Below are 115,343 nucleotides of genomic sequence, written 5' to 3' on the forward strand. Positions count from 1 at the left end.
CTTGTTCGCTTTGGCGCGCGCGTACTTACTTTTATCCTCAAACACCGTCACTTCAGCCTGTTCACCGGGCAGCGCGCCGCTGATAAACATCGTCTTGCCCTTATGGCGCGCAACACCTTGCCCAAAAGGATCGAGGTCTTCGATGGTGACGGTTATGCGCGCCTTGGTCGTCACACGCTGTTTTGCAGAGTAAAATTGCGCCATAGTATTGTGAAATCTCTACTTTAGTTGGGTGTGCAGCCGTTAACAGCGCTCGCACAGGGAAAAAATGTCAGGAGTCGCCAGGCCACAATTATGACCAAATATAGCCTGCGGGCGCGAATGATGATTTTGATACTGGCGCCAACGCTGATGATTGGCTTGCTGCTCAGTACCTTCTTCGTGGTTCACCGCTACAACGAATTACAGCATCAGGTGCATGACGCGGGGGCGAATATTATCGAACCCCTGGCCGTCTCCAGTGAATACAGTATGACGTGGCACAACCGCGATGCGATTCGCGAATTAGTGAGCCTGCTGCACCGCCGCCATTCCAATATTGTCCGTGCCATCACCATTTTCGACAATAACAATCACGTCTACGTCACCTCAAATAACAATCAAAATCTGGCGCTGCTGCAAAAAGAGGATATCTCAACGCTGGAAGATGGGGTCTCGGTTGAGCGCCAGGGCACGATTATGATTCTGCGCACGCCGATCATTTCCGAACGCTATTCAGTGGATGAGTTGCCGGGCGAAGACGCTAAACCGTCGGGGAATCCGCTGGGTTATGTGGCGATCGAGTTAGATCTGCAATCGGTGCGGCTGGAGCAGTACAAAGAGGTGTTTGTCGCCACGCTGCTGCTGCTGTTCTGCCTGTGCATCGCCATGCTGTTTGCTTATCGCCTGATGCGCGATGTCACCGGCCCGATTCGCAATATGGTTACCACCGTTGACCGCATTCGCCGCGGCCAGCTGGACAGTCGCGTGGATGGCTACATGCTGGGCGAACTGAGTATTCTTAAGAACGGTATCAATGCGATGGCGATGTCGCTTACTGCATATCACGAAGAGATGCAGCAGAACATCGATCAGGCCACTTACGATCTGCGCGAAACGCTGGAACAGCTGGAGATTCAGAACGTGGAGCTGGATCTGGCGAAGAAGCGCGCGCAGGAAGCGGCGCGTATCAAATCGGAATTTCTCGCCAACATGTCGCATGAGCTGCGTACGCCGCTCAATGGCGTGATCGGCTTTACCCGCCAGATGCTGAAAACCGGACTGAGCACCAACCAGCGCGACTACATGAGCACCATCGAGCGTTCGGCGAATAACCTGCTAAGCATCATTAACGACGTGCTCGATTTTTCGAAACTGGAAGCCGGCAAGCTGGTGCTGGAGTCTATCCCCTTCCCACTGCGCGCCACGCTGGATGAGACGCTGGTGCTGCTGGCACCGTCCGCCCATGACAAAGGACTGGAAATTACCGTCTGCCTGGAAAAACAGGTGCCGGACAATGTGATTGGCGATCCGCTGCGTCTGCAGCAGATCATGATCAACCTGATTGGCAACGCGATTAAATTCACCGAGCACGGACATATCGATTTACGCGTTGAGTTACGCAGCATCAGCGCCACGCGCGTCGAGCTGGAGATTCAGGTGCATGACACCGGCATTGGCATCGCCGAACAGCAACAGTCGCAGCTGTTCCAGGCGTTTCGCCAGGCCGATGCCAGTATCACACGGCGTCATGGCGGTACCGGTTTAGGGCTGGTCATCACGCAGAAACTGGTGAGCGAAATGGGCGGTGAAATTGCCTTCCACAGCCGTCCGAACCAGGGTTCGACTTTCTGGGTACACATTCATCTCGATCTCAATCCGAATGCGCCAGCCATTCCACGCATGCTGGACGATCTGCGCGCCACGCCGCTGGCTTATATCGAGCCGCACCCGGCGGTGGCGAAAGCGGTGCAGGAGATGCTAAGCATCACGCCGCTGCAAGTGCAGCATTTCTCCAGCCTGGATGAGATGCCCGACACGCACTTCCCGCTTCTGCTGATGGGATGGCCGGTAACTGAACCGCATCCCGCGACGCTGCCGGATGCGTTAATTAACCGTTTGCATGCGCGTGCCGATTCGGTACTGCTGGCGCTACCCAGTGAAATGATGCTGTTTGCCGACGAACTGCGGGCTCGCGGGATTGCCGGTTGTATCGCCAAGCCGATTTCGTTGACGCGCTTGCTGCCGATGCTGCTGGACTTACATGACTGGCAAAGCGATGCGCTGCCACGCGGGACACGCCAACCGCTGACGGTGATGGCGGTGGATGATAATCCTGCCAACCTGAAACTGATTGGCGCGTTGCTGGAGGAACAGGTGCAGCACATCATTCTGTGTGATAACGCCGAGCAGGCGATTCGCCAGGCGCGACTGCACAAGCTGGACGTGATTCTGATGGACATTCAGATGCCGGATATTGATGGCATCCGCGCCAGCGAAATCATCCGCGGCCTGCCGTTGCATGCCACCACGCCGATTGTTGCCGTTACCGCCCATGCGCTGGATGGCGAACGTGCGCAGCTCATCAACGCTGGCATGAACGACTATTTGGCAAAGCCGATTGACGAGGACAAATTGAGCCAGCTGCTGCAGCGTTACGCGCCAAACCGAGTCACGCCGCAGCCGCAACAGCCGGAAGTAGCGCCATCGCTGGACTGGACATTAGCGCTGCGTCAGGCCGCCAACAAACCTGATTTAGCCCGCGATCTGCTGCAAATGCTGCTCGATTTCCTGCCGGAAGTGGAAGCGCGCGTTGAGAGTGCGATAGCGAGTAATGATGTGATGGGATTGCGGGAGATTATCCACAAGCTGCACGGCAGCGCCAGCTACAGCGGCGTACCGCGCCTGAAGCAGTTGTGTCAGCAGTTGGAGAAGAGTTTGCATCAGGAAAGTGATATCGAAGCGCTGGAGCCGGAGTTGCTGGAGTTGAGCGATGAGATGGCAAACGTGGCGCGTGAGGCGCGGAAGTTATTGGCGTTGGGTTAATTGCGTGTGGTGATGGACCCGGTTGGCATAAATGCCGCCCTTACGACGGCATCTGTAGGGTCGCCATTCATGGCGACCGACTTATAACCCTTTGCCCGCTTTGATGGCCGCGGCCACATTGCGCGCTGTCAGGCGTACGTTCTGCGCTGCATTGGCCAGCGCCTCTTCCAGCGTGCAGATGCCAAACAGTACGCTAAACACCGCATCTAGCCCATGTTGATGCACCACGCCGACATCCGCGGTTAAACTTCCGGCAATGCCAATCACCGGCTTATTAAACTGCTTCGCGACTTTTGCCACGCCAATCGGTACCTTGCCGTTGATGCTTTGACTATCAATGCGCCCTTCGCCGGTAATCACCAGATCGGCATCTTTCACCTGTTCGGCCAGACCCAGGGCTTCAGTGACAATCTCAATACCGCTGCGTAATTCGGCCTGGCAAAACGCATGCAGCGCCGCGCCCATGCCGCCTGCCGCACCGCCGCCATCAATGTGTAAAACATCAATATCCAGATCGCGATGAATCAGGGTGGCGTAATGTTCCAGTGCTTTGTCCAATTGCTGCACCAACTCCGGCGTCGCACCTTTTTGCGGGCCGAATATCGCCGAAGCGCCCTTTTCACCGGTGAGTGGATTGCTGACATCGCAGGCCACCTCAAAGCGGCACTGCTTAATACGCGGATCCAGCTGTTCGATATCAATGCGCGCCAGCTGCGGCAATGCACCGCCGCCATAGGCAATTTCCTTGCCGTGCTCATCCAGCAGATGCGCGCCCAGCGCCTGCATCATGCCAGAACCGCCATCGTTGGTGGCGCTGCCGCCAATGCCGATGATGATGTGATCGACACCGCGATCAAGCGCATCTTTGAGCAGCTCGCCGGTGCCGAACGAGGTGGTAATCAGCGGATCGCGCTGTGCTGCAGGCACTAACTCCAGCCCGCTGGCCGCCGCCATTTCGATAAACGCGGTACGCTCATCGCCAGATAAACCGTAGAACGCCTCCACTGGCTTGCCGAGCGGTCCAGTAACCGTCAGCCTGACAATGTTTCCCTGCGTTGCCGCCACCATCGCTTCAACCGTGCCTTCACCACCGTCGGCAACCGGTATTTTCACGTAGTCAGCTTCAGGAAAAATCTCGCGGAAACCCGCTTCAATCGCCGAAGCCACTTCCAGGGCGGATAAACTCTCTTTATATGAATCCGGTGCGATGACAATTTTCATAGGCAATCCAGCGCGGTTGATGACGGACATCCGTCCTGCGAAGATAGCGAGCCGTCCGGCATCCGCAGATGCCGGACGATTGCACTACCGGGTGATCTCAACTTTCGCTAATTTTTCATAATAGCAGGCCAGTGCGCTATGGTCGGAAGTGCCCTGTCCGTCTACCTTCAGCGCTTGCATCATCTCCATTACGGCAGCGGTCAGCGGCAGATGCGCACCAATGTCGTGGGAGGTATCCAGCGCATTCGCCAGATCTTTAATATGCAGATCGATACGGAAGCCCGGCTTGAAGTTACGATCCAGCACCATCGGCGCTTTGGCATCCAGCACCGTGCTGCCCGCCAGACCGCCGCGAATCGCCTGATATACCAGCTCAGGATTCACACCCGCTTTGGTTGCCAGCGACAGCGCTTCCGACATCGCTGCGATGTTAAGCGCCACAATCACCTGATTGGCCAGCTTGGTAACGTTGCCCGCACCGATATCGCCGGTATGCACTACCGAACCCGCCATCGCTTTCATGATGTCGTAGCACTGGTCAAATACGGCTTTATCGCCACCCACCATCACCGATAGCGTACCTTCGATCGCTTTCGGCTCACCGCCGCTTACCGGTGCATCCAGCATTTTGATGCCTTTTGCCGCCAGCGCATCATGCACTTCACGGCTGGCCAACGGCGCGATGGAGCTCATGTCGATAACGATCAGGCCCGGCTTCGCCCCTTCGATGATGCCGTTGGCGCCGAGGCACACCTCTTTTACCTGCGGCGAATTCGGCACCATAGTGATCAACACATCTACCTGCTCGGCGACCTCTTTTGGCGTCTTCGCCACGGTAGCGCCCAGCTCCACCAGCTCTGCTTCGTTGCTGACATTATGGTCGCGTACCACCAGCGAATAACCGGCTTTCACCAGGTTTTTACTCATCGGTTTGCCCATGATGCCGAGGCCGATAAATCCAATTTTCATTGCCTTTCCTCTCAGTCAGTTATTTTTTAAATTTGTCACACAGCGCCTGCGTGGCGTTACGGAATACACCCAGATCGCTGCCTACCGCGACAAAGCTGGCACCCCACTCCAGATAGCGGCGCGCATCGGCTTCGACCGGGGCGAGAATGCCGCTGGGTTTCCCCGCTGCTTTAGCGCGTTCAAACACGTGTTTAATCACTTTCAATACTTCGGGATGCGCGGGCTGGCCGAGATAGCCGAGCGCTGCCGAGAGATCGCCTGGCCCAACAAAGATGCCATCGACACCCTCCACCGCGGCGATAGCATCAATGTTGTCCACCGCTTGTTGGGTTTCGATCTGCACCAGCACCGTAATGTTGTCGTTGATGGTGCTGTTGTAGTCCGGCAGCGTGCCGTACATGTTGCTGCGGTGTGAAACCGAGACACCGCGTATGCCAGCCGGCGGATAGCGGGTTGACGCGACCGCGCGAATCGCTTCTTCCTCGGTTTCCACGAACGGCACCAGGAAGTTGTAGAAGCCGATATCCAGCAGACGCTTAATGATGATCGGTTCATTGCACGGCGGACGCACCACCGGCGCGCTGTGACTGCCCTTCAGTGCCATCAGCTGCGGCACAAAAGTGGTGATGTCGTTCGGTGCGTGTTCGCCATCCAGTACCAGCCAGTCAAAGCCCGCCAGGCCCAGTACTTCGGTGGTAAGGGGGTTAGCTAGCGCACACCAGCTGCCAATCAGGGTTTCTCCTGCCAGCAGACGGCGACGAAAATTATTCGGCCAGGCATTGCTCATTGTCTTCACTCCTGTCGGTCACAGCAGGCTCCCGCGCGGGGAGCCGGAAAAGTTAGCGCACCAGGCACGGACGCTTGTTATCAAAGGTCCAGTTCGGTACGAGGAACTGCATGGCCTGCGCATCATCGCGCGCGCCCAGACCGTGTTTCTGATACAGCGCATTAGCCTGCATGACCTGATCCATATCCAGCTCAACGCCGAGACCCGGTTTTTGCGGCACCTGCACCATGCCGCCTTTTATCTGGAACGGCTCTTTGGTCAGGCGCTGATTGCCTTCCTGCCAAATCCAGTGCGTATCGATAGCGGTAATCGCGCCCGGCGCGGCGGCGGCGACGTGGGTAAACATCGCCAGTGATACATCGAAGTGGTTGTTAGAGTGCGACCCCCAAGTCAGGCCGAAGTCGTGGCACATTTGCGCCACGCGCACCGAACCCTGCATCGTCCAGAAGTGCGGATCGGCCAGCGGGATATCGACCGATTGCAGCGACAGCGTGTGGCCCATTTGACGCCAGTCGGTGGCGATCATATTGGTGGCGGTCGGCATGCCGGTGGCGCGACGAAACTCAGCCATCACTTCGCGACCGGAATAGCCCTGCTCAGCACCGCACGGATCTTCCGCATACGCCAGCACACCTTTCAGCTGCTTGCCGAGCAGAATCGCTTCGTTCAGCGACCAGGCGCCGTTAGGATCGAGCGTGATACGCGCCTGGGGGAAACGCTTCGCCAGCGCCGTCACCGCTTCGGCCTCTTCACCACCGCGCAGCACGCCGCCTTTCAGTTTGAAATCGTTAAAACCATATTTTTCATAAGCCGCTTCCGCCAGCCGCACCACCGTATCCGGCGTCAGCGCTTCTTCATGGCGCAGGCGATACCAATCGCATTTGTCATGTTCCTGACTCTGATACGGCAGCGACGTTTTCTTGCGGTCGCCGACGTAGAACAGGTAGCCGAGCATTTCTACGCGGTCGCGCTGCTGCCCATCGCCGAGCAGCGAGGCCACGTTAACCCCCAAATGCTGCCCCAGCAGATCAAGCAGCGCCGCTTCAATACCGGTCACCACATGAATGGTGGTGCGCAAGTCGAAGGTTTGGTTGCCGCGCCCGCTGGAATCGCGGTCGGCAAAGGTGCTGCGCACCAGATTGAGGATGTTTTTGTATTCGCCAACGGTTTTCTGCACCACCAGCGCCTCTGCATCCTCCAGCGTCTGGCGAATCTTTTCGCCGCCCGGAATTTCACCCACACCGGTATGACCGGCATTGTCTTTAATGATAACGATATTGCGGGTGAAGAACGGCGAATGCGCGCCACTCAGGTTGAGCAACATACTGTCGTAACCGGCCACCGGAATGACCTGCAGCGATATGATTTTCGGTGTCTGACTCATTTTCTGCTCCTTAGACTTAGCCGCGACCGAAGGCCGGACGCTTGCGGTCGAATGACCAATTGGGAACCAGATACTGCATAGCGGTGGCGTCATTACGCGCACCAACTGGCAGCGATTTGTACAATGCGTTGGCCTGATGCAAACGATCCCAATCCAGCTCAACGCCGAGGCCCGGCTTATCCGGCACGGCAATTTTGCCGTTGCGGATCTGCAGCGGCTCTTTGGTCAGGCGCTGATCGCCCTCCTGCCAAATCCAGTGCGTATCAATGGCGGTCGGTTTGCCCGGCGCCGCCGCGCCCACATGAGTGAACATCGCCAGCGAAATGTCGAAGTGGTTATTCGAGTGACAACCCCAGGTTAATCCCCAATCGTCACACAGTTGCGCTACCCGTACCGCGCCGCTCAGCGTCCAGAAGTGCGGATCGGCCAGCGGAATATCGACGGAGTTGAGCATCACCGCGTGGTTCATTTCGCGCCAGTTGGTGGCAATCATATTGGTGGCGACCGGCAATCCGGTGGCGCGGCGGAATTCGGCCATTACTTCGCGTCCGGAATAGCCCTGTTCGGCACCGCACGGATCTTCGGCGTAGGTCAGCACATCACCCATGCCCTTACATAAGCGAATGGCTTCGTCGAGCGTCCAGGCGCCGTTGGGATCGACGGTAATGCGTGCATCGGGGAAACGTTTTTTCAGTGCCGCCGCCGACTCAATCTCCTGCTCGCCCGGTAGCACGCCGCCTTTGAGTTTGAAATCTTTGAAGCCGTATTTGTCCTGTGCCGCTTCCGCCAGACGCACCACGGATTCCGGTGTTAGCGCTTCCTGATGGCGCAAGTGGTACCAATCGTGGCTGGCCCCTTCGCCGGTCAAATACGGCAAATCGGTTTTACGGCGATCGCCGAGATAGAACAGATAACCAAGTACCGTCACTTCATCACGCTGCTGACCTGGACCGAGCAGTTCCGCCACCGGCACGCCGAGGCATTGGCCGAGCAGATCGAGCAGTGCCGCTTCCAGCGCGGCGACCGCGTTGACGCGCAGTTCGAAGGTCCACGCGCCTTTGCCGAACGTATCGAAATCCGCCGACTGGTTGCCTTTATGCACCTGCTGCACCAGACGATTCATACGAGCAATCTGCTGGCCTTTAACCTGCGGAATCGCCTCAATCAGCGTTTGGTAGATGGTTTCACCGCCTGGTGCTTCACCGACGCCGGTATGTCCCGCGCTGTCAGTGAGCACCACGATATTGCGGGTGAAGCAGGCGCTGTGCGCGCCCCCGATGTTGAGCAGCATGCTGTCGTAACCGGCAACCGGAATCACCTGCATTTCGGTGATCACCGGCGTGCTTTGCGTAGTCATATTCCGTCCTTATGGCCTGGTTTTCAGCTCGACGCGCTTGATATCGCCCGCAATCACCAGGAAGCTAAATGCGGCGACAAAGGCATGGATACCGACATAAATCAGCGCGCCTTCGAAGGATCCGCTGGTGGCGATGATGTAACCGATAGCAATTGGCGTGACGATGCCGGAGAAGTTACCGAACATGTTGAACAGACCCCCGCTCAGGCCGCTGATCTCTTTCGGTGCGGTATCCGCCATCACCGCCCAACCCAGCGCACCAATGCCTTTCCCAAAGAACGCCAGGGCCATGAAGAACACCACTACCCATTCAGTGTCGGTGTAGTTACACATCACCATCGAAATGGAAAGCAGCATGCCGAGCACAATCGGCGTTTTACGCGCGATATTCAGCGAGCCGGTTTTACGCATCAGGTAATCGGAAATCACACCGCCCAATACGCCACCGAGGAAGCCGCACACCGCCGGGATCGAAGCGATAAAGCCGGCTTTCAGAATCGACATGCCGCGCGCCTGCACCAGATACACCGGGAACCAGGTAATAAAGAAGTAAGTTAAAGCGTTGACGCAATACTGGCCGAGATAGATGCCCAGCATCATGCGTGAGGAGAGCAGCTGTTTAATTTGAAACCACTTCTCGCTCCAGCTGACTTTGCGGTCATCCTTTTTGGCGTCCATGTTGATCAGCGCACCGCCCTGCTCCATGTACTCCAGCTCGGCTTTATTAACGCCCGGATGATCGGTGGGATCGTGGATCACTTTCAGCCAGATGAAGCTGAGGATGATGCCCAATCCGCCCATGAACCAGAACACGTGAGCCCAGCCCACTTCTGATACCAGCCAACCCATGATGGGCGCGAAAATCACCGTGGCGAAGTATTGCGCCGAGTTGAAGATCGCTACGGCGGTGCCGCGCTCCTGCGCCGGGAACCAGGCCGCAACAATACGGCTGTTGCCGGGGAAGGATGGCGCCTCAGCTAAACCCACCAGGAATCGCAACATAAACAATGAAACGATGATGCCGAAGCCGCTGAATACATCGACGAAGCCTTGCAGCAAGGTAAACAGCGACCAGGTGAAGATGCTCCAGAAGTAGACGCGTTTTGAGCCGAAGCGGTCGAGCAGCCAGCCGCCCGGAATCTGACCAATCACATAAGCCCACGAGAAGGCGGAGAAGATGTAGCCCAGTCCGACTGTATCGAGACCGATATCTTTGGACATTGCCGAACCGGCAATCGAAATGGTTGCGCGGTCACCGTAGTTGAACGAGGTGACGATAAATAACATCACCACAATCCAGTAACGGGCATTGGTGCGCTTTTGCACCGCTTCCGCTGTCTGGCTGAAACTATTCATGATGCACTCCTGAAATATAGCGTGAGCTACATCCGCTCTGACTGCATACACATCGCGTTGGGTATCAGAGAGAAGTTGGGTTAAACACGGCGATTTTTATATTTGGCAAAACGATGATGCGTCGTGACGAATAACCTAACGTTGAAGAACGAGAATCAGTATAGGAACAGCCTGGCGGCGAAACATTGGAAGAAAGCATGAGGATTAAGGATGAATAAGAATGATTTTATGGCATCTGCACATAACGCTGCGGCGTGGCTCACGGAACGCTTTTTTTCACCCTGATTTTGCCTGGTAAACGTACAGGCCGACCACAGTTTGTGAGTCCCTTCACTTGCGTTTGGATAAACGAACCAAATTCCGCGGATAAATCCCCTTAAAGCCAGTCAGTTGCACAATGCGTTACGCAAATACCCCTGCATATACTGAGGCTGGCAAAAAACGATGACGTGATGAACACATTTAAACCGCGCTGCTAAGTACAGTGCGACGAACTGGAAGGTGAGCAATGAACCGTCCTCTGACAGAAAAACCGCTCTATATCAAAGTACACGATGCCGATAACGTGGCAATCGTGGTCAACAATCAGGGATTGCCGTCAGGCACCCGTTTCGACGACGGACTGCAACTGACTGAGCATGTGCCGCAGGGGCATAAAGTCGCGCTGAGCGACATCCCGCAAGATGGCGCCATCCTGCGCTACGGCGAGGTGATTGGCTACGCGCTGCGTCCGATCGCCCAAGGTAGCTGGATTGAAGAATCACTGGTGGCGCTGCCCGAAGCACCACCGCTCACTAGTTTGCCACTGGCGAACAATGTGCCGCCCGCCTTGCCGCCGCTGGAAGGTTACACTTTCGAAGGCTATCGCAACGCCGATGGCAGCGTCGGAACGCGCAATCTTCTCGGTATCACCACCAGCGTTCACTGCGTGGCGGGTGTAGTGGATTACGTGGTGCAGATAATCGAACGTGATTTATTGCCGCGTTATCCCAATGTCGACGGCGTGGTGGCGCTGAATCACCTTTATGGCTGCGGCGTGGCAATCAATGCGCCCGCTGCTGTGGTGCCGATTCGCACCATTCACAACCTGGCTTTGAATCCCAATTTCGGTGGCGAAGTGATGATCGTCAGCCTCGGCTGCGAGAAATTACAGCCGGAACGTCTGCTGACCGGCACACCGGATGTGCAGGCCATTTCACTGGATGACAACGACATTGTGCGTTTGCAGGATGAGCGGCTGGTGGGCTTTGGTGCGATGGTGGATGAAATCCTGCAGGTCGCCGAGCGCCATCTGAAAAAGCTCAATCAACGCCAGCGCGAAACCTGTCCAGCATCAGAGCTGGTGATCGGCACGCAGTGTGGCGGCAGCGATGCCTTCTCGGGCGTAACGGCGAATCCCGCCGTGGGATTTGCTTCTGATTTGCTGGTGCGCTGTGGTGCAACGGTGATGTTCTCGGAAGTGACCGAAGTGCGTGATGCCATTCATCTGCTAACGCCACGCGTGGTAGATGAAGCCGTTGGTCAACGGCTGCTGGAAGAGATGGCGTGGTATGACGATTATCTCAGCCAGGGGCAAACCGATCGCAGCGCCAATCCCTCACCGGGCAACAAAAAAGGTGGGCTGGCGAATGTGGTGGAGAAAGCGCTGGGCTCGATTGCTAAATCAGGTCGCAGCCCGATTGTTGAAGTGTTATCGCCAGGACAGCGCCCAACCAAACGCGGGCTAATTTATGCGGCCACGCCAGCCAGCGATTTCGTCTGTGGCACGCAGCAGATGGCATCGGGCATTACCTTGCAGGTGTTCACCACCGGACGCGGCACGCCTTACGGGTTGGCGGCTATCCCAGTGATTAAAATGGCGACGCGCAATGCGCTGGCTGAGCGCTGGCATGATTTGATGGATATTAATGCCGGAACCATTGCAACCGGTGAAGAGAGTATTGAGCAGGTCGGCTGGCGACTGTTTGAGTTGATTCTGGATATAGCCAGCGGACGCAAGCAAACGTGGTCGGATCGCTGGGGGATTCGCAATCAGCTGGCGGTATTTAATCCCGCGCCGGTAACGTAATGGCTAATCTGGCAGGTTAATGTAGGGTCGCCATTCATGGCGACCTTATTCATTACAGCAACTTACCCCAGCTCTCCACCCACGGCGATGTCACCGATTCTGGTTCAGGATGTTCCGTCGCATCCACCAGTAACACCTCTCCAACACGCTTTGCACTTTGATCCTGCAAGGTGACATCGAAGGTTTTACCTGCACCACAGAAATTGTCATAGCTGCTGTCACCCAAGCCAATCACACCGTAACGTAATTCTGGCTGATAACCCAGCTCATCACGCACCGCGACATACAGGCGGGCAATGTTATCCGGGAAGTCGCCCTGTCCGGTGGTTGAGGTGACAATCAGCACGACATCTTTGCTGTATGCCTGCCAATCTGCCATCGACGGATCTTCGAACACCTGCACGTCATGGCCCTGCTCTTCCAGCACCGTCTGTGCTTCTTCAGCCACCAGCAGTGCATTGCCGTAAACCGTACCTGTAAAAATGCCAATCTTTGCCATCTTGCCGCTCCTTTATTCTGTCGGCTTATCCTGGACTGCATCAAGGGCAAACTCAACCCTGGGAACATCAGGGATCTGATCCTGCCAGCCGAACTGCTCAAGCATCTGCTGCCAGACGCGATCCAACCCGGCACGAATCACTAAGGGCTCGCCGGTGACAGGATGGGTAAAGCGGAGTGCGCTGGCGTGTAACATCAGGCGATTAAGGCCAAAGTGTGCCGCCGCACCACGATTCTGGCGCAGATCGCCGTGTGCGCTGTCACCAATAATCGGATGACGCAGATGCACCATGTGACGACGCAGCTGATGTTTACGGCCAGTGTGCGGCGCCATCTCAACCAACGTATAGCGCGCGGTGTTATAACGGCTGATGGCGACCGGCATTTCTACATGTGCAAGAGCCTGATAATCCGTTACCGCCGGTTGTGCCACGGGTTCTTGCGTGGCGAATTTGTCAGCAATCTTATCCAGTTCTTCCACCAGCGGATAATCCAGCGTCGCGTCGCCTTCAAGCCAGCCGCGCAACACCGCATGATAGGTTTTCTGCATCTGATGCTGTTCAAACTGCTGCGCCAGCAAATGGGCGACTTCGCTCGATAATCCCATCAGCAATACGCCCGAGGTGGGGCGATCAAGGCGATGCACGGTGAAAACGTGCTGACCAATCTGATCGCGTACCGTTTGCATCACCACCACTTTTTCATTGCGATCGAGCCAACTGCGATGCACCAGCCAACCGGCCGGTTTATTTACGGCGACCAGCCATTCATCTTGATAGAGGATTTCGAGCATCAGGCGGAAGGTTCCTGGAACAGCGCATCAAAGTGGTTGATTGTCAGCAATAACGCCGCATAACCCGACGTGTCGGCTGGTAATGCCACTTCATAATAAGGTGCGATAGCGAAATTTTGTGGTAACGGCGCACCGCTCTCAAGCAGCGCATAAAAACGCGGCATCAACACCCATTGCAGCCATTGCAGTGGCTCCATGGTATCGAGACAGAAAGGTTCGGTACTGGCGAAGGCGTTCGCCTCAGGCGATTGCGTCTGCCAGTGGCCGTGTTCGCGCATTACTGCTTCGACCTGCTGCAGGCGTTGAATAATCATTTGCGATGACATACGCCACCTCCAGAGAAAAATTGGGCGGCAAGCATATCATCAGTCACGCCCTGCGCAAAAAAGGCATAAAAAAAGGGAGCACTGTGATTACAGTGCTCCCGGTTTTCGTTTGCAGCATTCCAGCTACTGCTGTGCTCCCTGCTCATCCATGACAACTTTTCCTGCGCTTTCCATCGCTTGTCATCATGACATTGGTCCCTGGCATCCTGGCCCGCCACATTCCGCGTGGCTCTCATTCTCCGTCCTGGAGGTGTCCCTTACTCAATCCTGAGTGTCCTGCTTCATCCTGAAGCCTTCCTTGTGCCGTAAACTCCGTTACGTTCCCGCCTCATGGCTGACATTCTCCTGAACGTCTCTTAATCCCCAGCATCCTGCCAGTGGTGACTATTCTCCCAGAAACCATCGCAATAACAACCCAGTAAGACGCGTTAATAGATTGAGTCCTGTTTTGATTTTCAGATAGATGCCATAAGTTCATGATTCACAATATTTTTACATTTAGGGCTTCCATTACTCTGCGGCATGATCTAGCGATCTCTCACACATCACGTGAGAGATCTCTCACAAGGCACGCCCTTAAAATCTGCAAATCAATCACTAACTGGCTGTAATGCATTAAGAAATGTCTCAACAGAATTCGCCAGTATTTCACGCCTTTTAGTACCAGGCTCTTCCAGAATGACCTCACCCGTAAGATTGCACAGCGCTATCACATCATTATCTGAGTCAGTGGTGGCAATAAATAACGTTGGCGCTTGTCTTAAGCGGCGCTTCATTACCAGATGACCAATCAGGTTTTCCTGCAAGCGGGTGAAATCCGCTTCGCTCCACACCTGCAGTAATGTAATCGCCCGCTGCTCAAACCTTGCTGTCATATCGCCAGCAAATTGCGTGGTGTAAAACGCACTAATTTCTGGTTGTAGCTGGAGCTCCAGCGCGCGCTCCACCGCTTCAAGCGTGGCAGGCAGCGTAAAAGATTGCGGCTGCCATAATACGCGGTCATCCAGCGTACTAACAATGCAGTCGGAAGGGACGCCAATCAGTTCGGCGCTGGCGGGCAAATGCCCGGTTTGTTGCTGCCAATGTTCAACGTAGCGGGCGGTAAATTCACGCAGAGCATCTACGGTTTGCTGCATCATTCATATTCTCGCAGGTGTTAGGTTACACTTAACCACTTTGATGAAATTTAGTGGTAACTGTATGTCTTCTGAAAACCGGGATCAGGCACTAAGCGGCCTGACCTTAGGTAAGCCCACGGCTTATGTAGATCGCTACGATAACACGCTGCTGCAATCGGTGCCGCGCAGCCTTAATCGTGAACCGCTTGGGCTGTATCCGGATAATCTGCCGTTTAGCGGCGCGGATATCTGGACGCTATACGAACTCTCCTGGCTCAACAGCAAAGGCGTTCCACAGGTGGCGGTGGGCGAAGTTGTGCTACGCGCCGACAGCCAAAACCTGATCGAGTCGAAGAGTTTCAAGCTCTATCTTAACAGTTTTAATCAGACAGTTTTCGCCGACTGGGGTGAAGTGCGCCAGACGCTGGAGCGCGATCTCAGCGCCTGCGCAAACGGCGAGGTCAGCGTGGCGCTGTTCCGTCTCAGCGAAGTGGAAGGCCAGCCAATTGGTCACTTTAATGGCGAAGTGATTGATGAGCAGGATATTGAGATTCACGATTACGGATTCAATGCGGATTATCTGGCGCAGGCTGCAGGCCGCGAGATTGTTGAAGAAACCCTGGTTAGCCATTTGCTGAAATCCAACTGCTTAATCACCAATCAGCCTGACTGGGGCTCGGTGATGATTCGTTATAAAGGCCCGCGGATTGATCGCGAAGCGCTGCTGCGTTATCTCATCTCATTCCGTCAGCATAATGAGTTTCACGAGCAGTGTGTTGAGCGCATTTTTAATGACGTTCAGCGCTTTTGTCAGCCAGAAGCATTGACCGTCTATGCACGCTATACGCGTCGCGGCGGCCTGGATATCAATCCGTGGCGCAGTAACGTGCCCTTCTCTCCGGGATTTTCCCGCCTGGTTCGCCAGTAACAGATTGCGAGACGCCTCGCAGGCCGCTACACGGATGCGCGGTTCCTCTTGAGCATTCACGGGGGACAACGTTACTCTGTTGAAGGCGCGATTGAAAAGCATGCGCGACCAGGGATTTTCGTCGCTGCGTTAATAAGTTAAGCGCAGCGTCATCAGCCACGCATTTGCGTCTAAAGGAGTTCTCTTGATTACACATATCAGCCCGCTTGGCTCGATGGATCTGCTATCCCAGCTTGAAGTTGACATGCTGAAGCGCACTGCCAGCAGCGACCTTTATCAGCTGTTTCGTAACTGTTCTCTTGCGGTACTCAATTCGGGTAGCCAGACCGACAGCAGTCAGGAATTGCTCTCGCGCTTCGAAAACTTCGATATCAATGTGTTGCGTCGTGAGCGCGGTGTAAAACTGGAGCTTATCAACCCGCCGGAAGAAGCGTTTGTTGATGGCCGTATTATTCGTTCGCTGCAGGCCAACCTGTTTGCGGTACTGCGCGATATTCTGTTTGTGAATGGTCATCTCTCCGCGATCGAACGTTTCCAGCCTGAAGATACCGAAGACTCCGCGCACATCACTAACCAGGTGTTTTCGATTCTGCGTAACGCCCGCGCGCTGCATATCGGCGAATACCCGAATACCGTGGTTTGTTGGGGCGGTCACTCAATCAATGCGGTGGAGTATCAATATTGCCGCAACGTGGGTACGCAGATGGGCTTACGTGAACTCAACATCTGTACCGGCTGCGGGCCTGGCGTCATGGAAGCACCAATGAAAGGCGCGGCCGTCGGTCATGCGCAACAGCGCTATCACGACAGCCGCTTTATCGGCTTAACCGAACCGTCAATCATTGCTGCTGAGCCACCGAATCCGTTGGTCAATGAGCTGATCATCATGCCGGATATTGAAAAACGCCTCGAAGCTTTTGTGCGTATGGCTCACGGTATTGTGATCTTCCCTGGCGGCGTCGGCACGGCAGAAGAGTTCTTGTATTTGCTGGGTATTCTGATGAATCCGCACAACAGCGAGCAGGTGTTGCCACTGATTCTGACCGGCCCTAAAGAGAGCGCCGATTACTTCCGCGTGCTGGATGATTTTATTGTTAACACGCTGGGCGAAGCAGCACGTAAGCACTACAAAATCATCATTGATGACGCCGCTGAAGTCGCGCGTCTGATGAAAAAAGCCATGCCACAGGTGAAGGAATATCGTCGCGAAACCGGCGATGCGTATAGCTTCAACTGGTCGATTCGTATTGCACCGGAATTACAGGTTCCCTTCCTGCCCACGCACGAGAATATGGCTAACCTGAAGTTGTTCCCGGATCAACCTGCCGAGCTGTTGGCAGCCGATCTGCGCCGCGCCTTCTCCGGGATTGTCGCCGGAAACGTTAAAGAGATAGGGATCCGTGAAATCCGCGAGAAAGGCCCTTACAAGCTGCATGGCGATGCCAATCTCATGCATCGCATGGATGAGCTTTTACAGGGCTTTGTCGCGCAGCAGCGCATGAAGCTGCCGGGCAGCGCTTACACGCCTTGCTACGAAATCATCAAATAACCCATCAGGAAGGCAGCCTGCGGGCTGCCGCTATCGCTATGTCGTTTCATCTTCTTATCATTGATGCGCTTAATCTGATTCGTCGTCTGCATGCCGTGCAAGGATCCCCGTGCCGTGACAGCTGCGTTGCCGCCTTGCATCAGTTATTAGGCCACACTCAGCCCACGCACGTGGTGGCGGTTTTTGATAGTCACGATCGTCAGCCGGGTTGGCGTCATCAACTTCTGCCGGATTACAAAGCGGGTCGCCCGCCGATGCCCGAAGATTTGCATCTGGAGATGCCAGCGCTGCAGGAAGCCTTCCGCGCCGTCGGCGTCAGTTGCTGGGTCGCCGATGTAGACGAAGCTGACGATCTTGCTGCCACGCTGGCGGTGAAAATGGCTGACGCCGGTCATCAGGCAACGATTGTGTCCACCGATAAAGGCTATTGTCAGCTACTGGCCCCCAACATTCGCATTCGCGACTATTTTCAGAAGCGTTGGCTGGATGTGCCCTTTATTGAGCAAGAGTTTGGCGTCTCGCCTGCACAGTTACCCGATTACTGGGGATTATGCGGTATCAGCAGCAGTAAAATCCCCGGCGTGCCTGGCATTGGCCCCAAAAGCGCCCGCGAGTTGCTGATGCAGTTTGGCTCGCTGGACGCAATCTATCAGCAATGGGATCAGGTTCCTGGCAAGTGGCAGGGGAAATTACAGGAACAGCGAGAAATGGCGGAAATCTGCCGTGAGGTATCAACGTTGAAACGCGATTTAGTGTTGCAGGGCAATCTCAATACGTTGAGATATCAGGCAAAATAACGGTCGCCATAAATGGCGCCCCTACGTTTACAGAGCGCGGTTTTCGTAGGGTGCGCATTGATGCGCACCAGGAATAATATAGCGTTTTCAAAATGCATCCTGCGAAAGAATTTGCGCTAGAACAAGACGAGTAAACGCAGCCAACCCCCCTGTAGTGCAAAGTATGAATCTGGCATCCTGCGAAAGAATTTGCGCTACGGCAAGGCGGCAAGTGCGCGAGTCTCCGGGAGCAGACATCAGTATGTGACCGGGGCGAGCAAACGCAGCCCCCTGTAGTGCAAAATATGAATCTGGTATCCTGCGAAAGAATTTGCGCTACAGCAAGGCGGCAAGTGCGCGAGTCCCCGGGAGCATACATCAGTATGTGACCGGGGCGAGCAAACGCAGCCAACGCGGCTGTAGTGCAAATTATGAAGCAGGATTAGCGCTCGTCGCGACGCCCGCCAACTGCCGCCCAAAACCGGCGCACGTGTACCGTCACTTCTTCGCGATCGTGATACAGCTGACGCGCCTGAATCTGCGCATTGATGCCCTGCGCTTTCAGCGCGTCATCGATCATCGCCAGATTCTGCGTCACTTCTTCGTAGCGTTTCTTCATGGGCAGCTTGAGGTTGAAGATAGCTTCACGGCACCAGCCATTTACCAGCCACTCGGTCATCAGGCTGGCCACACGTACCGGTTTTTCCACCATGTCGCACACCAGCCAACTGATGTTGGTACGCGGCGGGCGGAATTTAAAACCATCTTCGCGGCAGTGCGTGACTTGTCCGGTATCCATGAGGCTTGGCGCCATCGGGCCGTTATCCACCGCAAACACCCACATGCTGCGCTTCACCAGTTGATAGGTCCAACCGCCTGGACAAGCGCCGAGATCGACGGCGTACATGCCGCTGGCTAAACGCTCATCCCATTCATCGGCGGGCACAAATACGTGAAATGCCTCTTCCAGCTTGAGCGTGGAACGGCTCGGCGCATCGGAGGGGAACTTCAGGCGCGGAATGCCCATGTAGAACGGCGAGTTGTTTTCTGGCAGCGAATAACCGACATAACATGTGCCCGGTGCAATAAAGAAGACGTGCACCACCGGACGCTTCGGCGTTTCGTAGTTAAGCAGGATTTTGCTTTCACGCAGACTGGCACGCAGCGGCACGGTTAACTTGCGGCAGAACTTGGTGAGCTCCTTCGCCTCATTGGTATCCGGCACCTCGACCCGCAGTTCACCGCCCTTTTCCACCACACCGGTCAGCATGCCGACAATAGGAGTGATACGATCCTCCGGCGGCAAATCGCGCAGCAGTTCACCGACCACCAGCATCTGACGTGCAAAGATTAGCTCGGCAAACGGCAGCGTTTGGATCAGCTTTTCTGCATCTTCCTGCTGATAGCATTCATACAGCACGTAACCCGAGTCATCTTTGACGCGCGGGAAGCCGTAAATCTCACGCTCAGCGGCTTTCGCGCTGATTTCTGCCGCGCACTCTTTCTCAAATCCCGGACGGCAATAGAGCAATACTTTATTCATGGCGATCTGCCTTTCGTTTCAGACGCAGTGCGCCAATCAACATCAAGAACCAGCCAATAAGGAAGCACAAACCTCCTACTGGCGTAACAAAAACCCAAAACTTCATGTGTGACAGCGCCAGACAATAGAGGCTGCCACTGAACAGCACGGTACCGAGCGCCATAGCGGCACTACTCCAGTAAAACCAGATATTGGCGCGACGCAGCATGGCGGCACCCAGGCCAATCACCGCCAGCGTGTGATACGCCTGATATTCAAGGCCGGTATGTATCCACGCCATTTCGGCTGGGCCGAGTGATTGACTCAGCACGTGCGCCCCGAAAGCACCAAACGCCACCAGCAAAAATCCGCTAATGGCAGCAAAAACAAACATGGCACGACTGGACATCAAAGAATCCTCAAGGTAATACGCACATCACTGTGCGGCCATCAATGCATTAGTGATCGTAGCGAAAACGGAATTTTTCTTGTTCATTGGCCGCTTTTTCCAGGATCCACTGACGAAAGGCGGCTATTTTACCCAGTTCTGCCTGGCTGTCATGACAAACCAGATAAAAAGCATTTTTACTGACCAATACGTCATTAAAAGGACAGACCAGACGACCGGCTTCAATTTCACTCTGCGCCATCACATTATTGGCCAGCGCCACACCCTGGCCATGAATAGCCGCCTGCAGTACCATCGCGCTGTGGCTGAAGATCGGGCCCTGTTGCACGTTAATGTGCTGCAAGCCAAGCTGGCGGGTGTAGGATTGCCAGTCGCGACGCGATGCATCATGCAATAGCGTGCAGTGCGCCAAATCAGCCGGCGATTTGAGTGGATTATCACCCGTCAGCAGCATCGGTGAGCAGACCGGCAGCAAATATTCGGCATACAATTTCTCAACCCGCAGGCCTGGCCAATTGCCGCGACCGTAGAAAATCGCCACGTCGACATCGTCCGCCAATTTCTCCTCGTCACGGTCCACCGCCTGGATACGCACGTCGATGCCCGGATAAGCCATATTAAAGCTGGAAAGACGTGGCACCAGCCACTGAATGGCGAAGCTCGGCAGCAAACTGACGGTGAGCGCACCTTTGGCACTGCGCGCCTGTAACTTACGCGTCGCATCGTTCAGGGCGGAGAAAATCTCCTTAATATCTAAATAGTAGCTTTGACCTTCTTCTGTCAGTAAAAGCGAACGATTCCTCCGGCGAAATAGCTTTAGACCGAGGAAATCTTCCAGAGATTTAATCTGATGGCTGACAGCAGCCTGGGTAACAAACAGCTCTTCGGCGGCTTTGGTGAAGCTCAAATGACGGGCAGCAGCATCGAAGACGCGTAAAGCATTAAGCGGCGGAAGGCGTTTAGACATGGTTTTCCGTATCCGGATTGACAAGGTAATACTTCAACTTATACAAAGTCGCTACGTATTAGTTTTTTTAATCCGAGACATTATAATTTGTCCGTTGAGGAAGCTCCAGCAAATACCTATAGTTGCCGCACTTCCTGAGCCGGAACGAAAAGATTTCTGGAAACGTGCGAGAGATCGCAGACTTTTGGAAAGCTTTTGGCTTGTGGTCGTGATGTTGTGTTTGCATTTTGATCTGACGCTTGCAGATCAAGCTTTTAATTCCTGTAGATTTACCCTGTCTGTCCATAGTGATTTTAAATAGCACCGCAAATTGCGGTGCTTTTTTTTTATGCCGCACATCCCTGTGCGTCACTTTCCGGGCCGTCGCAAAGCGACGTTAATAATTTCTCCCGGAAATTTTTTATCTCTCTACTTACTGTCCCATCTCCACCATCTCTTTGACGTCAGAGCGGTTAATCTGCTGCTTGTTGCCATTGGCATCCTGATAGCTGATCATACCGGTTTCGTCATCAACTTTAGGTTTGCCGTCGGCTACGATAGTGCGACCATCGTTAGTGTGCATCACGTAATTGCTGGAACAGGCGGACAGGGTAAAGGCCAGAGTACATACGGCCAGCACTGCGGTGAGTTTATTCATCTTCTATCTCCTTGCAGATTGATTGCATTAAACCACCCGCATGCGCTCATCAACGGTAGCGCCAGTGAAATCGACTATGAATAGCGATGCGTTATGCGGGTTTCGGTTCAAACCTTGCAATAATTAGCATAACGCGCTTTTCCAGCTTTGCCAGGCAACAGGCTAGCTTTCAGCCTGGTCCTAACATGATTAATAGTGGGCCGAGTATGACCATTTTTTCCCCAACAACCTTTCGTCAGCAGTTTCCCGCAATGAGCGATGCCGGCATTTATCTCGATAGCGCCGCCACGGCGCTTAAACCGCAGGCGGTAATTGACGCGACCGCTCAGTTCTACAGCTTAAGCGCAGGCACCGTGCACCGCAGCCAGTTCGCTGCTGCCCGCGCGTTAACGGAAAAGTATGAACAGGCACGCGGTTTAGTGGCGCGCTGGCTCAATGCGGCAGACGATCGGCAGATTGTCTGGACGCGTGGCACCACCGAAGCGATCAATCTGGTGGCCAACAGCTGGCTAGCCCCGCGACTGCAAGCAGGCGATGAAATTGTGGTCAGCGAAGCTGAACATCATGCCAATCTGGTGCCGTGGCTAATGTTGGCGCAGGCCAGAGGTGCGAAAGTGGTGAAATGGCCGCTGGGCGACGATCGGTTGCCCGATATCGCGCAGCTCCCGGCATTGCTTAATTCACGCACCCGATTGCTGGCCGTGAGCCAGATGTCGAATGTTACCGGCGGCTGTCCAGATCTGGCCCAGGCGATCCGCTTAGCCCATAACGTGGGTGCCAAAGTCATGGTCGATGGTGCGCAAGGCGTGGTGCATTGCCCACCGGACGTACAGGCGCTGGATATCGATTTCTATGCCTTTTCCGGCCATAAGCTATACGGACCAATGGGCATTGGCGTGCTGTATGGCAAAGCTGAATTACTGGATGCGATGAATCCGTGGCACGGCGGCGGCAAAATGCTGACGCAAGTCGATTTCAACGGCTTCACGCCGCAGCCAGTGCCGTGGCGTTTTGAAGCCGGAACGCCCAATGTCGCAGGCGTGGTGGGTTTGAGCGCCGCGCTGGAATGGCTGGCGCAGCATCATGCCGAAAAGGCCGAAATGTGGAGCCAGCAGCTGGCGAGCCTGGCCGAAGAGCAGCTGAGCGACATTCCCGGTTTCCGCAGCTTCCGTTGTGGTAATGCCAGCCTGCTGGCGTTTGATATTGCAGGCATTCATCATAGTGATATCGTCACACTACTCGCCGAGCACGGCATCGCATTGCGCGCAGGGCAGCACTGCGCGCAGCCGCTTATGGCGGCGCTTAGCGTCACTGGCACGCTGCGCGTCTCGTTCGCCCCCTATAATAATCTGCAGGACGTGGATGCGCTGGTGCGCGCCATGCATCATGCCGTCGACTTACTAAGTGAATAAGCCAATGACATCAACTCTGCTTGCCCCGCATCCGTTCGGCGATCTGATTACCGCAGCCAGCCTGACGGAAAAATTCACCCAGTTCCATCAATGGGAAGATCGCTATCGCCAGTTGATTCAACTTAGCCGTCAGCTGCCTGCGTTATCGGAAACATTAAAGACGGCGGATATCGAGCTCAGCGGCTGTGAAAACCGCGTATGGCTAAGCAGCCAGCTGTTGAACAACGGCACGCTGCATTTTTATGGCGACAGTGAAGGACGCATCGTGCGCGGATTGCTGGCGGTGTTACTGACGGCAGTGGAAGGCAAAACGCCAGCCGACTTGCTGCGGCAAGATCCGCTGGCGTTGTTTGATACCTTAGGCCTGCGCGCGCAGCTTAGTGCGTCGCGCAGCAGTGGCTTACAGGCGCTGGCCGATGCGGTGCAACGCGCGGCGCGTCAGCACACTCAGGCTGTTTGACGCACCGCCCTGGCGAGAAACTTCTTTAGCGCATGCGAAACCGCCACAAAACCGAAGGTGGCGGTGACCATGGTGGCCGCACCGAAACCAGCGGCACAGTCCATACGTTTCGGGCCTTCTGCGGTGGAACGTGAGGTGCAGACGCTGCCGTCCGGCTGCGGATACATCAGCGCTTCCGTCGAGAATACGCAGTCGATACCGAGCTTCCCTTTACTGTTCTTCACTACGCCGAAATCCCCTTTCAATCTCTCACGCAGCTTGGCCGCCAGCGGATCCTGAATGGTTTTCGCCAGATCGCTAACCTGAATCTGCGTGGGATCGATCTGACCGCCCGCGCCGCCGGTGGTAATCAGCGGGATCTTATTGCGACGACACCAGGCAATCAACGCGGCTTTGGGGCGCACGCTGTCAATCGCATCAATCACATAGTCAAAACCCGCAGAGAGCAGTTCGGCGGTATTCTCTGGCGTGATGAAGTCATCGATACAAATCACCTCGCATTCCGGATTGATAGCGCGCATACGCTCGGCCATCACTTCGGTTTTCGCCTGGCCCACTTTGCCCTGCAACGCGTGAATCTGGCGATTGGTATTGGTGATACAGACATCGTCCATATCAATCAGGGTAATTTTACCGATGCCGGTGCGCGCTAACGCTTCCGCCGCCCACGAACCCACGCCGCCAATACCAATCACGCAAAAGTGCGCGTCGGCAAAACGCTGAAGCGCGTCCTGCCCATACAGACGCGCCGTGCCGCCAAAACGTTGTCGCCAGGCGTCGCTTACTACTGTCATAACCAAACCTTTCCGGGAAAACGAGACATTAATTAGACCCTAACAGCAGCGAACCGTTGTTGCCATTTTGTGGGTTGCTAAACACCGGCTGACCAGTGCCCGGCGCGGCTTTCAGCACCCAGACGCGGCCATAATGGTTGTAGAAACCAGCCAGATGCGCCGCATCCGGACCAACGCCCTGATAGATATCGAAGTGCTGGCCTTTAATTGCCCCCCCGACATCCAGCGCCACCATCAGGCGCATCTCATATTTGCCGTTAAATTTCCCCTTCTCATTCAGCTGCGGCACTTCTGCCAACAGCACAGTTCCGGCTGGAATCAGTGAACGATCAGAGGCGACTGACGCTTTTGCAATCAGCGGAACCGCGCTGGCACCGCGCACCGGCACATACTCTTCAGGTTTAAAGAAGACGAAGGATTGGTTGGTTTCCAGTACCGAGCGAACTTCTGCTGGCGAATGATCCTGCGCCCACTGACGAATCGCCTGCATCGACATATCTTCGCGCTTCACTTCACCACGATCGATCAACTCTTTACCGACGCTGTGGTAAGCCCAGCCATTTTTGCCGCCATAACCAAAGAAGCGCAACGGACGTCCGTCACCAAAATCGACGTAGCCACTGCCTTGCACATCCATCATGAAGTTATCAATCAGCGAGTTGCTGTAAGCAATAATGTAACGGTCGTCGAGTCCACCATTATAGATAGAAGCGCGGCTCGGCAGTTTCTGCCCGCGCGGGCGCGGTGGCATACGATAAATGGGATACTGGAACTCGCCCTGACGCGTATAACGCGCTTCCACTACCGGCGTGTAATAGCCAGTAAATTGCACGTTGCCATAATTGTCGGTGCCCTCCATCTGATAAGCATTCAAACCAAACTGATTGAGCTGACGCGTATCGGCGCCAGAAAGCAGCCAGTTCTGGATTGCGCTATAGGTGCCGTTATTGCGGCCAAACAGACCGGAAGAGGTAGTTTGAATCTGCACTACCTGATCGCTAAAGTCTTTGCCGTTCACCGGACGTCCTTTGGCATTCGGCTGATTGACCAGCCCGAGCGGCTGCTCCAGCTTGCCATCTATATATTGTTGACCCCGGTCGGTCGGTTTAGAACTACAGCCCGCTAACAGCGCGATAAATGCGCCAGTAAGTGCATACTTCGCCCAATGTCCTTTCATAACCTTCTCTTTTTATCGATTGTTTGCCCGGCGACGATAGCAAAGGGGCCGAGAGATTGAAATCCGCGACAAGCGGTTGCGCTCACATCTGTACAATAATCCACCCAATGGCGAGTTTATTCACCAACTGACTGTAAATTTAGCGCTTTGTCTCAAAAAGGGGTTGCATCGCCGCGCGTCCAGAGTATAGTGCGCATCCACGGACGCGGGGTGGAGCAGCCTGGTAGCTCGTCGGGCTCATAACCCGAAGGTCGTCGGTTCAAATCCGGCCCCCGCAACCAATTCTTCTTAAATGAAGAGACAATGTGAAGTGTGTGTAACGCGTCAAACGGACGCGGGGTGGAGCAGCCTGGTAGCTCGTCGGGCTCATAACCCGAAGGTCGTCGGTTCAAATCCGGCCCCCGCAACCAATTGTCTTAAGAAGAATACAATGTGAAAAGTCGCGTAATGCGGCAGACGGACGCGGGGTGGAGCAGCCTGGTAGCTCGTCGGGCTCATAACCCGAAGGTCGTCGGTTCAAATCCGGCCCCCGCAACCAATCATTTAAACACCTTAACGGGTGTTTTTTTGTTTTTACACTTTATCGCTTTCCCCTCCATGTTATCTGCCATAAAACTCAACGCGCATGAGTAGATTTCACAAAATGTTTATAATATTAAAATATCATAACATCATGTTTTTAATGATGTAATTATGAATTCCTCAGGTAAACATTTTCGTTAATTTTTATCGGGACAAGTCTCAGGTTTTCAATTTCTCATTTTCGTAACACTGCACCCATTGATAACGCATCGGGCGTTGTCCAGGCACAGTGAGAAATTAAAAATGGCTTATTCTAATAAATTTTACTCTTCGGGTTTTTACAGAAACTTATGGCCACGCCCACAGTTTCAACCTGGCGAAGTTGTCGTAGATGATATCCGACACAAAGTGGGAAATGAGTGGAGCTCAATTAATCCTGGTTCAACGGATAAAACGGGTGATGTGTTATTATCCGGCTTCGCCTACGCCTATGCCAAAATAGAAATTTACGACAACGGTAAACTTTTATTCACCACGCAAGCGGGACGTTTAGGAACCTGGACTGCCGACTTATCCGATGTTATTTCTACTGGCAACCACAATTTCATGGTGAAACAAGCAGGTTATGGCTTTGCGCCAGGCGCCCCCATCAACCTGATTGTTGAAGGTAACAATAGCGAAATTCCTGTGGAGATTACTCAGGTTTATAGCGATAGCAGCGTGCTTCACGATGGTAATCATACTAATGACGCCCGTCCCAGCTTCCGCGGAAAAGGTCCGGCTAATGCGAAGGTCTTGCTGGTAGATGAAAATAATAATGTAGTTGCCTCAGGAAATACGGATATTTATGGCAACTGGAACGTTAAACCAGAATACGATATTAATGATGGCAGCTATAACTTCCGTGCATTTATTAACGGAAAATACAGCTCAGACATTAATTTAACCATTGATACCACGCCCCCTGATTATACATTAACCTTCACTGGTGCCTTTGATTTATTAACGTATGAAGGTATTCCAGAAAACGGAAAAACCAACGATCTGCGCCCTAATTTTACGGGCAAAGCGGCACCGGGTTCAGTAATTTATCTGTTCGTTGAAGGCAGCAATGAACCGATTGGTGGAACAATTACTAACGGCTTTGGTGAGTGGAGTATTACTGCTTTCAAAGATCTTGAGCTGGGCACGCAAACGCTGGAAGTGCGTGCTGATAACCAAACCGCCCAATTCACCCTGACAATTGAAGCTGAAACGCTTATTCAGCCTGTGACGATTGATTACCTGGTGGATGGTCTGACTTTTGATACTATTCCTGAAAATGGCTTGTCTAATGATTCCACGCCATGGATCAGCGGTAAAAGCGCGGCTTTTGCTAACATCCTGCTTCTGGAAGGCACTAAATTCCTTGGCTTTGTACAAGCAGATGAGCAAGGTAAATGGAATTATGAAATCACTACGGCGCTGGACGCAGGCCAGCATGCAATAACGGCCTTCGCGGACGGACAAACCAGCGAGCCTTTCAACTTCAGCATTGCGGCGCAAAAAATACCCGGCAAAGGTTGGGGTGGCGGCATCTATAGTGTGAATGACTTGCTGATTGAAGACGAAACCAGTCTGTTTGCACAGGATATTGAGCAGCCAGAAGTTGCCACTCTGGTTCTCAACCAGAGTGATCTCACGACGCAAAGTGATGCTGTTGGTATCGAGATCGCAGCACTCCCGCTGACGGCGGCAGATGAAGAACAAGCTTCCCTGCCCTTCGCTTAATCACTGAAAGATAAAACGGATGGCCACCGCCATCCGTTTTTTAGCGATGTGCCAGCGCCGCGCCCTTATCAAAATACGCCTTAATACCCTGCAGAATCGCCTCAGCGACCTGATGCTGATAGCGCGCCGTACGCAGCTTCCGTTCCTCTTCTACATTACTGATAAATGCAGTTTCTACCAGAATGGAGGGAATATCCGGCGCTTTAAGCACCGCGAATCCGGCCTGATCGACCGTACGCTTGTGCAAATGGTTGATGTGCCCCATGCGCGACAAGACTTCTTTGCCAAACTTTAGGCTGTCGCTAATGGTTTGCCGCTGCACCATATCGAACATGGTGTGATCAAGATAACGGTCGCCACTCATGCTAACGCCACCAATCAAATCAGCCTCATTCTGCGTTTGCGCCAGAAAACGCGCCGCCGCGGAGGTTGCGCCGCGGGTTGAGAGCGCAAATACTGATGAGCCGCGCGCGGCACGACTGGTAAAGGCATCGGCGTGGATCGAAATAAACAGATCCGCACGCTGCTTGCGCGCTTTCGCCACCCGCACGCGCAGCGGGATGAACACATCCTCATTACGCGTCATGTAGGCTTTCATGTTGCGCTCTTTGTCGATCAGCGCCTTCAGATAGCGACCGATCTTCAACACAATATCTTTCTCACGCGTTTTGTATTTGCCATGCGCACCGGGATCTTCACCACCATGTCCGGGATCGATCATGATGATAATCGGTCGATCGCGCCCCGCTTTCCCCGGCAGCGCCGCCTGTACTGGCTGATCGCGCTCGAGATCGCCCTGATTGTAATCCTGCAGTAATGCCAGTAGCGGATCCTCTTCGCGCGACTGCTGACTCGGATAGAGATCAACCACCAAGCGGTGCTTAATACCCGCCACCGGCGCCAGCGTGAAGGTCTTTGGTGCGATGCTACGCTTCACCTCCAGCACAAGCCGGACCGTGTTGGCATCAAACTGGCCAACGCGCGCGGTTTTGATGTAGGGATCGTCCACACGCACCAGTCTATCCACCCCTTTCAGTACCGGATTAATGTGCATATTTTCAATATCAATAACCAGACGATCGGGATTACTCAGCGTGAACTGCTTGTACTTGAGGGGAACGTTTGATTCCAATGTAACGCGGGAGTAAGTCGATGATGGCCAGATACGCACCGCCACAATATGCTGACTGGCAGCCAAGCCGGTGCGCGTGACGCTAAGCATGAATAGTGCGCCTGCGCCCTGTAATAATCGTCGTCGTGTAAAAGCTTCGGACATGCCGCTCCAACTACTGTGTAATGTCTAAAAAATCGTCACTTGATGGCAAGAAAGTGAAAACTTTGTTCGATGAGAATTGTCTTGTCTTGCCGGAAAACCCAGATAATGCAGTCTGTTAGCACGTGTTGCATCAGGAAAATCGTAAAGTAACGTCAGGCCCGGCGCTTGCAATAACCGGCAAAAGAGCATAAAAATACGAAAATTACGAATAAACATGCACAGAGGGCTTTGCCGTGAAGGAACGCAGTACAGAACTGGTTCAGGGTTTTCGCCATACCGTTCCCTATATAAATACCCATCGTGACAAGACCTTTGTCATCATGTTGGGTGGCGAGGCCATCGAGCATGAGAACTTCTCAAGCATCGTTAATGATATCGGTCTGCTGCATAGTCTCGGCATTCGCTTAGTGGTGGTTTATGGTGCGCGTCCGCAGATTGACGCCAGCATGGCCCAACAACAACTGGAACCGATTTATCACAAACACACGCGCGTAACCGATGCGCAGTCGCTGGAATTGGTGAAGCAGGCGGCCGGTCGTTTACAGCTGGATATCACCGCGCGACTGTCGATGAGCCTTAACAACACGCCGCTACAAGGCGCGCATATTAATGTGGTGAGCGGCAACTTCATTATCGCGCAGCCGCTGGGCGTGGATGATGGCGTTGATTACTGCCACAGCGGCCGTATTCGTCGTATTGATGAAGACGCTATTCATCGTCAGTTGGACAACGATGCGATTGTGCTGCTCGGTCCGGTAGCGGTTTCTGTCACCGGCGAGAGTTTTAACCTGACTTCTGAAGAAGTGGCGACGCAGCTGGCTATCAAATTGAAGGCCGAGAAGATGATTGGTTTCTGCTCCGAGCAGGGCGTGACTAACCGTGAAGGCGCGATTATTTCCGAACTGTTCCCGAACGAAGCCCAGGCGCGCATCGACGAGATGGAGAGCGACGGCGATTTCCTCTCTGGCACCGTGCGTTTCTTACGCGGTGCGGTAAAAGCCTGCCGCAGCGGCGTGCGGCGTAGCCACCTGATCAGCTATCAGGAAGACGGTGCGTTGCTGCAAGAACTGTTCTCGCGCGACGGTATCGGAACGCAGATTGTGATGGAGTCCGCTGAACAGATCCGTCGCGCCAACATCAACGATATCGGCGGCATTCTCGAGCTGATCCGCCCACTGGAGCAGCAAGGTATTCTGGTACGCCGTTCCCGTGAACAGCTGGAGATGGAGATTGATAAGTTCACGATTATTCAGCGCGATAACCTGACTATTGCCTGCGCCGCGCTCTATCCGTTCCCGGATGAGCAGATTGGTGAGATGGCCTGTGTGGCAGTGCATCCGGATTATCGCAGCTCGTCGCGTGGTGAACTGCTTCTGGACCGCGTGGCGCTTCAGGCGCGCCAGATGGGGCTAAAAAAGCTCTTTGTCTTAACCACACGCAGCATTCACTGGTTCCAGGAACGCGGATTTACGCCGGTGGATATTGAGTCGCTGCCTGAGAGCAAAAAGCAGATGTATAACTATCAGCGCCGTTCGAAAGTGTTGATGGCGGATTTGGGGTAACGCCTGCTGGTGGGCATTTATGTGCATCGGGAAGAGGTCGCCATGAATGGCGACCCTACGACGGTTTTGTAGGGGCGGAATTTATGCCGACCCGGGTTTATTCCCCGCTCAACCGCTCCAGCAATCCGCTGCGCCGCTGGGTGCGCAGCTGCACCGCACGGCGAAACACGCTTTCATCGCTGTACAACGTTAGCTGCTTACGCGCGCGAGTGATCGCCGTGTAAATCAGTTCGCGCGTTAACACCGGCAGAAACTGCGCCGGCATCACCAACGCCGTATGATCGAACTCCGACCCTTGCGATTTATGCACCGTCATCGCCCATGCGGTATCGTGCGTCGGCAAGCGGCTGGGCTGTACCGCTTTGATGCTGCCATCGGGTAATGGGAAGAACACTTTCAGCAGACCTTCATCATCGAACAGCGTAATGCCGATATCGCCGTTAAACAGCCCCAGCGCGCTGTCGTTGCGTGTCACCATCACCGGACGTCCCTGATACCAGCGACTGCCGCCGGTTGGACGGCGAATCAGCTGTAACTGCATCAGCTTTTGCTCAATACGTTGGTTCAGTCCCTGCACGCCAAATGGCCCTTCACGCAGCGCGCACAGCAGTTGATAACGTCCAAACGCCGCGATAATTTTCGCCGGCTCAGCACGCTGGCTAATCAGCTTAAGGAATGGCTGATACCCTGCAGCAATCTCCGTTAGCATCGCCTGATAAGCGTCAGCATCATTCAATGGTTGGCGAGTGATATCGCTGAATCCTGCCTGAAATGCCGCTTCCACCGCTTTTGCATCACCGGCGTTAACCGCGGCGGCCAATTGGCCAATGCCGGAATTGGCGTCAAAGCGGTAACTTTTACGCAGCAGACAGATCGCGTCGCGCACGGCAGGCGCGTTGATGTCATCGATGCCCGCTACCTGACTGCCGGTGAGTTCGCTCAACTGCGCAGCACGCACGGGACTGTAACCGGCTTCGGCGCAGCGACAGATATCGCCGAGCACGGCACCCGCCTCCACCGATGCCAGCTGATCGCGGTCGCCGAGAAATACCACGCGCGCCTGCGAGGGCAATGCGGCGATAAGGTTCGCCATCATGCCGAGATCCACCATGGAGGCTTCATCGACCACCAGCACATCCAGATGCAGCGGATTCCCGGCGTGATAGCGCAGACGCTGCGTTTCCGGCTGCGCGCCTAACAAGCGGTGTAGCGTAGTGGCATCGGCCGGGAAACGCTGCCGTTCCGCCTCGCTCACCGGCAGTTTTTGCAGCGCCTTGCCCAGCGACTCGGTGAGACGTGCCGCCGCTTTACCGGTTGGCGCGGCTAACTGGATACGCAACGCGCCCGCGCTGAGACGAATCAGCGCCGCCAGCAGTTTTGCCACCGTGGTGGTTTTTCCAGTACCGGGGCCGCCCGAGATCACCGCCGTTTTCTGCGTCAACGCCACAGCAGCCGCAATTTTCTGCCAGTTATCTGGCTCGCTGCCAAACAACTCATCCAGCACTTCCCTGACCTGTTCCGGCGCAAAAAGCTGTGACGAAGCCTGTGACTGGAAGAAGCGCGCCACCTGCCCTTCGTGGTGCCACAAGCGATGTAGATAGAGACGGTCTTCGCTCAACACGATTGGCGCCGCCTGATCGCTGCTACTGAGCGCAGACCAGCCTTCTAAAAGCGCAGGCCAATCCTGTGGTTCCCCCGCGGCTTGCCAGATGGCGTGCGCCAGCTCCGCATGTCGCCCTTTAAAGAGGTTATCGCGACTTAGCTGTGATAACGGCAAACAGACATGCCCATCACCCGCTTCCGCACTCAGGCACGCCGCCAGCAGCAAATGTGCCGGTTGCTCATCATCAGCCAGCAGTTGGGCAAACTGGACGTCCAGCGAGCGCAGCAAACGTAACTCAGCCGCCTGGGCTAAAAGCGCGGTCATACTGCTCATGCTGTTGCTCCCGGCCCGCGAAACAGGCTATCCAGTTGTGAAACGAAGTCGAAAGTCGGACGGGTGTGGAACACGCCGTTGTCTGGCGAACTGCCATCCATGCCACGCAGGAAGAGATAAAATACGCCGCCGAAATGCTGCTCATAGTCATAATCCGGCACGCGATGTTGTAAATAACGATGCAGGGCCAGCGTGTAGAGTTGGTACTGCAAATCGTAGCGGTGCTCGATCATCGCCTGCGCCATCGCCTGCGGCGTATAGGCTTCATGGCTGTCGCCAAGCCAGTTGGATTTGTAATCCAGCAGGTAGTATTTGCCCTGCCAGCGAAACACCAGATCGATAAAGCCCTTCAACATGCCCTGCACCTGGCGGAAATCAAGCGGCGGAGCCTGAGCCGATAACGCATCCTGAGAGATCAACTCACTGAGTTCACGCGCCGTCAGCACATTATCAATCGGCAGATAGAACGCCATCTCCACCAAACGATCGCTGCTCTGCACCTGCGCCAGATGAATGCCCTGCGCATTGAGCGGCGTGCTCAATGCGCGAGCGATCCACGCGCTGAGCATCGGCTGCCAGTGCAGCGGATAGCCGTTCTGCTGCAGATGTTGCGCCAGCTGCTCTTCAGAAGGCGGCTGCGGGAAATCCAGCGATTCGAACAGCTCATGCAAAAACGTGCCTGGCGCAGCACCGCGTGGGAAATGGTGTGGCGTCAGCGCCGCATCCAGCGCTTCTTCATGATCCTCTTCGCCTGCCGCTTCAACATCGAAATTCGGCATCACCTCAAGCAGACGATGAGAACTGTGCTGCTGCAAGCCAGAGTAGCTGGTGACGCGCCACGGATCGGCCAGCACTCGCGTTACAGCACGCGCGCCAAGTTTACTATCGGCAACGGCATCCACTTGCCAACGCTCGGCTTGAATATCCTCCACCAGCACCACATCGGTGCCCGCTGCGTCCATATCATGCAGTAATATGCCGAGCTGTTCCGCCGTCGCGGCGGCGCCACGCTGCAACAGGAAACCCAGTGCGCTTTTGTGTAAATCGCTCTCGCCTTCTTTCTTGCGCGTACCACGAAACAGCGGCGCGACGCCGACGCTGCAGTGATAGATCGAGCGGGTCAACGCCACGTAAAGCAGGCGTAAATCCTCCGCCAGACGCTCCTGTTCGGCTAACGCCAGGCTTTCCTCATCGGCTTGCAGATCCAATACCGCGCCAAAATTCTCACGGTCGTGATAAAGCGCGGTATCTGCTTCGCGGAATCCGGCGGCAAACGGCAGCCACACTAACGGATATTGCAGTCCTTTGGATTTGTGGATAGTGACGATTTGCACCAGATGACGGTCGCTCTCCAGGCGCAGTTGCTGACTAGCCGACTGGCTGTCCGGACGCGCAATCTGCTGCGCCAGATGTCGCACCAGCGCATGCGGACTATCCAACTGCGCAGCCGCTTCCTGCAGCAGTTCACCCAGATGCAGTAAATCAGTCAGGCGCCGCTCACCGTTCTCCGATGCCAGCAGGTTCTCCGCCAGTTGGCGCTCCAGCATCATCTCGCGCAGCATCGGTAACACGCCGCGTTGCTGCCATATCAGTTGCCAGCGGGCAAAGGTATCAACCAGTTCATCCCAGCCGCGTGCATCCTGATCCAGCGCATCAAGCTGTGAGGCGTCAAATGCAAACAGCGAGGTGGCCAACGCGGTGCGCAGCATGCGTTCCTGCTCCGGCGCCAGCACCGCCTGCAACAGCCATAACAGTTCACGCGCTTCTGGTGTGGTGTAAACGCTGTCGCGGTTTGAGAGGTAAACCGAGGGAATACCGAGCAAATTCAAGGCTTCGCGAATCAAATTTGCTTCGTTACGGCTGCGCACCAGCACAGTGATATCAGAGGCTTGTACTGGCCGCAAATTGGGTGCCTTGCCCAGCATCGCGCGCTGCTGCTGCCCGGCCTGCAGCCAGCGGCTAATATCGGCCGCACACTGCTGCGCCATACATTGCTGATAATCGCCAACGCTGCACCCTTCGCCCGGCTGTAGCCAGAAGCGTAACGCCGCTTGCTCTACCTGGTCGATACTGAGTGACAACTGCTGGTTCGGTGGCGCGAACTGCACCGGTAAGAACGGAATATCGGCGAACAAGAATGGTGCGTCAGGGCGCGTAAACAGCTGATTGACGCTGTTGACCATCGCGGGCGATGAGCGCCAGTTGGTGTCGAGCGTGTAGTGCGCACTGACTTCGTTACGCGCCCGAATATAGGTAAAGATATCCGCGCCACGAAAGGCGTAAATCGCCTGTTTGGGATCGCCAATTAACAGCAGCGCATGCGCTGGCTGATTGATATAAAGCGTGCGGAAAATACGGTATTGCAGCGGATCGGTGTCCTGAAACTCATCGATGAGCGCCACCGGGAAGCGCTGGCGAATCGCCTGCGCCAGCTGCTCACCGCTGGGCTGTTGCAGTGCTTCGTCAAGCCGACTCAGCAAATCATCAAAGCCTAACAGTGCCTGCTGACGTTTCTCTTTGCGCACCGCGGCGCGGATCTCCACTAGCGCGCGCGCAATCACCAGATCGCGCAATGACAGCGGCTGGGCAAGGAAAGTGTCGACGGCATCGAACAAACGGTGTTGCGGCGGATTGCCCTTTTTGGTCTTCTCTTCAAGCATGCGCTGACCAAAACGCGCCAGTTCGGCGGGCACCTGATAATCGCGCGTTTCGCTTTGCGCCCAGAAGCTGACTTTATTGACCCAAACCGGCAAATTTTTGCTGCTGTAGCTGCGCTTATCCACATCGGATTGCCCCACCAGCGTCAGCACCTCTTCACCCACCGCCAGCCATTGCGCTTTCATCGCGGCTATTCGCGCAAGGTTTTCACTGTGGCGCGAGCCCAGGGTTTCAGTGTCGGCTGGCGGCAGACGTAGGCTGGGCGATTCGCCCTGCAACCACGGACGTAAAGTAGAAAGCAACTGCTCAGGGCCGCTCCATTCGCTGACGATCACCCGCGCGACATCCAGCGTTAATGGATAGCAGTGACGACGCCAGAAATCGGCGGTCGCCTGGCGCAGCAGCAGTTGTTCATCTTCAATCAGCTGCTGCTCAAACAGCATGCCGGACTCAAAAGCATTGAGGTTCAGCATGCGCTGGCAGAAACCGTGGATGGTGAAGATGGCCGCTTCATCCATCTGGCGTTCAGCGGCCAGCAGAAGCGAAGCCGCGTCGGCGGGTTGCGGAATTTCCTGCAATAACTGCATCAGCATCGGATTGCTGCTGACGCCACGCAGGCAGGCCAGCCGCAGCTCATGTATGTTCGCGCGAATACGCCCGCGCAATTCCGCAGTAGCGGCCTCGGTAAAGGTCACGACCAAAATCTCTTCAACCGACAACGGACGTGACCAGGCATTTTGTCCGCCTAATCCGAGCAGCAACCGCAGGTAAAGCAGGCCGATGGTAAAAGTTTTACCCGTACCGGCTGAGGCCTCAATCAGACGCTCACCGCGCAGCGGCAGCGTCAGAGGATTGAGCGATTCAGGGAGCAAACTCATTGCGCATCACTCTTTACGGGCAACGATTGCTGCAGCTTTTGAACTTCATCCCACGTGGTCCAGCCTGGCAATTGCGCGTAATCATTTTTGGTCGCGCCATCATGGCTGCCGCCAATCTGGGAAATCATCGCCATCCCTTGCTGCGTGAATACCGCCTGATGGAAAAAGTCGGCGAGGCCGGCTGGCGTCAGCTGCTGAATTTGCTCAATCGCTTTTTCACGCGTATCGAAAGCAAAATTCTGACGCTTAAAGTCACGGTTAAAACGGTTCGCCTCTTCATCCAGCGTTTGCGGGCGCTGTTTCATATCATTGATTAACGCCTGCTGATACTGGGCGAAATCTTCCGGTTTCATGCTGCGCAGACGCGTTTCAGCCTGCGGATAAAACGCCTGGAAACGTTGCAGTAAGAACGCGGGCTGTTTGCTGTTACTTTGCAGCAGGAAACCGATGCCCCATTGGCGACCAATCGGCATCTGATAAGCAAACACCGCATAGCCGAGCTGCTCTTCGGTACGCAATTGGTTATAGAACCACGGCTGCACGATCTGGCTCAGCATGGTGCTGTTCGCCATGCTCTGATATTCGCTATAACCCAACGGCACATACAGTGCCGCCAGCGCCGAATCGGTGCTGCTGCCCACCTTCTGCAGGTTGGCCTTCATCTCTTTATCCACCGTCACATAATCACTGTGCCAGTAGCCGTGGCCATCACTTTGCAATTGCTGCTGGAGCTCATCGCCGAGCTGTTTCACACGGTCCGCTGAGAGATTGCCCACCACCATCATCTCCGGTGTTGCATGATGGATCAGCGCATCACGGTAATCGGTGACCTCTTTCAGCGTGATGTCTTTCACCAGATTGCGACGCGTTTCGCGCTGGGTGTACGGCAACTGCGACAACATTTGCATCGGCTGAATTGCCAGCTCAAAAGCTTTGCCCTTCTCTGCCGCTTCCAGTTGATCCAGATACCAGGATTTAGCCTGCTCCAGCTGCTGCTGATCCGGTGTAAAGGTGGCGTAACCCTCCACCAGCTTCTTTAGCAATTCAGGCAAACGCTGGGTAAAGCCGCTGGCGCTAAACACGATGCCATCATCTTCGCCGACAGAAAAACTGATACCGCCAACCGAGGCCTGCGAATTCAGCTCATCCAGCGCCAGGCTGGAGAGATAGTCATTCAGACCAAACAGCACCTGCTGACGCGCATCGCTAATCGCAGATTTGTTACGCAGTGCTAAGGTGATAGCGGCTTTCGGTTCACTGGCAAACTGCTGGCTTGGCATCCAGTAGATACGCATGCTGTCGCCATTGGTCAGCGCGATCGGATGATCGTAGGTTTTGCCATCCGCAGGGATGATGGCGAAATCAGAGGGAATATAGGGGTTCAACGTTGGCATCGACAACTGCAGCTGTGCGGCACGTTGCTGCCAGTCGCTGAACTGCGCGGCGCTGATTTTATCTACCTGATACGGCGCATTCACAAAGTAGGCTTCTTTGTTATGCGGCTCATTCGGACTGATGTACCAGATACGCGCGTTCTGCGGCGTCATTTCTTCAAGACGGGCTTTAATGGCGGCGGGATCAAATTGATCGGCCAGATAAGGCGCATCCAGGGTATGTTCAACCGGCACACGCAGCATGGTATCCACCAGCCACTCGATGTAATCCATATCACGCGTGATCGATGGATAACGGAAATCCAGCGCCAGCACGTGGGAGACTTCGTCGAAGTAATCTTTGCTGATGCCTTTACTCCGCAGCATATCGAGGTAGCTAAACACCGCAGCCACCACTTCATCACGTTGCGCCAGGCCTTTGTCGGTTAACGACACGCTGATGGCGAATACGCCACTGTTGCGCTCGGTCATTGGGTCAGCTCCGGCACTAACGCCATCCGCTAGCCCTTGCTTTTGCAGCCAATCGTTAAGGGTATTTTTGCTGCGATTACCCAGAACGTAGCTGATCAGCGTATCGGTTTTACTGCGGAACTGGCTGCTATTGTTCGGGATACGGAACTCAATTTTTAACTGCTTGCGCGGCTGGGCGGGCACGTAGTGGATAATGATGCCCTTCTGCGCAGCGGTCACCACCGGTACTTCAATCTTTGGCACAGAGGTCTGATGATTGGCAACACGACCAAAGGTTTTCGCCGCCATGTCAGCCATCTCTGGCAAGGGCTTGTTGCTGTAGATTACCGCCTTCATCAGATTGGCTGAGTAATGGCTATGATAAAAATCGGTCAGCGCCTGATGCAGTTTGCTATCCGGTTTGTCGCTCAACGTATCGAGATTACCGCCGGAATAACGCGATCCCGGATGCGCCGGGTTCAGGGTTTCCGCACCCACCTGCGCCATGCGCAAGCCATCTCGTGAGCGAGCCATCGTCAGCTCAGCGTTAACCGCATGACGCTCACGATCGGCATTGATCGGATCGAGCAGCGGTTCAGCAATCGCATCGGACAGGCGATCCACCGCCGGCTGCAGCGCATCGTTTTCCACTTCCAGGTAGAATGCCGTGCGATAAGATGCCGTGCTGGCATTATGGCTACCACCATGTTTTTTCAGGAACTCGGCGAGGTTATCAGGCTGGGGATATCGCTTTGAGCCCATCAACACCATGTGTTCGAGGTAGTGCGCCAGACCCAGCTGTTGATTTGGATCATCCAGTGAACCGATCGGCAAGGTTAGCGCCGCCAACGATTTAGGCGCCTCGTTATCTGAGACTAGCAGCACAATCATGCCGTTACTTAACGTAATCGCCTGATAACTGCGTGGATCGTGATCGCTTTTACGAATGGTGTCATTGATGGGTTGCCAGCCGCGATCGGTATCGGCAAAGGCATTCAGCGCTAACGTGCTCAGCAGCAGCGCTCCAAACCAGCGTGCGTAAATCCGCATTTAAACCCCTTACGTTACCCTTTTCCGCTGGCTGTGTGCCCAGCGGTTAAATAGAGTCATTTTCTTATAGTGTCAGGAACAACCTCAACCGAGACCATACCCCATTGCTATTCATCATGTTGATGCGCCAGGCGCACCGGCAAATACCACTGGCGTGCGGCGGCAGTAATTGCCTGCACGGCATCATCATCCAATGTACGACTTAACCGCTGCAGATAGGGATCGCTGCCCTCGCCTTCGATCTGGAAACCACCCTGCCAGGCTTGCAGCAATTTGTTAAGTGCCTTTTTCTGTGTTGCTTCGTCATCCAGCAACTGGTGCGACTTGCTGTCAAAGCTGGCTTCCAGCCAGGCACCACCGGATTTATTCAGCAGCATCATCGGCTGAACTAATCCGGCCTGATAACCCGCAACATAGTCATTCAGTAGCGCCAGCGCTTGTTCAGCAGGCAGCGCCATGAAGCGCCAATGGCTCTGCTTACGACCGTACATGCGGCTTGCGCCGCTGCCGCCCATCGCGCAATACACCAGATGTTCCAGCCACAACAGCAGACCATCATTCATATTCAGCACGCCTGGACGCCAGCGCAGCAGCCCATCAGCTTGCACCTGTGTCAGCCAGCCGGTCAATTGCACTTCACCCAACGTTAGAGCGATCTCCCAGCTCTCGGCTGGCTGACGTTGACCGCTCACCTCCGCTGCCACTTCCTGCATCTCTTCGGTCTGGCTCTGCCAGAAAAGTTCCCCAAACGCGCCATAAGGCAGATTGCCAGCGGCGCGATGGCGAGCATACAGCTGCGCAGGATCGTCACCGTTGACCAGCGTATTCAGCAATTGGGCATTGATTTGGTAGCGTTCCAGGCTGTCAGGCGCGAACGGTTCGCTATCAGGCAGTTCGCTCTCTTCCATCCAGAAGGCAACACCCAAACGCTGTTGGAACCAGGCGCGTACCGGATGACGCCAGAAACGTAGCAGTTGCTCCAGCGACAAGGTTTCTAACGGTGCAGGCAGCAAAGGTTGTACAAAATCCGGCTGGGCTATGCCACTGCCGGTGGCCGCAGGCAACCATTCTGCGGCAAAGCTTTGCCCGTGTGCGCCTGGCTTGAAGTTCTCTGCAGCAAACGGCATGCGGCTATGCAGCTTTTGCAGGTGTTCGCGTACGCGCTGCTCGCTGATATCGGGTTCAAGCGTTTCATCACCGGGCAGACAGAAGCTTTGACCGAGGTAATCCACCAGTTCACTCACCAGCACCGACGGAAAGCGCTCGGTGTTGTCCTGAATTGCCCGGCCGATGTAACTGATATACAGCTGATCCTGCGCTGAGATCAGCGCTTCGAGGAACAGATAGCGGTCATCATCGCGGCGGCTACGGTCGCCTTTGCGCATCTGTTGCTGCATCAAATCGAAACCAAGCGGCGCTAAGGTGCGCGGATAGACACCGTCGTTCATGCCCAACAAACACACCACTTTGAAGGGAATCGAACGCATTGGCATCAGCGTACAGAAGTTGATAGGACCGGCAAGAAAACGCTGGCTGATGCGCTGCTGGTCCAGGCGCGAACGCAGCTCGTCGCGCAGCAGCGTAGCCGGAATCGGCTGTTGATACGCTGCCTGCATCCCCTGTTCGATAATCTGTTTCCACTGCGTTTCCACCAGCAACAGCGCGGCTTCACTTTCAGCGTCACCGCTGAAGAAGCATTCAATCAGCTCACGACATAACGGCAGCCACTCCGATAGCGTGCGCTCTGCTGAGAGACGTGTGCGCCACTCTTCAAGTCGCGAAAGTAATTCGGCCAGATGCCCTGCCAGCTCAGCGATCAAACCGCTGGATTCGTCATACGGCAAAATCCCTTGCCAGTCGCCGTTGCGACTCTCAAGCGCGTAGCCGAGCAGCATGCGCTGCAGGCCGAAGCGCCACGTGTGTTGCCCGGTTACCGGCAGAGCTAGCGCTTCAACGCTGGCATCATCCAGCCCCCAGCGGATGCCGGACTCCATCACCCAACGGCGCAGCAATCGCAGGCCGCTTTCATCAACCGAGAAGCGCTGCGCCAGTGCCGGAACTTCCAGCAGCGCCAGCACATCTTCGGAGGCAAAGCGGCTTTCAGGCAGTGACAACAGACTGAGCAGCGCCAGGATCGCCGGGTGCGCCTGACTGGCGCGGCGGTCGGAGATGGCGAACGGCAAATAGCGTTCGCTCGGCGCGCTGGCAAACGCGGCCTGAATAAAAGGTGCGTAGCTGTCGATATCCGCCACCATCACGATGATGTCGCGCGGCTTGAGTTCTGGGTTGGCTTCCATCAGCGTGAGCAGATGATCCTGCAGCACTTCAACTTCACGCTGGGCGCTGTGGCATACCTGCAGCGTAATCGAGCGATCGTCTGGATCGAGCAGACGTTTTTCGGCGCTGTTGGCCAACTCACCGGCGCTGAGGCCAATAACCGCGTTATCGTCCAGATTGAGCAGATCCGCTTGCAAGCAGTGTAGGAGGTTGTCTTGTGGCATCTCCACGAAGGCATCAATGTCGTTGGCGGCGGACTCCATCTGACTCAGCAGAAACAGATTATCGCGCCCCAGTTTGCCCCATGACGCCAGCAGCGGATTGGTCAGCTGCTGTTCGCCGATGTCGTTAAACAATGCCGGTGCGCTAGCCGGATCGCGGAACAGCGGCTGCAGCTCATCGGACTGTATGCGGCGGCGCTGGCGGCTTTGCAGCTTCGCGAGGAAGGCGTAATCCTGAATGTCGCCCCAATAGTGACGGCATGGATTGGTGAACAGCAGATGGATGTCAATGTGACGGCCCAGCGCTTCCAGCGCCTGCAGATAGACCGGCGGCAGCGCGGAGATACCGCAAATAAACACGCGCTGCGGCAAGCCGGGCGGCGGCGTTTGCGCCTGTTCCAGCTTTTGGATAAAGCGCGCATAGAGATTGGCACGATGCCACATCGGCTGACCCAGGCTTTCCGTGAAGTTGACCAAATCGCACCACAGCGGCGCCTGCCAATGCTGCGATTCGCCTAAGCCTTCAATCAATTCTCCGCGTTCCCAGCTGTTGAGCCAGTCCGAGCGATACACCAGATATTGGTCAAAGAGATCGGCAACACGCGCGCTGAGCTGATAAAGCTTGCGCTTATCGTCGTCATCGTTGAGGTAATGACGCAGCGGCTGGAAAGCGTCTTGCTCCAGCAAGGTTGGCAAGCGATGCATCAGCTTCCAGCTCATGCTGGCTTTGGTGAAGGCGCTCTCTTCGGGAATATCAGGCAGCACCTTGACGAACATGTTCCAGATGAAGCTCGCAGGCAGCGGGAAATCGATGTTAGCGGCAATACCGAAACTGTTGGCCAGCTCCATTTGCAGCCACTGCGCCATACCCGGGCTTTGTACCAGCACCTGCTCAGCTGCCAGCGGATCGGCCAGCGGTTGATTTTCAATCAGAATACCTGCCAGATTTTTCAACAGATCAAGCTGATTAGAGTGATAGACCCGGAACATATTTCTCCTAAACACAAGACAACAACGCAGCCGAGCCACTCTACCGGTTATCACCTGCGATGCCTACCGCTAGTGGCAATTGAGCTGCGCCAGTGAGGCGGAACGCTGATGTGGACCCGTCACCGTGACGCGATCAAGCCTACAGTTACCTGCCAGACTTTGCTGCTGACGCTGACTCTGCCAGCCCTCAACGTCACGTCCAAGCAGCGCCTGACCGGCAACACGCCATGCCTGACGCTGCTGCCACTGCTGACTAAAACCCAGCGCCAGCGCACGATGATATTGCAGCAATGTGCTGATCGTCATCGCCAGGAGCAGCATCGCCACCAGCGTTTCCGCCAGGCTAAAGCCCCGCTGCTTCTGGCTGGCACAGCGCCGGCTGCGACAGCGGGCAGTAATCGATCCAGCCATGCGGTTGCAGCTGTGGTTGCGTGTTGGCGAGTGACACCCAACGATAGAGCCACAGCGCGCGTCCTTCTCCATGTCCCGATAACAACGCATTATCATCCTCCATCCTTAGCAGGCAGCTTTGCCACTGTTCTGCTGTCCATTGCTGGCATTGCCAGCCGGTGGCCTGCGGCCAGTTTTGCACGCTGCCCCACTCCAATGCCGCCTGCGCCTGCCAAAAATCCTGACTTTGTTGCTGCTCATCTGCCACCAATACCATGCTTTGCGATAGCTGAGTCCGCGTGGCGTGCATCGTCAATCCGCCCATCAACAACATCATCAGCACCATGCCCAGCGTACTATTGCCGCGCTGCTTCACAGATTGATTCCTTCAATCCAGTTTTCCAGCTCCACGCTTTGGCTGCTGGCGTGTCCGGCTAACTGCAAAACCAAACGCGATCCCTGCCGATCAAGCTTGAAGACATCGATGGTGAGAAACGCCGGATCGGACAGTTTCTCCCAGCCACTGCTGTTACACTCTTCCACGCCACGCTGCATTTCGAGCTGTCCACTGCGCAATCGATAGCCGTAATAGTCACTTTCGTTGTGGCCCACGCCTTCCCAACGCCCATTACTGTTCTCATCCCAGCGCAGCAAAACACAGCTGCCGCTGGAGGCGAGTGTCAGTGCTGAACCGCTGCACTGACCGTGGCAATAGCCTGCACGACGCAGCGCTTTTTGCAGCGTATTGGCGATCTGCTGCAGTTCCTGTTGCAGTTGAACACGCTGCTGCAGATGCAGATTCTGCTCCAGCAGTAGCGGCAAAAAACGCCCGACGCTGATCATCAACACCGCGCCAATCGCCATAGCAATCAGCATCTCCAGCAGGCTAAATCCGCTTTGCACTATTCGCATCCTTTCTCACCGGGTTGACAGGCGCGGATGCGCGCTCTGGCGGAGATGATTACACGCCAACGTCCCGCTGCACTGGCAAGATCGATACTGCCGGGACGCGCGACATCACGCAGACCGTAAAAGCCCACTTCGCCAGTAATGCCGACAATATGCACGCTGTCATGTGGCGGTTTAAACAACCAGCGCGACGGCAATGCACAGCCTTCTGCAGGTTTGGGGCCCGCGCCGAGACAGCCGCTTTCACCGTTCTGCAACCACAGCGTGAGATCGCGGTTATGCCCATTAGCATGGGCGCGCAGTCGCAGCAGAAATCCCTGCAGTTGCAGTACGCTGTCGCGCAGCTGTTGATACTGCTGCCAGCGCTGCCAACCTTGCAGCGCGCCAACGCTGAGTATGCCGGCAATCACCATCACTAACAGCAGTTCGGGCAAGGTGAAGCCGTGGTTCGTGTGTTTGTTCATGGCGGGTAATTTGCCGGTTGGGATGAGGTTGAACAAGCGGGAGAAATCGACGATGGGAAACGTCGCGCAGGGAATCGTGGAGGTGTGCAGAGGGATACAGCATTTTGTGAGGCGGATTCAGGATTGAGGTGTGTTTGAGGATTGAGGAACGGTTGAGGATTGAGGAGCGGTTGGGGATTGAGGAGCGGTTGGAAATGGGTCGCCATGAATGGCGACCCTACGGGTAAAAAGCGTTAAATCGCTACGGGCGCTTTAATCGCTGGATGCGGATCGTAACCTTCAATGTCGAAATCGTCGAACTGATAATCAAAGATGGATGCTGGTTTACGTTTGATCACTAGCTTCGGCAACGGACGCGGTTCGCGCGTTAATTGCAGACGCGCCTGCTCTAAATGGTTGCTGTACAGATGGGTATCGCCGCCCGTCCAGACAAAATCACCCACTTCAAGGTCGCATTGCTGCGCCACCATATGCACCAGCAGCGCATAGCTGGCGATATTAAACGGCAGGCCGAGGAAAATGTCGCACGAACGCTGATACAGCTGGCACGAGAGTTTGCCGTTGGCCACGTAGAACTGGAAGAAGGCGTGGCAAGGTGCCAATGCCATTTGATCCAGCTCGCCCACGTTCCACGCCGAGACGATGATGCGACGGGAATCCGGATCACGCTTCAATTGCTCAATCACTTTGCTGATCTGATCAATTTCGTCGCCCGAAGCACTGCCCCAGCTGCGCCACTGCTTGCCGTATACCGGGCCGAGATCACCCTTCTCATCCGCCCACTCGTCCCAAATGGTGACCTTGTTCTCTTTCAGGTAACCAATGTTGGTCTCACCTTTCAGGAACCATAGCAGCTCATGAATGATGGAACGCAAGTGTACCTTCTTGGTGGTAACCAGCGGAAAACCGTCCTGCAAATTAAAACGCATCTGGTGGCCAAAGATGGAGAGCGTGCCGGTACCTGTGCGGTCGGCCTTTTCTGCGCCTTCATTCAGCACATGTTGCATTAGATCCAGATACTGTTTCATTTTACCTCACGCGTTTGTTGCTGCGGGCGACGACGATACGCCCAGATCATCATAATCACACCGGCCAGAATCATTGGGATCGACAGGATCTGTCCCATGCTGACACCGCCTTCAAACAGGCCAAGCTGTGCATCTGGCTGACGGAAGAACTCCACGATGATACGGAATGCACCGTAACCAATCAGGAACAGGCCCGAGACGCTGCCCATTGGACGCGGCTTGCGAATAAACAGGTTGAGAATGATGAACAGCACAATGCCTTCCAGGCACAGCTCATACAGCTGCGACGCATGACGTGGCAGAACGCCGTAGGTGTTCAGCAATTCCTGGTACTGCGGATTATTGGCCGCCAGCGCGATATCTTCGCTGCGTGAACCGGGGAACAACATCGCGTATTTGAAATCTGGCGCCACGCGGCCCCACAGTTCGCCGTTGATGAAGTTGCCGAGACGACCGGCCCCCAAACCAAATGGGATGAGCGGTGCAATGAAATCAGCCACCTGGAAGAAAGTGCGCTTGGTGCGGCGTGCGAAGATCAGCATCACCACAATCACACCAATCAGGCCGCCGTGGAACGACATGCCGCCATCCCAAACCTTAAACAGATACAGCGGATTCTCAAGGAACAGCGGCAGATTGTAGAACAGCACATAGCCAATACGGCCGCCGAGGAAGACGCCAAGGAAGCCCGCATAGAGCAGGTTTTCCACTTCTTCTTTTTTCCAGCCGCTGCCAGGTTTGTTGGCACGGCGCGTGGCCAGCCACATGGCAAATATAAAGCCTACCAGGTACATCAAGCCGTACCAGTGAAGCGAAACCGGTCCGATAGAGAAAATTACCGGATCGAATTGGGGAAACGAAATGTAGCCGTCAGTCATCTTTCACCATCATTTTTCTGCCCTGAAACGGGACAATAAAAGGCTGCGCATGATAGCACAGCCACTTTTTTTACAGGTCGTGAAGTTGTAACCGTTAACGCCCGCCGCGAATCAAACCGCCTAAACCGCGGCGCTCCATAAAGGTGGAGACCAGATGGCGCACTTCCGAGGCGGAATGCGCGGCCAGCCCATGCTCGCTGAGCTTCTGCGCCTCTTCAAAATCGAGATGGCGCAGCAGATATTTCACACGCGGTACGTTTTTGCCGTTCATGCTGAGATGGTGATATCCCAAGCCCACTAACAGCGCGACACACATGGGATCGCCGGCCATTTCACCACACAAGCAGAGCTCCAGTTTGGCCTGGCGGGCTTCGCTGGCAATGGTGTGCAGCGCCCGCAGCATTGCCGGATGCAGCGAATCATACAGGTTCGCCACGCGCGTATTATTGCGATCGACCGCCAGCAAATATTGCGTCAGATCGTTAGTGCCGACGGAAACGAAATCGACGCGATCCGCCAAATGCGGGATCATAAACAGCATCGATGGCACTTCAATCATGATGCCAATGCGCGGCTTAGGAATCACATAGCCGAGCATCTCCTCCACTTCACGACCGGCACGATCGATCAGACGACGCGCCTCGTCGATCTCGTCGATATGGCTGATCATCGGCAGCAAAATGCTTAAGTTGCCAGACGCCACGTTAGCACGCAGCATGGCGCGCACCTGCACCAGGAAGATTTCAGGCTGATCGAGCGTCAAGCGAATACCCCGCCAGCCAAGGCAGGGATTTTCTTCGCTGATCGGCATATAGGGCAGCTGTTTATCCGCGCCGACATCAAGCGTGCGCAGCGTAACCGGCTTGTTGTAAAACAGCTGCAACATGCCCTGATACTGCGCCACCTGCTCCTCTTCGGACGGGAAACCATTGTGCAGCATGAACGGAATTTCGGTACGGTACAGACCGATGCCATCTACCCAGCTGTCGAGCGCCTGCTCGTGTTCCGGACTGAGACCGGCATTCAGCATCACCTGAATGCGTTCACCACTTTTCAACTCACCGGGCTGCTCGACCACGCCTTCGGCCATTTTGCTCAGCGCATTCTCTTCGCTGATCAAACGCTGATATTCCTGCACCAGCACCGGTTCCGGATCGATCAGCACTTCGCCGCGGTAGCCATCCACAATCAGCAAGCGTTTGTTGAGCTGTGCCGGGAGGATATCCGCGCCCATTACGGTCGGAATACCCATCGCGCGCGTCAGAATCGCCGCATGCGAGTTGGCGGCGCCGTCGCGCACCACCACGCCGGCTAAACGCTCCTGCGGTAATTCCGCCAGCGTGGTTGCCGTGAGTTCATCGGCGACTAACACGAAGCGTTCCGGCCAGGCATTGGTGCCGACCAGGGAATCATCAAGGTGGAACAGCAGACGTTGACCGAGCACGCGTAAATCGCCGGCGCGCTCGCGTAAATATTGATCCTGCAGATTGGCAAACTGCTCGGCGAACTTCTCGATCACCGTTTTCACTGCCCACTCGGCGACCGAGCCGCGTTCGATCTCGTCAAACAGATCTTTTTTCAGGCGTGCATCGGTAAGTAGATGCGAATAGAGATCGAAGATCGCCGCGCTCTCTTTCTGCACGCTGGCAGCAAAGCGTTTACTGAAGCGGCGAAATTCGTTGCCGGCCTCACCCATCGCCAGCACCAGACGCTCGCGTTCGCGCTGCACGTCGAGCGTGGACGCAGCGGAAACCTGATCGAGCAGCGGCTGGGTTTCGTCCACCCAGCCCGGCGCGACCGCCACGCCAGGCGAAGCAGCGATCGCTTTTACGCGTGTCTGACGGAATTGACCAAACAGTTGACCGAGCTGCGACTGCGACAGCAATCCTGCCATTTGCGTGGCGAGCGTGACGAGGAAGGACTCTTCGCTCTCATCAAATTGACGGTGTTCGCGCTGCTGGATAACCAGCACGCCAAGCAGTTGGCGGCGGCTAATAATCGGGACGCCGAGGAAGGAGCGATAACGCTCCTCTTTAACAGAAGGGATGTATTTGAAGCTGGGATGGCTTTGCGCATCGGCGAGGTTGATCGGCTCTGCTAAGCGTCCAACGAGGCCAACGATGCCTTCGTCAAACGCCAGTGTAACCGTACGACCACGCGGCTTTTTTAGCCCGCGTGTCGCCATCAGGTAGTAGCAACGACGATCGTGATCGGCGAGATAAACCGAGCAAACCTCGGTTTCCATCGCAAGGCAAATTTCGTTTACCAGAATGTCGAGTGCTTCATTCAGACGTGGAGCACTCGCCACTTTCTCTACTATTTCGCGTAACTGAGTGAGCATAAAGGGCGTGGCCTATCCTCTTTTACGTCGTTGGGCAGCGTTATTACGTTGCCCCGCACTCTCCTGCATCGACATCACCACGCCAGCGAATTCTTTCATCACGCGGCGGTAAACATCGCGCTTGAAAGAGACCACCTGACGCACCGGATACCAGAAGCTAACCCAGCGCCAACCGTCAAACTCGGGCGTGCTGCTGTGCTGCACATTGATTTCCGCGTCACTACACATCAACTGCAGAAGAAACCACTTTTGTTTCTGGCCGATACACACCGGCTTTGTGTCCCAACGCACCAAACGTTTTGGCAACTTGTAGCGTAACCAGTTTCGGGTTGAAGCAAGTATTCGAACATCTTTGCGGTGTAAACCCACTTCTTCGAACAGTTCGCGATACATTGCCTGTTCAGCAGTTTCACCCGGATTGATGCCTCCCTGAGGAAATTGCCAGGAGTGCTGTCCAAAGCGCCTGGCCCACAACACTTGTCCTTGCCTGTTACAGATTACGATACCAACATTCGGGCGGTAGCCATCATCATCGATCACTGGACTACCTCAAAGCTAAATTTGAATAGCCTGATTGTTTCACACTCCTTACAGGCGGTAAACCACTGGATACCGGGGTGTAAGCAGAATAAAAACAGGATAACTCACAGAGATTAGCCAAGTTATAAACAGCGAGTGAGATTTATGGGCGATCTTATTCACTTTTTCTGTGGATAGCGTTGTGCAGAACACGGGAATGACGTGAATAACCATTACAGAACATTCTCAAAAACCCTCGTCGCCAGATAAAATAAAACATTACATTTCATACACCTATAAAATAATGGAAACTCAGGCGATGAAAAGATCCTTTGCAGATTCATTCCACTTGCCTGTCATCGGTTAAAGATCCACCAATGACGTTTTTATCCACAGAGAATGACCTAAACCTGGTCAAAGAAAGGAAAAAAAGCGTTCAAAACGCGAAAGTCAAGGCTGTAAATCGAAACAGGTGTCTGAGAAAAGGGGGTTACCCCACATTTCTGTGGATAACTAGGTTCAACACCTGTTCATTGTCGATAACAAGCTGGGATAACCTGGCCACAGCATCGGATGGCCCCATTCTATTGGAATAAAAAACCATTCTTAATCATGCTATTATCACAGTTATTCACCTAATTGCCATGTGGACAAACTCAGTCAGCCTCCACTGTTCACTCTTTAACCAATGTGAGTTCTAGCATGCACTCTTCAGCATTATTGCCGTCATCACCCGAAAACGAAGCGGAATTACTGCAACGAGCACAACAGCTGGCAGGCCAGACCTTTGCCGCGCTAGCGGCACAGCTAAACCTGCCGATACCCACCGATTTGAAACGCGATAAAGGCTGGGTCGGCATGTTGTTAGAGCTGCATTTGGGTGCCAGTGCGGGCAGCAAAGCCGAACAGGATTTTGCGCATCTCGGTATTGAGCTGAAGACCATTCCGGTAGATGCGCAAGGCAAACCGCTGGAGACCACCTTCGTGTGTGTCGCGCCGTTAACCGGCAATAGTGGCGTTACCTGGCAAACCAGCCATGTGCGGCACAAACTGGCGCGCGTGCTGTGGATTCCGATCGAAGGCGATCGTGCCTTGCCGCTGGCTGAGCGTCGTGTTGGTTCACCGCTGCTATGGCATCCCAGTGAAGAAGAGGAACAACAGCTGCGGGAAGACTGGGAAGAGTTAATGGATATGATTGTGCTCGGCCAGGTTGAGCGCATCACCGCCCGTCACGGTGCGTGGCTGCAAATCCGCCCTAAAGCCGCCAACAGCAAAGCATTAACCGAAGCCATCGGGGAACACGGCGAGCCGATTATGACGCTGCCGCGCGGCTTTTATTTAAAGAAGAGCTTTACCGGCCCACTTTTGGCGCGACATTTTTTACTGTAAATGCATATTGCTGCCGATAATTTTAGGAATGATGCGATTACTCCTAACGACGAAAGCATTTATTACTACACTTTTGCTGTTGAAGTCGCGAGAAGGAGATAAGAATGAAAGGGTTGGTAAGTGCAGTGGGTTTAGGATTGGTTGCGCTGTTATTGAGTGGTTGCAGCAGTGATTACGTCATGGCGACCAAAGATGGCCGCATGATCATGACCGATGGCAAACCCGCCATCGATAAAGAGACTGGATTGGTACAGTACACCGATGAGAAAGGCCATCAGATGCAGATCAATGGTGACGAGGTTTCGACCATCATTGAGCGTTAAGTGCCAAATTGCCTTGCCTGCACATGTTTTCCCCTTGTGCAGGCGATTTCCCGAACTTTCCCCCCTTCCTTCCGCGCCGCTTCACACGCTATAGTCCCAAAGGACACAACATTCCCTTTCATAATGAAAAAAGGATGCCGGCAAATGCACTATCACCGTATTCCCCATAGCACGCTGGAAGTGAGTCAGCTGGGGCTTGGAACCATGACGTTTGGTGAGCAGAACAGCGAAGCCGACGCCCACGCACAGCTTGATTACGCGGTTAGCAGTGGCATTAACCTGATTGATACCGCGGAAATGTATCCGGTGCCGCCGAGCCCGGAAACCCAGGGATTAACCGAACAGTACATTGGTAGCTGGCTGAAAAAGCGCGGCAGCCGTGACAAAATCATCCTCGCCAGCAAAGTGGCCGGCCCGGTACGCGGTGCGGATGCCTCAATTCGCCCGAACCAGGCGCTGGATCGCAAAAACATCCGCGAAGCGTTGGATGCCAGCCTGAAACGCCTGAATACCGATTATCTCGATCTCTATCAGCTGCATTGGCCACAGCGCCAAACCAACTATTTCGGCAAGCTGGGCTATCAATACACCGATTCCAGTGTCCCCGTGACGCTGCTGGAGACGCTGGAAGCGCTGACCGAACAAGTACGTGCCGGTAAGATTCGCTACATTGGCGTGTCGAACGAAACCGCGTGGGGCGTCATGCGTTACCTGCAGCTGGCTGAAAAGCACGAGCTACCGCGTATCGTCACCATCCAGAACCCGTACAGCCTGCTGAACCGCAGCTTCGAGGTAGGTTTAGCGGAGATCAGTCAGCATGAAGGCGTCGAGCTGCTGGCTTATTCCAGCCTGGCCTTTGGTACTTTGAGCGGTAAATACCTGAACGGTGCGAAACCAGCCGGTGCGCGCAATACGCTGTTTAGTCGCTTTACCCGCTACAGCGGCGATCAGTCTCAGCAGGCGATTGCCGCCTATGTTGAGCTGGCGAAGAAGCACAATATGGATCCGTCGCAGATGGCGCTGGCCTACGTGCGTCAACAGCCGTTTGTCGCCAGCACCTTGCTGGGCGCCACCACACTGGAGCAACTTAAGATTAACGTTGAGAGTTTCAATCTGACGCTGAACGCTGATGTGTTAGAGGAACTGGAAGCGATTCATCGCCAGTTTACTTATCCTGCCCCTTGAAACCAGGTGCGCATTAATGCGCACCTTACAAATTCTGCCGTAGGGTCGCCATTCATGGCGACCTTTTTAATTACCGCACAATTACCGCCGCGCTTTCCACCACAGCACCGCAATCGCCACGGCGAAAATCGCACCGAATCCCACGCCGGTTGCCACCGCAGGTGCGCCCAGCTTAATCGCCACGGTATACAAACCCAGCATCAGCAGCATCGCGCTGTTTTCACCCAGATTTTGCACCGCAATCGCGTTACCCGAACCCACGGACGCTTTACCACGCTCCTGCAGCAGCGCATTGAGCGGCACGACAAAGAAACCACCCAGCGCACCAATCAGCATCAGCACCAGATAGGCATTCAGCAAACTCTGTTGCAACGCAAACACGACCACCATCACGCCAATCAACACGCCCGCCGGCATACAGCGGCGCACGGTTTGCAGCGTCACCAGTTTTGCCGCCGCAGCCGCACCGATGACAATGCCAATCGCCACCATCGCATTCAGCGTGGTCGGGGTTTTATTATCGCTGATGCCGAGCGCCACCGGCACCCACAGCACCAGCAGGAAGCGCAGCGTCACGCCCGCGCCCCAGAATAAACTGGTGCCGAGCAGCGAGAAACGCGTTTCGCCGTTGCGCCACAACAACTTGGTCGCCGCGATGAAACTGCGCAGCATCGCGCCAAAATACCAGCTCTGTCCCGGACGCGCCGCCGTCAGGTGCGGAATAAAGAGGTTCGCTACCACCGCCATTGCGTACGTCATGGCACACACCACCAGCGCAGCCACCAGGTTCCAGTCCGCCAGAATACCACCCGCTACCGAACCCAGCAGAATCGCCGCAATGGTCGACCCTTCCATTAAGCCGTTAGCTTTTACGAGACGTTCCCCGCGGGTGATTTCCGTCAGGATGCCGTACTTCGCCGGCGAATAGGATGCCGCACCAATCCCCACCAGCGTGTAGCCAAGGAACGGATTGAAGCCGAAACAGATAATCAGCGCCCCCAGCAGCTTGAGGCTGTTGGCGAACATCATCACCCGACCTTTAGCAAAGCTATCCGCCATCTGCCCAACAAACGGCGCGAGCAGAATGTAAGTCGCCACAAACAGCATTTGCAGGATCGGCTGACTCCAGTCCGGGTAGAACTGATTTTTCAGCAGCGCCAGCGTGGCAAACAACAGCGCGTTGTCACCAAATGCCGAGAAGAACTGCGCCACAATCACCGCCAGCATATTCCGTGACATTAGCGGTGCATCCTTATTTAACGCCTGGCTCATGCCTGCTCCTGTTCCGCCAGCTGCTTGAGGCTGACATAGTCCGGTTTGCCGCTGCCCAGCATCGGCAGTTGTTTCATGATGCGGATATCGCGCGGCACCGCCAATTCCGGCGCACCGATCTCACGCGCCGCTTTCAGCAAGGTATCGCGAGCTAATTCGCTGTCGGTGGTGAACAGCACCAAGGCTTCACCGCGATTACTGTCCGGACGCAGCGACGCCGCATGCTGCTTCTCATGGGAGGCTTTCAGCGCAATCTGCTCAACAATCTCCAGCGACACCATCTCACCGGCAATTTTTGCGAAGCGTTTCGCGCGGCCCTGAATCTGGCAGAACCCGCCTTCATCAAAGCTGACGATATCGCCGGTGTCGTACCAGCCTGCCTCCATCTCACCTTCGCCGTTATCCGCTATCGGCACTTCCAGCACGCCTGGATTCTCGACGCGCAGATAACCGTTCATCACGTTCGGCCCGCGCAGCTGCAGGCGACCACCCAGCTCAATGCCCGGCACGGAAATCAGACGCGAATCCATGCCTGGCAGAATGCGGCCCACCGTGTGATTTTTCGCCGCCATCGGCACGTTGATCGCCACCACCGGCGCGCACTCCGTTACGCCGTAGCCTTCAAGAATACGGATGCCGTATTTCTCCATATAGACTTGACGCGTCGCTTCCTGCAGCTTCTCTGCACCGGCCACGACATAGCGCAGACGCGCAAAATCATACGGGCTGGCGAAACGCGCGTAGTTGCCGAGGAAGGTCGAAGTGCCAAACAGCACGGTGCAGTTCCGGTCATAAACTAATTCCGGCACGATGCGGTAATGCAGCGGGCTCGGATAGAGAAACACCTGCGCACCGGTCAGCAGCGGCGTAAACAGGCCAACGGTCAAACCAAAGGCGTGGAACAGCGGCAGCGCCGACATAAAGCGATCGCGCGGGGTGAAATCCGCCACGGTGCGTATCTGCTCCACGTTGGCCAGCAGGCTTTTATGTGAATGCACCACGCCTTTGGGATTGCCTTCCGAACCGGAGGTAAACAGCACCATCGCCGCCTCTTCCGGCTGCTGAGGAACCTGCGCGCGGCGCGGCATCAGCAGATGCGCCACAATCCACAGTTTGTCCTGCAGCGTAACGGTATCTTTCAGATCTTCCAGATAGATCCACTGCACCTCGGTGAGTCCCTGCGGCAAGTGCCACAGGTTGCCTTTTTCGAGAAACTGGCGCGAGGTAAAGACGGTTTTCACCTGCGAAGCGGTCAACGCCGCACGCATGCCATTCACGCCTGCGGTGTAGTTAAGCATGGCCGGAATCCGTCCGCGCAGCGACGCACCGAGAATCGCCGCCGCCGTCACCGTGGCGTTCGGCAGCAGCAGACCAACATATTCGCCCTGTTTGCTGTAGCGCTCCAAAATGCGACCCACGCCGAGCGCTTTTTTCAGCAAACCGGTGTAGCTATCCGGTTTGAAGTTGACGTCTTCGATGCAGGGCTTCATCACCCCATAACGCTGACGTGCATTGAGGAAGGCCTCAAACAGCGTTTCACGCGGACGCACCGCCATGCGCGCTTCCATCATCACATGGTGCAAGTGCTCACCCGCCAGCGTACGGCGATCGCGCGCACGTTTGGCTTCGGGCATTGGAATGACGGTCGCTGGCAGCACCGTCAAGGTGATGCGCGGGAACAGACGGCGTTTAAACACGCCCGCCAGGCGACCAAACGGCGTATATTCCGCGCCTTCGATACGCATCGGCACCACGGTGGCACCGGATTTCGCCGCCACAAAGCCGGCACCGCTGTAAATCTTCATCAGCGATCCGGTCACGGTGATGCGCCCTTCCGGGAAGATCACCACCGGACGGCCCTGATTGATCATGCGCACCAGATGCTTGATCGACATTGGCTTGGTGGGATCGAGCGGAACGAAGTCGATAATCGGCTTCAGCAGACGCATAAACCATTGGTCGCTGATCGACGAATAGACGGCAAACACCGGTTTAATCGGCAGAAATAGCGCCAGTAACACCCCATCCAGGAACGACATATGATTGGGGGTGATCAGCACTTTTTCTTTATGCAGTGCCGCGAGGTCGCCCCGCAGTTCCACACGCCACAGCAGGCGGAACAGGAAACGGAAGAAGGTCAGTAACATGCCAGCTCCTTAGCATTCGCAAAAATGGCTCTTACGATGCAGGATCCGGGGGCTTCGACAAGTGTCGGGATGATTTTCGTAGATTTTGACATTTTTCAGGAGACAAATTGCGCCGCGGTAGCATGTACATGTAGTGTTCGCGGCGCAAAAGTTCACTTAATTTCAACCTATCATTCGCTCGTTCCATCCGTCTTTGTACTGAATGTTTCCATCAACGTGCTTCCACGTTATCGTTTCATAACGCATTTCGATATTTTCCATATGTGTACCCGTTACGCCCGTTGGTAAAAGTGATGGCGTAATACTGGTGATTTTTACGTTTTCGAGCAGAATATTAAAATATTCAGTTTCAATCCCCGCCTCTGTGATTTTGTACATTTTTATAGTGGCCGATTTTAGCGTTCTCCCTTGACAAAGCGCTCGAAACAATAGTGGAGTTGTCCGGTCAAATTCCTTTTGAAACACGATGGGGGTATGTACTCTCGTGCCTGTGAGTTTCCCATAATGTGCATCCACAGGAATCGTGACGTTATGCGTTAATGTCCGCATTTCTATCGAGCCTAAACGCGTCGGCATTAAGCATTCACCGATGATGGGTGAGCCGTTTTCGTCTGTTAACCATATGTGTGCCGGTGTAGACATAATTAAAATCCTTTTAAATTTAACGAGGGCGATTAAACCAGATGACAAAAGCGAAAGTTAAAACTATGACAATGCCTGTTGCTTGTAGGGCATAAGGCCGAAAATAAGTCACGGCAAAAGCTCCAAATGCAACAATAAAAATAAGTGGAATATAACCCCAGAAGAAGTATGAAGCCTGAGCTTTTACCCATTGTTTTAAGAAGTTCAGCATAATTAATGCACCATGTTTATTATGGTGCTAACAACATTGTTATCGAATGCATGCGCTTTCATAAATAGTGGTTCAATAAGAAAATACATCATATCGAGTTTCTGCAGAGACAGCGCGTGATAATACATGGGAGACAGTGACTGGAGCCGTTCAGCACTTTCTGCTGCATGCTGAACTATGCCGTACAATCCCAGCCCAGTTACAGCAAGCGTTGTTGCTTTACCTGTCCATTTGAAAATCGTAGTGCTGAGACTGGTGCCAAGGCAAACTGTCGTCGTTATTCCAATAACAAACGCCTGATTGTTTAAAGCACTGGCTGAAATCACCACGCCAGCCTTTAATAGCTTTGATTTAATGACTTCGAGCTGGCTACGAGTTTTGAATCTAAAAATATCTTCGAAATAGATATGCAACATTCTGTATATAATGTCACGGTGTTTAACAAGCTCTGCGACACCATCAAGAAATCTAAGGTCTTCTTCTTTCAATCGGGCGCAAACATCCTGATAATTATCAGTAAAGCATGATATGTAATACGACAAGCGGGTTGCACCATCACCGATTTTATTGGCCTGCTCAAGTACCACTCCTTTTACACCAGATAATGCTTTTTCAAGTTGGAGTGCCATCAACTTCTCAGCCTGAATACCGTTTATTATCGAGTCACTGTGATACATACTTCGTCCTTGCGGTTAATAATCGTCCTGATGCAAAAAAAATATCATGAGACCATTTAAACTGTAAGGTTAATTTTCGGGACACAGTCCGCACTTTCTAAATAGAGTCGCCATCTGTTACGTAATGTTCGTCAGTTAAGCGTAGATCGGTCGCCATTCATGGCGACCGGGTTTACGGCGAATCGGCCTGCCATCCGCCACCCAGCGCGGCGATCAGACCAACGCTGCTGACCCATTGCGTGCTCTGCAGCGACAGCAAACTCTGCTGCGCGCTCAGGCTGCTGTTTTCGGTGGTGGCGACGTCGAGATAGTCGATCATTCCGGCGTCATATTGATTGCGCGTGACACGCGCCGATTCCTGCGCCGCATCGGTAGCGCGCTGCTGCGAGGCAATTTCGCCCTGTAAGGTGTTCAACTGCACCAGATAATCTTCCACTTCACCCATGCCCGTCAGCACCGCCTGGCGATAGCTGGCAACGCTGGCGTCATAGGCCGCACGCGCCTGATCGACCTTCGACGAGGTGGCACCAAAATCTAATAGCGTGCCGCTCAGTTCCGGCCCCAATGACCACACGCGGTTGGGCAGCGAGAACAAACTGTTAATCGCTGATGAACTCACACCGCCGCTGGCGCTCAGCGTCAGGTCGGGATAGTAACCGGCAATCGCCACGCCGACCGCAGCATTGGCTGCCGCCACGTTGCGCTCGGCATAGGCAATATCAGGACGGCGCTGCAGCAGCTGCGAAGGCAGGCTATTCGGGATAGCAGGAAGCGCAGCATCCAGCTTCGCCACCGGCAAAGAAAAATCAGCCGGTGCGCGGCCCAGCAGCAGCGCAATCGCGTGCTCCATTTGCGCACGCTGCCACTGATAATCCTGCGCCGAGGCGCGGGCGCTCTCCAGCTGCATCTGTGCCTGCGCTAAGGTGGCGCGCGATTCGCTCCCCGCCGCGTATTTGTTTTGAATGACCGTTAGATAGCGCTGATAGGCAGCGATACTGCGCTGATAGAGCGCGATTTTTTCGTCAATAATGCGCAGCTGGAAATAGTCCTGCGCCAGTTCGGACTGCGCGCTCAGGGTGATATTCGCCAGCTCGGCTTTGCTGGCTTCAGCGCTGGCGTTGTTCTCCTCCAGCGTGCGGCGCAGTTTGCCCCACAAATCCAGCTCCCAGCTGGCGTTGAGATCGGCGGCATGGCTGTTGCTGACGCTGCGTTGCCCGCTGGTGCTGGCGCGGCTGCCGCTGCGCGTACTGCTGGCGTCGTAGCCAACGGATGGCAACAGCGCGGCGCGTGATTGCGAGGTAAGCGCCTGCGCTTCACGGTACTGCGCGGCATAGTTGGCAACGTTCTGGTTGGAGATGCTCACCTGCTTCAGCAGGCTATCCAGCGTGGCATCGTGATACACCTGCCACCATTCGCCTTTGCTGTCTGCATCCTGCGGCGTCGCCTGCTGCCAGCCTTTGGCTTCTTTGAAATGGGTCGGCATCGCCAGGTTTGGGCGTTGATAATCGGGACCAACGGCGCAACCGGCCAGCATCAGCGCCAGCACAACGGGCGTAATTTTCAGGGACATTTTCATCTATCGGGTTTCCACATGACGCAACCGCCGCCACTGACGTTGCGTGGCGCGGCTCAAACCATCGAGCCAGAGATAAACAACCGGCGTAGTAAACAGCGTCAGCAATTGGCTCAGCGCCAAACCACCGACAATCGCCAGCCCAAGCGGGCTACGCAGATCGGCATCGCCGCCGCTGCCCAGCGCCAACGGCAGCGCGCCGAAGAAGGCGGCTAACGTGGTCATCATGATCGGACGGAAACGCATCAGGCAGGCTTGGGTGATCGCCTGCTGCGGCGACATGCCCTGCGTGCGCTCGGCGTGAATGGCAAAATCGATCATCATGATGGCGTTCTTTTTCACGATACCGATCAGCAGGATGATGCCGATCAACGCGATCACCGTGAGCTGCGTATTGGTGAGCAGCAGCAGTAACAGCGCCCCAACGCCCGCCGACGGCAACGTTGAAAGAATGGTGATGGGATGGATGTAGCTCTCATACAGCACGCCGAGCACGATATACACCGCTGCCAGCGCCGCGATAATCAGCCACGGCATCGTGGCGGTGAGTTGGGCAAATGCGGCGGCGGTGCCAGCAAAGCCAACCTGAAGGGTGGACGGTAAACCGATCTGCGCCATCGCCTGTTTAATCAGCGCCTGCGCCTGCTCCAGCGACACGCCATCATTGAGGTTGAACGCGACGGTGCTGGTGGCCGATTGCCCCTGATGTGCCACCGACAGCGGCGCGTTGCCGCCTTTGAAACTGGCGAATGCCGCCAGCGGCACGCGATCGCCGCTGTCGTTAATCACATACAGCTGCTGGAGAATGGCCGGATCGCGCGTGTAACTGTCCTGCAGTGACATCACTACGTGATACTGATTGAGCGTGTGATACAGCGTGGCGACCTGGCGCTGGCTGAAGGCGTTATTGAGCAGGGTGTCGAGCATCTGCACGTTAACGCCCAGTCGTGTGGCACGGTCGCGATCGATAGTGATCACCACTTCCTGACCGCCCGTTTGCGCATCGGAATCCACGCTGTTGAGCTGCGGGATCGCGGCCAGTGCCGCCTGCACTTTTGGCGTCCAGCTGCGCAGCAGATCGAGATCGTCGGCCTGCAAGCTGTATTGATAGGTGGCGTTGGCGCTGCGTCCGCCGATATGCAGATCTTGCGCCGCCATTAGGAACATCTGCGCCCCGGCAATATGGCTGGTTTTCATACTCAGCCGGTTGGCCACTTCGGTGGCGGTGGCATCGCGCTGGTCAAAATCCTTCAGCCGTACAAAGAAGTTGGCGCTGTTGCGCGAGCCGAACATGCCGCTACCCATCGACGACATCACGCTCTCCACCGCCGGATCGGACTGGATGATGTGGGTGAACTGCAGCATTTTCGGCTTCATCGCCTGGAAGGAGATGTTTTGGTCAGCGCGCAGCGCGCCCATCAGCAAGCCGGTATCCTGATTGGGGAAGAAGCCTTTCTGCACCACAGAAAACAGAAATAGATTGAGCAGCACGGTCAGCACCAGGCTGAACATCGTCAGCTTTTGGTGCGCCATCACCCAGGTTAATCCACGCGAGTAAGCCGCCAGCAAAGCGTTAAGTTGGTTTTCGATAAACTGATACAGCGGATGCGGGCGTTTAGTGACTGTTGGCTTTGGCTTGAGCAAGCGCGCGCACAGCATCGGCGTCAGGCTGAGCGACACAAACATTGAGATCAGCAGCGACACCGTTAGCGTCACGGCAAACTCGCGGAACAGGCGTCCGACGATGCTGCCCATCAGCAGAATCGGGATGAATACCGCAATCAGCGACATGGTCATCGACAGCACGGTAAAACTCACCTCCTGCGCACCCCGCAGCGCCGCGCGCAGCGGGCTGAGTCCCTCTTCGATATGGCGGGTGATATTTTCCAGCACCACAATCGCGTCGTCGACGACAAAACCGGTGGCGATAATCAGCGCCATCAGCGACAGGTTATCGAGGCTGTAGCCAAGCAGATACATCACCGCGCAGGTGCCGACCAGCGATACCGGCAGCGCCAGCGCCGGGATAATCACCGCCTGCACATTACGCAGGAACACAAACACCACGGCGATCACCAGCAGCATCGCCACCAGCAGCGTCTCTTCGGTGTCGTACAGCGAGGCGCGCACCGTCGGCGATCGATCCACCACCACTTTCAGCTGGGTATCGGCGGGCAGATCTTTCTCCAGCGCCGGCAGCTGCGCTTTAATGGCATCAATGGTGTCGAGCATGTTGGCACCGGCCTGGCGCTTAATCCCCACCATCACCGACGGCATGGAATTGAGGAAACCGGCCTGATACTGATCTTCGACCGAATCGTAGACTGTGGCGACATCGTGCAGCCGCAGCGCTTTGCCCTCTTTATAAGTGACGATCAAATCCTGATACTGCGCGGCCTTATCCAGCTGGCCGTTGCTGTCCACCACCCACGACTGGCTTCTGCCCTGCAAAATGCCCTTCGGCTTATTGGTGGTGCTGTTGGCAATGGCGCTGCGCACCGTATCCAGCGAAATGCCGTATTGCGTCAGCTTCAGCGGCTGCAGATCGATACGCACCGCCGGTAAGGCGCTGCCCATCAGCGACACTTCGCCGACGCCCTTCACCTGGCCCATCGCCTGCTCAATTTTGCTTTCTGCCAGATCGTAGAGTTCGCCCGGCGTGCGCGTGGCGGACGTCAGTGCCAGCATCACAATCGGCGCATCCGACGGATTGGCTTTGCGGTAAGTCGGCAGCGACTCCATGGCGCTCGGCAGCAAACTGCGTGAAGCGTTGATCGCCGCCTGCACGTCACGCGCCGCGCCGTTGATGTCGCGATCGAGATCAAACTGCAAAATCACGCTGGTCGATCCCTGCGAGCTGCTAGAGGTCATCTCGGTAATACCGGCGATCTGTCCCAGCGAGCGCTCCAGCGGCGTGGCGACGGTGGCCGCCATGGTTTCCGGGCTGGCACCGGCCAGGCTGGCGCTCACCATGATGGTGGGGAAATCCACTTGCGGCAGTGGCGCTACCGGCAGCAGCCGATAGCCCAACGACCCCAGCAGCAGGATCGCCAGCGTCAGCAGCAGCGTGGCAACGGGACGGAAAATAAACAGCCGGGTTAAGTTCATCGATCGCCCCGCGCCTGCTGCTGCTTACGCTGCATGTAGCGTTTGCCGCGCTGCGCGATGCCATCAAACCACAGATAAATCACCGGCGTGGAGAACAGCGTCAGCACCTGGCTGACGATCAACCCGCCAACAATCACCAGGCCAAGCGGCTGGCGCAGCTCGGCACCGGAACCGGAGGCCAGCATTAGCGGCAGTGCGCCGAGCAGCGCCGCCATGGTGGTCATCAAAATCGGTCGGAAGCGCAGCAAACACGCCTGATGAATCGCGTCACGTGCGCTCATGTGCTGTTTGTTTTCCGCCTCTAGCGCGAAGTCGATCATCATAATTGCGTTCTTTTTAACGATGCCGATCAGCAGGATCACGCCAATCAGCGCAATCAGGCTGAACTCACTACCGGCCAGCAGCAGCGTCAGCAAGGCGCCGACCGCCGCAGAAGGCAGCGTCGAGAGAATGGTCACCGGATGAATAAAGCTCTCATACAGAATGCCGAGCACTACGTACATGGTGATCAGCGCCGCCAGGATCAGCCACAGCGTGTTGCCGGTAGCGCTTTGAAACGCCGAGGTTTCGCCCTGATAACGCAGGGTAATGCTCGACGGCAGATTGAGCTGCTGTGTGACCTCGGCAATCGCCTTCTGCCCATCCTCCAGCGAGTAACCGCTGTTGAGGTTGAACGACACCATCACCGCCGGGAACTGGTTGAGGCGCATGTGCATCAGCGAACCGGTGCGCTGATGAATGGTGGCGATTGACGTCAGTTTCACCATGCCGGTCGTGGTGCTGGTGTCATCCGAGGAAGACGACGTGCTGCTGTCGTCGCTGGATGAAGTGCTGCTGCTTACCGGCAAATAGACATCATCAAAGGAGGCGGGAGATTGCTGATACTGCGGCGCCACTTCCAGCACCACGCGATACTGATTGGCCTGGGTAAAGATGGTGGAGACCAGTCGCTGACCGAAGCTGTTGTACAGCGCGGTATCCACGTCGGCGGCGGTAATGCCGTAGCGCGCCGCTTTATCGCGATTCAGCTCGACGTAGGCCACGCGGCCCTGATCCTGCAAGTTACTCACCACGCCGTTAAATTCCGGGCGCTGCTGCAACGCGGCCACCATCTTCGGCGTCCAGCTCACCAGGTTTTCGCTGTCGGCATCATCCAGCGTGAACTGATACTGGCTCGGCGACACCTGATCGTTCACCGTCAAATCCTGCGCCGGTTGCAGATAGAGCTGAATGCCCGCCACCTGCTGCGCCGCCTGTTGCAGCTGTTTGATCACCACGTCGGCTTTGTCATCGCGATCGTCAAACGACTTGAGGTTGATCTGGATGCGCCCGCTATTCAGGCTGGTATTGCTGCCATCAATGCCGACGGTTGAGGACAAACTCTCTACCGACGGATTTTGCAGCATCACCTTCGCCAGCGCCTGCTGCCGCTTCGACATCTCACTAAACGACACATCCTGCGACGCCACCGTCACGCCCTGAATCAGGCCAGTATCCTGCGACGGGAAAAAACCTTTGGGGATGGCGATGTACAACAGCGCGGTGAGCGCAAAGGTTGCCAGCGCCACCAGCAGCGTCAGCTTCTGATGGTTCAGCACCACCGTCAGCAGGCGGTCGTAACCGCGCACCAGCTTGTCGAACACCTCGCCGCCTTTGCGCGAAAAGCGCGACTGTTTTTCTGGCGGAATGTGTTGCAACAGATAAGCGCACAGCATTGGCGTCAGCGTGAGTGATACCACCATCGACACCAGAATCGATACCGCAAGGGTGATGGCAAATTCGCGGAACAGCCGCCCGACCACATCGCCCATAAACAGCAGTGGAATCAGCACCGCAATCAGTGAGAAGGTCAGCGAGATGATGGTGAAGCCAATCTGCTGCGAGCCTTTCAGCGCCGCCTGCATCGGCGTTTCGCCCTCCTCCAGCCGCCGCGAAATGTTCTCCACCACCACAATCGCGTCGTCAATAACGAAGCCGGTGGCAATGGTCAGCGCCATCAGCGACAGGTTATTCAGGCTGAAATCGGCCAGATACATCACGCCGAAGGTGCCAATCAGCGACAGTGGCACCGCCACGCTGGGAATCAAGGTCGCGGCCACATTGCGTAAGAACAGGAATGTCACCATGACCACCAGCGCTACCGACAGCATCAGCTCAAACTGCACGTCGCTGATTGAAGCGCGAATGGTTTGCGTGCGATCCGACAGAATGCTCATCTTCACGCCGTCCGGCAGCGCCGCCTGCAGCTTCGGCAGCTGCGCTTTGATGCTGTCCACCACCTGAATCACGTTGGCACCCGGCTGGCGCTGTACGCCGATCACAATCGCCGGGCTATTATTCGCCCACGCCGACTGGAAGCTGTTCTCCGGTCCCTGTTCGATATGGGCGATATCTTTCAGCCGCAGCGCCGCGCCGTTTTGGTAAGTGATGATCAGATTGCCGTACTCATCGGCGGTGCGTAGCTGATCGTTGGCATCAATGGTGACCGAGTGATATTTACCGTCAAAGCCGCCTTTCGAGCCGTTAACGTTGCTGTTGCTAATCAGCGTGTTGACGTCTTCCAGTGACAGCTTATGCGCCGCCAGCGCTTTCGGATCCATCTGCACGCGGATCGCCGGCTGATGGCCGCCCGCCAGCGTCACCATGCCAACGCCGTTAATCTGCGATAGCTTGAGCGCCACGCGCGTGTTGACCAGATCCTGCACCTGGGTCAGCGGCAGCGTGGCGGAACTCACCGCAAGGGTGATGACCGCGGTATCGGCCGGATTGACCTTTTTGTAGGTTGGCGGATTAGGCAGATCGCCAGGTAGCAAATTGTTGGCGGCGTTGATCGCCGCCTGCACTTCCTGCTCGGCCACATCCAGCGACAAATCGAGGCTGAATTTCAGCGTGACGATGGACGATCCGCTTGAGCTGGTTGAGGTCATCTGACTCAAGCCCGCCATTTGACCGAGCTGGCGCTCCAGCGGCGACGTGACGGACGACGCCATCACATCCGGGCTGGCGCCAGGATAAAGCGTGGTGACCTGAATAGTCGGGTAATCCACCTGCGGCAGCGCCGAAGTGGAGAGAAAACGATAGGAGAAGATCCCGGCGATCAGTATGCCGACCATCAGCAGAATGGTGGCGACCGGACGCTCAATAAACAGGCGAGACGGATTCATTTGGCCTCGGCGGTCGCAGTGGTTTTGCTCTCATCAGCCAGCTGCACTTTGCTGCCGTTGGTCAGGCGATCAATGCCTTCGGTCACCAGACGATCGCCCGGTTCCACCCCTTTAAGGATCGCCTGCTGATCGTCACCAAAAGTGGGGCCGGTGGTCACCGCTTTGCGCGTTACGGTGTTGTCTTTATTGATGACAAACACGAAGCTGCCGTCGCTGCTCAGCTGCAGCGCCTGCGCCGGGATCACCGTGGCATTTTTCAGGATGTGAGTTTGTAGACGCAGATTGACGAACTGGTTGGCAAACAGCGTTTCATCTTTATTCGGAAAGGTGGCTTTCAGCGCGATGGTACCGGTGCTGGTATCGATTTGGTTGCTGATGAACCTGACATCACCCTGCGCCAGTGCGGTGCGGTTATCCTGATCAAATGCGGTGGCGGGCAAGCTTTGTCCGTCGTGCAGCGCTTTGCTCAATTGCGGAATATTGCTCTGCGGCACGCTAAAGGTGACGGCGGCAGGCTGCATCTGCGTCACCACCACGATGCCGGTGGTATCGCTGGTTTGCACCATATTACCCGGATCGACCAGACGTAAACCTACGCGTCCGCTGATGGGCGAGGTAATGCGCGCGTATTCAATATCCAGTTTGGCGCTGGCAATCTGCGCTTCATCGGCAGCCACCGCGCCTTTGTATTGCCCAACGGTGGCGGTTTGGGTATCGAGATCCTGGCGCGACAACGAGTCCTGCGCCGCCAGTTTCTGATAGCGCACCAGCGTTAACTGCGCGCTTTTCAGCAACGCCTGATTCTGATTAAGATCGCCCTGATACTGCGCCAGTGTCGCCTGATAGCTGCGCGGATCGATCTGCGCCAGCAGCTGTCCGGCGCTGACTTTTTGCCCTTCGGTGAAGAACACGTTTTCCAGCTGACCGGCGACGCGGCTGGTCACCGTGACGCTGGCATTGGGGATCACCGTGCCGAGCGCGTTAAGATATTGCGGCACGTCGGCGGTGCTGGCGACGCCACTGTGCACCAGTGTTGCGCCGCCCATCATCGCCATGCCCGGCGGACCGCCCGCGCCGCCGCGATGCCCGCCGCGTGCGCTTTTTTCCGCTCCCGGCGGCATCCCGCCGCGCCCGCCCACTACGCGCCAGACCACGCCAGCCACTATCAACAGCACAAGCAAAAGAAGCAGCCATTTCAGCCAGCGGAAAGACGAGTAGCGGGAAGTGTTGTTAGTCATCAGAGTCTTCAGGTTAACAAGGAAAGGGAAAATCCCCTGAAAAACAGGGGATTATTTCAAAGGGAAATCATCACTCCGCGCATTATCGGCTTAATGCCCGCGCGAATTCCATACGCGAACTGTAAGGGTTTCGTTAAGGTTGTCAGGATTGCCAACCGCCGCCCAGTATCCTGTAGAAGTGTGTAACTGGCTGCGTCGGCCTGCGCCAGATGCGGCAGCTTGTTATCCGAACTCAGCGTCAGCCACGCCGTCGCCATTTCCGCGATCAGCGAAATACATTGCGCCGCTACACATTCGTTCTTGCTTCATTGCGATTGCGCAATAAATTGCGCCGCTACACATTCGGGCTTGCTTCATTGCGATTACGCAATACATTGCGCCGCTACAAATACGTGCACACTTCCGTAGCGGCACGATTCATCGCGCACTTGAATGCGCAATTACCGATAAATTGCAGGCAAAAAAAACCCACGCATCTGCGTGGGTCGGTGTAATAACAGGGTCATCGCTACCAAAGCAGCGTTGTTTTCACACCCATCAATACCTCTGGGACGTCCATACTCGCACCGATAAGCCGGTGAAAGACAGGTGCAAAAAGCAACGGTGTTTGGGGAAGTGAAACGAGGTGTGAATATTCTCCACACCGCGCTTACAGTTTTGATTTAACTAAGATTTGTCTGAGGTTGGTTTAGTGTAAATGGCATCCGGCGCCACATTCATGTGCTTTAGCACCGGTCCCATGATGTTGCCGAAGATGGGTGCCGCAACTGAACCACCAAAGTGATCGCCTGCGGTAGGATGGTTAATCATCACCACCAGCGCCACTTCCGGATGGCTGGCAGGCGCGATGCCCGCGGTGTAGTTGATATAGCCACCATCGTACTTGCCGCTGGTGCCCATCTTCTCTGCCGTACCGGTTTTGGTCGCCAGACGATAACCCGGCACCGCCGCTCTCACCCCGGTACCGCCCGGCAGCACGTCACTCTCCAGCATATGCACCACGGTTTGCACCACCTGCGGATTCGCCACCTGTTTGCCCAGCACCGGCGGCGTCACTTTGGTGATCGACAGCGGACGATAAACGCCGTACGAACCGAGCGTGGCGTATTCACGCGCAATCTGCAGCGGCGTAACGCGCAGGCCGTAGCCAAAGGCGAAAGTGGCGCGTTCGATATCCGCCCAGCGCTCGCGATGCAGCGGGAAGTAACCCACGCTCTCACCGGTCAATCCCAGCCCGGTCGGTTTACCCAAACCAAACGCCTGATAAGTGTTCACCAGCGCTTCAGCCGGCATCGCCAGCGCAATATGCGACACGCCGATGTCACTCGATTTCTGCAAGATGCCGGTCATGGTCAGGCGCGGCCAGTGGCCAACGTCGCGGATCAGGTGGCCGTTGACGCTGTACGGCGTGGTATCGATCACCGAATCAGCGCGCACCAGATGGCGCTCCAGCCCTTCCATCACCACCAGCGGTTTCACCGTTGAGCCGGGTTCGTAACTGTCGTTGATCGCCGAGTTACGCATCTGCGCCGGCGTGGCGTTTTCGTAATTGTTCGGGTTGAACGACGGATAAGAGGCCATCGCCAGAATCTCGCCGGTATCGATTTTCACCAGCACCGCTGCGCCCGAATCGGCTTTATTCAGCAGCACGCCGTCGCGCAGTTTGCTGTAGAGCGTGAACTGGTCAAACTTGTCGATGCTGAGCTGTACCGTCGGCGGCTGTTGTGGCGGTTGGTAATCGATCATTGCAATGATGTTGCCTTCACCATCCTGGCGATACACCTCTTTGCCCGGATCGCCCTGCAACACATGGTCGAAACCTTTCTCAATGCCGTTCAAGCCGTTGCTGTCAGCACCGACGATACCAATCAACGGTGCGGCTGCTTCACTCATCGGATAAAAACGGCTGTCGTTATACACCGAGCTGATACCTTTCAGTTTCAGCTCGGCGATATCTTTGGCAATGCCGAGTTCGATCTTACGGCCCAGATAGAGAAAGCGTTTTTTCGGGTTAGCGGTGATGGCCGCACGCAGATCTTCCGGACGCTGATTAAGTGCCGCCGCCAGATAGGCCCATTTGGCGCTGGTGAAATCGGGATTCGCCTCCAGCACGCGCATTGGATCGGCGATGATGTCACGCGCCGGTACGCTCAGCGCTAAGGCTTGGCCATCGCGATCCAGCAGGGTACCGCGGTTGGTTGGCAGCGTCACGGTGCGCAACGAGCGCTGATCGGCTTCATGCTCCAGCATTGGATGCTTGATCAGCTGCAGGTCACCAACGCAGATCAGTAACAGCACCAGACAGCAGAAAACGCCGAGGCAAATCAGGCGAAAACGAAACGGGTTAAAGGGCGCTTGTATCTGGTCTTTTCCCAGAAATTTTTTAATAGGAGGCATGGCAATCCACTGCAATCAAAATGGTAATACCCTTCATACTTCGAGCTGTAGCTGCGTTGGCTGCGCGTGTGCACCCCAGTCACTTACTTCAGTAAGCTCCTGGGGATGAACTCATTTGCCGCCTTGCTACAGCTCGAATTATTTTGGGTATGAATGGTTTCTCTTATAAAGAAACGTAAACGCAGTTGACAGAAAAAGTGTGTTTCGATTCGTTAAGCAAAAAAAAACCTGCGCATCTGCGCAGGTCGGTGTAATCAAGAAAACTTTTTGATGTTCACCCATCAATACCTCTGGGACCCTGACTGTAGCAAGGCGGCAGGATGAGAAACCATCTCCTAAACGCAACAGTTACCCGCAAAATGTAACCAGCGGTGAGATTGTTAACTGTTTGTGCAAATCCGATGTTTTTTGATTTCCACCAGGCAACTCATGGCGTTTGGCCCCTGAGTTAACGATGAGGTGCCGATGTCTAATGTCAGGACATTCGGGTTACCCGCGCGATCCCACGGCTGCCATGCGCGACCAAATCCCGGATCGAACCAGGCGCCAGTGGCGATGATCACGACGCCCGGCGTTAAACCGTCGGTCAGGCGCACGCCGGCCAGCATACGACCGCGCGCGTTGCTCACTTCAATCTCATCGCCATCCTGAATTTCACGCGCGGCGGCATCCTGCGGATGCATATACAGCGTCTCATGCCCGGCAGTTTTATTGGCTTGTACCGTGGCGGTGGCATCCATCTGGCTGTGCAGACGATCCGACGGCTGAATGGAGATCATATGCAGCGGGAACTGCGCGCTGAGCGGCGCGCCCAGCCACTCCTGCGGCTCGCGCCACTCGGGATGACCGGCGAAATCCTCCAGCTGATAATCGGCGATGGTTTGGCAAAACAGCTCAATTTTGCCGCTGGCGGTTTGAATCGGATGCGCTTGCGGATTGGCGCGGAAATCATCCATAAACACAAACGGCTTGCCGCCTTCGGGAATCTCGACAAACCCGCGATCCCAGAATTCACCGAACTCCGGGAAATGAATATCTCTGCGCGCATGGGCTGTCGCGCATTGCTGATACAGATGCTCAATCCACTGCATCTCGTTACGTCCTTCAGTGAACACATCACGATAGCCAAGACGATCGGCGATATCGGCAAAGATATCGAAATCGTTGCGCGCCTGATGCTGCGGCTTAATCGCCTGATGCATCGCCAGCACGAAGCGATCGCGCGATGAGCCGCCAAGATCGTTGCGCTCGAGCGTGGTGGTGGCGGGCAACACGATATCCGCCATCTGCGCCGCCGGCGTCCAGACGATATCCTGCACAATCACCGTATCCGGGCGCTGCCAGCCTTCCACCAGACGATTGAGCTGCTGATGATGATGGAACGGATTGCCGCCCGCCCAGTGTACTAAGTGGATATCAGGATAGTGCTGGGTTTCGCCCTGGAAATGATACGGCTGACCCGGATTGAGCAGCATGTCGCTGATGCGCGCCACCGGAATCGATAAATTGCCCGGATTCGGGCCGGTGCTCATCATCGGTGCCGGACCATCCTGACGCGGATTGCCGACGCTGTTCATTGAACCGTGACCAAACGAGAAACCGCCGCCCGGCAAGCCCGGCTGCCCGAGCATCGACGACAGCGCAATCATCATCCAGTACGGCTGTTCGCCGCGATGGGCGCGCTGTACTGAATAGGAGCAGGTAATAAAACTGCGTTTGCCAATCAGCTGTTGCGCCAGCAAGGCAATTCGCGCCGCCGGAATGCCGGTAATGCTGCTTGCCCACTCAGGCGTTTTGACAATGCCATCGCTTTCACCTAGCAAATAGCTGCGCAGCTGCGGCCAGCCAGTGCAGTGGCTGGCGAGGAAGCTTTCATCCAGCGCGTTGCGACGGGTAATTTCGAAACCCAACGCCAGCATTAGCGCCACGTCGGTGTTGGGGCGAATCGGAATCCACTCGGCATTCACGAACGCCGGACAATCATCGCGCATCGGGCTAATGTTGATGATCGGCGTGCCTTTGGCGCTGAGCTGCTCCAGCGCCGGTTTAAGGCTATGCTGCCCTGCTCCGCCGGACGCCACCTGCGCGTTTTTAAGCGCCAGGCCGCCGAAGGCGATAAAGATATCGGCGTGCTGTACCACTTCCGGCCAATCGGTCACGCGACCGGTCAGCGGCATGTAGGTGCCGATCACGTACGGCAGGAAGAACTGCGCCGCACCCCAGCTGTAGTTACCTTGCTGATCAACCCCGCCGCCGCCCTGAAAATAGAAGCGACGAATCAGCGTGCGCGCATGGTTGACGCGCCCCGCCGATGACCAGCCGTAAGAGCCGTTGAAAATGCCGGAAGCGCCGTAGCGATCGCGCACGCGGCGATTCTCTTCTGCGACTAAATCCAGCGCGGTATCCCAATCCACCGCCACAAAATCTTCGCGGCCACGTAGCGTGCGGTCGCTGTTCTCGCGCGACTTCAACCACGAACGGCGCACCATCGGCTGACGGATGCGTTTATCCGAATAGACCAGTTCAGGAATAGTGTTGAGCATCGGCGACGGATCGGCATCGGCGAAGAACGGTTCACAGCCAATCAGGCGATCGTTTTCGGTGACGGCGGTAAAAGCGCCCCAGTGCGCCAGATGTGGCACGCGAGTTTTCATGGTATTGGGTCCGGCAGGCAGGTGTGAGTATGTTTGGCAGCATAACATGGGCCTGTGACTGAGCTGAAGCGCGGCTGTGAGCGCCTGATTTTCCGTGCTTTTGCGACAGCGCTGGCATTCTGGCGGGTTGCTACAGGGTGGGTTTTCCGTAACACTGGTGGTCTGTGTAAACGTTTTCCCGGATGTCGATAATCGCATGGCTACCATTAAGGATGTTGCCCGTATGGCTGGGGTCTCGGTCGCGACCGTTTCCCGCGTCATCAATAATTCGCCCAAAGCCAGCGAGAGTTCGCGCCTCGCCGTCACTCAGGCAATGGAGCAGTTGCAGTATCACCCGAACGCCAACGCACGCGCCCTGGCGCAGCAATCCACCGAAACTCTCGGTTTAGTGGTGGGCGATGTTTCCGACCCGTTTTTTGGCGCGATGGTGAAAGCGGTGGATGAAGTTGCGGGCCAGACCGGCAACTTTTTGCTGATTGGTAACGGTTACCACAATGAGCAAAAAGAGCGTCAGGCGATTGAGCAACTGATGCGCCATCGCTGTGCCGCCTTAGTGGTACACGCCAAGAAAATCCCCGACGACGATTTAGAGATGTTGATGAAGCAGGTGCCGGGTATGGTGCTGCTGAATCGCCTGCTCAAAGGCTTTGAAAATCGCTGTATCGCGCTGGATGACCGCTACGGCGCGTGGCTGGCCACGCGTCATCTGATTCAGCAAGGCCACACGCAAATCGCTTTTATCTGCTCCACGCACACCATTTCCGATGCCGAAGATCGGCTGCAGGGTTATTACGATGCGCTGAAAGAGCACGGTTTACCGTGTAACGATCGTTTAGTGGCATGGGGCGAACCGGATGAAGTGGGCGGCGAGCAGGCGATGACCGAATTGATGGGCCGCGGCAAACAGTTCACGGCGGTGGCCTGTTACAACGATTCGATGGCCGCCGGTGCGCTGGCGGTGCTGAGCGACAACGGGATTCGCGTGCCGGAAGAGATGTCGCTGATTGGCTTCGATGATGTGCTGGTGTCGCGCTATGTGCGTCCACGATTGACGACGGTGCGCTATCCGATTGTCACCATGGCGCAACAGGCGGCGCAACTGGCGCTAGCGTTAGCCAATGGCGGCGAGATGCCGGAAGTGACCAATATGTTTAGCCCGACGCTGGTACGACGCCATTCGGTGAGCGGGCCGGGTTAAGCAAGATTGCGCGCCGCACAATTTGTAGCGGCGCAATTTATTGCGCGATAAATCGCGCCGCTACGATTCAGTGCGTTGTGCAACTACAAATCCCGCGCATACACCTTCACCTGCACATCCGGGAACTCCAGCGCGTCGCACTGATACTGCCAGCCAAAACGTTCGTAATAACCACCAAACGTTGCCCACAACCACAGCTTGTTATGTCCACGCTGACGCGCGAAATCAATCACATGCTGCTGCAGCGCTTCACTCAATCCTTTGCCGCGCGCGGATTCCTCAACGAATAACGCGGCTACCCACGGATAAAGATCCTGACGACTGATCAAATCGCAGCGCCAAAATCCCACCGTGCCGAGCGGTATATCGCCGTCAAGCGCCACGAAGGTCACCGGGAAATCGGCGCCGTTGAGGCTACTGCGCACAATGCTGTCGTAAAACGCACGCGAGGTGCCATCACCAAACGCCTGCCACAGCCAATCGGTGATCTGTGTGGCGTGATGCGGCACCGCGCTGAGCGCAACGATCTTCATCAGATCAGCTCCAGCGCCAGCAGTTCCTCGATGGTCTGCGCACGACGAATTTCCCGCGCCGCGCCATTCTCAAACAACACTTCCGGAATCAGCGGACGGCTGTTGTAGTTAGACGACATCGACGCGCCGTACGCGCCGGTATCATGGAATACCAAATAATCCCCGACCTGCGCCGCAGGCAGCGCGCGGGTTTCCACTTTGCCGCCTTCCAACTGCGTGAACACGTCGCCAGATTCACACAGCGGGCCGGCCACCACACTCTCTACGGTTTCGTCACCCAGCGCGCGACCCTCCACCGGCAGCAGCGAAATATGATGATAGCTACCGTACATGGATGGGCGCATCAAATCGCTGAAACCGGCATCGACCAGCACAAAGTGACGGCTGCCCATCGCTTTCACCGCGCGTACCTGCGATACCAGCACGCCCGATTCAGCCACCAGGAAGCGGCCTGGTTCGATCTCCAGTTTCACCGCATGGCCGAGATGCGCGGCGATGCGCTCACGTGCGCCGTTCCACAAGCCGTAATAGTGCTGGGTATCAATGGCTTCTTCGCCAACACGATACGGAATCGATAAACCGCCACCGGCAGAAATCGCCTGCAGATCCTGACCAAACGTCACCACCTGATCGACCATTGCGTCACACACCTGCTGCAGATGCGCGTAATCCACGCCGGAACCGATGTGCATATGCAAACCCACCAGACGCAGGCCGTGTTGTTGGATCGCCGCCAGCGCCAGCGGCAGATCGCTGTGCCAGATACCGTGTTTGCTGTTCTCACCACCGGTGTTGGTTTTCTGGCTATGGCCGTGACCAAAACCAGGGTTGATGCGCAGCCACACCGCGTGGCCCGGCGACACTTCACCCAATTGATGCAGCATATCCACCGAACCGGCATTGACCGGCACCTTCAGCTCTGCAATGCGTGCCAGCGTCGGCTGATCGAACACATCGGCGGTAAAAACAATATCTTCGCCGCCCGGCTGATAACCGGCGGCGATGGCACGCTCAATTTCACCCAGCGACACCGAATCCACTTTGACACCCGCCGCCCGCATCAGACGCAGAATATGAATATTGGAGCAGGCTTTCTGCGCAAAACGCACCACATCAAATGCGCTCAGCTGCGCAATGCGCTGCTGAATAATCGCGGCGTCGTACGCCCAAAATGGCCCGGCATAACGCTGCGCCAGCGGCAGTAAATTGGCGGCATTCAGCGCCGTTTCGGTGTTATTCAGTGGACGTGGCATGTCAATTCTCCTGTGGCTTTGGTGTTATTTAGCCACAGCGCAGCAATTCAGAAAAATATCTGTTTTAGCGACATCTATACAAATATGATATGGCTTCAGCGGAGGACGTGATGGCAAAAATTAACTGGCGACATATCGAAATTTTTCACGCGGTGATGACCAGCGGCAACCTGACGCAGGCGGCAACGCTGTTGCATACCTCGCAGCCGACGGTGAGCCGCGAGCTGGCGCGGCTGGAGCAGCAGCTCGGCCTGCAACTGTTTGAACGGGTGCGCGGCCGCTTGCAGCCGACGGTGCAAGGCTTGCGGCTGTACGAAGAGGTGCAGCGCTCGTGGTACGGACTGGATCGCATCATGGATGCCGCTGAAGGACTGCGCCAGTTTCGCCAGGGTGAATTGTCGATCGCCTGCTTGCCGGTATTTTCACAGTCGCTGCTGCCGCCGGTGCTGCAACCCTTTTTGCAGCGCTATCCGCAGGTCAGCCTGAATATCATTCCGCAGGAGTCGCCACTGCTGGAAGAGTGGCTGTCGGCGCAGCGTTACGACCTTGGTCTGACCGAAACCCAGCATGCGCCTGCGGGCACCGCACGCCTGCCGCTGCTGACCTGTGATGAAGTATGCGTGCTGCCGCCACAGCATCCGCTTTGCCAACGTGAGGTTCTGACGCCACAGGATTTTCATGGAGAGAACTACGTTAGCCTGTCGCGCAGCGACAGCTATCGCCAGCTGCTGGACTCGCTGTTTCATGAGCAGAATGTGGAGCGTCGATTGGTGTTGGAGACGCACAGCGCGGCGTCGGTGTGCGCCATGGTGCGCGCGGGCGTGGGGATATCAATTGTGAATCCGCTGACGGCGCTGGATTACGCCGACAGCGGAGTGGTGATGCGTCGTTTCAGTATCGCCGTGCCTTTCACCGTCAGCCTGGTACGGCCGCAGCATCGGCCGGCTTCGGCGCTGGTCGATCACTTCTGCGACCACCTGCAACAGCAGGTGGCCGCGTTTCCACAACGTATTGCCGAGCGGCTGGCTTAAGCGTTGACCGCTGCGCCCTGCCCGCCCGATTTGCGGAAGGTTATCAGGCAGATCACCAGTCCAACTGCCGCAAGCGCGGCAGCGGCAACCGGCACCGACGTCAGGCCATAACCTTGCTCGATTACCGCGCCACCGACCCACGCACCGAGCGCATTGCCGACGTTGAAGGCCGAGATGTTCAGCGTTGAGACCAGGTTCGGCGCATCTTTGCCGTGGCGCACCACGTTAATCTGCAAGCCTGGCACGGTGGCAAAGGTCGCCATCGCCCACAGGAACAGGGTGATTTCCGCCAGCCACAGCGCATGGCTGGTCCAGCTGAACAGCAGTGAAAACACCGCAATCAGCACAAAGCTGAGGATCAGGCTGAATGAGACTTTCCAGTCGGCCAGCTTGCCGCCGAGGATGTTGCCGACGGTCAGACCGGCACCAATCAGGAACAGCGTCCAGCTGACACCTCGATCCGAGATGCCAGTCACCTCCAGCAGCAGCGGGGCAATGTAGCTGAACAGCGCGAACATCGCCGCCGCAAAGAACACCGTCATCAGCAGCGACAGCCACAGTTTGCCGTTGGCCAGCGCGCTGATTTCGCTCGCCAGATGCACCGGCTTCTCTTCTTTGTTGTTCGGCAGGCTAACGATCAGCGCGATAAAGGCGAAGATGCCGATAATCGCCACACCCCAGAAGGTGGCGCGCCAGCCAAACATCTGACCAAACCAGGTGCCGAGTGGCACGCCAAGCACGTTGGCCAGCGTCAAACCGGTGAACATCAGCGCCACAGCAGACGCCTGACGACTCGGCGCCACCAGACTCGCCGCCACCACCGCGCCAATGCCGAAGAAGGCGCCATGACACAACGCCGTCACCACACGCGCCAACATCAGTAGATTGTAGGTATAGGCCAGCGCACACAGTACGTTGCCAATGATGAAGATGATCATCAGCAGGATCAGCGTTCGTTTACGCGGCAGTTTGGCGGTCAACAAAGCCATGATCGGCGCGCCGATAGCCACGCCCAGCGCGTAACCGCTGATTAGCCATCCCGCAGAAGGAATCGACACCTGCAGATCGCCCGCCACATCCGGTAGCAACCCCATGATGACGAACTCCGTGGTGCCGATGGCGAACGCACTCAGCGCCAGCGCCAGTAATGCAACAGGCATAACACACTCTCCCAAATATTTTCATTGCAGGCGGGCCGCACTGCGAGCGCAGTACGGTTACAACAGACGCTTATTAAAATTTGAACTGCGTCACATTGTTATTAAAGCATAGGCTTTTCACTGCAACCACCCCGCGCGCCGCAAAGCTATTTTGCCGCCGCAGCAATAATCCCTGCGCGGGAAAATGACCCAGGCGAACCATTGAGACAGAGTGATGTTTCCGCGCTACGCTTGAAAGGCATGTGATCGCTATCACGGCGAGTTAGCTTTTGACGGAAAATCAATATGTAAAGGATGGACGTGCACTGCCGATACCTCAATGGATTGCCCGGTAAAGGGGTATCAAAAATCGAGGGGAGAGCGTATGCGATGGCTCATCGCGCTGACGGTTGGCTGCCTAAGCGGCTGCTCAGTCGGGCACTACGAATACAGCAAAGAAGCAGCAAAACGCGTTGATATGACCGTCACCGGCATTCCCACGGTGCTGGGCATCGGTGCGCTTGGCACCACTATCCCTTTGACGCCGGAATACAGTTTGACGGCGGCACACGTGGCGAAGTATTCGCTCTATCGGGTGAAAGCCTGGCATCCCGAGTGCGATATCGCCGTGGTGTACCACAAAAACAGTGAAGCCAATCTGCCTCCGCCTTTTCGTAACAGCCATATTGGCGATGACGTGAATTTGTATGGTTACAGCTTTATTTCAGCCATGCCGGTGGCATCGAGCGGTAAAAATTTGATCAATACCACGCTGGCGAATGACTGGAACAAGCCCAGTTGTGTGGTGGTGGCGGCCAATGCTGGCGTGGTGAAAGGCATGTCCGGTGGCGCAGTGTATAACGCTAGCGATGATACGCTGGCAGGCGTGATTGTCGGCTACAGCAGCCAGATCGATGACAATAAAAGCGGCAAGACGCTGTTTAAAAATGTGGCGCTGTATGTGCCTTATGCGCGTTTTCAGGCGTGGCTGGATGGGGTGGTGAAGTCGTAGATTGTGCTGATTAAAACAAGGTCGCCATGAATGGCGACCCTACGACACCTGTAGGGTGCGCATTAATGCGCACCGTTTCAATATACGCACAAAATCTGATGATGCATTTATGTGCGCCGGGAATTATGCGGGAACCCACGCGCCCTTCAGCTGCACCTGCGGGAAGCCGCTGGTCAAAATGCGCAGCTCGGCATCACGCGGGGTGTTGTCGCCCTGCCCCTGAATGCTGACGATATCCTGCGGACAGGCGGAAAACGCCACGAAGCAATCCATCTCGGCGCGCAATACGATGTAGTCGCCCGGTTTGGTCACCACCGGCAGCGTCTTCAGCGTGATGCCGTCCGGCTGCACCTGAATATTCATAAAGATATTAAACGAGGCCAGATTGCCGTGCGGCAGCGTCACGCCCAGCTCGCGCATGCCTTCAAACAGGTTGTCATGGCAGTTGCGATGCGGTTCGGTGCAGCCGAGCAGCTCATAGCGGCGCGCGTCGCAGGCAGCCATAAACGTATCGTGTACGCCCGGCGACGTATCCGCCACCAGCGTCAAAATCGGATGGCGCTGGCTGGTGATAAAGCTGTCGCCCACTTTTGGATTAAGCCGCTGATTCCACACTCGCGTCGCCTCCATGCACATATATTCACTCACATCCTCGGCATTGTAGGCCCAGCAATCTACCACCTGCGTGCCGTGCAGGTTAATTACCTGCACCGCTTCACCTTTCTTCAGTCGCACCGCTTTACCGAAGCGCGCCGGGATAGTTATCACTTCACGATGCTGAAATTCAGCTGACATGTTGTTCTCCAGATTAGTGCTGCGTGGCGCGACGATAGCGCGTCATGCGAGATTCCAGGCCGCGCGCCAGCCAGTCGATCGCGCTGTTGAGCAGCCAGTAACAGAGCGCCACCGTGAGGTAAATCTCCAGCGGCGCGTAGGTATCCGAAATCGCCTGTTTGGCGGCGTACATAAACTCCTGCACCGAGACAATCGACAGCAGCGCCGAGTCTTTAATCAAACCGATCATCAGCCCGACCAGCGGCGACAGCATCTGCGGCAGCGTTTGTGGCAGCACCACATCACGTAATTGCTCGCTGCGGCTTAAGCCCAGCACGCGGCACGCTTCCCACTGCCCTTTTGGCAGCGCCTCGATCGCCGAGCGGATCACCTGCGCGATATAGGGTGCGTAGTAGAGCGTCAGCGCCAGCACACCAACCACCGGCGACGACAGCGTGATGTCATATTCCGGCAGTACGAAGTAAAGCAGATAGATCACCACCAGCAGCGGCAGCGCGAGAGTTAACCCGCTGTACAGATTGAGCACCCGCAGCCAGAACGGCGAGGCGCGCATCAGCAGCGCGGCCAACACCGTGCCCCACAGCAGCGCGCAGAGTGCCGCCACGAAACAGAGTTGCAAAGTGGCGACCAGGCCGTCACTGAGCGACGGTAAAGAGGTGAGAATGGCCTGCCAATCCATTATGCCAACCTCCGTTTTGCTTCCAGACGACGCGCCGCCGCAATCAACGGCATGGCAATCAGCAAATAGCCGGCCGCCACCAGCAGCAGCACCTGCGTGGCTTCGTAGGTGCGGGCGATAACGATCTGTCCGGCGTAGGTCAGTTCGGTCAGCGCTACCACCGACGCCAGCGGCGTGGTTTTCAGCAGAATGGTGAACTCATTGACCAGCATCGGCAGGCTGGCACGCATCACCTGCGGGTTGATCACGTACCACCAGGTGAGAAAACGGCTCAACCCCAGCGTGCGCGCGGCTTCAAGCTGGCCGCGCGTCACCAGGCTGCGATTAACGCGCAGGATTTCCGCCACGTACGCGCCGCTGTTGAGGCCGATGGCTATCACCGCCGCCAGCATCGGTTGTCCACCCAATCCCAGCCGCGGCAGCGTGAAAAACACCACAAACAGCTGCACAATCGCCGGGGTGCCGCGCATCAGGCTGACATACAGGCGGCCGATGGTGCGCCAGACCCAGGCACGACGCAGCTGCAGGAAGCAGCCAAGCTGCCCCATCACTACGCTGACGAGCGACGCCAGCACGGTGAGCAGCAACGTCATCAGCAGGCCGTGTCCGAGTTCCGGCAGCGCGGCCACTACCTGTTGATCCAGCCCCATGCATTACTCCGCGTTAAAATCGTGCAGGTTTTCCGCCACTGACAGCAGCAGCGGCGCGGGCTTATCGTTGCCCTCAATGCCGGTGTTGCAGGCGGAGACGATGAACTGCGTATCCATCACCACGCGACAGGTAATGCTGTCACCGGCTTTGGTCAGATTGGTTTCCGGCAGAATATCCCCTTCGCGCGTTAATTTGACGTGCATAAACAGGTTGATGGGATCCGGCAACTTCGGCACCACCAAGCCGAGACGCGCCAGCTCGCCACGCAAAGCATCAAGGCAACCTACGCCCGGATAGCCGCGCTCAGTGAGAAACGCCGTGGTGGAGGCCGGCAGCAGCAGGTCGTGACGCTTCACGCTGTCTTTACCCAGCACCATCATCGGACGGCGGCGGTTATTCACCAGACGCATCCCCGATCCGAGCAGATAACTGTTGCTGAACACCCGCGTGTGGTGCACTGACAGCCATACGGCGGGATCGGCCAGGCTAAAGCCAAACAGCGAGGCAACAGCGCCATCGCCCTGCGCAGTAATGCGCAGCAGCTGACCGCGCAGCACACGAATCGAACCCACGCTGTCCGGCGCAACCTGCACCGGCTCGGCCAGCGTGCGCACGGCGGTTTCTTCATAATTTTCACGCATTAACAGCATGATTCATCTCCTGAGCGTGAAAATGGTCACTGACCACGATATCAATCGGCGTGACCTGCAAACCGTTGCCGGGAATGATGTCCTGCGGGCAAGATGACACCGAGCAGATCAAGTCACACAGCGCTTCAAAGGTAATGCTATCGCCTGCTTTGCTGTTGGGATCGGTGACTTCCATGCGGCCATCGGCGGTCACCGGGCCGTTTTGAAACAGGTTGAACGGCTCCGGCAGCGAGAAGTAAGTCACGCCAAATTCCTTCATGCCTTCCAGCAGGTTATCGACGCAGTTGCGATGCCCATCGACGCCGAAATCGACGCTGAAACGGGTGCGATCGCAGGCCGGGACGTTGGCATCGTGAATGCCAATGCTGTCGGCTAGAATGCGCAGCATTGGGCGATTTTCACTCGACCACAGCGCGTCGCCCGGCTTGAAGAACAGCGAACGCAGCTGCTGGCGCGTATGCACCGGCGACAGCTTTTCGTTGAGGTCGTCAGCGTTTACCGCGACAAAATCGGCCGCCTGCTGCCCTTCGCTATCAATCACGGTAATAAACTGGCCCTTGCGCACGCGGAAAGTTTTGCCAAAGCCGGCAGGCACCGTCAGGTTGGACTGGCACATAATTACTCCTGCGGAATGAAGTCGCTGGCGGGCACGCTGAAGGTGGTGCCGAGATACTGCTGCTGCAGCTTGGTCAGCTCGCCCTCTTTCTGCATTGCCAGAATGTGGTCGCTAATGGCTTTGTTCAGGCTGCCATCTTCTTTACGTGTCGCCCACCCCATCCACTGCGACGGGCCAACTTCGCCCACCTGTGCCACTTTACCGGCGTACTTTTTCGCTACCGGTGCCAGCACAGAGATGTCGTCATAGACGAAATCGGCGCGTTTGGTCATCAGCGTACTGACGGTTTGATCCAGCGAATCGACGTTGATGATGGTGATCGGTTTTTTGCCCTCTTTCTTCAACTGCTCGTTGAAGCCCTTCAGCAGCTGCTCCGGCACGCTGGCGGTTTTCACTGCGCCGCGCAGGCCAGACAAACTTTCCGGACTCAGGGTTTTGCCGCTGAAGGTTTTCGCCTCGGCTTCGCGCACCAGCACGCCGTTAACGGTTTTGCTGTATGGCACGGTGAACAACACCTTCTTCGCGCGTTCCGCAGTCACGTTAAGAGACGAACCTTCAGCATTGAACGAACCGGAGATCAGGCCCGGCAAGATGCCGCTGAAGGCGGTTTTCTGGAACTCCAGTTTCACGCCGAGATCTTTGGCGAAGGATTGCATGATCGCCACGCTGTAGCCGGTGATCTCACCTTTGTCATCGGTGTATTCGTAGGGAGGAAAGGTTGGATCGATACCAACGGTGATTTTGCCGCTGCTTTTGATGTCGGCCAGCGTATCGGCTTGCGCCTGCGCCATGGTGCCCACGGAGAGAAGTGCGGCGATCAGCAGTGCTGTTTTTTTCATTATGGTGTTTCCCTGGTGTTGGTGAAATGTCTTTTTCTACTGAGCATGTTTTGTGCCAGCTTTTTCACCACTGCCCTGAGTGCATCACGCCAGATCTATCTTTAGCTAACAAAATCAATTGGAAACAATTGTTTCTTTGTTTTTATTTTTAATTTCATAGGTTTCATTGATGGGCGGGACGGCGGCTATTGCTGGAGGGATATTTGGCAGGGTTGCACTATGTTGGGGCGATTTCTGGCGCAAAATGCGCCAGCACGGCGCACTATTCAAGCTCGTCGAGGGATTGGTGCAGCGCTTCAATTTGCGCGAGGTGATCGTTGCTGGCTTTACCCATTTGTCGGGCCACCAGTGAACAGAGCAGATTGCACACGCCAGAGAGCGCGGCGGTGCTGTCGAAGATCAGGCTGCTGTCGGTGTGGCAGCGGATCACCCATTGCGCGTGGCGCACCGGTTTGCCGGAGAGCACATCGGCGATATACAGCATGGGGACATTGCGCTCGGCCAGCGCGTTCATTGCCGCTTCCAGCGCTGGCATGCGTCGCCGCAGACCGACGCAAATCACCACGTCTTGCGCCGTAAGCGCCGCCATGTGTTCCGCCAGCGAATCGCCGGGACGTGGCAGCAGACGCACATCGGAATGAATATGGATCAGGTCGCGGTAGATCAGATGGGCGATAGTTTGGCTATGCCGCCAGCCCATCACCACCACGCGCCGCGCCGCGCTGATGGCGGTAACCGCTTGCTGCAGCTGTTCGCTATCCAGCGTGCGATAGCTATTAACCAGGTTGGCGATCTCTTTTTCCAGGTGCTGCTGCATGATGCTGGCCAGCGGTGATGCGCTGGGCGCCGGTTGCAGATAGAGCGGCGATCCGCTGCTCTGCATCTCACGCGCCTGACGGCGTGCGGCTTCATAGCTTTCGTAGCCGAGATGGCGGAAGAAACGGGTGGTGGTGGCTTTGGAGACGCCCGCGCTGTGCGCCAGTTCGGTGGCGGTATTCATGGCTAGCTGTCCGGGCGCGGCAAGAAGCACGTCGGCTAAGCGCTGCTCGTGGCTGGAGAGCTGATCCCAGTGCTGACGAATTCGGCCCTCTAACGTTGCCGCTTTTGCACTCATGGTGATTCCCTGAAAAAGAAAAAAACCATCCTGCACAGAGCGTGCCGGGTTGTCATCTGGAATTTTGTGTTGGGAGACGGGAATAAAAAAAGGTCGCCATGAATGGCGACCCTACCTGATACCAGAGAGGATTACTTTGCGGTCGGGCGCAGTGCCGGGAACAGGATCACGTCGCGGATGGTGTGGCTGTTGGTAAACAGCATCACCATACGGTCGATACCAATGCCCAGACCTGCGGTTGGCGGCAGGCCGTGCTCCAGCGCGGTGACGTAATCTTCGTCGTAGAACATCGCTTCGTCATCGCCAGACTCTTTGGCATTCACCTGCTGCAGGAAACGCTCAGCCTGATCTTCGGCATCGTTCAGCTCCGAGAAGCCGTTACCGATTTCACGGCCGCCGATGAAGAACTCAAAGCGATCGGTGATTTCCGGGTTCTCGTCGTTACGACGCGCCAGCGGTGAGACTTCAGCCGGGTATTCGGTGATGAAGGTTGGCTGAATCAGATGCGCTTCAGCGGTCTCTTCGAAGATCTCTGTTACCACGCGGCCCAGGCCCCAGCTCTTCTCGACTTTGATGTGCAGCGATTTGGCAATCGCTACCGCTTTATCGAAGTCTTCCAGATCGCTCAGGTCGGTTTCCGGACGGTATTTCTTGATCGCTTCACGCATGGTGAGCTTCTCGAACGGCTTACCGAAATCGAAGCTGTGATCGCCATACGGCACTTCCGTGGTGCCCAACACGTCTTGCGCCAGGGTACGGAACAGGCTTTCGGTCAGTTCGATCAGATCTTTGTAATCCGCATACGCCATATAGAGTTCCATCATGGTGAACTCTGGGTTATGACGCGGCGAAATACCTTCGTTACGGAAGTTACGGTTGATCTCGAATACGCGATCAAAACCGCCCACCACCAGACGCTTCAGGTACAGTTCTGGCGCAATACGCAGGTACATATCGATGTCGAGCGCATTGTGATGGGTGATGAACGGACGCGCGGAAGCACCGCCCGGGATCACCTGCATCATCGGGGTTTCCACTTCCATAAAGTCGCGGTTAACCATGAACTGGCGGATACCGGCCATGATTTGTGAGCGAATTTTAAAGGTTTTGCGCGAATCGTCGTTGGAGATCAGATCGAGGTAACGCTGACGATAACGGGTTTCCTGATCGGCCAGACCATGGAATTTGTCCGGCAGCGGACGCAGTGCTTTGGTCAGCAGACGCAGCTCAGTGATGTGGATCGACAACTCACCGGTTTTGGTTTTGAACAGCTTACCGCGTGCACCGAGGATATCGCCCAGATCCCACTTCTTAAACTGCTCGTTGTAGACGCCTTCTGGCAGATCGTCGCGTGATACGTAGATCTGAATCTGGCCGCCGACATCCTGCAGGGTGGCGAATGACGCTTTACCCATAATGCGGCGCGTCATCATACGACCAGCGACGCTGACTTCTACGCCCAGCGCTTCCAGCTCTTCGTTCTCTTTCGCGTCATAGCTGGCGTGCAGCACATCGGACGTGGTATCGCGGCGGAAATCGTTTGGAAACGCCACGCCTTTTTCACGCAGCGCGCTGAGTTTTTCGCGACGCGCTTTCAGTTCGTTATTTAACTCAAGGGCGGCATCAGCGCTCTGCGGTTGTTGTTCAGACATGTCGGTTCCTTATAGCCCTGCTTTTAAACTTGCTTCAATAAAACGATCGATATCGCCATCCAACACCGCCTGGGTGTTGCGGGTCTCTACGCCAGTGCGCAGATCCTTGATGCGTGAATCGTCGAGAACATAAGAACGGATCTGGCTGCCCCAGCCGATATCAGACTTGTTATCTTCCGCTGCCTGCTTGTCCGCGTTTTTCTTCTGCATCTCATATTCGTACAGCTTGGCGCGTAACTGCTTGAAGGCCTGATCTTTGTTCTTGTGCTGTGAACGGTCGTTCTGGCACTGCACCACAATGTTGGTCGGCAAGTGGGTAATACGCACCGCTGACTCGGTTTTGTTGACGTGCTGGCCGCCCGCACCGGAGGCGCGGTAAACGTCGATACGCAGATCGGCGGGATTGATGTCGATATCGATGTTGTCATCCACTTCCGGATAGATAAACACCGAACTGAATGAGGTATGACGACGGCCACCGGAATCGAACGGGCTCTTACGCACCAGGCGATGCACGCCGGTTTCGGTGCGCAGCCAGCCAAACGCGTAGTCGCCGATGATTTTAATGGTGGCGGATTTGGTACCGGCCACTTCACCGTCTGACTCTTCGATAATTTCGGTTTTATAGCCTTTGGCTTCGGCCCAGCGCAGATACATACGCAGCAGCATGCTGGCCCAATCCTGCGCTTCGGTGCCGCCGGAACCGGCCTGAATATCCATGTAGCAGTCAGCGCTGTCATATTCGCCGGAGAACATACGACGGAATTCCAGTTCGCCCAGCTTCACTTCCAGCGCATCCAGCTCGGCAACGGCTTCGTTGAAGGTCTCTTCATCGTCGGCTTCTACCGCCAGATCCAGCAGGCCCTGCACATCTTCCAGGCCCTGACGCATGTGATCTAAGGTTTCCACCACCGCTTCCAGCGAAGCGCGTTCTTTACCCAGTGCTTGCGCACGCTCAGGTTCGTTCCAGACGTCCGGCTGCTCCAGCTCGGCGTTTACTTCTTCGAGGCGTTCTTTCTTGGCATCGTAGTCAAAGATACCCCCGAAGAACGTCGCTGCGCTCACTGAGGTCCTGAATACGATTTTTGACCGGATTAATTTCAAACATGGCTTTTCAGTCTTTTTTGACGATTCGGTGAAAGGAGATAAAAACTAACGCGCTAGTTTACCCGAAAGTGTGCGCACTTTGTAGCATTGCACGCGGCAGGCATGCGCGTGCATCGGCATCAGCAAAAAAAGTTTTCATTCTTCTGGAAAGCTTCACTCGCGAGGATTTCCAAAACGCCTCAGCAAACGCATCGCGCTCAAAACCTTCTTAAGAATTTTCCTGCAAAAATTGAGCTATTCGCACCGAAAGACGTCATTAAAGATCATGATTTATAACGTTAAATCATTAAGAATCGTCCTGTGAGAAATTTCCTGCAAAAAAGCAGAAACGTCTCAAATAACGCCATTAAGCAGCTGATATTCAGCCTATCGATTTGTTAGCGCCCCTTTATCATTTTGCTTAGTGACTATCCCCCCATTGGACATCACTTATGTCCAAAACGTTTGTCACCACGCCCGCCAGGAATGCGTATTTTCGACAGGGAATAACACAGTAATCAGCGCCCGTTACGTGAGCGGGCGCAACATGTCCTCAGAGACATGAAGGAGCATTGATGTATACCGTTTTGCGCACTTCTCCGCGCCTGCTTTCCTTATTAATGCCTTTGTTACTTACCGCCTGTGGTGGCGGTGGCGGGGGTGGCGGCGGAAGCGCTTCGCCCCCGCCCACCACCGGCATGCCTGTTCCACCCACGCCAGCCCAGCCCAGCGCCTCTGGAAATGCCAGCAAAGTCGGCATTATTGATTCAGGGTTGTCGCCGGATCGCAGCGAAATTAATTATGCCAATGTGCAGTTCACCAGTTATGTGGGCGGCGGCACTGCCTTAAACGATAATCAGGGGATCAACGGACACGGTACGGTGGTGGCGCTGACGCTACTGGGTTTATCGCCGGCCAGTACGCTGTATGTGGCGCAATCCTCGCAGAACAACGTGTTTAAATACGATGATACCGCGCGCGCGGTAAGCGGCCTGCTTAGCCAGGGCGTGCGTATTTTCAATATGTCGTATGCCTCGAGCGAGCGCTTAACCACCGCGCAGGCTTTAACCGATGCGCAGCCCCGCTATCAGGTGCTGGTGCAAAGCATGCGCGATATTGCCGCGGCTGACGGTTTGGCGGTGGTGATCACCGGCAACGGCGGCACCGCGACGCCTTCGCCAAACGCCCAACTGCCGCTGATTTATCAGGACAGCGATCTGCAAAAAAATATGCTGGCCGTTACCGGCGTGATGGAGAGCACTTCGTACGATACCGCCAATCGCGCTGCGTTAACCGGGCCATTTGATGCCTGCGGCAACGCCGCCGCATGGTGCCTGAGCGCGCCCGGTTACACCGATTACCGCTTTCAGAATACCGATGGCAGTTGGGTGAATGTGCGCAGTTACGGTACCTCGTTTGCCGCACCGCGCGCGGCGGCGGCGGCATCGCAAGTGTTGCAGCGTTTTCCGTGGATGAGCGGCTACAACCTGCAACAAACTCTGCTAACCACCGCCACTTATCGCAGCGATGCCTATGCGGGCGCGGCGGATAGCGCCAACGGGCGGCCTTATAACAATACCTTCGGCTGGGGCGATCTCAACCAGGCGAAGGCGCTGAACGGTCCGGCGATGTTCTGGGCCAATGATTTTCACGCCAGCCTCGATGCGGGCAAGTATGTCTTCTCCAATGCCATCAGCGGCGATCGAGGCCTGATACTGGACGGCGCCCATAATGGCGGCGTACTGCAATTAACCGCCAATAACAGTTACCTCGGCCAGACCAGCGTTTCAGCCAATACTTTGCTGATTGATGGCGCGATTGCAGGCAGTGCCAACGTCAGCGGCAGCGGCACATTGGGCGGCAGCGGCGTGATTGGCGGCAGCTTGCTCAATCAGGGTTCGGTCAACGGCGGCTTGCAGGTGCAAGGCGATTACCAGCAACGCAGCAATGGCGTGCTGAATATCGCACTGGACAGTCCGCTGCGCGTAGCCGGCCACACGACGCTGGACGGTACGCTGAACCTCGCACCGCCTTCATCAACCTATGTAGTGAAACAGCAGGAAACGTTACTCACCAGCGATGCAGGCGTTAGCGGCCAGTTCAGTCAGGTCAATACTGGCGTGTTTCTTGATGGTACGGTCAGCTACAACGCCAACAGCGTAACCGGCCAACTGACCCGTAAAAACACCGCGGCAGCAGCAGCGGCAATGGGCCTGAGCGGTGCCAGCACGCAGCAAACGGCAGCGAATCTGGAGCAGGCGTTTAGCGTGGCGGATAGCTGGCAGCAACAGGGTTCGCTTAGCAATGCGCAGCAGTCGGCGCTTGGGGCGGCCGGTGCGTTGCAGACGCTGGCCGATGCCAACAGCGCGCAGGCCGCCATCAATTCACTTTCTGGCCAGGCGCATGCATCCAGCAACGCGGTGCTGTTTAACGCGCTGGATTATCAAACGCGTCTGCTGAGTAACCGCATCGCCGATGCCAGCGCCGACAATCGTTACGGTTTCTGGCTGGAGAGCGGTCAACTGCGCGGTTCGCTGGATCAGGCTGGCTATCTTGGCACCGATTATCGCAACACACTTACCGCACTCGGCGTGGATAGCGATTTGGGTGTTTCAGGTCTGCGCGTGGGCGTTGCCTGGACGCAGAATCAGATCGATTCAACGTACGACCAAACCGGCGGCACCAGCCGCAACCGTCTGCAAGGCGCGATGCTGTATGGTCGCTACGATTTAACGCCGGAATGGTATCTGCAGGGCAATCTCAGTTATCAACATGGGCGCGATGAGTTGAAGCGTCTGGTGTTACTGGATGAAGCCTCGCCGGTGTCATCGACCACCAGCAGCAATAGCTGGCAGGCGGCGCTGCAAAGCGGCTATCGCTGGACGATTGAAGATAATTATCGCCTGGAGCCTTATCTCGGCTGGCGTGAAACTGGACTGGATACCGGTGCATTTGAGGATAAAGGCAGCGCGTTCGGCCTGAGCGGTGACGGCGACAGCTATCGACGCAGCGTCGGCTATAGCGGCTTGAATATCAGCGCTCGGCAGGATTGGTCGGCGGGCTTGTGGAGCATGGTGAGTGTGTATGGTGAATATCAGTACGCGTTTAACAATCCGTCGATGGATGTGAGCGCACGCTGGGGCGGATTTGGCGATGTCCAGAACCGCTTTACCCTTCCTGGTATGCAACTCGATCGTCGTTCGCAGTGGTTAGGCGTGCGGTTGGATGTGGCGCAGGCGTCACGTGCACGTCTGTTCCTGCGCGCCGATCAGCACTTCGCCGATCGCGGCGACGAGAAAGTGCTGCGCGGTGGTGTGGATGTGAGCTTCTAAAAAGCGCTGTGAAGGTCAAAAGAGCGCGATAAATCGCGCCGCTACAAATACGTGCACATATTGTAGCGGCGCAATGCATTGCGCGATGCAATTGATGCAACCTACATCGGCCAGATGTGATCAATAATCAGCTGTACCGAACGATTGCCGCGGTATTCATTGATATCCAGCTTGTAGGCCAGTTGCACCTGACGCACGCTGCTGTCTGGCCACAGCGTGGTATCCACGTTAAAGGCAATACCATCTAACAACGGGCCGCCGCCGAGCGGCTCGACCATCACTTTTAAATGGCGCTCGCCGACTAACCGCTGCTGCAGTAGTTTGAACTTACCGTCGAACACCGGTTCCGGGAACGCTTGTCCCCACGGACCGGCTTCACGCAGCATTTCCGCGGTGTGCAGCGTAAACTCTTGCGCGTGCAGTTCGCCGTCCGACCAAATCACGCCCTGCAATGCTTCGCCATCCAGCCACTCATCTATTAATGCGGCAAAACGCTCACGGAATTCGTCGTACTTCGCGGTTTCCAGTGACAAACCGGCCGCCATGGCGTGGCCACCAAATTTGATCATTAAACCCGGGAACAGGGTGTCGAGACGCTCCAGCGCATCGCGCAGGTGCAAACCGGCAATCGAACGGCCAGAACCTTTCAGCACGCCGTCTCCGGCGGGAGCGAAGGCTATCACCGGACGATGAAAACGCTCTTTCAGCCGCGACGCCAGAATGCCGACCACGCCCTGATGCCACTCCGGATGGTAAAACGCCAGACCCAACGGCAAATCAGTGTGCTGACGCTCCAGTGCATCGCACAGCGCCAGCGCTTCACTCTTCATGCCTTGCTCAATCTCTTTGCGCGTCTGATTCAGCGCATCGAGCTCATTCGCCAGCATGCGCGCCTCGGAGATATCTTCGGTGAGCAGCAATGCCACGCCGACTGACATATCGTCCAGACGACCCGCGGCGTTAAGGCGCGGTCCTACGGCAAAACCAAGATCGCTGGCGGCAAGTTGACGCGCATCGCGGTTGGCGATCTCCAGCAGCGCGCGAATGCCGGCGCGGCATTTGCCGGCGCGGATACGGCTCAGACCTTGCCACACCAGAATACGGTTGTTGGCATCCAGCGGCACCACATCGGCGACCGTACCCAGCGCCACCAGATCCAGCAGTTCAGCCAGATTCGGCTCAATGCGCCCTTCGCCAAACCAGTTTTGCTGACGCAGATAGGCACGCAGCGCCAGCATCAGATAGAAGGCAACACCCACCCCCGCCAATGAGCGCGAAGGGAATTCGCTGTCGTTGAGGTTGGGGTTCACTATCGCTTCGGCAGCGGGCAGGGTTTCGCCCGGCAAATGGTGATCGGTGATGAGTACCGGAATACCATGCTGATGCGCGGTATCGACACCAGCATGTGATGAGATGCCATTATCGACGGTGAGAATCATCTCCGCGCCGCGTGCTTTGGCCTGATCAACCACTTCCGGACTCAGGCCGTAGCCATCTTCAAAACGGTTCGGTACCAGATAATCCACATTGCCGCCCAATCTGCGCAGTGCCAGCACGGTTAGGGCGGTGCTGGTGGCACCATCGGCATCGAAATCGCCCACCACCACAATGCGTTTGCCCGCGAGCAACATCTGGTGCAGCAGCGTAACGGCGGCGTCAATACCACCGAGCGTTTGCCACGGCAGCAGGTGTTTTGCCCCGCGCTCCAGTTCCAGCGCCTCTTTCACGCCACGTTGCAGATACAACCGGCGCAGCAAAGGGGGCAAATCAGCGGGTAAGCTGGCGTCGGTTTCGGCTTCGCGCCGACGCAATTCAACAGAATGCATCACTGTGCGTTAACCGCCGCGCTTCTGGCCATCGAGCACCTGCTTCAGCTCTTGCGGCCCTTGATAGCCAGGAATCATCATGCCGCTATCGGTAAGAATGGCGGGCGTGCCCTGAATGCCAAACAGGATGCCGAGTTTGTACTGCTGCTCGATATTGATTTTGCAGGTAGCCGGCGCATCCATTTGTGGCGCGTCGCCTTTCATCGCCGCATCAAACGCTTTGTTCCGATCGGCGCTACACCAGATGGCGCGCATGGCTTTTTCCACCTGGCCATTCAGACCTTCACGCGGGAAGGCCAGATAACGCACGGTGATACCCAGCGCGTTGTAGTCGGCCATCTGCTCATGCAGCTTGCGGCAGTAGCCGCAGGTGATGTCGGTGAACACGGTGATCACGTGCTGCTCTTTCGGCGCTTTGTAGACAATCATGTCAGGCGCCAGCGCGCTGACTTTTTTGTCCAGCAGTTGGTTGGTGACGTTGATTGGCTGCGTGCCGCTGACATCATACAGCGGGCCCTGAATCATATGCTTGCCATCTTCGGAAACATACAGCACACCGCTTTCAGTCAGCACCGTTTTGATACCCGGCAGTGGTGACGGTTGGATTTCAGCCTGCTGCAATCCCAGTTTTTTCAGCGTTTGCTGAATGGCGTTGTCATCGGCATGCGCCAAGCCAGTGAATGCACTGACCAGCAGAGCCAGCATCGTTAGCTGCTTTTTCATCTTAAATCCTTGTTACCGCATCTCAAGCGCGCGGATGATGCTGTTGATGTAACAGACGCAGACGCTCAGTGGCGACATGCGTATAAATTTGGGTAGTCGAGAGGTCGCTGTGGCCCAGCAACATTTGTACGACGCGCAAATCGGCGCCGTGGTTCAGTAAATGTGTGGCAAATGCGTGGCGCAGCACGTGCGGCGACAGCTTTTCGCTATCGATTCCGGCAAGGGTCGCATAGTGCTTGATGCGATGCCAGAAGGTCTGGCGCGTCATTTGTTGCGCGCGCTGGCTGGGAAACATCACGTCCAGCGTTTGCCCGTTGAGCAGCCACGGCCGACCATGTTCCATATAGTATTCAATCCAGTAAACCGCTTCTTCACCTAACGGCACGAGGCGCTCTTTGTTGCCTTTACCGATCACGCGTACCACGCCCTGACGCAGGCTGATATCGCTGATGGTCAAACCTACCAGCTCCGTTACGCGTAATCCGGTGGCGTACAGCAACTCCAGCATCGCCTTGTCGCGCAGTTCGAGCGGCACATCAATGCTCGGTGCCTGCAGCAAGCGTTCGACCTGATTTTCGCTGAGATCTTTCGGCAGACGCTGCGGCAGTTTGGGGGCTGAGAGCAGCGCGCTGGGATCGTCGCTGCGCACTTTTTCCCGATAGAGATATTGGCACAAGCGGCGGATAGCGCTGAGGGTACGCGCTGAGCTGGTAGCTTTATAGCCACCCTCGACGCGCTCGGCGAGAAATTGCTGCAAATCAAGCGCTTCCAGCGTCAATAGCGTGCGATCGTGGTGATGCAGCCAGCCGGTGAGCGTTTGCAGATCCTGCCGGTAAGAGGCGAGCGTGTTCTGCGCCAGATTACGCTCAATCCAAAGCGCATCCAGAAACTGTTCGATCAGATCGCTGTCCTGCACTGTTCTCTCCGCCCGTGTGAAATCGTGCTCATTATGCCTGAAAGTAGCCTGCTTCTGGTACAATTGCGCCCGAGTCAGTTCTAGTCAGAGCATTAATTGCATGAATATCGGATTGTTTTACGGGTCCAGCACCTGTTACACGGAGATGACCGCGGAGAAAATTCGCGACTTTATCGGTGAAGAATTAGTCACGCTGCACAATTTGAAAGATGACGATCCCTCGCTGATGGAGCAGTACGATTTACTGATCCTCGGCATCCCGACATGGGATTTCGGTGAGTTGCAGGAAGATTGGGAAGCGATTTGGCCGCAGATACCGGCGCTGAATTTGCGCGGAAAAATCGTGGCGCTGTACGGCATGGGCGACCAGGGTGAATACGCCGAATGGTTTCTCGATGCACTCGGCATGCTGCACGATCTGTTGCAGCCGATGGGCGTGCAGTTTGTGGGTTACTGGCCGCTGGAAGGCTATGAGTTCACCAGCAAAAAACCGCTAACCGCCGATGGCACGCAGTTTGTCGGCCTGGCGCTCGACGATGTCAACCAGTTCGAACTGAGCGATGAGCGCGTCGAACAGTGGTGCGAACAGATTCTGACGGAAACCGCAGCGCTGCTTTAAGGCGGCGTGTGCCCATTTTGCAGAAAACAGCAGGCGCGTAACGTGCGCCATTCACCGGACGGCAGGTTGTCATGCATTAACCACAGCCGCCAGCGTTCACCCTGCTGATTACGCAGCACCAATAAGACGCCGCACGGCAACCAATCTGCCTTGCGTTCTGCTCGCCAGCGCGAACCGCGCCACAGCCAATTGCCCTTCACGTCCAGCGCCAGACAACCTACGCGCTGCACCAGGCGGCGCTCGTTGCGCCAGCATTCCGCCAGCAGCAGCAATAATACCGGCGCTTTGCCCCACGCCCACGCGTCAGGCCAATCCAGCACCAGCAGTAAACCGCCGCACAGCAGAGATAGCGTCACATTCAGTGCGCGCGCACTGCGTGACGCCCGCAGATCACATTGCCACCGGACCGCGTTCACGGTTGCGCTGCTGAATCAGTTTCACCATGCGTTTGAACTCGGGATCGACCGGTTCGCCGTGATTCATCAACCAGTTGAACAGGTCAGGATCGTCACTCTTTAACAGCGCGATAAATACCTGCTTATCGGTCTCGGTCAGTGAATCATATTCGTATTTGAAAAACGGCATAATAGCGATATCCAGCTCCAGCATGCCGCGACGGCATGCCCATTGGACGCGGGCTTTGTCATTAATTTCCATGTCTCTGGTTCCATGACTAAAACAGTGGTGCTCAGTGTACCTGCTTTTTTTCTCGCTGCAGGCGCTGTGCTTATCACTGTGCCGCGCCTCGGCGTTACATCCCTCAATTTGCACTGGGTATCACGCGATTTGTGCGCCCGATTCAGTAAACAGGTTGCAAAGCCGCCCTGCTCTTTTACCATTGGCAGCTGGATACCTTTATTAATCAGGAAAGACCTATGTCGATTTTTACCCTTCCACCTCGCCAGCCCGCTGCATCGTCACGCCTGCCATTAACCCTGATGTCGCTCGATGAATGGGCGCTGGTGAAGGTGCAGGGCAATGACAGCACGTCTTATCTGCAAGGTCAGCTGACGCTGGATGTCGCGGCCATGAGCGAGACGCAACATCGTCCTGCCGCGCACTGCGATGCTAAGGGCAAAATGTGGAGCAACATTCGCCTGTTCCATCGCCCTGAAGGTTACGCTTACGTGGTGCGTCGCAACCTGCGTGAGCAGCAGCTGACCGAACTGAAGAAGTACGCGGTGTTCGCTAAAGTCACCATCGTCGCTGACGATGAAGCGGTGCTGCTGGGCGTCGCCGGTTTTCAGGCGCGCGCCGCGCTGGCGGGCGTGTTCAGCACGCTTCCGGATGCCGAAACGCCGGTGGTACAGCAAGATGAAAGCACGCTTCTTTGGTTTGCAGCGCCCGCCGAGCGTTTCCTGTTAGTGACTACGCTTGAGCAGGCGAATGCATTGAAAGAAAAGCTGGCGGGTGAAGCGCAGTTCAATGATAGCCTGCAATGGCTGGCACTGGATATCGAAGCGGGCATTCCGGTGATTGAGAGCACCACCAGCGCGCAACTGATTCCACAAGCGACTAACCTGCAGGCGCTGGATGCCATCAGCTTTAAAAAAGGCTGCTATACCGGGCAGGAGATGGTGGCGCGCGCTAAATTCCGCGGCGCGAACAAACGCGCGCTGTATTGGCTGGCGGGTAAAGCCAGTAAAGTTCCGGACGTTGGCGGTTCACTGGAGCTGCAGATGGGCGACAAATGGCGCCGCACCGGTACGGTACTGAGCGGCGTGCAGTTGGATGATGGCAGCGTTTGGGTACAAGTCGTGATGAACAACGATTTAGAGCCGGAAAGCGTTTTGCGCGTGGAAGGCGACGAAAGTGGCAAGTTGACCATTCAGCCGCTGCCGTATTCATTAGCAGATTGATTGAAGCTGTTCCAGGTGCGCATCAAGGCGCACCCTCCGAAATCCACGCGGTTCTGTTGTAGGGTCGCCATACATGGCGACCTGGCCGCAAGTTACATCACATAAAAATAGATCGCACAAAAGTGCAGCACGCTGCCGCCGAGCACAAAGCCATGCCAGATAGCGTGACTATAAGGAATGCGGCGCGAGACGTAGAAAATCACCCCCAGCGAATAGACAATCCCACCAGCTGCCAGCAACCAAATCCCGCCCGGTGACAGTTTGATCGCCAGTTGATAAATGACCACCAATGATAACCAACCCATACCGAGGTAGGTCACCAACGACAGCGCTTCAAAGCGGTGGGCAAAGGCGATTTTGAACAAAATACCCAACAGCGCCAGACTCCAGATCACCACCATCAAGCCCTGTGCCAGCGGTGAATTTAGCCCCACCAGTAAAAATGGCGTATAGGTACCGGCGATCAGCACATAGATGGCGCAATGGTCGAATTTCTTCAGCCAGTATTTGGCTTTCTGATGCGGAATGGCATGATACAGCGTGGAGGCAAGATACAGCAAAATGATGCTGCCGCCGTATAAGCTGTAACTGGTAATTGCGGTAAGGTTAGCTTGAGATTCAACGGCTTGTGTCAACATTAACACCAAGCCGATGATGCCAAAAATGCAGCCGATTCCATGGCTGATACTATTGGCGATCTCTTCTGCCAATGAATAGCCCTGGTTAATCATTCGGGTCTGTACCATGAGGGGAGATTCCTGAACAACGGAAAAAGCGAGTGTGCTATTTCTGAGCAACCAGAGTAACGAAGATAAATTTCAGAGTACACATGTACGCTAAAATAATTCTGTGAAGGTGTGTGACAGCCAGGCGCTAAAGCAATCTGTTAAACTACACGCTCATTTTCTAGCTGAGCGCCGCCCGCATGTTTTCACACCGCGATCTATCCCGCCTGAATGACCTTGAGATGCAGGTTTATCACTTCATCATCAAACACCGGGAAAGTGTCAGTTATATGACGATTCGCGAGCTGGCCGCGCAGGCTGGCGTTTCAACCACCACCGTGCTGCGTTTTTGTCGCAAACTACAGTGCGACGGCTGGTCTGAGTTTCGCATCCGTTTTCGCCTGGCGCAGGAGCAAACCGTACCGGTGGTAATGCCTTCCGGCGTCGGCGACATGCTCAGCTTCTTTAAAAGTATTCACAACGACGAGTTTGATCAGCAGATTGCTCAGGCTGCGCAGATGATTACACAGGCTGAACATATTTTCTTTATTGGTGCCGGTACCTCAGGCAGTCTGGGGAAATATGGTGCGCGTTTCTTTTCCAATATTGGTAAATTTAGCCTTCACATCGACGATCCTTATTATCCAGTGAGCGCTAGCGCCTACGAAAATGCGCTGGCGATTATTTTGTCAGTATCCGGTGAGACTGAAGAGATCCTGCGCTTTGCCAGCCAGTTCAGTCTGCATCACTGCAAAATCATCTCGATTACCAACAACGAAAGCTGTTCACTGGCGAAAATGGCCGATTTCAATCTCTCTTATCATATGCCGCAAATTAAGCTGGGTGACCGCCTGGATATCACCACACAAGTGCCTGTGATGTATATTTTGGAAACACTGGGCCGCGCTATTTCCCGCTTTATTTCACTTTAAAAACACCCTGTTTTCTCGCCGTGACAAGTCACATATTGCTCACGGTGTTATATCGTGACTTTACTAAGTCGCTTGTTACACTGCGGGCAATTTCAAATTTCGCAAACAGTGTAATGAGGTACGCCGATGAGTGAAGGATTGCAATTACCAAAAGGGTTTCTTTGGGGTGGCGCGGTGGCCGCGCATCAGGTAGAAGGCGGCTGGGATCAGGGCGGCAAAGGCGTAAGTATTGCCGATGTACTGACCGGCGGCGCGCACGGTGTTGAGCGCGTCATTACCGACGGCGTACAGCCCGATAAATTTTATCCTAACCATCAGGCAGTCGAGTTCTATTCGCATTACCAGCAAGATGTGGCGCTGTTTGCTGAAATGGGATTCAAATGCTTTCGTACCTCAATCGCCTGGACACGCATTTTCCCTAATGGCGACGAGCAGCAACCCAACGAAGCAGGCCTGCAATTCTACGATGATTTGTTTGATGAGCTGCTGAAATACGGCATCGAACCGGTTATTACGCTTTCCCACTTTGAAATGCCTTATCACCTGGTAAAAGAGTACGGCGGCTGGACCAACCGCAAAGTCGTGGATTTCTTTGTACGCTTCAGCGACGTGGTGATGACGCGCTATCAGCACAAAGTGAAATACTGGATGACCTTCAACGAGATCAATAACCAGCGCAACTGGCAATATCCGCTGTTCGGCTACTGCTGTTCTGGCGTGGTGTTTACCGAGCATGACAAGCCGGAACAGACAATGTATCAAGTGATGCATCACCAGTTCGTAGCCAGTGCCAAAGTGGTGAAGCGCGGTCATGAAATCAATCCTGATTTCCAGATTGGCTGCATGATTGCCATGGTGCCGGTCTATCCGTTCTCATGCCATCCGGATGATGTGATGCTAGCTCAGGAATCGATGCATCAGCGCTATGTGTTCAGCGATGTGCAGATGCGCGGCGCGTATCCGGCGTATACCCTGAAAGAGTGGGCGCGCAAGGGGTATCACATTGAGATGGAAGCGGACGATGCGGAGACGCTGCGTCAGGGCTGCTGTGATTACATCGGCTTTAGCTACTACATGAGCAACGCGGTGAACACCCAAGCCAGCGGCGTTGACGATCCAATTACTGGCTTTGAAGGCGTGGTGCCGAATCCGCATGTGAAGGCATCCGATTGGGGCTGGCAGATTGATCCGGTTGGCCTGCGTTATGTGCTGAACTCGCTGTATGAGCGTTACCAGAAACCGCTGTTTATTGTTGAGAACGGCTTCGGTGCAATTGATAAGCCAAATGCGCAAGGGGTGATCGAGGATGATTACCGCATCGATTATCTGCGCGCGCACATTGAAGAGATGAAGAAAGCGGTAGCGCTGGATGGCGTGGATTTGCTCGGCTATACGCCGTGGGGCTGCATAGATTGCGTGTCGTTCACCACCGGCCAATACAGTAAACGCTATGGCTTTATCCATGTGGATAAGCATGACGATGGCAGCGGCACCTTTGCCCGTTCGAAGAAGAAGAGTTTTGCCTGGTATCAGCAGGTGATCGCCAGCAACGGTGAAAAACTCTAAATCGCAATAACCTTCGCGGCGCGATTTATCATGCAATACATTGCGCCGCTACGCATTGCAGTCGCTTTAAAGCTTATTACCGTCCGCCAGCGGCATCAATAAAGGTACCGGTCACGTAAGACGCGGCATCGCTCGCCAGCCAGACAATCGCTTCAGCAATCTCTTCAGCCTGACCGCCACGTCCCATTGGCAACATGCTCGCCAGACGATCGACTCTGCCTGGTTCGCCGCCATCGGCGTGCATTTCAGTGTAAATAAGGCCAGGCCGCACGCTGTTAACGCGAATGCCTTGCGCCGCCACTTCCAGCGACAAACCTTTGGTCAGCGTATCCATTGCCCCTTTCGAGGCGGCGTAATCTACATATTCACCCGGCGCACCGAGACGCGATGCGGCGGATGACACATTGACGATAGCACCGCCTGTGCCACCACGATGTGTGCCCATACGTTTAACCGCCTCGCGGCAGCAGATGAACGTGCCGGTGACATTGGTAGCAAACACACGCTGAATACGTTCGGCATCCAACTCTTCAACGCGGCATTGGGTAAACAAAATGCCGGCGTTATTCACCAGCACACGCAGTACGCCCTCTTGCTGATCTAACTGGGCAAACATACCCATAACCTGCGCCTCATCGGCAATATCGGCCTGCAGCGCAAAGGCACTACCGCCCTGCGCTATAATTTCCGCCACCACGCTGGCTGCTTCGGCTTCACGCTGGCGGAAGTTTATCGCCACGCGATAACCCGCCTGTGCCAGCAATAACGCGGTTGCACGTCCAATTCCGCGGCTGCCGCCGGTAACCAAAGCCAGATCCATTTTGCCTCCAAAAACAAAAGGGCCGAATGCTCGGCCCTTAGGATGTTGTCAGTTATCAGAGTTTAGCCTGATTATTGGTATTCGCTCATCGGAACGCAGCTGCAGAACACGTTGCGGTCGCCGAAGACATCATCAAGACGTTTGACCGTCGGCCAGTATTTGTTGGCGCTGCCTGCCGGGAACACCGCCAGTTCGCGGGTATACGGATGCGCCCAGTCACCGACGATTTCTGTCTGCGTGTGCGGTGCGTTCACCAGAGGGTTATCTTCCAGCGGCCACTCACCATCGGCAACTCGGTCGATTTCCATGCGGATGGCCAGCATCGCATCAATAAAGCGATCCAACTCGATTTTGCTTTCCGATTCCGTTGGTTCCACCATCAGCGTGCCCGCGACCGGGAATGACATAGTGGGTGCGTGGAACCCGTAATCGATCAGACGTTTGGCGATATCCAGTTCACTGATGCCGGTTTGCTCTTTCAGCGGACGGATGTCGAGAATACATTCGTGCGCAACACGGCCATCGCGACCCGCATACAGAATCGGATAGGCGGATTGCAGACGGCTGGCGATGTAGTTGGCATTCAGAATTGCCACCGAACTCGCCTGCTTCAGGCCTTCCGCGCCCATCATGCGGATATACATCCAGCTGATTGGCAGAATCGATGCGCTACCGAACGGTGCGGCAGAAACCGCGCCTTGCTGTGTCAGCACGCCATCAATTTGCACCACACTGTGACCTGGCACGAACGGCGCCAGATGCGCTTTCACGCCGATTGGGCCCATACCCGGACCGCCGCCGCCGTGCGGGATGCAGAAGGTTTTATGCAGGTTGAGGTGCGATACGTCCGCGCCGATGTAGCCTGGCGTGGTGATACCGACCTGTGCGTTCATGTTGGCGCCGTCGAGATACACCTGACCGCCATGCTGATGCACGATCTGGCACACTTCGCGGATGGTTTCTTCGTAAACGCCGTGCGTCGATGGATAGGTCACCATGATGCACGACAGCTGCTCACCCACCTGCGCGGCTTTCTCACGCAGATCGCCAAGATCGATATTGCCTTGTTTATCACAGGCCACAACGACAACTGACATACCCGCCATCTGCGCTGACGCCGGGTTGGTGCCGTGTGCTGAGCTTGGGATCAGGCAGACATTACGGCCGCCTTCGTTGCGGCTTTCATGGTAGCGACGAATCGCCAACAGACCGGCGTATTCGCCCTGTGCGCCCGAGTTCGGCTGCATGCACAGCGCATCATAGCCGGTCAGTTGCACCAGCCATTGCGAAAGCTGGCCAATCATCTGCAGGTAGCCAGACGCCTGCTCAGCCGGGCAGAATGGATGCAGTTCGGCGAATTCCGGCCAGGTAATCGGAATCATTTCCGCCGCCGCGTTGAGTTTCATGGTGCACGAACCGAGTGGGATCATCGCCTGGTTCAGCGCCAGATCTTTTTTCTCCAGGCTGTGCATGTAGCGCATCATCTCGGTTTCGCTGTGATGACGGTTGAACACCGGATGCGTCAGGAAAGCGCTCTCACGCACCTGACCGGCCGGAATTGCACTGTTTTCCGCAGCTACGGCTGCATCCAGCGCATCAATGTCCTGGCCGTGTGCATCGCCCAGCAGAATCGCGAACAGCGCCAGCACATCTTCACGTGCCGTGGTTTCATCCAGCGTTATGCCAACGGCATTATGGATATCGCTGCGCAGGTTGACGCCAAAGCTCTGCGCACGGTTCAGCACCGCCGCTTTATCGCTCACTTCAACCGTCAGCGTATCGAACCAGCTGTTGTGGCGCAGCTTCAGGCCGCCATTTTGCAGGCCCGCGGCCAGAATGCTGGTCAGACGATGAATACGTGATGCAATGCGTTTCAGACCAACCGGACCGTGATACACCGCATAGAGACCAGCGATATTCGCCAGCAGCACCTGCGAGGTACAGATGTTGGAGTTGGCCTTCTCACGACGGATATGTTGCTCGCGGGTTTGCATCGCCATGCGTAGCGCGGTATTACCGGCCGCATCGCGTGATACACCAATGATGCGGCCTGGCATCGAGCGTTTATGTTCATCGCGGCTAGCGAAGAAAGCAGCATGTGGTCCGCCGTAGCCCATTGGCACGCCGAAACGCTGGGCAGAACCGAAGACGATATCTGCGCCCTGCTTGCCTGGCGCCTCTAACTGCACCAGCGCCATAAAATCAGCTGCCACACTCACCACCACTTTGCGGCTTTTCAACTCGGCGATCAGTGAGCGGTAATCATGTACTTCGCCGTGGGTGCCAACCTGTTGCAGTAACACACCGAACAGATCGTCGTGATCCAGCGCCTTGTCAGCGCTATCAATAATCAGTTCAAACCCAAAGGTTTCTGCGCGGGTGCGCACCACATCCAGCGTCTGAGGGTGGATGTCATTGGCGATGAAGAATTTAGTGGCGGTTTTGAGCTTGCTGACACGTTTGGCCATTGCCATCGCTTCAGCCGCCGCGGTTGCTTCGTCCAGCAGTGACGCAGATGCAATGTCCAGACCAGTAAGGTCCAGCGTCAGGGTTTGAAAGTTCAACAACGCCTCAAGACGTCCCTGCGACACTTCCGGCTGATACGGCGTATAAGCGGTGTACCAGCCTGGATTTTCCAGCATATTGCGCAGGATGACCGGCGGTGTAATCACCGCGCTGTAGCCCATGCCGATCCAGGATTTGTAGCGTTGGTTCTGACTGGCAATGGCTTTCAGCTCTGCCAGCGCTTGCTGCTCGGTCGCGGCGTCGCCCACTGCAGGCGGGCCTGGCAGTTGGATGTCGGCAGGCACGATAGAACTGATCAATGAGGAGAGCGAACGGGCACCGATCGCTTCCAGCATTAAGGCCTGTTGTTCCGGCGTAGGACCGATGTGGCGCTCAATAAAAGCACCGTTGTGTTCAAGCTGGCTGAGAGTCTGGGTCATTTGCAGTAAATCCTGAATCGGGCTGGGTTACAAAAATGGCGTTAAATCAGGCAGATAAAAAAGAAGGCGGCGCAGCGCGCCACCTTCTGCAACTACCGGTTACTCGTCGATCGCGGCTTTGTAGGCATCCGCATCCAGCATGGCGTCGAGTTCTGACTCGTCACTGGCCTTGATGCGGAACAGCCAACCATCGGCGTACGGCGCGCTGTTGACTAACTCTGGTGAATCACCCAGCTGGTCATTTACGGCAACAATTTCACCGCTCAGCGGCGCATAGATGTCAGACGCGGCTTTCACCGACTCTGCAACAGCGCAGTCATCACCGGCAGCGAAAGTCGCCCCAACGTCTGGCAGGTCGACAAACACCATATCGCCCAGCAGTTCCTGTGCGTGTTCAGTGATACCTACAGTGAAGGTGCCGTCGGCTTCTTTACGGACCCACTCGTGGCTATCGCGGTATTTCAATTCACTTGGCACATTGCTCATTGGCCATTTCTCCTGAAAAAATTACTGGGCGACCGGCTTACCGGCGCGAACAAAAATCGGTTTAGTCACTTTCACGGGCATTTCACGGTTGCGGATTTCCACAATCGCCTGTTCACCCACTCCGGCTGGCACTCGCGCCAGCGCGATGCTGTAACCCAGCGTCGGTGAGAAGGATCCACTGGTAATGATACCTTGCTGCGGTTGACCTTGTTCATCGGTGAAACGCACAGTCAAACCGTTACGTAACACCCCTTTTTCGGTCATCACCAGACCAACCAACTTCTCGGTGCCTTTTTCGCGCTGTGCTTGCAGCGCGTCACGGCCGATGAAATCACGGTCGGAAGGTTCCCAGCTGATAGTCCAGCCCATGTTGGCGGCCAGCGGCGAAACGCCTTCATCCATCTCCTGACCATACAGGTTCATGCCCGCTTCCAGGCGCAGCGTGTCACGTGCCCCCAGACCCGCCGGTTTAACACCTGCGGCCAACAGTTGCTGCCAGAAAGCCGCGGCTTCCGTGGCAGGCATGGCAATCTCGTAGCCCGCTTCGCCGGTATAGCCGGTGGTCGCGATGAACAGATTTTCCGCCTGTACGCCAAAGAACGGCTTCATGCCAGCAACGGCGTCACGCTGAGCGGCACTGAACAGCGTTTGCGCTTTTTGCTGCGCGTTCGGGCCCTGCACCGCAATTAGCGCCAAATCGTCACGCTCAATTAGCTCCACGCCGAACGGCTGTGCATGCTGTTTGATCCACGCCAAATCTTTCTCACGCGTGGCGGAGTTGACCACCAGACGGAAGAAATCTTCGCTCATAAAGTAAACAATCAAATCATCAATGACGCCAGCGGAGGCATTTAACATGCCGGTGTAGAGGGCTTTGCCTGGCTGGGTTAGCTTGGCGACATCATTGGCCAGCAAGTAGCGCAGGAATTCGCGGGTACGCGCACCGCGCAGATCGACAATGGTCATGTGGGAAACATCAAACATGCCGGCATCGTTACGCACCGCGTGATGCTCATCCATTTGCGAGCCGTAATGCAGCGGCATCATCCAACCGTGGAAGTCCACCATGCGCGCACCGCTTGCCTGATGCTGTTCGAATAGAGGCGTTTGCTGAGTCATAACCATCCTGTGAATACAAGTGAGTGTGACGCGCCTGCGTCGCCTTAACAGGCGGACGCAAACGTTCTCTTTATGCTGAAGTTATCACCTAATGCGGCAATTAACCATGAGGAAAACGAGGGTGAAACACTACCACCTTTCAACGAACCACCGAACAGCCACCAGCATAAATCACTGCATTATTGTGATTAGCCTCGCACAAAATACGACTAAATTACTTTCATGCAGCAAAATGAGGGAATAGACGCCACAGGATTAAGAAATGGTCCGGCATTCACATTGCCAAGACATGAATTAATCTAATGCGAATTAAGGGGTGAAATTAGAATAAATCAAACGAGGCGCGATTGCGGTGCAGCGCTGCATCATTGCGGTGCAGCAAAGAAAAACGGCGCCCATTTGGGCGCCGTTGGCAGATGTGATTAGCGTATCCAGCGGGGTAGATCGTTTAACCCCATCGCCTGTTTCAGCATCAACGGTTTGACGCCCGGTAGAGTATCGGCGAGCTTGAGGCCAACATCACGCAGCAGCTTTTTCGCTGGATGGGTGCCGGCAAACAGCTCACGGAAACCCTGCATCCCCGCCAGCATCATCGCCGCGCTATGCTTGCGGCTGCGTTCATAGCGACGCAGATAAAGGTGCTGACCAATGTCTTTACCTTCCTGATGAAGTCGGCGAATTTCACCTATCAGTTCAGCCGCGTCCATAAAGCCCAGATTCACGCCTTGTCCGGCCAGCGGATGTATGGTGTGGGCGGCATCGCCGACCAGCGCCAAACGGTGCGCAGCAAAGTTGCGCGCATAACGCGCCGTCAGCGGGAAGGTTTTACGTTCGCTCTCGACCTGACACAGACCAAGACGCATATCAAACGCTACCGATAGCTGCTGATTAAACAGCGCTTCCGGCATCGATTGCACGCGCGCCGCTTCCTGCGGCGAGAGCGACCAGACGATTGAGCATAAGTGAGGATCCTGCATCGGCAGGAAGGCCAGAATACCGTCGCCGTGGAATACCTGACGCGCAATGGCATCATGCGGCATATCGGTGCGGATGTTCGCCACCAACGCGTGATGCTCGTAATCCCAGAAAGTCAGTGGAATATCGGCTTTATCGCGCAGCCACGAATTCGCGCCGTCGGCAGCAACCAGTAAACGCGCGCTCATCATGCTGCCATCTTGTAGCGTAATGAAGGCTTCGTTGTCGCCAAATGCCACTTGCTGCAACTGCGCCGGGGCAAACAGCGCGATATCGCTGCTCTGGCTGGCGCGCTGCCACAACGCGCTATGAATTACCTCGTTTTCAATAATATGGCCAAGATGCGACAAACCCTGCTGCTCATCATCAAAGCTAATAGAACCGAAGCTGTCCTGATCCCACACTTCCATGCCGTGATAAGCGCTGGCCCGCAGAGCCAGAATGCTCGACCAGACATCAAGCTTTTGTAGCAGGCGTTCACTGGCAGCGTTGATGGCGGAGACGCGAATCGACGCATTTGCCGCCGGATCAAACTGTGGCTCGGGTGCTTTTTCCAGCACGGCAACGCGTAAGCCGCTGCCTTGTAGTCCGCAGGCGACGGCCAACCCTACCATGCCGCCTCCGGCAATTGCCACATCAAAAGTTTGCATTGCTGCCCCTTAATTCGTGCTTAACGCTTAACCCAGCCGAGCGTGCGCGCGGCAAGTGGATTTCGTAGCCAAGGCAGATGGTCCATCGCCACCAGCCCAAGATTCCGTCCTGCTACCAACGGCGCATAGCGGTTAGCAAACAGTCGGACTAAACCGTCGGTGACGCCAATGGTGGCGGCACGATCGGGCTGACGTCGCGCGGCAAAGTGCTGCAATACCGCGAAACTGCCGGGATCCTGCTGCTGACGATGTGCGCCCGCCAGCGTTTCTGCCAATGACATCACGTCGCGCAGACCAAGGTTGAAGCCTTGTCCAGCAATCGGATGCAGCGTTTGTGCCGCATTGCCGACCAGCGTCAGACGATGCGTCACCTGACGTTCGGCGGTTTGCAGCGCCAGCGGATAAAGCTCGCGCTGACCGGTGTGCGTAAAACGCCCCAGACGCCAGCCAAATGCACGCTGTAATTCCTGCAGGAAGGTCGCATCGTCCCACTGCTTAATCATTGTTTGCGCGTCAAGCGGATGGCACCACACCAGCGACATGCGATTGCCAGACATTGGCAACAGCGCTAGCGGGCCGTGCTCGGTAAAACGCTCGAAGGCGCGGCCCTGATGTGGCAGCTGCGTCGACACATTGGCGATAACCGCCAACTGCTGATAATCGTCGCGCTGCCAGGTGATACCGCATGACGCGCCCAAAGGTGAACGCGCACCATCAGCGGCCACCAGCAATGCCGCCTGCAACTGTTCGCCGCTGTTTAGCGTAACGTGCACCTGATCCGCCGTGCGCGACACCGAGGTCACATAGTCCGGGCAGCGCACAGTGATACCCGGCGCCTGTTGTAAGCGCTGAAACAACCGCTGACCGACATCAAAAAGTTCGACCACCTGACCCAGCGCGGGCACCTGATGTTCTTCCGCTTTCAGCGAGACGAAACCGGTATGACCGCGATCGGAAACGTGAATATCGGTGATGGGCGTGGCACAGTCTGCCAGTGAGCGCCACAGGTCGATATCCGCTAACTGCTGACACGTGCCTGCCGCCAGGGCAATCGCGCGTCCGTCGAAACCGGGATGCGCGCGGCTGTCGGGCTGAATCCGCTCAATCAACGTCACCGGCAGCTGGCCTTGCGTCAAGTGTGAAATCGCCAGTGCCAGAGTCGCACCGGTCATGCCGCCGCCAGCAATCACAATACTCATGCGTGACGTGCCGCCGCCATTAGCGCTTCGATCGCGTCGGCATCTTTCACCACGCTGTCGGTGAGATTCTCATTGCCGTTTACGGTGATGACAATGTCATCTTCAATACGAATACCAATGCCACGATATTGCGGCGGTACTTTAGCATCTGGCGCGATATACAAGCCAGGCTCAACGGTCAGCACCATGCCCGGCTCAAGGATACGGTCGCGGCTCGGTGTGCCGTAATGACCGACATCATGGACATCCAGCCCCAGCCAGTGGCTCAAACCGTGCATAAAGAACGGACGGTGTGCCTGCTCTTCAAACAGCGTGTCGATGTTGCCATCGAGAATGCCGAGATCAACCAGGCCGGTAATCATGATGCGCACCACTTCGTCATTGACGTCATGGATGCTGATTCCCGGACGGAACATCGACAACGCTTTGTACAGTGATGCCAACACGATGTCGTAGATAGCGCGCTGCGGCTCGCTGAATTTACCGTTGACCGGGAAGGTGCGGGTGATATCGCCCGCGTAGCCGTGGAATTCACAGCCAGCGTCAATCAGCACGAGATCGCCATCGCGCATTTCACATTCGTTTTCGGTGTAGTGCAGAATGCAGCCGTTTTCGCCAGCACCGACAATGGTGTTGTAAGACGGGAAGCGCGCGCCGTGGCGATTAAATTCGTGATGAATTTCGCCTTCCAGCTGATATTCGAACATGCCCGGACGACAGGCTTGCATCGCTCGCGTGTGCGCCAGCGCGCTAATTTTGCCGGCGCGGCGCAGAATCTCAATCTCTTCCGCGCTTTTGAACAGGCGCATGTCATGCACCCATGGACGCCAGTCGGTGACCGTATCTGGAGCGCTGAGATTTTGACGGAAGCCGCGGCGCAGCTTTTCCAGCGCACTAAACACTTGCTGATCCGCTTCTGCATATTCGCCCTGCGCATGATAAACAATATCCAGGCCGTTAAGCAGTTGATGCAATTGCTCACCCATGTCATCCCACGGTAAAGCACGATCAACACCCAGTTTCGCTGGTGCGGCATCCTGCCCAAGTCGGCGACCAAACCAGATTTCAGCGGTCAGGTCACGTACGCGATTGAACAGCACGCTGTGGTTATGCTTGTCATCGCTTTTGATTAAAACCAGCAGCGCCTGCGGTTCGTTAAAACCGGTGAAGTACCAGAAATCGCTGTTTTGCCGAAAGTTATACTCGGTATCGTTGCTGCGCGTCACTTCAGGTGCAGCAAATATCAAAGCGGCACTGCCTGGCGCCATGCGGGCAATCAGCGCCTGACGACGTTGCTGGAACGTGTCCAGAGTAATCATGTTTGCACTCCCTGTTGAAGACGGGCCACAACGTACCCGCATTGACGCACTTAGTGTAACGTAGGTTTCTGTACTTCAGGTGCCGTTGGCTGATGCTGACGCGTAAAGGTGTCATGGCACAGCAGAGCGGCAACACGCACGTACTCGATCACCTCTTCCAGCGACTGTTCCAGCTCTTCCTGGTCTTCATCTTCGTCATAGCCGAGTTGTGCGATGGTGCGCAGATCGTCAATCGCTTCACCCGTTTCACCGGTTACTTTTTCCAGCTTAGGCTGCGTCACGCCTAAACCGAGCAGAAAATGGTTTACCCAGCCAGCCAGCGCATCCGCGCGATCGAATACCGTGATGTCATCATCTTCCGGCAACATCAGCTGGAACATAAAGCCTTCGTCTTCCAGCGTGGTGGCGAGGCTTTCATGCAGCGCCTGCAACGGCTGCGACAGACTTTGCGAAAACGCCATGCCTTCGTTGGTGAGATCGTGAACCATGGTTTTCCAGCTGGCATCCTGATTGCCGCCGCACAAAATCCCGGAAAGGAGTCCGTGCATTTCGGCTGGCGTCATGCCCACGCCCTGCTGAGAAAGGGCCGCGGCCAGCGCGTTGTAACTAGGCGTTGCGTTCTGTAAAGACATAAGCTTTGGTCGTCGTTGGCGGAATAAGTTCGTGTTATGCTACCACCAGGTGCCTCTGGGTTTCCAGAAAAGGGGTTGTAACTTATAACTCGGGTATATATAGTTTCGCTCCTCCCAAACCATTGACCGGTAAGGGAGATGCGATCGAAGTAATCAGTCAGGATGGTGGCATGTCTGCACAACCAGTAGATATTCAAATTTTTGGTCGTTCATTGAGAGTGAATTGTCCGCCTGAACAGCAAGATGCGCTGAATCTGGCCGCAGAGGATCTCAATCAACGGTTGCAAGATTTAAAAGTTCGCACTAGAGTCACCAATACAGAGCAACTGGTGTTCATCGCCGCGTTAAACATCTGCCACGAGTTGGCACAAGAGAAAGGTAAGACGCGCGACTATGCTGCAAATATGGAACAACGTATCCGCATGCTGCAGCAGACCATTGAACAAGCGTTAGTTGAGCAAGGTCGCATAACTGATCGCCAGGGCCCTAATTTTGAATAACACTTCATGGTCCTCATGCTAGAGTGACGGTGAAGTAAATTTTCTCTGAGATGTTTGCAAGCGGGCCAGTCCCCTGAGCCGATATTTCATACCAACAGAATGTGACGCTCCACAATTTGTGCGCATGCTCGGTTCGCCCGAGAAGCCTAATAGTTGTGACGGCATGTTCACCTTGAACCAAGGGTTCAAGGGTTACAGCCTGCGGCGGCATCTCGGAGATCTCCATTTAGTAGTTTTGATTCGCAAATGTTCACGTCGCCATAAGGCGACATGAGCCCAGACGCGAATCCCCCGGCTTTCATGATCATGATATAGTGGCTGCAACAGCTCACTCTGCCGGGGATATCATGTCAGCACCCTCATTTCTCGACCGCCAAGACATCCGTCAGCATGTGCGCCATTTGCGCCGTAATCTCACGTCTGAGCAACAGGAACAAGCTGCCGATCAGTTGGCTGAAAACGCCATCAATATTGCGCCAATCGCGAATGCGCATCGTATCGCACTGTTTTTGTCCGTCGACGGTGAAATCAACACCCGCCCGCTGATCGCCAAACTGTGGCAGCATAAAAAGCAGGTTTATCTGCCGGTGCTGCATCCCTTCTCGCCAGGCAATCTGTTGTTCATCCGTTACACACCCGAAACTTCACTCACGCCAAACAAGCTACGCATTCCGGAACCGCCGTTAGATATCACACAACTGGCAACGCTGGATCAGCTCGATGTCATGCTGGTGCCGCTGGTGGCGTTTGACCATGCAGGCCAACGCTTAGGTATGGGTGGCGGATTCTATGACCGCACGCTGCAAAACTGGCAGCAACATGGGTTGCTTCCCGTGGGGATTGCGCACGATTGTCAGCGTGTGGAAGCGCTGCCGGTGGCCGCATGGGATGTGCCGCTGCCCGCGATACTGACGCCATCAAAACTGTGGCAATGGGAAGCGTAAGAAGGGAAAAACAAAGGGCGCCAAGGGCGCCCTGTTTAATCAGTACAGCAGACGGGCACGGATGGTGCCCGGAATGGCCTTCATCGCCTGCAGCGCTTTATCCGCCGCATCCTGCTCAGCATCAATATCAATCACCACGTAACCCATAATCGGCGTGGTTTGCAGATACTGCGCGGCGATGTTAATACCCTGCTCGGCGAAAATCTGGTTGATAGCTGTCAGCACACCCGGACGGTTCTCATGGATGTGCAGCAGACGACTGACACTTGCCGCATGCATCGGCAGCGAAACTTCCGGGAAATTAACGGCAGACAGCGTAGAACCATTGTCCGAGTATTTCGCCAGCTTGCCCGACACTTCCAGACCAATATTCTCCTGCGCTTCCTGGGTTGAACCACCGATGTGTGGCGTCAGGATGACGTTGTCGAACTCGCACAGCGGAGAGTTAAACGGTTCGCTGTTGGTTGCAGGCTCAACCGGGAAGACGTCGATCGCTGCGCCGGCCAAATGTTTGTTCGCCAGAGCCTCACACAGCGCTGGGATATCGATCACGGTACCGCGCGCGGCGTTGATCAGTAGCGAACCCGGTTTCATTAATGCCAGCTCTTCAGCACCAATCATATTCTGCGTAGATTGCGTTTCAGGAACGTGCAGGCTCACCACATCGCTCATATTAAGCAGATCGGACAGATGGCGCACCTGGGTCGCATTACCGAGCGGCAGCTTGCTTTCAATATCGTAAAAGAACACGTGCATGCCCAGGCTCTCGGCCAGCACACCCAGCTGCATGCCGATGTGACCATAACCGATGATGCCCAGTTTCTTGCCGCGTGCTTCAAACGAACCGTTCGCCACTTTATTCCAGATACCTCGGTGCGCTTTGGCATTGGCTTCAGGAATGCCGCGCAGCATCAGCAGCATTTCGCCAATCACCAGTTCAGCAACTGAACGGGTGTTGGAGAACGGTGCGTTAAACACCGGCACACCGCGCTTCGCTGCAGCGCCGAGGTCAACCTGGTTAGTACCGATACAGAAGCAACCGACTGCCACCAGCTTTTCCGCGGCAGCAAAGATCTCTTCGGTCAGTTGGGTACGGGAACGGATACCAATGAAGTGCGCATCGCGGATGGAGGATTTCAGCGACTCCGCATCCAGCGCCCCTTTGTGAAACTCGATGTTGGTGTAGCCCGCTGCACGCAGGTTTTCCAGCGCACTCTGGTGAACGCCTTCCACCAGCAGGAACTTAATCTTGTCTTTTTCCAGTGATACCTTTGCCATTTCCCGACCCTATTCAGAATTCAATGAGGACTACCATAAGGTAGCCTTCTGTCAAAATATCAAAAATTTCGTGCGCAGCAATACAAACGATTGCCTGGGCGCCAGCACGCGCCCACGCGGAGACAGCACAATGCCGTACAAAATCGTGACATCCTGGGTGGACGAAGTACGAACTCACTGCTGATGAATCTTTTGTGACATAAGTCACCAAATTTCAGCCTGGCGAGAAAAGATGTTTTGCGGATGGAAATAACCGGCGCATCACGCGCGCCGGACAGATCATTTTACGATGGTTTTCACACCGTCAGCGGTGCCGATCAGCGCGACATCCGCGCCACGGTCAGCAAACAAGCCAACAGTCACCACACCCGGCAGCGCATTGATGGTTTTTTCCAGCTCGCCAGGATTGAGAATACGCAGATTATGCACGTCGAGAATAATGTTGCCGTTGTCGGTAATGACGTTTTGACGATATTCCGGCAAGCCGCCGAGCTTGACTAATTCACGAGCCACAAACGAACGTGCCATGGGAATCACTTCAACCGGTAGCGGGAAGTGGCCCAACACATCAACTTCTTTCGAAGCATCGGCGATGCAGATGAATTTTTTCGCCACTGCCGCAACGATTTTCTCACGCGTCAGCGCTGCGCCGCCGCCCTTAATCATCTGCATCTGCGGATTAATTTCATCAGCACCATCCACGTAAATCGACAGCTCATCAATTTCGTTGAGATCGAAAACATGAATGCCTAACGCTTTCAGTTTTGCCGTTGACGCTTCCGAACTGGAAACCGCACCTTCAATCTGATTCTTCATGGTGCCAAGCGCATCAATGAAATGCGCTGCAGTTGATCCCGTGCCCACGCCGACAATTGTGCCGGGTTCTACGTACTGCAGCGCTGCCCAACCTACCGCTTTTTTCAGTTCATCCTGGGTCATGATATGTTTAAAACCTGTGCGACATCGAAGTGCGCGTAGTATAAAACAAGGCGCTGTAAAAAAGCGCGACTGTTAGACAGCCGATTTAACGCTTTGGAAGCCAGCCCGCAAAAAAGCGTCGCAGCACAATTTGACAGTTTTATGGCATAGTAATGTCCACCCTGAACGAGAGAGAACAACAATGAAACGCCCGGATTATCGAACGCTTCAGGCGCTGGATGCTGTGATTCGCGAGCGCGGCTTTGAGCGTGCCGCACAAAAACTCTGCATTACCCAATCTGCGGTTTCGCAGCGTATTAAACAGCTGGAAAATTTATTTGGTCAGCCGCTGCTGGTGCGTACCGTGCCGCCGCGTCCAACCGAGCAGGGTCAAAAACTGCTGGCGTTGTTGCATCAGGTTGAGCTGCTGGAAGAGGAGTGGCTGGGCGACGATAATGGCGGAACCACGCCGCTGCTGCTGTCGCTCGCGGTCAACGCCGATAGTCTCGCCACCTGGCTGCTCCCCGCGCTGAAGGATGTACTGGCCGATTCGCCGGTGCGCCTGAATTTGCAGGTAGAAGATGAAACCCGCACGCAGGAACGTCTGCGTCGCGGTGAAGTGGTTGGCGCGGTGAGTATCCAGCCGCAGCCATTGCCAAGCTGCTTAGTGGATCAATTGGGCGCGCTCGATTATCTGTTCTGTGCTTCACCTGATTTTGCTGCACGCTATTTTCCGAATGGCGTAACGCGCTCTGCGCTGCTGAAAGCGCCGGCAGTGGCGTTTGATCATCTGGATGATATGCATCAGGCGTTTTTGCAGCAGAATTTTGACCTATCACCGGGCAGCGTGCCCTGCCACATCGTTAACTCGTCAGAGGCCTTTGTGCAGCTGGCGCGTCAAGGTTCGGTGTGCTGTATGATTCCGCATTTGCAGATTGAGCGGGAATTGGCGCAAGGTGAGCTGGTGGATTTGACGCCAGGTTTATATCAGCGTCGTATGCTGTACTGGCATCGATTTGCCCCGGAAAGTCGCTTAATGCGCAGCGTAACCGACGCACTGATTGCGCACGGACATCGCGTGCTGCGTCAGGATGTTTTGCCTGCGTAATAATCGGGTCGCCATCATTGGCGACCCGCATAAACCTTACGGCGTATTCGGTTTAATTTCGAAGACCACATCCACCTGATCGTCAAAATGAATACTCTGCTGCTCGTAGGTTTGCTGCGCAGTGGTATCGGCTGGTGCAGCGGCGGCTTTATACATGCGCGCCATCGGCATCGGTTGATAGTTGGCAACGTGGTAGCGAATGCTGTAAACCGAACCCAACTTAGCGTTAAACCCTTCTGCCAGTGCGCTTGCCTGCTGTGTCGCATTGGCAATCGCCACTTTGCGCGCCTTCTCTTTGTAGCTGTCTGGATTCGCGACACCCAATTCTACCGAACGGATTTCATTCAGGCCGGATTTTAACGCACCATCCAGCAGCTCATTCAGCTTGTCCAGCTGACGTAACGTCACCTGTACCTGACGCTCTGCACGATAACCTTTTAGCACCGACTTACCTTCTTTGGTGTAATCGTACTCCGGCTGCGTGCTGAGGTTTGCCGCATCAATATCTTTTTTCTCGATACCGTTCTTTTGCAGGAAATCAAAATATTGCGCCACGCGGTCATCAGCTTGTTTTTTCGCTTCCGCCGCGTCTTTCGACGAAACATTCACCACAATAGCGAGCGTCGCGAGATCTGGCGTGGCATCAACGCTTGCCTGTCCAGAAGTCACCACATGCGGTCCATTCGGCAATTCGCCTGCCTGAACGAAACCGGAGAGCGCGCCCGTGCTCATTACGGCGGCCAGCGCCAATGCTTTTAGTTTCACGAAAGTCCTCCTTGAGGGGTTCAATTTGCAGGTCGCCACTATGGCTAAACCTAAAACACATTACCATGCGTGATGCTCAGAGTTTTGAATCAACAAAAAGTTCGGGCACTCTGCTGTTTTTGCGTTGCCGCGATCGCAAATTTAGCTGCACAGATTCGCCAAAAAAACAGTTAAACGTTTCTATTAAAGAAACACAACAGAGTTCGGGAGAGTGCAATATGACAGAACAGCCGCTCAGCCAAACTGCCACCAGCGTTCGTGCTGGACGCACGCGCTTTCTGATGCTCGGTCTGGTGTTTATAAACATCATTATCAACTATATGGATCGGACAAACTTGTCGGTTGCCGCGACGCAAATGGCAGGCGAATTACGCTTCACGCCGATGGAGATGGGATTGATCTTCTCCGCATTTGGCTGGATCTACGCTGCTTTACAGATCCCCGGTGGATTTCTGATCGATCGGCTCGGCGCCCGCGTGGTGTATGGCGTGGGATTGTTCGCCTGGTCGTTAATCACCGCGTTGCATGCGCTTGCCAACAGTTTTGGTGCGCTGTTTGGTCTGCGACTCGGCGTGGGTGCGTTCGAAGCGCCAGTAATGCCGTCCAACAACCGGGTGATCTCCAGTTGGTTCCCGGAGCAGGAGCGCGCTACGGCTATCGGCATCTACTCTTCAGCGCAGTTTGTTGGTCTGGCCTGTATGACGCCGCTGCTGTTTCATCTGCAGGATGCGTTTGGCTGGCGCGGGCTGTTTTTGCTTACCGGCCTCGCGGGTATGGTGTGGGCGCTGGTGTGGTATTGGCTCTACCGCGAACCCAATCAGCATAAAGGTGTGTCCGAAGCTGAGCTCAACTATCTGCGTAACAACGGTGCGCTGCTGGAGAGCCGGCAAAACACACAGCAACCCAAAGCGCGCTGGAGCGACCTGGCGCAGATGTTCCGCAGCCGCAAACTGGTCGGCATCTATATTGGTCAGTTCACCATTTCTGCCACATTCTGGTTCTTTCTCACCTGGTTTCCGACCTATCTGGTGGAATATCGCCACATGGGTTTTATTAAGAGTGGTTATGTCGCTTCGGTGCCCTACTTCGCCGCCTTCTGCGGCGTGCTGCTGGCAGGATTCGCCTCGGATCGTATGATCCGTCGCGGTGTCTCCGCCAGCGTCGCGCGCAAGCTGCCGGTAATCCTCGGTCTGTTCCTGACGCTGTTTATCCTCGGCGCCAATTACACCAACGATTCCACACTCATCATTCTGTTTATGTCGCTAGCGTTCTTCGGCAACGGCCTGGCGACCATTACCTGGGTATTTGTGACGGCTCTGGCTCCGCGCCATTTAATTGGTCTGGCGGGCGGCGTATTTAACTTTACCGGTGCGCTGTCATCCATCGTTGTACCGATTGTGATTGGGGCGCTCATTGATGGCGACAACTTCGCTCCCGCCCTGGCATTTATCGCCGTACTGGCCGGGATTGGCATCTGCAGTTATCTGTTTATTGTCGGGAAAATCGATCATGTTAGCGCGGGCTAATCACAATTTGCGCCAGCGATTGCAGCTGTTGCAAACGCTGCGCGAGGTGCGCCTCATCGCCCTGCCAGATTTTGGCGAACGCCAATGCTGCACGGTTATTATCAATCGGCTGCGCCATGCTGATCTCACCGTCATCGCGATGCCAGATCAGCGAATCCCTGGCGCGTTTGCGCGCCAGCAGCGGGGCAATTTGCCGCCACTGTTCGTCGCTAAAACGCGGGCGCAGCGACTCATCACTCTCCGCCGCCAGCAGCGACACGCCAATGACCGATTGCCAAGCCGGCAACATGCGAAAACCCGCCAGCGCCTGGCTAGCGTTGATGCGCTCACCGGGTTCGGAGTGCCAGATGTAGATCACCTGATCTTCCCACAGCACGCCGAGCGCCAC

At 55.6% G+C, this 115,343-nt stretch carries 95 protein-coding genes, 3 tRNA genes and 1 other RNA gene (2 of these 99 only partly in view); 28 read left to right on the top strand and 71 right to left on the bottom strand.

Features of this window, described 5'->3' with window-relative positions; genetic code table 11:
• Nucleotides 1–204 carry the start of a 23S rRNA (uracil(1939)-C(5))-methyltransferase RlmD gene (gene rlmD, locus ACRQ84_RS10815; protein WP_483816032.1) on the bottom strand. 1,113 nt of this gene lie to the left of the window's left edge, so the window shows 204 of its 1,317 coding nt (coding positions 1–204); its start codon is at nucleotides 202–204; the stop codon falls past the left edge of the window.
• Between the two features lie 90 nt (nucleotides 205–294).
• Between rlmD and barA the strand changes: the two genes are divergently transcribed.
• Nucleotides 295–3,024: a two-component sensor histidine kinase BarA gene (gene barA / locus ACRQ84_RS10820; RefSeq protein ID WP_483816033.1), complete on the top strand. Its 2,730-nt coding sequence runs from the start codon at nucleotides 295–297 to the stop codon at nucleotides 3,022–3,024.
• An 81-nt stretch (nucleotides 3,025–3,105) separates the two neighbouring features.
• Here barA and ACRQ84_RS10825 read toward each other — a convergent pair whose 3' ends face one another.
• The 6 genes from ACRQ84_RS10825 to ACRQ84_RS10850 form a co-directional block, all read right to left on the bottom strand.
• Nucleotides 3,106–4,245, bottom strand: a complete 1,140-nt coding sequence (locus ACRQ84_RS10825) for a glycerate kinase (RefSeq protein ID WP_483816034.1) — start codon at nucleotides 4,243–4,245, stop codon at nucleotides 3,106–3,108.
• An 84-nt stretch (nucleotides 4,246–4,329) separates the two neighbouring features.
• A complete protein-coding gene (gene garR, locus ACRQ84_RS10830; RefSeq protein ID WP_483816035.1) occupies nucleotides 4,330–5,214 on the bottom strand; it encodes a 2-hydroxy-3-oxopropionate reductase in 885 nt (294 codons plus the stop codon).
• 19 nt (nucleotides 5,215–5,233) lie between these two features.
• A complete protein-coding gene (gene garL, locus ACRQ84_RS10835; protein ID WP_064738031.1) occupies nucleotides 5,234–6,001 on the bottom strand; it encodes a 2-dehydro-3-deoxyglucarate aldolase in 768 nt (255 codons plus the stop codon).
• A gap of 52 nt (nucleotides 6,002–6,053) precedes the next feature.
• Nucleotides 6,054–7,385 (bottom strand): glucarate dehydratase, encoded by a 1,332-nt coding sequence (gene gudD / locus ACRQ84_RS10840; RefSeq protein WP_483816036.1) that lies wholly within the window; start codon nucleotides 7,383–7,385, stop codon nucleotides 6,054–6,056.
• Nucleotides 7,386–7,401: 16 nt separating this feature from the next.
• A complete protein-coding gene (locus tag ACRQ84_RS10845; protein WP_483816037.1) occupies nucleotides 7,402–8,742 on the bottom strand; it encodes an enolase C-terminal domain-like protein in 1,341 nt (446 codons plus the stop codon).
• A 9-nt stretch (nucleotides 8,743–8,751) separates the two neighbouring features.
• The gene (locus ACRQ84_RS10850; RefSeq protein WP_483816038.1) at nucleotides 8,752–10,098 is read right to left on the bottom strand and encodes an MFS transporter; all 1,347 of its coding nucleotides are present in this window, start codon (nucleotides 10,096–10,098) and stop codon (nucleotides 8,752–8,754) included.
• A gap of 508 nt (nucleotides 10,099–10,606) precedes the next feature.
• Between ACRQ84_RS10850 and garD the strand changes: the two genes are divergently transcribed.
• Nucleotides 10,607–12,166, top strand: coding sequence for a galactarate dehydratase (garD, locus tag ACRQ84_RS10855; protein WP_483816039.1), 1,560 nt, complete (start codon nucleotides 10,607–10,609; stop codon nucleotides 12,164–12,166).
• A gap of 52 nt (nucleotides 12,167–12,218) precedes the next feature.
• Here the strand turns inward: garD and ACRQ84_RS10860 are convergent, their stop codons facing one another.
• From ACRQ84_RS10860 to syd, 4 genes are all read right to left on the bottom strand, one after another.
• Nucleotides 12,219–12,665: a flavodoxin gene (locus ACRQ84_RS10860; protein ID WP_064738036.1), complete on the bottom strand. Its 447-nt coding sequence runs from the start codon at nucleotides 12,663–12,665 to the stop codon at nucleotides 12,219–12,221.
• A 12-nt stretch (nucleotides 12,666–12,677) separates the two neighbouring features.
• Complete coding sequence (gene truC, locus ACRQ84_RS10865; protein WP_483816040.1) at nucleotides 12,678–13,457, bottom strand: tRNA pseudouridine(65) synthase TruC; 780 nt, start codon at nucleotides 13,455–13,457, stop codon at nucleotides 12,678–12,680.
• Nucleotides 13,457–13,783, bottom strand: coding sequence for a YqcC family protein (locus tag ACRQ84_RS10870; RefSeq protein WP_483816041.1), 327 nt, complete (start codon nucleotides 13,781–13,783; stop codon nucleotides 13,457–13,459). The genes truC and ACRQ84_RS10870 overlap by 1 nt, the downstream gene beginning before the upstream one ends.
• A gap of 590 nt (nucleotides 13,784–14,373) precedes the next feature.
• Nucleotides 14,374–14,922 carry a SecY-interacting protein gene (gene syd / locus ACRQ84_RS10875; RefSeq protein ID WP_483816042.1) on the bottom strand — a complete coding sequence of 183 codons (549 nt, stop codon included), beginning with the start codon at nucleotides 14,920–14,922 and terminating at the stop codon, nucleotides 14,374–14,376.
• A gap of 61 nt (nucleotides 14,923–14,983) precedes the next feature.
• Here syd and queF point away from each other — a divergent pair, with 61 nt between their 5' ends.
• The 3 genes from queF (at nucleotide 14,984) to xni (ending at nucleotide 18,175) form a co-directional block, all read left to right on the top strand.
• Entirely contained in the window at nucleotides 14,984–15,829 is an 846-nt protein-coding gene (gene queF / locus ACRQ84_RS10880) for an NADPH-dependent 7-cyano-7-deazaguanine reductase QueF (RefSeq protein WP_064738041.1), read from the top strand.
• 184 nt (nucleotides 15,830–16,013) lie between these two features.
• Nucleotides 16,014–17,378 (top strand): nucleotide 5'-monophosphate nucleosidase PpnN, encoded by a 1,365-nt coding sequence (ppnN, locus tag ACRQ84_RS10885; RefSeq protein WP_064738042.1) that lies wholly within the window; start codon nucleotides 16,014–16,016, stop codon nucleotides 17,376–17,378.
• A gap of 38 nt (nucleotides 17,379–17,416) precedes the next feature.
• Entirely contained in the window at nucleotides 17,417–18,175 is a 759-nt protein-coding gene (gene xni, locus ACRQ84_RS10890) for a flap endonuclease Xni (RefSeq protein WP_483816043.1), read from the top strand.
• A 421-nt stretch (nucleotides 18,176–18,596) separates the two neighbouring features.
• Here the strand turns inward: xni and rlmM are convergent, their stop codons facing one another.
• The 4 genes from rlmM to ACRQ84_RS10910 form a co-directional block, all read right to left on the bottom strand.
• A complete protein-coding gene (gene rlmM / locus ACRQ84_RS10895) occupies nucleotides 18,597–19,697 on the bottom strand; it encodes a 23S rRNA (cytidine(2498)-2'-O)-methyltransferase RlmM (protein WP_483816044.1) in 1,101 nt (366 codons plus the stop codon).
• Nucleotides 19,690–20,085, bottom strand: a complete 396-nt coding sequence (locus ACRQ84_RS10900) for a DUF423 domain-containing protein (RefSeq protein ID WP_064738045.1) — start codon at nucleotides 20,083–20,085, stop codon at nucleotides 19,690–19,692. Before ACRQ84_RS10900 ends, rlmM begins: the two co-directional genes overlap by 8 nt.
• Before the next feature lie 49 nt (nucleotides 20,086–20,134).
• Nucleotides 20,135–21,052, bottom strand: coding sequence for a transcriptional regulator GcvA (locus ACRQ84_RS10905; protein WP_008109573.1), 918 nt, complete (start codon nucleotides 21,050–21,052; stop codon nucleotides 20,135–20,137).
• Between the two features lie 412 nt (nucleotides 21,053–21,464).
• Nucleotides 21,465–21,689 carry a YgdI/YgdR family lipoprotein gene (locus ACRQ84_RS10910; RefSeq protein WP_008109575.1) on the bottom strand — a complete coding sequence of 75 codons (225 nt, stop codon included), beginning with the start codon at nucleotides 21,687–21,689 and terminating at the stop codon, nucleotides 21,465–21,467.
• 206 nt (nucleotides 21,690–21,895) lie between these two features.
• On the opposite strand from ACRQ84_RS10910, the gene csdA reads away from it, so the two are divergent.
• Both csdA and csdE read left to right on the top strand, forming a co-directional pair.
• On the top strand, nucleotides 21,896–23,101 hold the full coding sequence (gene csdA / locus ACRQ84_RS10915) for a cysteine desulfurase CsdA (RefSeq protein ID WP_483816045.1): 1,206 nt from the start codon (nucleotides 21,896–21,898) through the stop codon (nucleotides 23,099–23,101).
• Between the two features lie 4 nt (nucleotides 23,102–23,105).
• On the top strand, nucleotides 23,106–23,561 hold the full coding sequence (gene csdE, locus ACRQ84_RS10920) for a cysteine desulfurase sulfur acceptor subunit CsdE (RefSeq protein WP_483816046.1): 456 nt from the start codon (nucleotides 23,106–23,108) through the stop codon (nucleotides 23,559–23,561).
• On the opposite strand, the gene tcdA is transcribed toward csdE, so the two are convergent.
• Entirely contained in the window at nucleotides 23,549–24,355 is an 807-nt protein-coding gene (gene tcdA / locus ACRQ84_RS10925) for a tRNA cyclic N6-threonylcarbamoyladenosine(37) synthase TcdA (protein WP_064738049.1), read from the bottom strand. The two genes, csdE and tcdA, sit on opposite strands and share 13 nt — an antisense overlap.
• 28 nt (nucleotides 24,356–24,383) lie before the next feature.
• On the bottom strand, nucleotides 24,384–25,532 hold the full coding sequence (gene mltA, locus ACRQ84_RS10930) for a murein transglycosylase A (protein WP_064738050.1): 1,149 nt from the start codon (nucleotides 25,530–25,532) through the stop codon (nucleotides 24,384–24,386).
• A 204-nt stretch (nucleotides 25,533–25,736) separates the two neighbouring features.
• Here mltA and ACRQ84_RS10935 point away from each other — a divergent pair.
• The 4 genes from ACRQ84_RS10935 (at nucleotide 25,737) to ACRQ84_RS10950 (ending at nucleotide 27,824) form a co-directional block, all read left to right on the top strand.
• Nucleotides 25,737–25,813, top strand: a tRNA-Met gene (locus ACRQ84_RS10935).
• A 52-nt stretch (nucleotides 25,814–25,865) separates the two neighbouring features.
• Nucleotides 25,866–25,942, top strand: a tRNA-Met gene (locus tag ACRQ84_RS10940).
• Between the two features lie 51 nt (nucleotides 25,943–25,993).
• Nucleotides 25,994–26,070, top strand: a tRNA-Met gene (locus tag ACRQ84_RS10945).
• Between the two features lie 287 nt (nucleotides 26,071–26,357).
• On the top strand, nucleotides 26,358–27,824 hold the full coding sequence (locus tag ACRQ84_RS10950) for an Ig-like domain-containing protein (RefSeq protein WP_483816047.1): 1,467 nt from the start codon (nucleotides 26,358–26,360) through the stop codon (nucleotides 27,822–27,824).
• A gap of 40 nt (nucleotides 27,825–27,864) precedes the next feature.
• Here ACRQ84_RS10950 and amiC read toward each other — a convergent pair whose 3' ends face one another.
• Complete coding sequence (gene amiC / locus ACRQ84_RS10955) at nucleotides 27,865–29,100, bottom strand: N-acetylmuramoyl-L-alanine amidase AmiC (RefSeq protein ID WP_483816048.1); 1,236 nt, start codon at nucleotides 29,098–29,100, stop codon at nucleotides 27,865–27,867.
• Nucleotides 29,101–29,333: 233 nt separating this feature from the next.
• Between amiC and argA the strand changes: the two genes are divergently transcribed.
• Nucleotides 29,334–30,662, top strand: a complete 1,329-nt coding sequence (argA, locus tag ACRQ84_RS10960; RefSeq protein ID WP_064738053.1) for an amino-acid N-acetyltransferase — start codon at nucleotides 29,334–29,336, stop codon at nucleotides 30,660–30,662.
• A gap of 97 nt (nucleotides 30,663–30,759) precedes the next feature.
• On the opposite strand, the gene recD is transcribed toward argA, so the two are convergent.
• From recD to rppH, 12 genes are all read right to left on the bottom strand, one after another.
• The gene (gene recD, locus ACRQ84_RS10965) at nucleotides 30,760–32,598 is read right to left on the bottom strand and encodes an exodeoxyribonuclease V subunit alpha (RefSeq protein WP_483816049.1); all 1,839 of its coding nucleotides are present in this window, start codon (nucleotides 32,596–32,598) and stop codon (nucleotides 30,760–30,762) included.
• Entirely contained in the window at nucleotides 32,595–36,134 is a 3,540-nt protein-coding gene (gene recB / locus ACRQ84_RS10970; RefSeq protein WP_483816050.1) for an exodeoxyribonuclease V subunit beta, read from the bottom strand. Before recB ends, recD begins: the two co-directional genes overlap by 4 nt.
• The gene (ptrA, locus tag ACRQ84_RS10975; protein ID WP_483816051.1) at nucleotides 36,131–39,028 is read right to left on the bottom strand and encodes a pitrilysin; all 2,898 of its coding nucleotides are present in this window, start codon (nucleotides 39,026–39,028) and stop codon (nucleotides 36,131–36,133) included. Before ptrA ends, recB begins: the two co-directional genes overlap by 4 nt.
• 107 nt (nucleotides 39,029–39,135) lie before the next feature.
• On the bottom strand, nucleotides 39,136–42,516 hold the full coding sequence (gene recC / locus ACRQ84_RS10980; RefSeq protein ID WP_483816052.1) for an exodeoxyribonuclease V subunit gamma: 3,381 nt from the start codon (nucleotides 42,514–42,516) through the stop codon (nucleotides 39,136–39,138).
• A gap of 69 nt (nucleotides 42,517–42,585) precedes the next feature.
• Nucleotides 42,586–42,927 carry a prepilin-type N-terminal cleavage/methylation domain-containing protein gene (locus ACRQ84_RS10985; RefSeq protein ID WP_483816053.1) on the bottom strand — a complete coding sequence of 114 codons (342 nt, stop codon included), beginning with the start codon at nucleotides 42,925–42,927 and terminating at the stop codon, nucleotides 42,586–42,588.
• Nucleotides 42,860–43,282, bottom strand: coding sequence for a DUF2509 family protein (locus ACRQ84_RS10990; protein ID WP_483816054.1), 423 nt, complete (start codon nucleotides 43,280–43,282; stop codon nucleotides 42,860–42,862). Before ACRQ84_RS10990 ends, ACRQ84_RS10985 begins: the two co-directional genes overlap by 68 nt.
• Nucleotides 43,279–43,818, bottom strand: coding sequence for a prepilin peptidase-dependent protein (locus ACRQ84_RS10995; protein WP_483816055.1), 540 nt, complete (start codon nucleotides 43,816–43,818; stop codon nucleotides 43,279–43,281). Before ACRQ84_RS10995 ends, ACRQ84_RS10990 begins: the two co-directional genes overlap by 4 nt.
• Nucleotides 43,809–44,279, bottom strand: a complete 471-nt coding sequence (locus ACRQ84_RS11000) for a prepilin-type N-terminal cleavage/methylation domain-containing protein (RefSeq protein ID WP_064738060.1) — start codon at nucleotides 44,277–44,279, stop codon at nucleotides 43,809–43,811. The genes ACRQ84_RS10995 and ACRQ84_RS11000 overlap by 10 nt, the downstream gene beginning before the upstream one ends.
• Nucleotides 44,280–44,512: 233 nt before the next feature.
• Nucleotides 44,513–45,307 carry a thymidylate synthase gene (thyA, locus tag ACRQ84_RS11005; protein ID WP_483816056.1) on the bottom strand — a complete coding sequence of 265 codons (795 nt, stop codon included), beginning with the start codon at nucleotides 45,305–45,307 and terminating at the stop codon, nucleotides 44,513–44,515.
• Entirely contained in the window at nucleotides 45,304–46,185 is an 882-nt protein-coding gene (lgt, locus tag ACRQ84_RS11010; RefSeq protein WP_064738062.1) for a prolipoprotein diacylglyceryl transferase, read from the bottom strand. The genes thyA and lgt overlap by 4 nt, the downstream gene beginning before the upstream one ends.
• 94 nt (nucleotides 46,186–46,279) lie before the next feature.
• Nucleotides 46,280–48,526 (bottom strand): phosphoenolpyruvate--protein phosphotransferase, encoded by a 2,247-nt coding sequence (ptsP, locus tag ACRQ84_RS11015; RefSeq protein WP_483816057.1) that lies wholly within the window; start codon nucleotides 48,524–48,526, stop codon nucleotides 46,280–46,282.
• Nucleotides 48,527–48,538: 12 nt separating this feature from the next.
• Entirely contained in the window at nucleotides 48,539–49,066 is a 528-nt protein-coding gene (gene rppH, locus ACRQ84_RS11020; protein ID WP_007890933.1) for an RNA pyrophosphohydrolase, read from the bottom strand.
• A gap of 681 nt (nucleotides 49,067–49,747) precedes the next feature.
• Here rppH and mutH point away from each other — a divergent pair.
• The 3 genes from mutH to ACRQ84_RS11035 all read left to right on the top strand — a co-directional run bounded on the left by mutH (nucleotide 49,748) and on the right by ACRQ84_RS11035 (nucleotide 51,942).
• Nucleotides 49,748–50,434 (top strand): DNA mismatch repair endonuclease MutH, encoded by a 687-nt coding sequence (gene mutH, locus ACRQ84_RS11025; RefSeq protein ID WP_483816058.1) that lies wholly within the window; start codon nucleotides 49,748–49,750, stop codon nucleotides 50,432–50,434.
• A gap of 104 nt (nucleotides 50,435–50,538) precedes the next feature.
• Nucleotides 50,539–50,757, top strand: coding sequence for a YgdI/YgdR family lipoprotein (locus tag ACRQ84_RS11030; RefSeq protein ID WP_064738065.1), 219 nt, complete (start codon nucleotides 50,539–50,541; stop codon nucleotides 50,755–50,757).
• A gap of 144 nt (nucleotides 50,758–50,901) precedes the next feature.
• Nucleotides 50,902–51,942 (top strand): NADP(H)-dependent aldo-keto reductase, encoded by a 1,041-nt coding sequence (locus ACRQ84_RS11035; protein WP_064738066.1) that lies wholly within the window; start codon nucleotides 50,902–50,904, stop codon nucleotides 51,940–51,942.
• A gap of 81 nt (nucleotides 51,943–52,023) precedes the next feature.
• Here ACRQ84_RS11035 and lplT read toward each other — a convergent pair whose 3' ends face one another.
• The 11 genes from lplT to ACRQ84_RS11090 all read right to left on the bottom strand — a co-directional run bounded on the left by lplT (nucleotide 52,024) and on the right by ACRQ84_RS11090 (nucleotide 71,025).
• A complete protein-coding gene (gene lplT, locus ACRQ84_RS11040) occupies nucleotides 52,024–53,214 on the bottom strand; it encodes a lysophospholipid transporter LplT (RefSeq protein WP_483816059.1) in 1,191 nt (396 codons plus the stop codon).
• The gene (gene aas, locus ACRQ84_RS11045) at nucleotides 53,211–55,361 is read right to left on the bottom strand and encodes a bifunctional acyl-ACP--phospholipid O-acyltransferase/long-chain-fatty-acid--ACP ligase (RefSeq protein ID WP_483816060.1); all 2,151 of its coding nucleotides are present in this window, start codon (nucleotides 55,359–55,361) and stop codon (nucleotides 53,211–53,213) included. The genes lplT and aas overlap by 4 nt, the downstream gene beginning before the upstream one ends.
• Nucleotides 55,362–55,523: 162 nt before the next feature.
• On the bottom strand, nucleotides 55,524–56,003 hold the full coding sequence (locus ACRQ84_RS11050) for an Hcp family type VI secretion system effector (protein ID WP_483816061.1): 480 nt from the start codon (nucleotides 56,001–56,003) through the stop codon (nucleotides 55,524–55,526).
• A gap of 19 nt (nucleotides 56,004–56,022) precedes the next feature.
• Entirely contained in the window at nucleotides 56,023–56,214 is a 192-nt protein-coding gene (locus tag ACRQ84_RS11055) for a hypothetical protein (protein ID WP_064738069.1), read from the bottom strand.
• Between the two features lie 2 nt (nucleotides 56,215–56,216).
• Nucleotides 56,217–56,891, bottom strand: coding sequence for a hypothetical protein (locus tag ACRQ84_RS11060; protein WP_483816062.1), 675 nt, complete (start codon nucleotides 56,889–56,891; stop codon nucleotides 56,217–56,219).
• A 172-nt stretch (nucleotides 56,892–57,063) separates the two neighbouring features.
• Nucleotides 57,064–58,467 carry an efflux transporter outer membrane subunit gene (locus ACRQ84_RS11065; protein ID WP_483816063.1) on the bottom strand — a complete coding sequence of 468 codons (1,404 nt, stop codon included), beginning with the start codon at nucleotides 58,465–58,467 and terminating at the stop codon, nucleotides 57,064–57,066.
• Entirely contained in the window at nucleotides 58,468–61,572 is a 3,105-nt protein-coding gene (locus ACRQ84_RS11070; RefSeq protein ID WP_483816064.1) for an efflux RND transporter permease subunit, read from the bottom strand. It lies immediately after the preceding gene.
• Entirely contained in the window at nucleotides 61,569–64,736 is a 3,168-nt protein-coding gene (locus ACRQ84_RS11075) for a multidrug efflux RND transporter permease subunit (RefSeq protein WP_483816065.1), read from the bottom strand. The genes ACRQ84_RS11070 and ACRQ84_RS11075 overlap by 4 nt, the downstream gene beginning before the upstream one ends.
• Nucleotides 64,733–65,974: an MdtA/MuxA family multidrug efflux RND transporter periplasmic adaptor subunit gene (locus ACRQ84_RS11080; RefSeq protein ID WP_483816066.1), complete on the bottom strand. Its 1,242-nt coding sequence runs from the start codon at nucleotides 65,972–65,974 to the stop codon at nucleotides 64,733–64,735. Before ACRQ84_RS11080 ends, ACRQ84_RS11075 begins: the two co-directional genes overlap by 4 nt.
• Before the next feature lie 666 nt (nucleotides 65,975–66,640).
• Nucleotides 66,641–68,371: a penicillin-binding transpeptidase domain-containing protein gene (locus tag ACRQ84_RS11085; protein WP_483816067.1), complete on the bottom strand. Its 1,731-nt coding sequence runs from the start codon at nucleotides 68,369–68,371 to the stop codon at nucleotides 66,641–66,643.
• A 380-nt stretch (nucleotides 68,372–68,751) separates the two neighbouring features.
• The gene (locus ACRQ84_RS11090) at nucleotides 68,752–71,025 is read right to left on the bottom strand and encodes a molybdopterin-dependent oxidoreductase (RefSeq protein WP_483816068.1); all 2,274 of its coding nucleotides are present in this window, start codon (nucleotides 71,023–71,025) and stop codon (nucleotides 68,752–68,754) included.
• Nucleotides 71,026–71,221: 196 nt separating this feature from the next.
• On the opposite strand from ACRQ84_RS11090, the gene galR reads away from it, so the two are divergent.
• The gene (galR, locus tag ACRQ84_RS11095) at nucleotides 71,222–72,223 is read left to right on the top strand and encodes an HTH-type transcriptional regulator GalR (RefSeq protein WP_064738076.1); all 1,002 of its coding nucleotides are present in this window, start codon (nucleotides 71,222–71,224) and stop codon (nucleotides 72,221–72,223) included.
• An 83-nt stretch (nucleotides 72,224–72,306) separates the two neighbouring features.
• Here galR and ACRQ84_RS11100 read toward each other — a convergent pair whose 3' ends face one another.
• Together ACRQ84_RS11100 and lysA are read right to left on the bottom strand one after the other, a co-directional pair.
• Nucleotides 72,307–72,756, bottom strand: coding sequence for a GNAT family N-acetyltransferase (locus ACRQ84_RS11100; protein ID WP_483816069.1), 450 nt, complete (start codon nucleotides 72,754–72,756; stop codon nucleotides 72,307–72,309).
• Nucleotides 72,756–74,009: a diaminopimelate decarboxylase gene (gene lysA, locus ACRQ84_RS11105; protein ID WP_483816070.1), complete on the bottom strand. Its 1,254-nt coding sequence runs from the start codon at nucleotides 74,007–74,009 to the stop codon at nucleotides 72,756–72,758. Before lysA ends, ACRQ84_RS11100 begins: the two co-directional genes overlap by 1 nt.
• Nucleotides 74,010–74,119: 110 nt before the next feature.
• On the opposite strand from lysA, the gene ACRQ84_RS11110 reads away from it, so the two are divergent.
• The gene (locus ACRQ84_RS11110; protein WP_483816071.1) at nucleotides 74,120–75,040 is read left to right on the top strand and encodes a LysR family transcriptional regulator; all 921 of its coding nucleotides are present in this window, start codon (nucleotides 74,120–74,122) and stop codon (nucleotides 75,038–75,040) included.
• On the opposite strand, the gene ACRQ84_RS11115 is transcribed toward ACRQ84_RS11110, so the two are convergent.
• The gene (locus ACRQ84_RS11115; RefSeq protein WP_483816072.1) at nucleotides 75,037–76,200 is read right to left on the bottom strand and encodes an MFS transporter; all 1,164 of its coding nucleotides are present in this window, start codon (nucleotides 76,198–76,200) and stop codon (nucleotides 75,037–75,039) included. The two genes, ACRQ84_RS11110 and ACRQ84_RS11115, sit on opposite strands and share 4 nt — an antisense overlap.
• 364 nt (nucleotides 76,201–76,564) lie before the next feature.
• On the opposite strand from ACRQ84_RS11115, the gene ACRQ84_RS11120 reads away from it, so the two are divergent.
• A complete protein-coding gene (locus tag ACRQ84_RS11120; RefSeq protein ID WP_064738081.1) occupies nucleotides 76,565–77,191 on the top strand; it encodes a hypothetical protein in 627 nt (208 codons plus the stop codon).
• A 123-nt stretch (nucleotides 77,192–77,314) separates the two neighbouring features.
• Here ACRQ84_RS11120 and ACRQ84_RS11125 read toward each other — a convergent pair whose 3' ends face one another.
• The 9 genes from ACRQ84_RS11125 to prfB form a co-directional block, all read right to left on the bottom strand.
• A complete protein-coding gene (locus tag ACRQ84_RS11125) occupies nucleotides 77,315–77,986 on the bottom strand; it encodes a DUF1989 domain-containing protein (RefSeq protein WP_483816073.1) in 672 nt (223 codons plus the stop codon).
• A 13-nt stretch (nucleotides 77,987–77,999) separates the two neighbouring features.
• Nucleotides 78,000–78,665, bottom strand: a complete 666-nt coding sequence (locus ACRQ84_RS11130; protein WP_483816074.1) for an amino acid ABC transporter permease — start codon at nucleotides 78,663–78,665, stop codon at nucleotides 78,000–78,002.
• Nucleotides 78,665–79,315: an amino acid ABC transporter permease gene (locus ACRQ84_RS11135; RefSeq protein ID WP_483816075.1), complete on the bottom strand. Its 651-nt coding sequence runs from the start codon at nucleotides 79,313–79,315 to the stop codon at nucleotides 78,665–78,667. Before ACRQ84_RS11135 ends, ACRQ84_RS11130 begins: the two co-directional genes overlap by 1 nt.
• Nucleotides 79,316–79,318: 3 nt before the next feature.
• The gene (locus ACRQ84_RS11140) at nucleotides 79,319–79,966 is read right to left on the bottom strand and encodes an urea carboxylase-associated family protein (protein WP_483816076.1); all 648 of its coding nucleotides are present in this window, start codon (nucleotides 79,964–79,966) and stop codon (nucleotides 79,319–79,321) included.
• Nucleotides 79,950–80,582, bottom strand: a complete 633-nt coding sequence (locus ACRQ84_RS11145) for a DUF1989 domain-containing protein (RefSeq protein WP_064738086.1) — start codon at nucleotides 80,580–80,582, stop codon at nucleotides 79,950–79,952. Before ACRQ84_RS11145 ends, ACRQ84_RS11140 begins: the two co-directional genes overlap by 17 nt.
• Nucleotides 80,583–80,584: 2 nt before the next feature.
• Nucleotides 80,585–81,421, bottom strand: coding sequence for a transporter substrate-binding domain-containing protein (locus ACRQ84_RS11150; RefSeq protein WP_483816077.1), 837 nt, complete (start codon nucleotides 81,419–81,421; stop codon nucleotides 80,585–80,587).
• A 262-nt stretch (nucleotides 81,422–81,683) separates the two neighbouring features.
• Complete coding sequence (locus ACRQ84_RS11155; protein ID WP_064738088.1) at nucleotides 81,684–82,535, bottom strand: MurR/RpiR family transcriptional regulator; 852 nt, start codon at nucleotides 82,533–82,535, stop codon at nucleotides 81,684–81,686.
• Between the two features lie 131 nt (nucleotides 82,536–82,666).
• Complete coding sequence (lysS, locus tag ACRQ84_RS11160) at nucleotides 82,667–84,187, bottom strand: lysine--tRNA ligase (RefSeq protein ID WP_483816078.1); 1,521 nt, start codon at nucleotides 84,185–84,187, stop codon at nucleotides 82,667–82,669.
• Nucleotides 84,188–84,196: 9 nt separating this feature from the next.
• A protein-coding gene (gene prfB, locus ACRQ84_RS11165; protein WP_152929142.1) for a peptide chain release factor 2 occupies nucleotides 84,197–85,295 on the bottom strand; the annotation gives its coding sequence in 2 pieces (ribosomal slippage) (nucleotides 84,197–85,219 and nucleotides 85,221–85,295; 1,098 coding nt in all).
• A gap of 553 nt (nucleotides 85,296–85,848) precedes the next feature.
• Between prfB and ACRQ84_RS11170 the strand changes: the two genes are divergently transcribed.
• Entirely contained in the window at nucleotides 85,849–88,605 is a 2,757-nt protein-coding gene (locus ACRQ84_RS11170; RefSeq protein WP_483816079.1) for an autotransporter domain-containing protein, read from the top strand.
• A gap of 101 nt (nucleotides 88,606–88,706) precedes the next feature.
• On the opposite strand, the gene recJ is transcribed toward ACRQ84_RS11170, so the two are convergent.
• From recJ to xerD, 3 genes are read right to left on the bottom strand one after another with little or no spacing between them, the layout of a single operon-like run.
• The gene (gene recJ, locus ACRQ84_RS11175) at nucleotides 88,707–90,431 is read right to left on the bottom strand and encodes a single-stranded-DNA-specific exonuclease RecJ (RefSeq protein WP_483816080.1); all 1,725 of its coding nucleotides are present in this window, start codon (nucleotides 90,429–90,431) and stop codon (nucleotides 88,707–88,709) included.
• A 9-nt stretch (nucleotides 90,432–90,440) separates the two neighbouring features.
• Nucleotides 90,441–91,154: a bifunctional protein-disulfide isomerase/oxidoreductase DsbC gene (gene dsbC, locus ACRQ84_RS11180; protein WP_064738092.1), complete on the bottom strand. Its 714-nt coding sequence runs from the start codon at nucleotides 91,152–91,154 to the stop codon at nucleotides 90,441–90,443.
• Between the two features lie 22 nt (nucleotides 91,155–91,176).
• On the bottom strand, nucleotides 91,177–92,070 hold the full coding sequence (gene xerD / locus ACRQ84_RS11185) for a site-specific tyrosine recombinase XerD (protein WP_008108233.1): 894 nt from the start codon (nucleotides 92,068–92,070) through the stop codon (nucleotides 91,177–91,179).
• Nucleotides 92,071–92,170: 100 nt separating this feature from the next.
• On the opposite strand from xerD, the gene fldB reads away from it, so the two are divergent.
• Complete coding sequence (fldB, locus tag ACRQ84_RS11190; RefSeq protein WP_483816081.1) at nucleotides 92,171–92,689, top strand: flavodoxin FldB; 519 nt, start codon at nucleotides 92,171–92,173, stop codon at nucleotides 92,687–92,689.
• Here fldB and ACRQ84_RS11195 read toward each other — a convergent pair.
• Together ACRQ84_RS11195 and sdhE are read right to left on the bottom strand one after the other, a co-directional pair.
• The gene (locus tag ACRQ84_RS11195) at nucleotides 92,686–93,105 is read right to left on the bottom strand and encodes a protein YgfX (protein WP_064738095.1); all 420 of its coding nucleotides are present in this window, start codon (nucleotides 93,103–93,105) and stop codon (nucleotides 92,686–92,688) included. The genes fldB and ACRQ84_RS11195 overlap by 4 nt on opposite strands.
• The gene (gene sdhE / locus ACRQ84_RS11200; protein ID WP_064738096.1) at nucleotides 93,080–93,346 is read right to left on the bottom strand and encodes an FAD assembly factor SdhE; all 267 of its coding nucleotides are present in this window, start codon (nucleotides 93,344–93,346) and stop codon (nucleotides 93,080–93,082) included. Before sdhE ends, ACRQ84_RS11195 begins: the two co-directional genes overlap by 26 nt.
• A gap of 218 nt (nucleotides 93,347–93,564) precedes the next feature.
• Here sdhE and ygfZ point away from each other — a divergent pair, with 218 nt between their 5' ends.
• The gene (gene ygfZ / locus ACRQ84_RS11205; protein ID WP_483816082.1) at nucleotides 93,565–94,548 is read left to right on the top strand and encodes a tRNA-modifying protein YgfZ; all 984 of its coding nucleotides are present in this window, start codon (nucleotides 93,565–93,567) and stop codon (nucleotides 94,546–94,548) included.
• A 92-nt stretch (nucleotides 94,549–94,640) separates the two neighbouring features.
• Here ygfZ and trhA read toward each other — a convergent pair whose 3' ends face one another.
• A complete protein-coding gene (gene trhA, locus ACRQ84_RS11210) occupies nucleotides 94,641–95,294 on the bottom strand; it encodes a PAQR family membrane homeostasis protein TrhA (RefSeq protein ID WP_483816083.1) in 654 nt (217 codons plus the stop codon).
• 179 nt (nucleotides 95,295–95,473) lie between these two features.
• Between trhA and ACRQ84_RS11215 the strand changes: the two genes are divergently transcribed.
• Both ACRQ84_RS11215 and ACRQ84_RS11220 read left to right on the top strand, forming a co-directional pair.
• The gene (locus ACRQ84_RS11215; protein WP_064738099.1) at nucleotides 95,474–96,205 is read left to right on the top strand and encodes a MurR/RpiR family transcriptional regulator; all 732 of its coding nucleotides are present in this window, start codon (nucleotides 95,474–95,476) and stop codon (nucleotides 96,203–96,205) included.
• Nucleotides 96,206–96,331: 126 nt separating this feature from the next.
• A complete protein-coding gene (locus ACRQ84_RS11220; RefSeq protein ID WP_064738100.1) occupies nucleotides 96,332–97,771 on the top strand; it encodes a 6-phospho-beta-glucosidase in 1,440 nt (479 codons plus the stop codon).
• Between the two features lie 76 nt (nucleotides 97,772–97,847).
• Here ACRQ84_RS11220 and ACRQ84_RS11225 read toward each other — a convergent pair whose 3' ends face one another.
• The 8 genes from ACRQ84_RS11225 to ACRQ84_RS11260 form a co-directional block, all read right to left on the bottom strand.
• On the bottom strand, nucleotides 97,848–98,591 hold the full coding sequence (locus tag ACRQ84_RS11225) for an SDR family oxidoreductase (protein WP_064738101.1): 744 nt from the start codon (nucleotides 98,589–98,591) through the stop codon (nucleotides 97,848–97,850).
• 71 nt (nucleotides 98,592–98,662) lie between these two features.
• Nucleotides 98,663–101,536 carry an aminomethyl-transferring glycine dehydrogenase gene (gene gcvP / locus ACRQ84_RS11230; RefSeq protein WP_483816084.1) on the bottom strand — a complete coding sequence of 958 codons (2,874 nt, stop codon included), beginning with the start codon at nucleotides 101,534–101,536 and terminating at the stop codon, nucleotides 98,663–98,665.
• Nucleotides 101,537–101,635: 99 nt separating this feature from the next.
• Nucleotides 101,636–102,022, bottom strand: a complete 387-nt coding sequence (gene gcvH, locus ACRQ84_RS11235; RefSeq protein WP_064738103.1) for a glycine cleavage system protein GcvH — start codon at nucleotides 102,020–102,022, stop codon at nucleotides 101,636–101,638.
• Nucleotides 102,023–102,043: 21 nt separating this feature from the next.
• Entirely contained in the window at nucleotides 102,044–103,141 is a 1,098-nt protein-coding gene (gene gcvT / locus ACRQ84_RS11240) for a glycine cleavage system aminomethyltransferase GcvT (protein WP_483816085.1), read from the bottom strand.
• Between the two features lie 422 nt (nucleotides 103,142–103,563).
• Nucleotides 103,564–104,766: an FAD-dependent 2-octaprenylphenol hydroxylase gene (ubiI, locus tag ACRQ84_RS11245; protein WP_483816086.1), complete on the bottom strand. Its 1,203-nt coding sequence runs from the start codon at nucleotides 104,764–104,766 to the stop codon at nucleotides 103,564–103,566.
• A 20-nt stretch (nucleotides 104,767–104,786) separates the two neighbouring features.
• On the bottom strand, nucleotides 104,787–105,965 hold the full coding sequence (gene ubiH, locus ACRQ84_RS11250) for a 2-octaprenyl-6-methoxyphenyl hydroxylase (RefSeq protein ID WP_483816087.1): 1,179 nt from the start codon (nucleotides 105,963–105,965) through the stop codon (nucleotides 104,787–104,789).
• Nucleotides 105,962–107,284, bottom strand: coding sequence for a Xaa-Pro aminopeptidase (gene pepP, locus ACRQ84_RS11255; protein ID WP_483816088.1), 1,323 nt, complete (start codon nucleotides 107,282–107,284; stop codon nucleotides 105,962–105,964). The genes ubiH and pepP overlap by 4 nt, the downstream gene beginning before the upstream one ends.
• 50 nt (nucleotides 107,285–107,334) lie before the next feature.
• Complete coding sequence (locus ACRQ84_RS11260) at nucleotides 107,335–107,916, bottom strand: YecA/YgfB family protein (RefSeq protein ID WP_064738108.1); 582 nt, start codon at nucleotides 107,914–107,916, stop codon at nucleotides 107,335–107,337.
• Nucleotides 107,917–108,086: 170 nt separating this feature from the next.
• Between ACRQ84_RS11260 and zapA the strand changes: the two genes are divergently transcribed.
• The 3 genes from zapA (at nucleotide 108,087) to ACRQ84_RS11275 (ending at nucleotide 109,360) form a co-directional block, all read left to right on the top strand.
• The gene (gene zapA / locus ACRQ84_RS11265; protein WP_007890288.1) at nucleotides 108,087–108,416 is read left to right on the top strand and encodes a cell division protein ZapA; all 330 of its coding nucleotides are present in this window, start codon (nucleotides 108,087–108,089) and stop codon (nucleotides 108,414–108,416) included.
• Nucleotides 108,417–108,455: 39 nt separating this feature from the next.
• Nucleotides 108,456–108,639, top strand: a non-coding RNA gene (gene ssrS / locus ACRQ84_RS11270) — 6S RNA.
• Nucleotides 108,640–108,763: 124 nt separating this feature from the next.
• Nucleotides 108,764–109,360, top strand: coding sequence for a 5-formyltetrahydrofolate cyclo-ligase (locus tag ACRQ84_RS11275; RefSeq protein ID WP_483816089.1), 597 nt, complete (start codon nucleotides 108,764–108,766; stop codon nucleotides 109,358–109,360).
• 39 nt (nucleotides 109,361–109,399) lie between these two features.
• Here the strand turns inward: ACRQ84_RS11275 and serA are convergent, their stop codons facing one another.
• Together serA and rpiA are read right to left on the bottom strand one after the other, a co-directional pair.
• The gene (gene serA / locus ACRQ84_RS11280; protein WP_064738110.1) at nucleotides 109,400–110,638 is read right to left on the bottom strand and encodes a phosphoglycerate dehydrogenase; all 1,239 of its coding nucleotides are present in this window, start codon (nucleotides 110,636–110,638) and stop codon (nucleotides 109,400–109,402) included.
• A gap of 279 nt (nucleotides 110,639–110,917) precedes the next feature.
• Nucleotides 110,918–111,577: a ribose-5-phosphate isomerase RpiA gene (gene rpiA, locus ACRQ84_RS11285; protein WP_483816090.1), complete on the bottom strand. Its 660-nt coding sequence runs from the start codon at nucleotides 111,575–111,577 to the stop codon at nucleotides 110,918–110,920.
• A gap of 181 nt (nucleotides 111,578–111,758) precedes the next feature.
• On the opposite strand from rpiA, the gene ACRQ84_RS11290 reads away from it, so the two are divergent.
• Nucleotides 111,759–112,664, top strand: a complete 906-nt coding sequence (locus ACRQ84_RS11290; RefSeq protein ID WP_007890292.1) for a LysR family transcriptional regulator ArgP — start codon at nucleotides 111,759–111,761, stop codon at nucleotides 112,662–112,664.
• Between the two features lie 36 nt (nucleotides 112,665–112,700).
• On the opposite strand, the gene ACRQ84_RS11295 is transcribed toward ACRQ84_RS11290, so the two are convergent.
• A complete protein-coding gene (locus ACRQ84_RS11295; RefSeq protein ID WP_064738112.1) occupies nucleotides 112,701–113,429 on the bottom strand; it encodes an oxidative stress defense protein in 729 nt (242 codons plus the stop codon).
• Nucleotides 113,430–113,647: 218 nt separating this feature from the next.
• Between ACRQ84_RS11295 and ACRQ84_RS11300 the strand changes: the two genes are divergently transcribed.
• Entirely contained in the window at nucleotides 113,648–114,955 is a 1,308-nt protein-coding gene (locus ACRQ84_RS11300) for an MFS transporter (RefSeq protein WP_483816091.1), read from the top strand.
• Here the strand turns inward: ACRQ84_RS11300 and ACRQ84_RS11305 are convergent.
• A protein-coding gene (locus tag ACRQ84_RS11305) for an IclR family transcriptional regulator (protein WP_483816092.1) crosses the window boundary here: on the bottom strand, nucleotides 114,942–115,343 show its 3' portion. The gene runs 297 nt beyond the window's last position; the window shows 402 of its 699 coding nt (coding positions 298–699); the start codon falls outside the window, past its right edge; the stop codon is at nucleotides 114,942–114,944. The genes ACRQ84_RS11300 and ACRQ84_RS11305 overlap by 14 nt on opposite strands.

The organism is Pantoea sp. E2023-21 (assembly GCF_051302795.1).
In the GTDB taxonomy this organism is placed as follows: domain Bacteria; phylum Pseudomonadota; class Gammaproteobacteria; order Enterobacterales; family Enterobacteriaceae; genus Pantoea; species Pantoea ludwigii_A.

What these genes read in the sequence shown, in the direction of transcription:
- barA (WP_483816033.1), top strand. Translation starts at nt 295, where the DNA reads ATGACCAAATATAGCCTGCGGGCGCGAATGATGATTTTGATACTGGCG.
- ACRQ84_RS10825 (WP_483816034.1), bottom strand. Translation starts at nt 4,245, where the DNA reads ATGAAAATTGTCATCGCACCGGATTCATATAAAGAGAGTTTATCCGCC.
- garR (WP_483816035.1), bottom strand. Translation starts at nt 5,214, where the DNA reads ATGAAAATTGGATTTATCGGCCTCGGCATCATGGGCAAACCGATGAGT.
- garL (WP_064738031.1), bottom strand. Translation starts at nt 6,001, where the DNA reads ATGAGCAATGCCTGGCCGAATAATTTTCGTCGCCGTCTGCTGGCAGGA.
- gudD (WP_483816036.1), bottom strand. Translation starts at nt 7,385, where the DNA reads ATGAGTCAGACACCGAAAATCATATCGCTGCAGGTCATTCCGGTGGCC.
- ACRQ84_RS10845 (WP_483816037.1), bottom strand. Translation starts at nt 8,742, where the DNA reads ATGACTACGCAAAGCACGCCGGTGATCACCGAAATGCAGGTGATTCCG.
- ACRQ84_RS10850 (WP_483816038.1), bottom strand. Translation starts at nt 10,098, where the DNA reads ATGAATAGTTTCAGCCAGACAGCGGAAGCGGTGCAAAAGCGCACCAAT.
- garD (WP_483816039.1), top strand. Translation starts at nt 10,607, where the DNA reads ATGAACCGTCCTCTGACAGAAAAACCGCTCTATATCAAAGTACACGAT.
- ACRQ84_RS10860 (WP_064738036.1), bottom strand. Translation starts at nt 12,665, where the DNA reads ATGGCAAAGATTGGCATTTTTACAGGTACGGTTTACGGCAATGCACTG.
- truC (WP_483816040.1), bottom strand. Translation starts at nt 13,457, where the DNA reads ATGCTCGAAATCCTCTATCAAGATGAATGGCTGGTCGCCGTAAATAAA.
- ACRQ84_RS10870 (WP_483816041.1), bottom strand. Translation starts at nt 13,783, where the DNA reads ATGTCATCGCAAATGATTATTCAACGCCTGCAGCAGGTCGAAGCAGTA.
- syd (WP_483816042.1), bottom strand. Translation starts at nt 14,922, where the DNA reads ATGATGCAGCAAACCGTAGATGCTCTGCGTGAATTTACCGCCCGCTAC.
- queF (WP_064738041.1), top strand. Translation starts at nt 14,984, where the DNA reads ATGTCTTCTGAAAACCGGGATCAGGCACTAAGCGGCCTGACCTTAGGT.
- xni (WP_483816043.1), top strand. Translation starts at nt 17,417, where the DNA reads ATGTCGTTTCATCTTCTTATCATTGATGCGCTTAATCTGATTCGTCGT.
- rlmM (WP_483816044.1), bottom strand. Translation starts at nt 19,697, where the DNA reads ATGAATAAAGTATTGCTCTATTGCCGTCCGGGATTTGAGAAAGAGTGC.
- ACRQ84_RS10900 (WP_064738045.1), bottom strand. Translation starts at nt 20,085, where the DNA reads ATGTCCAGTCGTGCCATGTTTGTTTTTGCTGCCATTAGCGGATTTTTG.
- ACRQ84_RS10905 (WP_008109573.1), bottom strand. Translation starts at nt 21,052, where the DNA reads ATGTCTAAACGCCTTCCGCCGCTTAATGCTTTACGCGTCTTCGATGCT.
- ACRQ84_RS10910 (WP_008109575.1), bottom strand. Translation starts at nt 21,689, where the DNA reads ATGAATAAACTCACCGCAGTGCTGGCCGTATGTACTCTGGCCTTTACC.
- csdA (WP_483816045.1), top strand. Translation starts at nt 21,896, where the DNA reads ATGACCATTTTTTCCCCAACAACCTTTCGTCAGCAGTTTCCCGCAATG.
- csdE (WP_483816046.1), top strand. Translation starts at nt 23,106, where the DNA reads ATGACATCAACTCTGCTTGCCCCGCATCCGTTCGGCGATCTGATTACC.
- tcdA (WP_064738049.1), bottom strand. Translation starts at nt 24,355, where the DNA reads ATGACAGTAGTAAGCGACGCCTGGCGACAACGTTTTGGCGGCACGGCG.
- mltA (WP_064738050.1), bottom strand. Translation starts at nt 25,532, where the DNA reads ATGAAAGGACATTGGGCGAAGTATGCACTTACTGGCGCATTTATCGCG.
- ACRQ84_RS10950 (WP_483816047.1), top strand. Translation starts at nt 26,358, where the DNA reads ATGGCTTATTCTAATAAATTTTACTCTTCGGGTTTTTACAGAAACTTA.
- amiC (WP_483816048.1), bottom strand. Translation starts at nt 29,100, where the DNA reads ATGTCCGAAGCTTTTACACGACGACGATTATTACAGGGCGCAGGCGCA.
- recD (WP_483816049.1), bottom strand. Translation starts at nt 32,598, where the DNA reads ATGAGCAGTATGACCGCGCTTTTAGCCCAGGCGGCTGAGTTACGTTTG.
- recB (WP_483816050.1), bottom strand. Translation starts at nt 36,134, where the DNA reads ATGAGTTTGCTCCCTGAATCGCTCAATCCTCTGACGCTGCCGCTGCGC.
- ptrA (WP_483816051.1), bottom strand. Translation starts at nt 39,028, where the DNA reads ATGCGGATTTACGCACGCTGGTTTGGAGCGCTGCTGCTGAGCACGTTA.
- recC (WP_483816052.1), bottom strand. Translation starts at nt 42,516, where the DNA reads ATGTTCCGGGTCTATCACTCTAATCAGCTTGATCTGTTGAAAAATCTG.
- ACRQ84_RS10985 (WP_483816053.1), bottom strand. Translation starts at nt 42,927, where the DNA reads ATGGCTGGATCGATTACTGCCCGCTGTCGCAGCCGGCGCTGTGCCAGC.
- ACRQ84_RS10995 (WP_483816055.1), bottom strand. Translation starts at nt 43,818, where the DNA reads ATGCGAATAGTGCAAAGCGGATTTAGCCTGCTGGAGATGCTGATTGCT.
- ACRQ84_RS11000 (WP_064738060.1), bottom strand. Translation starts at nt 44,279, where the DNA reads ATGAACAAACACACGAACCACGGCTTCACCTTGCCCGAACTGCTGTTA.
- thyA (WP_483816056.1), bottom strand. Translation starts at nt 45,307, where the DNA reads ATGAAACAGTATCTGGATCTAATGCAACATGTGCTGAATGAAGGCGCA.
- lgt (WP_064738062.1), bottom strand. Translation starts at nt 46,185, where the DNA reads ATGACTGACGGCTACATTTCGTTTCCCCAATTCGATCCGGTAATTTTC.
- ptsP (WP_483816057.1), bottom strand. Translation starts at nt 48,526, where the DNA reads ATGCTCACTCAGTTACGCGAAATAGTAGAGAAAGTGGCGAGTGCTCCA.
- mutH (WP_483816058.1), top strand. Translation starts at nt 49,748, where the DNA reads ATGCACTCTTCAGCATTATTGCCGTCATCACCCGAAAACGAAGCGGAA.
- ACRQ84_RS11030 (WP_064738065.1), top strand. Translation starts at nt 50,539, where the DNA reads ATGAAAGGGTTGGTAAGTGCAGTGGGTTTAGGATTGGTTGCGCTGTTA.
- ACRQ84_RS11035 (WP_064738066.1), top strand. Translation starts at nt 50,902, where the DNA reads ATGCACTATCACCGTATTCCCCATAGCACGCTGGAAGTGAGTCAGCTG.
- lplT (WP_483816059.1), bottom strand. Translation starts at nt 53,214, where the DNA reads ATGAGCCAGGCGTTAAATAAGGATGCACCGCTAATGTCACGGAATATG.
- aas (WP_483816060.1), bottom strand. Translation starts at nt 55,361, where the DNA reads ATGTTACTGACCTTCTTCCGTTTCCTGTTCCGCCTGCTGTGGCGTGTG.
- ACRQ84_RS11050 (WP_483816061.1), bottom strand. Translation starts at nt 56,003, where the DNA reads ATGTCTACACCGGCACACATATGGTTAACAGACGAAAACGGCTCACCC.
- ACRQ84_RS11055 (WP_064738069.1), bottom strand. Translation starts at nt 56,214, where the DNA reads ATGCTGAACTTCTTAAAACAATGGGTAAAAGCTCAGGCTTCATACTTC.
- ACRQ84_RS11060 (WP_483816062.1), bottom strand. Translation starts at nt 56,891, where the DNA reads ATGTATCACAGTGACTCGATAATAAACGGTATTCAGGCTGAGAAGTTG.
- ACRQ84_RS11065 (WP_483816063.1), bottom strand. Translation starts at nt 58,467, where the DNA reads ATGAAAATGTCCCTGAAAATTACGCCCGTTGTGCTGGCGCTGATGCTG.
- ACRQ84_RS11070 (WP_483816064.1), bottom strand. Translation starts at nt 61,572, where the DNA reads ATGAACTTAACCCGGCTGTTTATTTTCCGTCCCGTTGCCACGCTGCTG.
- ACRQ84_RS11075 (WP_483816065.1), bottom strand. Translation starts at nt 64,736, where the DNA reads ATGAATCCGTCTCGCCTGTTTATTGAGCGTCCGGTCGCCACCATTCTG.
- ACRQ84_RS11080 (WP_483816066.1), bottom strand. Translation starts at nt 65,974, where the DNA reads ATGACTAACAACACTTCCCGCTACTCGTCTTTCCGCTGGCTGAAATGG.
- ACRQ84_RS11085 (WP_483816067.1), bottom strand. Translation starts at nt 68,371, where the DNA reads ATGCCTCCTATTAAAAAATTTCTGGGAAAAGACCAGATACAAGCGCCC.
- ACRQ84_RS11090 (WP_483816068.1), bottom strand. Translation starts at nt 71,025, where the DNA reads ATGAAAACTCGCGTGCCACATCTGGCGCACTGGGGCGCTTTTACCGCC.
- galR (WP_064738076.1), top strand. Translation starts at nt 71,222, where the DNA reads ATGGCTACCATTAAGGATGTTGCCCGTATGGCTGGGGTCTCGGTCGCG.
- ACRQ84_RS11100 (WP_483816069.1), bottom strand. Translation starts at nt 72,756, where the DNA reads ATGAAGATCGTTGCGCTCAGCGCGGTGCCGCATCACGCCACACAGATC.
- lysA (WP_483816070.1), bottom strand. Translation starts at nt 74,009, where the DNA reads ATGCCACGTCCACTGAATAACACCGAAACGGCGCTGAATGCCGCCAAT.
- ACRQ84_RS11110 (WP_483816071.1), top strand. Translation starts at nt 74,120, where the DNA reads ATGGCAAAAATTAACTGGCGACATATCGAAATTTTTCACGCGGTGATG.
- ACRQ84_RS11115 (WP_483816072.1), bottom strand. Translation starts at nt 76,200, where the DNA reads ATGCCTGTTGCATTACTGGCGCTGGCGCTGAGTGCGTTCGCCATCGGC.
- ACRQ84_RS11120 (WP_064738081.1), top strand. Translation starts at nt 76,565, where the DNA reads ATGCGATGGCTCATCGCGCTGACGGTTGGCTGCCTAAGCGGCTGCTCA.
- ACRQ84_RS11125 (WP_483816073.1), bottom strand. Translation starts at nt 77,986, where the DNA reads ATGTCAGCTGAATTTCAGCATCGTGAAGTGATAACTATCCCGGCGCGC.
- ACRQ84_RS11130 (WP_483816074.1), bottom strand. Translation starts at nt 78,665, where the DNA reads ATGGATTGGCAGGCCATTCTCACCTCTTTACCGTCGCTCAGTGACGGC.
- ACRQ84_RS11135 (WP_483816075.1), bottom strand. Translation starts at nt 79,315, where the DNA reads ATGGGGCTGGATCAACAGGTAGTGGCCGCGCTGCCGGAACTCGGACAC.
- ACRQ84_RS11140 (WP_483816076.1), bottom strand. Translation starts at nt 79,966, where the DNA reads ATGCTGTTAATGCGTGAAAATTATGAAGAAACCGCCGTGCGCACGCTG.
- ACRQ84_RS11145 (WP_064738086.1), bottom strand. Translation starts at nt 80,582, where the DNA reads ATGTGCCAGTCCAACCTGACGGTGCCTGCCGGCTTTGGCAAAACTTTC.
- ACRQ84_RS11150 (WP_483816077.1), bottom strand. Translation starts at nt 81,421, where the DNA reads ATGAAAAAAACAGCACTGCTGATCGCCGCACTTCTCTCCGTGGGCACC.
- ACRQ84_RS11155 (WP_064738088.1), bottom strand. Translation starts at nt 82,535, where the DNA reads ATGAGTGCAAAAGCGGCAACGTTAGAGGGCCGAATTCGTCAGCACTGG.
- lysS (WP_483816078.1), bottom strand. Translation starts at nt 84,187, where the DNA reads ATGTCTGAACAACAACCGCAGAGCGCTGATGCCGCCCTTGAGTTAAAT.
- ACRQ84_RS11170 (WP_483816079.1), top strand. Translation starts at nt 85,849, where the DNA reads ATGTATACCGTTTTGCGCACTTCTCCGCGCCTGCTTTCCTTATTAATG.
- recJ (WP_483816080.1), bottom strand. Translation starts at nt 90,431, where the DNA reads ATGCATTCTGTTGAATTGCGTCGGCGCGAAGCCGAAACCGACGCCAGC.
- dsbC (WP_064738092.1), bottom strand. Translation starts at nt 91,154, where the DNA reads ATGAAAAAGCAGCTAACGATGCTGGCTCTGCTGGTCAGTGCATTCACT.
- fldB (WP_483816081.1), top strand. Translation starts at nt 92,171, where the DNA reads ATGAATATCGGATTGTTTTACGGGTCCAGCACCTGTTACACGGAGATG.
- sdhE (WP_064738096.1), bottom strand. Translation starts at nt 93,346, where the DNA reads ATGGAAATTAATGACAAAGCCCGCGTCCAATGGGCATGCCGTCGCGGC.
- ygfZ (WP_483816082.1), top strand. Translation starts at nt 93,565, where the DNA reads ATGTCGATTTTTACCCTTCCACCTCGCCAGCCCGCTGCATCGTCACGC.
- trhA (WP_483816083.1), bottom strand. Translation starts at nt 95,294, where the DNA reads ATGGTACAGACCCGAATGATTAACCAGGGCTATTCATTGGCAGAAGAG.
- ACRQ84_RS11215 (WP_064738099.1), top strand. Translation starts at nt 95,474, where the DNA reads ATGTTTTCACACCGCGATCTATCCCGCCTGAATGACCTTGAGATGCAG.
- ACRQ84_RS11220 (WP_064738100.1), top strand. Translation starts at nt 96,332, where the DNA reads ATGAGTGAAGGATTGCAATTACCAAAAGGGTTTCTTTGGGGTGGCGCG.
- ACRQ84_RS11225 (WP_064738101.1), bottom strand. Translation starts at nt 98,591, where the DNA reads ATGGATCTGGCTTTGGTTACCGGCGGCAGCCGCGGAATTGGACGTGCA.
- gcvP (WP_483816084.1), bottom strand. Translation starts at nt 101,536, where the DNA reads ATGACCCAGACTCTCAGCCAGCTTGAACACAACGGTGCTTTTATTGAG.
- gcvH (WP_064738103.1), bottom strand. Translation starts at nt 102,022, where the DNA reads ATGAGCAATGTGCCAAGTGAATTGAAATACCGCGATAGCCACGAGTGG.
- gcvT (WP_483816085.1), bottom strand. Translation starts at nt 103,141, where the DNA reads ATGACTCAGCAAACGCCTCTATTCGAACAGCATCAGGCAAGCGGTGCG.
- ubiI (WP_483816086.1), bottom strand. Translation starts at nt 104,766, where the DNA reads ATGCAAACTTTTGATGTGGCAATTGCCGGAGGCGGCATGGTAGGGTTG.
- ubiH (WP_483816087.1), bottom strand. Translation starts at nt 105,965, where the DNA reads ATGAGTATTGTGATTGCTGGCGGCGGCATGACCGGTGCGACTCTGGCA.
- pepP (WP_483816088.1), bottom strand. Translation starts at nt 107,284, where the DNA reads ATGATTACTCTGGACACGTTCCAGCAACGTCGTCAGGCGCTGATTGCC.
- ACRQ84_RS11260 (WP_064738108.1), bottom strand. Translation starts at nt 107,916, where the DNA reads ATGTCTTTACAGAACGCAACGCCTAGTTACAACGCGCTGGCCGCGGCC.
- zapA (WP_007890288.1), top strand. Translation starts at nt 108,087, where the DNA reads ATGTCTGCACAACCAGTAGATATTCAAATTTTTGGTCGTTCATTGAGA.
- ACRQ84_RS11275 (WP_483816089.1), top strand. Translation starts at nt 108,764, where the DNA reads ATGTCAGCACCCTCATTTCTCGACCGCCAAGACATCCGTCAGCATGTG.
- serA (WP_064738110.1), bottom strand. Translation starts at nt 110,638, where the DNA reads ATGGCAAAGGTATCACTGGAAAAAGACAAGATTAAGTTCCTGCTGGTG.
- rpiA (WP_483816090.1), bottom strand. Translation starts at nt 111,577, where the DNA reads ATGACCCAGGATGAACTGAAAAAAGCGGTAGGTTGGGCAGCGCTGCAG.
- ACRQ84_RS11290 (WP_007890292.1), top strand. Translation starts at nt 111,759, where the DNA reads ATGAAACGCCCGGATTATCGAACGCTTCAGGCGCTGGATGCTGTGATT.
- ACRQ84_RS11300 (WP_483816091.1), top strand. Translation starts at nt 113,648, where the DNA reads ATGACAGAACAGCCGCTCAGCCAAACTGCCACCAGCGTTCGTGCTGGA.